Raw genomic sequence first — 84901 nt, 5'->3', positions numbered from 1 at the left:
CCCGACCCCGCCAGACGCTGGGCTGGGCAACCCCAACCCAGCGTCTCGCTCAACTCATCGCGCCCTGACGATTGCACTCACCACTTGACACCGCCGCCGTCAGCAGGGCAACAGCTTCATGATCAACGGAGCCCGGACGGCGGGCCGTAGGGTGGGCGGGTGAGCACAGGCGAGGTGGGGCGGAGCACGTCCGAGGAGCCGTGGCCGGTCCGGGTGGTCAGCCAGAAGGTCGGCGCCTGGATCGCCCGGCTGGGCTGGGTGTGGGTCGACGGGCAGGTGGCGCAGATCAGCCGCCGGCCGGGCGCCACCACCGTCTTCCTCACCCTGCGGGACCCGTCGGCCGACCTGAGCCTGACCGTCACCACCAACCGGGACGTCCTCGACGCCGGTGCGCCGGAGCTGCGCGAGGGTGCCCGGGTGGTGCTGCACGCCAAGCCGGAGTTCTACGCGGCCCGGGGCACGCTCAGCCTGCGCGCCGACGAGATCCGGCAGGTCGGCCTCGGCGAGCTGCTGGCCCGGCTGGAGAAGCTCAAGAAGCTACTCGCCGCCGAGGGGCTCTTCGACCGGGCCCGCAAGCGCCGGCCGCCGTTCCTGCCCAACCGGATCGGGCTGATCACCGGCCGCGCGTCGGCCGCCGAGCGGGACGTGCTGACCAACGCCCGCCGGCGCTGGCCGGCCGTGGAGTTCCGCACGGTCAACGTGGCCGTCCAGGGGCCGAGCGCGGTCCCGCAGATCGTCGACGCGCTCAAGGTGCTGGACGCCGACCCGACCATCGACGTGATCATCATCGCCCGGGGCGGGGGCGGCATCGAGGATCTGCTCCCCTTCTCCGACGAGGCGCTCTGCCGGGCGGTGTTCGCCTGCCGCACGCCGGTGGTCAGCGCGATCGGCCACGAGACGGACGCGCCGCTGGTCGACTACGTCGCCGACCTGCGCGCCTCCACGCCGACCGACGCGGCCAAACGGGTGGTCCCCGACCTCACCGAGGAGGTACGCCTCATCCGGCAGGCCCGGCACCGCCTGGAACGCGCGGTGCGCAACCTCGTCGACCGCGAGTCGCACCGGCTCGACGGGCTGCGCTCCCGGCCGGTGCTGGCCCGCCCGCAGGTGATGGTCGACCAGCGGGCCACCGACCTGACCGGGCTCCGCCAACGGGCCGGGCGCTGCCTGGACCACCGGCTCGCAGCCGCCGACGACGACCTGCGGCACACCCTGGCCCGGCTGCGTGCCCTCTCGCCGGCTGCCACCCTCGACCGGGGCTACGCGATCGTCCAGCGGGCCGACGGGCACGTCGTTCGGGCCGCGTCCGAGGTGGGCAAGGGCGACCCGCTGCGGGTCCGGCTCGCCGACGGCGAACTGGCCGCCACGGTCGACGGCTGAACGGGGAGGGTAGGCACGATGTGGTGGGATGGCAGCGATGACTGACGAGAAGAAGGACGAGCGCCTCAGCTACGAGCAGGCCCGCGCCGAGCTGGCGTCGGTGGTCGAGCGGCTGGAGGCCGGCGGCACGACGCTGGAGGAGTCGCTGGCGCTCTGGGAGCGCGGCGAGAAGCTGGCCGAGGTCTGCCAGCGCTGGCTCGACGGCGCCCGCGCCCGGATCGACGCCGCCCGGCAGGAGCCCGCCTCCTGACGTCCCCGCGCGTCGATCATCAGGTTCGTGGGGGACGAAACGTCACCCACCACAAGCCCCATGATCGACGCTGCGCGCGTCAGCTGAACAGGTTGTAGAGCTCGGCCGGCGCCTCGACCACCTGGTCCGCCGGCGGCTTCTGCGCGGCGGTGGCGTTGCCGTAGTCCGAGTAGGTGATCCGGATGTCCTGCGCCTTCGTCTGGCCGGCGGCCGGGATCTGGATGACCATCTCGCTGAGTCGCCCCTGCGGGTCGAGCTTCGCGGTGAACGGCACCGACTTCGCCTGCGCCCCGAGGGCCGTGACCACCGCCGGGTCCACCGAACCCGCCTGCGCCGCCTTCGACACGTCGATGGTGCCGGCGTACGCGCCCTCGCCCGTCTGCCGCACCTCCGTGATGCCCTGGGTCAGCACCTCGCTGCCCGCCGGGTCGACCTTGTCGAAGTCGAAGCCGAGGTTCCGGTTGCCCTTGATCCGGGTCTGGTCGAGGTGCTGGTACTTGCCGAGGTTCAGCTTCTGCACGCCCGGCAGGCTGCCCGCGGTCGTGCCGCCGAGTTCCAGCTTCACCCAGCTGTCCGGCTTGGCGTGGATCAGGTCGAGCTTCATGAACAGGTCGTCGGTCGGCTGGCCGATCGTCACCCGCATCTCGGCGCTCTGGCTGGGCTCGTGCACCTGCCCCTCCGCGGTGGAGCCGGCGCCGGACATGGTGAACCGGAAGTTGCCGTTGCTGATCTCGCGGGTGGAGGCCAGCAGCGCCTGCTTGGCGTCGCCGGGGACCGGGGTCGCGGCGCCGGAGGCCGCCCCCGTGCCGGACGCCGACACGGACGGGGAGGCGGACGAGCCCGCCTCCGGTGCCCCGCTGGCGTTGCAGGCGGCCAGACCGGGAGTGAACAGCGCGGCGGCCACCAGGCCGGCGCTGAGGCGTCGAAGAGTCATGCGTGTCTCCCACGTGGGTCACCCGACGCACCTGGCGGCGCCGGAAACCGGGCGACGCACCGTGTCGGCTGCGTCGCGCGAGCCCGGGGCCGGCTGCCGGAGCGGCCGGGCGGGCCCGCTCTCCTGTTGTTCCCTGCCACCGGGTCGCACAATCACCGGTCTGTCCGGTTGCCCCGGTCGGGTGACCGCCGAAACACGGAAACGGGCGGCCGGAGCCGCCCGTTTCCGTCGTGCCGGTGTTACTTGAGCATCTCGTACGTCGAGGCCGGGGCCTCGACGACCTGGTCCGCCGGCGGCTTCTGCGGGGCGGTGGCGTTGCCGTAGTCGGCGTAGGTGACCTTGATGTCGTGGGCCTTGGTGTCACCGGCCGCCGGGACCGAGATGACCAGCTCGGTGAGCCGGCCCTGGGCGTCCAGCTTGGCGGTGAAGGACAGCGACTTGGCCTGCGCGCCGAGCGCCTTGACCAGGTCGGAGTCCAGGGCGGCCGAGTCGTCGCCCACGGCGGACGCGTCGAGCTTGCCGGCGTAGCTGCCCTCGCCCGTCTTCTGCACCTCGGTGATGCCCTTGGCGAGCACGGCGGTGCCGGCCGGGTCCAGGTCCTTCATGTTGAGGCCGAGCTCGCCGGCGTCCTTGACCTTGGACTGGTCGAGGTGCTGGTACTTGCCCTTCATCTTGTCCGCGCCCGGGATCATCGCCCCCAGGTCGCCGAGGTCGATCTTCACCCAGCTCTCCGGCTCGATGTAGATCATCTCCATCCCGAAGGTGGTGCCGGAGCCGTCGTCGGCCTTCATCGTGAACTGGGCGCTGTTGCTCGGCTTGTGCACCGAGCCGTCGCCGCTGATGCCGGCACCGGCGATGGTGAAGTTGAAGTTACCCTTCTCGATCTCCTTGACGGAGGCGAGCAGCGCCTCCTTCGCATCGGCAGGGATGGCCGGGGCCGACGACGCGGACGAGCCGGCGGCGCCGGGCTCGGCGGCGTCCGACTTGCAGGCGGCCAGGCTGGGAACGAGCAGGGTGGCGGCGAGCACGCCGACGCTCCACCGTCGAATGTTCACTTTGTCTCTCTTCGCAGAACGGTAAGCACCCGGCCGACCGCGGTCGCCGGGAGGTGAGCCGGGGCAGCGTAGCCGATGGGACCGACGTCCGGGGCCCTCGACGGCCGCCGCTACCGGATCGTCCCGGCCAGGTGTCGCAGCTCGTTGTCCCGGGCGTCGCCGACCACGATCACCGTCCGGTTCGGTTCGAGCAGCACCAGCGCCTGCTCGTTGGCCCGGGCGGTGTACCGCTGCCAGGTGCGCCCGCCCAGGTCGGTCTGCCCCTGGGGTTGCCCCTCGGCGGTCAGCTCGGCCGGCAGCAGCTGCTCCGGCGGCACGTTGCTCTGCACCAGCTGGGCGCCCCGCCCCTCGGGGGTGAGGTAGCCGAGGCGCAGACTCGCCCCGCCCTCGACGTTCTGGAAGGTCGCGTTGACCGTCCGCCACCCGTCGCCCAGCTCCACCGGCTCGCTGACCGGGAACGCGTTGGCGGCCCGGGCCGACTCGACGGCGGGCGCGGGGTCGACCGTGACCGGCTGGTCACCGCCGAGGAACCCCCGGTAGAAGGCGAGCAGCAGGGCGATCGGGACCAGCAGGATGAGCAGCGAGAGCGCCATGTCCTTCGGCGACCGCTCCGACTTGCGGGCGTCGACCGCGGGCGGCGGCGCGGGCGTCTCGCCCGTCTCCGCCGCGCCGTCGGCCGGCACGCGCCCCGGCGCGCCGTCGGCCGGCACGCGCCCCGGCGCGCCGTCGGCCGGCACGCGCCCCGGCGCGCCGTCGGCCGGCACGCGCCCCGGCGCGCCGGCGGGTTCCACCAGCGCCGGCTCGCCCTCCGGCACGGCGGCGGCCGGGGTCGGGGCGACCGGCGGCTGACCGTCCGGCGGGGTCGAGTCGGCGGGTACGCGATCGGCAGGCTGTGCGGGTTCCACCCCGCCATCTTCCCGCACCGCCCGACCGGCCGTATCCGGGCCATCACCGCCCCGGCACGGCGCCCGGTCAGCCATCGTGTGAGGATCAGCGACACAGCCGGCAGCGGCGACGCCGCACCCTGCCGCCCCGCAACGTCGCGAGGAGGAGCCGTCATGACCAACACCACCAGGACGCGGATCCCACAGGATCTCGACCGCAACCTCGCCCTCGACCTGGTCCGGGTCACCGAGGCCGCGGCGATGGCCGCCGGCCGCTGGGTCGGCCGGGGCGACAAGGAGGGCGGCGACGGGGCCGCCGTCGACGCGATGCGCAAACTGATCAACTCGATCCCCATGCGGGGCGTCGTGGTGATCGGCGAGGGCGAGAAGGACAACGCGCCGATGCTCTTCAACGGCGAGGAGGTCGGCGACGGCACGGGGCCGGAGGTGGACGTCGCGGTCGACCCGATCGACGGCACCACGCTGATGAGCAAGGGCATGCCGAACGCGCTGGCCGTGCTCGCGGTCGCCGAGCGCGGGGCCATGTTCGACCCGAGCGCCGTGTTCTACATGGAGAAGCTCGCGGTCGGCCCGGTCTACGCCGACGTGGTGGACATCAACGCCGGGGTGGCCGACAACCTGCGCCGGATCGCCAAGGTCAAGGGTGCCGACATCTCCGAGGTGACGGTCTGCGTCCTGGACCGTCCCCGGCACGACGACCTGGTGGCGCAGATCCGGCGCGCCGGGGCGGGCATCCGCTTCATCTCCGACGGCGACATCGCGGGCGCCATCGCCGCCGCCCGCGGCGAGTCGGACGTCGACGTGCTGATGGGCATCGGCGGCACCCCGGAGGGGATCACCGCGGCCTGCGCCCTCAAGTGCATGGGCGGGGCGATGCAGGCCAAGCTCTGGCCGCGCGACGCCGAGGAGCGGGAGAAGGCGCTCGCCGCCGGGCACGACCTGGACCGGGTGCTCACCACCGACGACCTCGTCACCGGCGACAACTGCTTCTTCGTGGCGACCGGGGTCACCTCCGGCGACCTGCTGCGCGGGGTCCGCTACCGGGCCGGCGGGGCGTACACCCAGTCGATCGTGATGCGTTCGAAGAGCGGCACGATCCGGGTGATCGACTCGTACCACCGGCTGGAGAAGCTGGCCCTCTACTCGGCGGTGGACTTCGACGGTCGCCCCCTGGCCGAGCAGGAGTGACCGCCACCGGGACGATGGCCCCGCCGGCCCCGTCGGCGACCCGCCGGATCGCCGGCGTGGGCCTCGCGACCGCCTCCGGGGTCGCCGTGGCCGTACAGTCCCGGATCAACGGCGAGTTGGGCGTACGACTGTCCGACGGGATCGCCGCCGCGGTGGTCTCGTTCGGCGTGGGCCTGCTGGTGCTGTTGGTGCTGGTTCCCGCCACCCCCGGTGGGCGGCGGGGACTGGTGGCCCTGCGTGGCGCGCTCGCCGACGGCACGCTGCGGCCGTGGCAGTGCCTCGGCGGGGTGTGCGGCGCCCTGCTGGTGGCCGCGCAGGGGCTGACCATCGGCACCCTGGGCGTGGCCGTCTTCACCGTGGCGGTGGTCGCCGGCCAGTCCGGCAGCAGCCTGGCCGTCGACCGGGCAGGGGTCGGCCCGAACGGGCGCCAGCCTGTCACCGCCCAGCGGTTGACCGGCGCGGCGCTGACCGTGGTCGCCGTCGTGCTGGCCGTCGGCGACCGGCTCGGCGACCCGGGCACCCTCGGGCTGGCGCTGCTGCCGCTGCTCGCGGGGGTGGCCATCGCCTGGCAGCAGGCGGTCAACGGCCGGGTGCGGATGGCCTCCGGCAGCGCCCTGACGGCCACCCTGGTCAACTTCACCGCCGGGACTACGGCCCTGCTGGCGACCTTCGCCGTCGACGTCGCGGTCCGGGGCTGGCCGGCGGGCGACCTGCCCACCGAGCCCTGGTTCTACCTGGGTGGGCCGATCGGGATCGTGTTCATCGCGATCGCCGCCGCGATCGTCCGGTTCACCGGCGTGCTGCTGCTCGGCCTGGCCACCATCGCCGGTCAGATCGTCGGCGCCGTGCTGCTGGACGTGCTGCGGCCCACTGCGGCCTCCCACCCGAGCCTCACCACGCTGCTCGGCGCGGCGCTGACCATGGTCGCGGTCCTCGTCACCGCGCTCGCCCCGGCTGCGCCCCGCCGGCCGGACGGCCCGGCCCGCTGACGTCGCCGGTCGTTCGCCCCGGGCCTGCGCGCAGCGGGCCGGCGGGCGTGCCGGTGCTCAGGAGGCCCGCGCCGGAGCCGGCCGGGCGCGGAGGGCGGTGGCGGTGTCGGCGAGGGCGTCGTCGAGCGGGGTCGGGTCGATGCCGAAGGTCGCGACGGCCGCGGTGGAGTCCAGCACGAACGGCCGGTCGAACTGGTAGGCGATCTCCCGCAGCTCCTTCGCGGTCGGGTCGAACAATCCGCCCAGCCACAGCACCGGCCCGGGCATCCGGGTGAGCTTCGGCGCGGGCGCCCCGGCGAGCGTGGCCGCGCGGGCGGCCAGGGCACGGATCGAGACCGCCGGCGCGGTCGGTACGTGCCAGGCCCGGCCCCAGCCCCGCTCGTCGGTGGCCGCGGCCACCAGGGTGCGGGCCACGTCCGGCACGTACGTCCAGCTGTGCGGCGCGTCGAGGTCCGCCGGCACCAGCGCGCGCCGGCCGGCCAGGACCTGCGGCAGCACCAGCATGCTCGGCAGCGACTGGGCGCCGGCGCCCAGGTAGTCCGAGCCCCGCACCTCGGTGACCCGGACCCGGCCCGCCTCGTGGGCGGCGAGCGCGTCGGCCCACATCTGCGCCCGGACCCGCCCCTTCACGCTGCTCGGCCGCAGCGGCGTCGCCTCGGTCATCGGGGCGTCGACGGGGCCGTAGCCGTAGAGGTTGCCGACGGCGGCGAGCACCGCCCCGCTCCGCTCGGCGGCGGTGAGCAGTGCGGTGGCCAGCGGCGGCCAGTCGGTGGTCCACCGGTGGTAGGCCGGGTTGGCGCAGTTGTAGAGCGCCGCCGCGCCGGTGGCCGCCGCGGTGAGGCGGTCGGCGTCGGTGGCGTCCGCGGCGATCCGCTCGACCGCCGGGTGCTTCGGCCCGCCGCCCCGGCGGGTCACCAGCCGCACCCGCTCGCCCCGGTCGGCGAGGAGGCGGGCGGTGGCGGTGCCGACGGGGCCGGCGCCGACGATCACGTGCAGTGCCATCAGGGGTCACCTTTCAGAACGGCGGTTCTTTCCGAGAGCGGCGCTCTCGTTCGACGCCAAGCATGACCCAGGACCGCAGGCTGCGTCAAGAGCACTGCTCTCGGTTTTGATCTGCGCTCTCATCCGTGGCAGGGTGGAGGCATGGCTGCACCCTCCATCCGCGCCCGGGTCCGCGCCGAGATGATCGACGAGATCAAGGCCGTGGCCCGGCGACACCTCGCCAGCGACGGCGCCAACCTGTCGCTCCGTGCGGTCGCCCGGGACATGGGCATGGTCTCGTCGGCGATCTACCGCTACTTCCCCAGCCGCGACGAGCTGCTGACCGCGCTGATCATCGAGGCGTACGACGCGCTCGGCGAGGCCGTGGAGGCGGCCGACGCCGGATGCGACCGCCTCGACCTGCGCGGACGATGGCACGCCGCCTGCCGGGCGGCCCGCGGCTGGGCGCTCGCCCACCCCGCCGAGTACGCCCTGCTCTACGGCAGCCCCGTGCCCGGCTACGCCGCCCCGGACGACACCATCGGCCCCGCCCAGCGACCGCCGCTGACCCTGATCGGCATCCTCCGCGACGGATTCGGCGCCGGTCGGCTCGACCCGCCACCGGCCGCCGAGGTGGCCGGGCCGCTCCGCGCCGACCTGGCGGACCTGGCCGGGATGCTGGGCGGTGAGCTGCCCGAGGCACTGCTCGCCCGGGGCATGGCCGGCTGGACCCAGCTCTTCGGGCTGATCAGCTTCGAGCTGTTCGGCCGGATCAACCGCACGCTGCCGCACCGGGACGCGTACTTCGACCACCAGACGGCACTGATGGCCGACCTGATCGGGCTCCCCCGAACGGGCTGACCCCGTCCCGCGACGGTCAGCGGGGCGGCATGGCGGGACGCGGCGCCGGGTCGCCGGGCGCACCGTCGCGGTGCGGAGCCGGGACGCTCGCCCGCCCACCGTCGCAGCCATTGATCTCGATCCGGCCACGGCCGGGGCGGCATCCGGTACCGGCGCGTCAGGTGCCGTCGGAGGAGTGCCCGGGGAAGAGGTGCGCGCTCGGGTCGATGGCCACGGCCGCGTTGTTCACCGCCGTGGCGGCCTCGCCGAAGCCGGTGGCGATCAGCCGCACCTTGCCCGGGTACTCGGTGATGTCGCCGGCCGCGAAGACCCGGGGCAGATTCGTCGCCATCGCGCTGTCGACGACGATGTGCCGGCGGTCGAGCCGCAGCCCCCACTCGGCCAGCGGGCCGAGGTCGGCGGTGAAACCGAGGGCGGCGACCACCGTGTCCACCGGCAGCAGCTCGGCGGCGCCGCCGCGTACGGTGATCTCGGCGCCGGTCACCGCCCCGTCGCCGTGCAGCCCGGTCACCTCCGCGTTGACGATCACGCGCACCGGCAGCTCCAGCACGCGGGCGACGGTGGCGGCGTGGGCGCGGAACCTCTCCCGCCGGTGCGCCAGCGTCACCGAGCGGGCCAGCGGCTGGAGCGTCAGCGCCCAGTCGAAGGCGGAGTCGCCGCCGCCGACGATCAGCACGTCCCGGCCGGCCAGCTCGGTCGGCTGCGGTACGAAGTAGACGATCCCCGTACCGGCGAAGTGCTCCGCCACCGGCAGCGGGCGGGGCGTGAAGCTGCCCAGCCCGCCGGTCACGATCACCGCCCCGCAGCCGAGCTGCTCGCCCCCGGCGAGGCCGAGCACCGGCCGCCCGTCGGCGTACGAGAGCTTCTCGGCGCGGGTGCCGAGCAGGTAGCGCGGGTCGAAGGGCGCCGCCTGGGCGACGAGGTTGGCGATCAGGTCCCGCCCCTTGACCGCCGGGAAGCCGGCCACGTCGTGGATCAGCTTCTCCGGGTACATGGCGGTGATCTGGCCGCCGGGCTCGGGCAGCGCGTCGACGACCGCGACGGAGAGCCCGCGGAAGCCGGCGTAGTACGCCGCGAACAACCCGGCCGGACCGGCCCCGATCACCGCGACATCGACCTGGCGCATGGGCGTACCGTCGCTTTCCGCTCACGGATCAACGCGTGCTGATCCCGACGGTAGGGCCGGCGGTGTGCCCGGGCAAGCACGTCCCACCGGCCGCACGGCACCGGCGCGTCGGCGCTCAGGGCAGGGTGAGCGTGGACTCCGAGCGGTACGGGCCACCGAGGTCGTCCCGGCGGCGCCGGAAGATGATCGCGGCGACCGCCCCGCCGAGCAGCCCGAACAGGTGCCCCTGCCAGGAGATCCGCTCGTCGGTGGGGAGGATGCCGACCAGCTGCCAGCCGTAGAGCAGGCCGACCAGCAGGAAGACCGCGAAGTTCCACCAGCTCCGCTCGACGATCCCCCGCATGAGCAGGATGCCCAGGTAGCCGAAGATGACGCCGCTCGCGCCAACCACGACGGAGTTGGACGAGCCGGTGAACCACACCCCCAGCCCGCTGACCAGGACGATGACGAGCGTCGACCAGAGGAACCGGCGGGCGCCGGCGGCGAGCACGAAGGTGCCGAGCAGGATCAGCGGGATGCTGTTGCTGTAGAGGTGGTCGAAGCCGTGGTGCAGGAACGGCGAGAAGAACACCCCGTCGAGCCCGTCGATGCGCTTGGGGATGATCCCGGCGGCGGAGTCGAAGCCGGCCGCCAGCCCCTGGTCGAGGGCCTCGATGAGGAAGAGGAACGGCACCACCGCGCACATGGCGACGAAGGCCCGGCCGAGCGCGGCGTAGAACGCCTCGGTGCCGAACCGGTGCGGATCGCCGCTTCGCGGGTGCAGGGTCACCCGTCAAGAGCTATCAGGTGACGGCCCGTGCCGCCACTCCTGCGGCGATCCGTACGCCCCGACGACGGAGGCGGGGTGTGTGGACGCCCACACACCCCGCCTCCGGTCGGTCGGTCAGTACCAGCCCACGTCCTGGGAGTGCGCCCAGGCCTTGCAGGGCGAGCCGTAGCGGCCCTCGATGTAGCCGAGCCCCCACTTGATCTGGGTCGCCGGGTTGGTCTGCCAGTCGTCGGCGACCGAGCCCATCTTGCTGCCCGGCAGCGCCTGCGGGATGCCGTACGCCCCGGACGAGGAGTTGCGGGCCTTGTGGTTCCAGCCGCTCTCCTTGGTCCAGAGCTTGTCCAGACAGGGGAACTGGTCCATCCCGAAGCCGGCCTTCACCATGAGCGCGCAGCCGACCTCGCGGTTGCCGCTGAACTCCGCGCAGGACGCCGGGATCGGCCCGTCGTACGGCTTGCTCTCGGCGGCCTTCTCGGCCGCGGCCTTGGCGGCGGCCTCCCGCGCCTTCTTCCGGGACGCGGCGGCGGCCTCGGCCTCGCGGGCCCGCTTGGCGGCCTCCTTGGCCGCCGCGGCGGCGCGCAGCTTCGCCTGGTATTCGGCGGCCCGCTGCTTCGCCGACTGCACCTGGTGGGCGGCCTGGCGTTCGCGCTGGTAGTCGAGCTCGGCCTCCTCCACGGCGGCGCCGACCTGCGCGGTGAGGCCTTGTTGCTGGGTCTGTCGGTCTTCGCCCAGGTAGACACCGCCGGCAACGCCCACGGAGAGCAGCGCGACAGCGGCCGTGCGGGCGCCGAACCGGCTCCACAGCCGACTCACGAAGTGGTCCCTTCGTCGGGGGCAAGGACACGGCGCGGGCACCCGTCACGGGGTGGGTCCGCGCCGCGAGCGCCCCGACCCTGTGCCGGTCGCAGCCGACGCACCGGGGGTGGAAGATGTCGGTGTGACGAACGATCACCAACGATCTTGTCGGTACGTGGGCGCTCGTTGGACACCATCGCGCACGGTGAGGCCGATGGGAAACCAAGAGGCTTAATTGTGACTTGCGTCACTCAAATTATAGGCACGAACCGCCAGATAACGGTCATCAGTGCGGGATGTCCTCCAGCAGGTCCGTCACCATCGCGGCGATCGGCGAACGCTCCGAACGGCTGAGGGTGACGTGGGCGAAGAGCGGATGGCCCTTGAGTGCCTCGATCACCGCGGTCACCCCGTCGTGCCGGCCGACGCGGAGATTGTCCCGCTGGGCCACGTCGTGGGTGAGCACCACCCGCGAGCCCTGGCCGATCCGAGAGAGCACGGTCAACAGCACCCCGCGCTCCAGCGACTGCGCCTCGTCCACGATCACGAAGGCGTCGTGCAGGCTCCGGCCCCGGATGTGGGTCAGCGGCAGCACCTCCAGCAGGCCGCGCGACGTGACCTCCTCCAGCACGTTCTCGTGCACCACCGCGCCGAGGGTGTCGAAGACCGCCTGTGCCCAGGGCGACATCTTCTCCGACTCCGAGCCGGGGAGGTAGCCCAGCTCCTGCCCGCCGACGGCGTAGAGCGGGCGGAAGACCACCACCTTCCTGTGCCGCCGGCGCTCCATCACCGCCTCCAGCCCGGCACAGAGGGCCAGCGCGGACTTGCCCGTCCCGGCCCGCCCGCCCAGCGAGACGATGCCGACCGACTCGTCGAGCAGCAGGTCGAGGGCGATCCGCTGCTCGGCCGAGCGGCCGTGCAGCCCGAACGCCTCCCGGTCGCCGCGGACCAGCCGCACCGTCTTGTCGGGCAGCACCCGGCCGAGCGCCGAGCCGCGGGCGGAGTGCAGCACCAGGCCGGTGTGGCAGGGCAGCCCGGCGGCCGCGTCCACGTCGAGCGTCTCGCCGGCGTAGAGCCGGCCGATCTGCTCCTCGGCAAGCTCCAGCTCGGACATCCCCGTCCAGGTGGGGTCGCTGGCCTGGCCGTGCCGGTACTCGTCGGCCCGCAGGCCCACCGAGGCCGCCTTGACGCGCAGCGGCATGTCCTTGCTGACCAGGGTCACCTCCCGCCCCTCGGCGGCGAGGTTCAACGCGACGGAGAGGATCCGCGCGTCGTTGGAGTCGGTGCGGAAGCCCGGCGGCAGGACGCCGTCGTCGGCGTGGTTGAGCTCCACCCGCAGCGTGCCGCCGGAGTCGTTGGCCGGCACCGGGCGGTCGAGCCGCCCGTGCCTGACCCGCAGCTCGTCCAGCATGCGCAGGGACTGCCGGGCGAACCAGCCCAGCTCCGGGTGGTGCCGCTTGCCCTCCAGCTCGGAGATGACCACGAGGGGCAGGACCACCTCGTGCTCGGCGAAGCGGTGGAAGGCCGCCGGGTCGGAGAGAAGCACCGAGGTGTCCAGGACGAACGCCTGGCCGGCTGGTCGGGGCTCCTCGGCGTCGGCCGGAGCGGCGGACACCCCGCGGCGGCTCCGGGTGGTGCGGCGGGTCGTGGCAGTCGCGGCCGTGGTCCGGTCGGCCCCGGCGGTCGTACGGCGAGTCGTCACAGGCCTGCTCCGACGGATGGGCATCCGCCACCCGCGTTCCGCCTCCTCCGGTGCCCGGGGACACGGGGTCGGATGCGGAACCCCGTGCGCGAGGTCGCAGATCCGGGCGGACCGGCTGGCTCGGGAGAACCCCGTGCCATGCCTAGACGCTAGCGGCGTCGGACCCTCCGGGCTAGAGGGCGATCGTGGATCTCCGGGGACCGGCACGTTAACAGGCGTGGACGGCGGAACCGGCCGGGATGCATGCCCCCTGCGCGCATCCCGGCCGGTGGGACCACCGTCACCGGTCTGACGTGGTCCCGACGGTGCGTGTCCGCCGCGGACGACGCACCGCGCCCTGGGTACCGGCCGACGGGGCCTCGGGATCCCCGTCGACCGGGCTCAACCGGTCCGCCGCACGAGGGTGCCGGTCGGGTGCCGCCCGGTGACCGGGGCGGCCGGCGCCGCGAACGACGAGCCGGTGTAGGTGGTGCCTGGCCGGACCACCGTGCCGGTGACGCGGGTGGTGGTGGGCGGCGGGCCGGCCAGCGCCGACGCGATGGCCGCCTGGGCGTCGCGGCGGCGTCGGTTCCACGCGCCCCGGTCGCCGTCGAAGTAGCCCTGGCGGTAGCCGAACCGGTAGCCGATCCGGTAGCTGAGCTGCCCGTGCAGCCGGCCGGCGGCGTAGCTTGTGGCGCCGAGGACGAGGACGAGGAAGACCGCGAGGAAGGGACTCATCCGGCGGCTCCGGTGCGCCGCGGGTGCCCGGTCATCGCTCCTCCGGCTCGACCGAGGTGGGATCGACGACCAGGAGCCGGTCCAGGTCGTCCGTGCTGACCTCCTCGACCAGCTCGACGGTGATGCGGCAGCCGTCCAGGACGACCTCGGCCACCGAGGACCGGCGGATCTCGCCACCGGCGTCGTACACCCGGACGCTGAGCTCCGGACAGCCGAGGTGGGTACGCCAGGTGTCCCACTCGGTGCGGTCACCGACGCTGAGCGAGAGGTAGCGGCAGCCCCGGGCGACGTAGAGGCGCCAGGGCGCGCTCAGGCCAGCGGCCACTCCCTCCGCGATCAGGCCGAAGGCCTGGGCTCGGGTGGCGAGTTCGGTCACCACACCCCCCTCGCGCCGGGGGCGTGACGCATGTGAGCACTGATCGTCTCATGCACGTGACACACCGTAGATTGTCTCATGGGCGTGACAGTATCAGCTTTTCGTCTGTTTACTCCGCCTCTACGGACACCTACTCTGCCCAGGTGACACCCCTCAGAAGCGGTGCCGGATCGTTCACCGGCAGGTCGACATTCACGTCTCGTCCGCGTGACAAGAGCGTGCCGGGACGGGCACGGCTGGCCCGCGGGTCGTACCGTCACGACGTGACCGAGACGGCCAACGCACGGAAGATCGCCTTCGCCACCTTCGTCCGTCGGGCGCTCGACGAGGCCCGGGCCACCCGGGCCTGGAGCGGCACCGAGGTCTCCCGTCGCACCGGGGTCTCCCGGCAGACCATCAACCGCTGGGTCCGGGGCGACTGGGCCAGCGACCCGGAGGCCGAGCGCGTGGTGGCGTTCTGCGAGGGCCTGGGGCTCAACCCGGCGACCGCCTTCACCGCGCTGGGCTGGGACCGCACGGCGACGCCCCGCAGCACCCCCACCCCGCCGCCGATGGACCCCGACGTCGAGGCGCTGCTGCGCCGCCTCGTCGATCCCGACGTCTCGGACGCGGAGAAGTTCCACATCCGGGAGACCATCCGCTACCTCGCATATCGCCCGACCATGCCGGTCGATGTCCGAAACCGAGGTAAACAGGCCGGCTAGTTCTCAGATGGCGAAAGAACAGCAGGTCAGACTCATTCGTTTCGCTCCGGGGCCGGAACGGGCACGCTAGCGTCCCTATTCGTACTGCTTGGGCTCGTCGTCGGCGGGGGGACGGGACAAGGCCGAACCCAGCCCTGCGGGACAGAAGGAGGGGTCTGTCCATGACCCTGAAGTGGATGGCAGTCGTCATCGCCACCGTGTCGATGACACTGGGCGTGACCGGAAACGTGGTGACGCTGGCGGTCAACGGCGGGCAGCTTCCCCTGCTCGTCAACCTCCTCGCGCTCGTCACCGCCGGCACCGCGGTCGTCCTGGCCGTGGTCGCCGAGCTGCACGACCGGCTGAACGACCGGATCAGCGCGCTCACCGACTTCCTGGTGAGCCGGCTCAAGGAGATCGAGGAACACAGCGGCGACCGGAACACCGGGTTCGTGGAGGGCTACCTGCTCAGCCACGGCCAGGAGGCGGCCGTCGTGCCGTTCGGACGACGGGGACGGGGAGCCGCCGAACGCTGACCCGCCAGGCCCGCGCCTCCCGTGCCGACCGCGTCTCCGGACGCCGGCCGGACCGCATCGTTCGACCGGGATTGAGCCGACCCGGCCGGGGTACGCTGACGCGCGTGCCGCCGTTGAACCTGGGCAACCAGCAGCCGAGGACCCCGTTGGACGCCGACCTTGCCTGGCGGACGACCGCCGGGCGGGCCGACGCGACAGTGCTCTTCTTCGACTTCGACGGCACCCTGGCGCCGGTCGACGACGACCCCACCGCGGTACGGCCCGCGCCGAACGTGCTCGCCGCGATCGAGGCGCTCGCCCCCGTCGTACGGCGGGTCGCGATCGTCTCCGCGCGACCGGTCGAGTTCCTCCGCGACCACCTCGGCGGGCTGACCGGAATCGACCTGTACGGCCTCTACGGCCTGGAGCACAGCCACTCGGGCGGCGAGACCGTGACCGAGCCGGCGGCCCTGCCGTGGGTGCCCACCATGGCCGAGCTGGCCGAGCTGGCCCGGGCCGAGCTGCCCGAGGGCGCGCTGGTGGAGTACAAGCGGCTCTCCGTGGCGCTGCACTGGCGTACGGTGCCGCAGCTCGGCGACACCGTGGAGCGGTGGGGCCGGGCCCAGGCCGAACGGCTGGGGCTCAAGGTCCAGGCCGGTCGGATGGTGCTGGAGCTCAAGCCGCCGGTCGACCGGGACAAGGGCATGGTGATCGACGAGGTGGTCCGGGACGCCCAGGGCGCCTGGTACTTCGGCGACGACGTCTCCGACATCAAGGCGTTCGCCGCGCTGCGGGCCCGGTCCGCCGCCGATCCGAACTTCTTCGGCGTCTGCGTCGCCGTCGCCAACCCCGAGACCGGCCACGAGGTCGCGGAGGCCGCCGACCTGACCCTCGACTCCCCCGCCGCCCTCGGCGACTTCCTCACCGCCGCCGCCCACCGCCTCACCTGACGCGCCTGGTGGCCGGGGCCGGGAGGTCAGGCCCCGTAGCGGCGCTGCCGGTTGGCGTAGGAGCGCAGGGCGCGGAGGAAGTCGATGTGGCGGAAGTCCGGCCAGTTGAGTTCACAGAAGTAGAACTCCGAGTGCGCGGACTGCCAGAGCATGAAGCCGGACAGCCGCTGCTCACCGCTGGTGCGGATGACCAGGTCCGGGTCGGGCTGGCCCCGGGTGTAGAGGTGCTCGGCGATGTGCTCGACGTCCAGCACCTCGGCCAACTCCTCGATGGTGCCGCCGGAGGCGGCGTGCTCCAGCAGCAGCGAGCGCACCGCGTCGGTGATCTCCCGCCGGCCGCCGTAGCCGACCGCGATGTTGACCTCGGCCCCGCCGCTGCGCTCGCCGGTACGCTCCTCGGCCGCCTTCAGCGCCGCGGCGGTCGACGCCGGAAGCAGGTCGAGCGCGCCGACCATGCGCAGCCGCCAGGGGTTGCCCTCCTCGGCCAGCTCGACCACGAGGTCCTCGATGATCTGCAACAGCGGGTCCAGCTCGCTGGCCGGCCGGCGCAGGTTGTCGGTGGCCAGGAGGTAGAGCGTGACGTGCGCGATGCCGGCCTGGTCGCACCAGCCCAGCACGTGCTTGATCTTCGCGGCGCCGACCCGGTGCCCGTCGTTCGGGTCGACGTAGCCCATCTCCCGGGCCCACCTGCGGTTCCCGTCGCACATCACGCCGACGTGCCGGGGCACCGGCTTGCCTGCGAGCTTGGCCGTGAGGCGACGCTCGTACACCGAATAGATCAGGTCCCGCAGAGTCATCACCTTGCAGCGTAGCGACCTGTCCCGCCGATCACCCCCTCGGATGGCGTTCCCACGCCGACAGACCGATGCCGATCATGCCCAGCGTGCGGGCGTCGAGCCGCCCGTCGCCCAGCCCCAACTCGACCACCGTCCGGTAGACCCGGTCGTCCCGGCAGGCCGCCCGGACCGCCGCGTCGACGACCCGCCGCCGCCGGGCCAGCCACGCCGCGAACGAGCTGTGCCGCAGGTGGGCGCCGAGCCGGCGGCGCAGCGCCGCCGCGTACCGCCGGGCAGCCTGCTCGGGCGAGCCGGCGGCCGCCGCGCCGGCGAGCGCGCCGGAGAGCAGGGCGTAGAAGATTCCCTCGCCCGTGAACGGATTGATCAGCGAGAGCGCGTCGCCGGCGAGCAGCACCCGGCCGCGCCCGGGCGACGGGCGGTGCGTCGACAGCGGCAGGTGGTGCGCCCGCAGGTCGGTCACCGTGGCCAGGTCCGTGCCGGGCAGCAGCGCGCCGAGCCGGTCGACCAGGTGCGCCCGGCTCAGCGGCTCCCCCCGCAGCACCTCCCCGTACCCGACGTTCGCCCGGCCGTCGCCGATCGGGAACGACCAGGCGTACGCCGGCCAGCGCGGCGCCGAGGTGACGATGAGCTGTTCGGGCGGGCCGGGCAGCGCCGGGGCGTACCCCCGGATGGCGAGCGCCAGGTGGCGGTCGGGGTTCACCCGGTGCCCGAGCGCCCGCCGGACCACCGACCCGGCGCCGTCGGCGCCGACCACCATCCGCGCGGCCAGTTCCCCGTCGAGCACCACCCGGTCGGCGCGGACCTCCACCTGCCGCACCGCCCGCCGGCGCAACCGCGCGCCGGCCGCGACCGCCGCCGCCACCAGCCGGGCGTCGAAGACCCTCCGGGGCACCGTGTACGCCGGCCGGGGCAGCGCCCGGGCCACCGTGCCGCCACCCGGCCCGACCAGGCGCAACGCCGGCAGCGGCGCGTACCCGGCCACCGCGTCGGGCACACCCAGTTCGGCGAGCACGTCCAGCGCGTGCGCCGCGATGCCGTCCCCGCACGCCTTGTCCCGGGGAAAGTCGGACCGGTCCAGCAGCAGGACGCTCGCCCCCGCCCGTCGGGCCGCAAGCGCGGCGGCCGACCCGGCCGGACCGGCCCCGACCACCACCACGTCGAACTCATCGCTCACCGCGTCGCCTCCTCCGGCCGGCGTCAGGCCCCGCCCCGTCCGGCCATCCTGCCGTCGCGCACGCGCAGGGTGCCGAAGCCGCACCGGCATGTCCGTCAACACGTCGTCGGCCCGGCATCGACCAACGGCTCGAGCCCTGTCGAGCTGCCCGCACAGACGGGGCACGATCAGGCGGCCAGCCTCCTCGTTCCGGCGGTCCCATGGACGTGGCAGCTCGACAGCGCACGACAGGGGGTCCCGCGACACCCGTGATCTGCGCCGGAGTCGTCGCTCCGTCAGGCCGGTGCGGCGGGCCCGGTTCGCTCGGTTCGCTCGGCGCGGGTCGCGCGCCACAGGCCGTAGAGCGTCAGGGCGGCGGCGGCCAACAGCGGGCCGCCGTCGCGGACCAGCCCGTCCAGCCCGAGCAGCCACCAGCACAGCGGCAGGTCGACGACGAGCACGACGACGGTCACCGCCACCAGCAGGATGCGCGCCCACCCCTTGCCGCGCATCAGGAAGGCGGTGCAGAACAGTACCGCGTAGCTGGTCGCGATGCCGGCGGCGAACCAGAACAGCACCGCCGGCACGGCGGCCAGCCGGTCGTCCAGCACGGCGCCGCCGGCGACCAGGGCCGGGACCAGCATCAGCGGGCTGTAGGTGAACGCGGCAACCCGGCCGGTGAGCAGCCAGCCGCTGACCTCGGGCCGGCGGGGTGGGGTCTCCCGCCAGGAGATGCCACTACGGTCGATGACCAGCCGGGGCCGGTGGCGGACCAGGTGCCCGGACACGGCGGTCGAGCGGTAGAGCAGCCAGACCACGGCGGCGCAGAGGGCGGTGAGCAGGGCGAACCCGAGCAGCCCGGGCAGCGGCGGCACCCCCTGCCGGGGCACGATCAGCCGCCCGACGGCGAACACCGTGGTCACCGCGAGGATCAGCCCGAACGGCCGGGCCACCGTCCGGCCGCGGCGGACGTGCCCGATCAGCAGCAGGAAGCCGAGCGAGCGGAGCATGGCCCAGCCGGTGCGTACGGCCAGCCCGAAGCCCTGCTCCGGGGCGTACCACCAGTTGAGCAGCTCGACCACGACGGTGGCCGCCGCGGTCAGTGCGAGCAGCGTGGTCAGCGCCCGGACGGCGGACGGCCGCCGGACCTCGGTCTCGGCGGCCGTCCTCATGGGAACCGATGATGCCCGGTGCGGGCGTCGATCACACCTGTCGTCAGCGCTGCGGCTCCGCGTCGAGCCGGGCGCGCAGCGCGTCCAGCTCGGCCCAGAGCACGCCCGGCAGCTTGTCGCCGAACTTCTCGAACCACTCGGTGACCAGCGGGAGCTCGTTGCGCCACTCCTCCGGGTCGACCTTCAGCGCGATCCGGACGTCCTCCGGGGTCATGTCCAGGCCGTCGACGTCGAGCGCGTCCTGGGCCGGGACCATGCCGATCGGGGTCTCCACCGCCTCGGCGCGCCCCTCGATCCGCTCGACGACCCACTTGAGGACGCGGGAGTTCTCGCCGAAACCGGGCCAGAGGAAGCTGCCCTCCGGGTCCTTGCGGAACCAGTTGACGTAGTAGATCTTCGGCAGCTTGGACTCGTCGCCGTCGGCGCCCTTGCCCATCTCGATCCAGTGCCGGAAGTAGTCGCCGGCGTGGTAGCCGATGAACGGCAGCATCGCCATCGGGTCGCGCCGGACGACGCCGACCGCGCCGGAGGCGGCGGCGGTGGTCTCCGAGGAGAGCGTCGCGCCCATGTAGACGCCGTGCACCCAGTCGCGGGCCTCGGTCACCAGCGGGATGGTGTCCCGGCGACGGCCACCGAAGAGAATCGCGTCGATCGGCACGCCGTTCGGGTCGTAGTAGTCCTCGGCCAGGATCGGGCACTGGGTGATCGGGGTGCAGAACCGGCTGTTCGCGTGCGAGGAGAGGTTGTCGCTCTCCGGCGTCCAGTCGTTGCCCTTCCAGTCGATCAGGTGCGCCGGCGGCTCACCCATGCCCTCCCACCAGATGTCCCCGTCGTCGGTCAGGGCCACGTTGGTGAAGATGGAGTTGCCGCGGTCCAGCGTCCGCATCGCGTTGGCGTTGGTCTTCCAGTCCGTGCCGGGCGCGACGCCGAAGAGGCCGTACTCGGGGTTGACGGCGTAGAGGCGGCCGTCGGGACCGAAGCGCATCCAGGCGATGTCGTCGCCGATGGTCTCGACCTTCCACCCCGGGACGGTCGGCTCCAGCATGGCGAGGTTGGTCTTGCCGCAGGCGGACGGGAACGCGCCGGCGATGTGGTAGACCTTGCCCTCCGGCGAGGTGATCTTGAGGATCAGCATGTGCTCGGCGAGCCAGCCCTCGTCGCGGCCCATCACGCTGGCGATCCGCAGCGAGTAGCACTTCTTGCCCAGCAGCGAGTTGCCGCCGTAACCGGAGCCGAAGGACCAGATCTCCCGGGTCTCCGGGAAGTGCGAGATGTACTTCGTCTCGTTGCACGGCCACGGCACGTCCTGCTGGCCGGGGGCGAGCGGGGCGCCGATCGAGTGCAGCGCGTGGACGAAGTCCACGTCGTCGCCCATGGCCTCGAGGACCTTGGCGCCCATCCGGGTCATGATGCGCATGGAGGCGACCACGTACGGGCTGTCGGTGATCTCGACGCCGAACATGGGGCTCTCGGCCTCGACCGGGCCCATGCAGAACGGGATGACGTACATGGTGCGCCCGCGCATGCAACCGCGGTAGAGCTCCGTCATCGTCTGCTTCATCTCGGCCGGCGCCATCCAGTTGTTGGTGGGGCCGGCGTCCGCCTCGTCGACGGAGCAGATGAAGGTGCGCTCCTCGACCCGGGCGACGTCCGTCGGGTCCGTCCGCGCGTAGAACGAGTTGGGCTTCTTCTCCGGGTTGAGGCGGATCAGGGTGCCCGCCTCGACGAGCTCATCGGTGAGGCGCCGCCACTCCTCGTCGGACCCGTCCACCCAGACGACACGGTCGGGGGTGGTCAGTTCAGCGACCTCACGGACCCAGGCGAGCAGTTTGGGGTGGGACGTCGGGGCCTGATCGATACCCCGAACGGTAGCCGGAGCAACCATGACACATCTCCTTGGTGGTCGACGCTGACCGGTCTATGGGATGCACGAGTCTTGACGGCGCTGCGCGTCCTTACGGCGCGTGCGTCGCCCTTCGTGGAAACCTGGGATTGGCCTCAGCGTAAACCGGGTGGCGTCGCCAGTCAGTGGGACTGGTTGTGAAGAACTGCACAAGGTGCGGTCACGCTGCGGCATCACGAGCTAATACCCGCTTTCGCGCGCAGTTTCACGCAAATCCTCTGGGAAACCGCCGACGACCGACCCGCCGCGTCCGGTCGAAGGACTCGCGAACCGCCCCGCTCGACCACCCCGACTCGTTACGCTCTGTCCACAGGCGCACACCCGTGTGGGCCGCTCGTCGTTGCTACCCGTGTGGGATGCAACCAGCCGGTAGGCTCGGCGTCGTGGCCGCGACGATGACCGGGGAGCCAGGCTCCCGGCAGACCCGCCCGGGTCTGGCCCACGCACTGGTCGAGCGTTTCGGCCACCTCGTCCGCGAGATGAGCAAGTTCGCCACCGTGGGTGGGATCGCCTTTCTGATCGACTTCGCGCTCTTCAACTACCTGACGAGCGTGCGGGGCGTCGAGCAGGTGACCGCGAAGACCGTCTCGACGGTGATCGCGGCGACCGTCGCGTTCGTCGGCAACAGGTTCTGGACGTGGCGGCACCGCAAGCGCTCCAACCCGGCCCGCGAGTACGCACTGTTCTTCTTCTTCAACGGTGTCGGCCTGGGGATCGCGGTGGCCTGCCTGGCCATCAGCCGCTACGGCCTGGGCAGCATCTGGCCGGAGGTCTTCCAGACCCCGTTGGCCGACAACATCGCCAGCTTCATCGTCGGCACCGGGCTCGGGACGCTGTTCCGATTCTGGTCCTACCGGCGGTTCGTCTTCGTGGAAGCGGGAACCCCAGCCGTTCCGGAAGTAAAGCACGACCGAGACCACCGGGCGTGACCTGCCGCCCACCTCGTCCCGGCCGGAGCCTCCCGGCCCCGCCCACTGCCCTAAGGTGTTCCGCATGCGTCTTGTCCGTCTGCTGCCCGAGCGCTGGCAGAAGTTCATCCACGAGGCGCTCAAATTCGGCATCGTCGGCGGCGTCAACACCGTCATCAATTACGCGGTGTTCAATGCCCTGGCACTCACCGTTTTTGTCGACGGCCAGTTGAAGGCGACGGTCATCGCCACCATCGTGGCGACCATCACGTCGTATCTGATGAATCGTCACTGGACGTACCGCGACCGCCCGAAGTCGGCGATGCGGCGCGAATACGCCCTGTTCTTCCTCTTCAACGGAGCCGGCCTGCTCATCGAGCTGGGCGTCCTCGCCGCCGCCAAGTACGGCCTGGGCGTGACCAGCCTGCTGGCCCTGAACGTGGCGAAGACCGGTGGCGTGCTGCTCGCGACGCTGTTCCGGTTCTGGTCCTACCGGACGTTCGTCTTCCAACCGGCACCGGCCCACGCCGCGGAGACGTGGCACAGCATCCCGCGCGACGAGTGGGACACGATGGCCGAGATGGACCCGGTGGCGGAGCTGGCCGAATCCATCTCCGAGCTGGAGGAGGCGCAGCCACCACCGGGCGCCGAACGGCGCGGCCCGGCCCCCGTGCCGGCGACCGGCCAGAGCGCCCCGCTCCAGGGCCGCCCCGTGCCGCTCGACGCCGGCATCGGCGGCTCCCTCGACCGGGAGCTGGAAGCCGAGCTGGCCGCCGAACTCCAGGCCAGCACCCGCCGCGCCCCGCGCCGCTGACCTGCCACACCCCGCGCCGCTGAACCCGGCACACCCCGCGCCGCCGCGCCGTTAACGTGCGGCGGGCGGGCGGGCGTGGGGCCGGGCTCAGGTGGTGGGGTCGCGCAGCGGCTTCCCCTCGTTCATGTCCGCCAGGATGTCGCGCATCTCGGCGTCGCCGAGGGAGTGCTTGTCGTGGTGGGCCTCGACCAGCTCGTAGAGCTTCGTCTGGACCTGGCCGACCCCAGGCACGTCGTGCAGGACGGACTGCCCGCGCTCGCCGGCGGACTCGATGGTCAGGGTGCCGCAACCGAGCAGACGCTCGACGAACCGCTGGTTCATCGCGTGGTCGTTGACCCGGGTGAGCGGGATGTCCCGCCGGTCGCGGGAAAGCACGCCGTGCTGGAGCAGCACCCGCTCGTTCGTGAAGAGGTAGTGAGTGGTCCGCCAGACCAGGAACGGCCAGAGCGCCAGCCAGAGCGCCGCCGCCAGGGCCAGCACCCCGATCACGGCGAGCGCGATCGAGCCGCCCCCGCCGGACGGCAGCAGGACCATGCCGGCCACCACCGCCGCGACGGCGAGCACGAGCACCGCGACCGGCCGGATCAGCGCCTTCCAGTGCGGGTGCAGGTGCAGCACGACATGCTCGTCCTCGGTGAGCACGTCATCGGGGAACGCCACGGGAACCTCCTCGCAGAAACGGACGCGCTGACCGTAACCGCTTTCCCGCCCGCCGCGACATCAGCCGCGCGGCGATCCCGCCCCCCGCGATCTTGCAGTTCGGCCCCCGTCTCGCGGCTCCCGCCCCGTTCGCCAGGGCAAGAAGTGCAAGATCGCGCGGAAGGCGAGGGCGGGAGGGCGGAGGGCGGGGGCGAGGGGAGGGGGGAAGGGGGAAGAGTGGAAGGGGAGGCCGGGGTTAGCGAAGGTGGAGGACGTCGCCGGCGGCCAGGGGGCGCACGCCCGTGGGGGTGGTGACCAGCAGTCGGCCGTCGGCGTCCACGCCGGTCGCGGCGCCGGTGATCTCGTCGCCGCCGGGCAGCAGCACGCGTACCTGGCGGCCGATCGTCGCGCAGGAGGCCAGGTAGGCGTCGCGCAGCCCGCTGGCAACCGCGTCCCCGCCGGCCGAACGCCAGCGACCGTACCAGTCGGCGACCGAGCGGAGCAGGGCTCGCAGCAGCGGATCGCGGTCGGTGGCCGCCGCGCCGGCCAGTTGCAGCGAGGTCGCCGGCAGGCCGGTCGGGTGCTCCGGCAGCTCGTCGGCGCGGAGCGTGACGTTCAGGCCGATGCCGAGCACGATCGCGGGCGGCTGCGCCGGCGAGTCCCCCGGCACCGCCTCGGCGAGGATCCCGGCGCACTTCGCGTCGCCGATCAGCAGGTCGTTGGGCCACTTCAGGCCGGCGTCCAGCTCGGCCAGCCGGGCCACCGCCTCGACCAGGGCCACGCCGGCGAGCAGCGGCAGCCAGCCGTACGCCGCCTGGGGCACCGGCGGCCAGCCACGGTCGTTGACGGCCTCCCCCGGCCGGAGCAGCACGCTGGTGGCGATGCCCGCCCGCGCCGGTGACTGCCACGCCCGGCCGCGCCGGCCGCGCCCGGCGGTCTGCCGCTCCGCGACCACCACCAGCCCCTCCGGCTCGCCGGCCCGGGCCGCCTCGGCGACGTCCGCGTTGGTCGAGCCGGTCTCGACGCGCAGCTCCAGCCGCGCCCACGGCCCGTGCGGGGCGACCAGCGCCCGCCGCAACCGGGCCGCCGACAGCGGCGGACGGTCCAGATCGGTGTACGGCGAGCCCGGCATCCCGTCAGCCTACGGCCCGCCCGATGCCCACCCGCCGGCCGCCGGGCGGGCGGCCGTGGGCGCCGGGGGCGGGCCGCCGGGGGCGCCGGGCAGGCGGCCGTGGGCGTCGTCGCCGAGCGGTCGCCGGGCTGAGGCGAACTGCACAGGGGCGACGACCTGAACCATCGTTATATTCCCAGGGTGACTACCGAGACCGGGATCAACATCCACAGCACCGCGGGCAAGCTGGCTGACCTGGAGCGACGGGTCGACGAGGCGGTGCACGCCGGGTCGGCGCGCGCGGTCGAGAAGCAGCACGCGAGGGGTAAGAAGACCGCCCGCGAGCGGATCGAGATGCTGCTCGACGAGGGCTCCTTCGTCGAGTTGGACGAGCTGGCCCGGCACCGGTCCACCAACTTCGGGCTGGACAGGACCCGCCCGTACGGCGACGGCGTGATCACCGGCTACGGCACCATCGACGGCCGCCAGGTCTGCGTGTTCGCCCAGGACTTCACGGTCTTCGGCGGCTCCCTCGGCGAGGTCTTCGGCGAGAAGATCGTCAAGGTGATGGACCTGGCCATGAAGATCGGCTGCCCGGTCGTCGGCATCAACGACTCCGGCGGCGCCCGCATCCAGGAGGGCGTGGCCTCGCTCGGGCTCTACGGCGAGATCTTCTTCCGCAACGTCCGGGCCAGCGGCGTCATCCCGCAGATCTCCCTGATCATGGGCCCGTGCGCGGGGGGCGCCGTCTACTCCCCGGCGGTCACCGACTTCACCGTGATGGTCGACCAGACCTCGCACATGTTCATCACCGGCCCCGACGTCATCAAGACCGTCACCGGCGAGGACGTGGCGATGGAGGAGCTGGGCGGCGCCCGTACGCACAACTCCCGCAGCGGCAACGCGCACTACCTCGCCAGCGACGAGGAGGACGCGATCGAGTACGTGAAGGCGCTGCTGTCGTACCTGCCGTCGAACAACCTGGACGAGCCGGTGGTCTACGAGGCCCCCGCGGACCTCTCCGTGAGCGACGAGGACCGGGAGCTGGACACGCTGATCCCCGACTCGGCGAACCAGCCGTACGACATGCACCGGGTCATCGAGCACGTCCTGGACGACGGCGAGTTCCTGGAGGTCCAGCCGCTCTACGCGCAGAACCTGATCATCGGCTACGGCCGGGTCGAGGGGCGCCCGGTCGGCGTGGTCGCCAACCAGCCGATGCACTTCGCCGGCACCCTGGACATCGCCGCGTCGGAGAAGGCCGCCCGGTTCGTGCGCACCTGCGACGCGTTCAACATCCCGGTGCTGACCTTCGTGGACGTTCCCGGCTTCCTGCCCGGCACCGGCCAGGAGTGGGACGGCATCATCCGCCGCGGCGCGAAGCTCATCTACGCGTACGCCGAGGCCACCGTCCCGAAGGTCACCGTCATCACCCGCAAGGCCTACGGCGGGGCGTACGACGTGATGGGCTCCAAGCACCTCGGCGCGGACCTGAACTTCGCCTGGCCGACCGCGCAGATCGCGGTGATGGGCGCGCAGGGCGCGGTGAACATCCTCTACCGGCAGGAGCTGGCCGCCGCCGAGGACCCGGCCGCCGTGCGGGCCGAGAAGATCACCGAGTACGAGGACACCCTCGCCAACCCGTACATCGCGGCCGAGCGCGGCTACGTCGACAGCGTCATCCCGCCCCACGAGACCCGCACACAGATCGTCCGCGCCCTGCGGGTGCTGCGTACCAAGCGCGAGACCCTGCCCCCGAAGAAGCACGGCAACATCCCGTTGTAAGGGCAGTTCCGGAGGTCCCCGCGTCCTCGTGGGGGCGGAGACCTCCGTCCTCAGCAGCCGGGGTTCGCCGCCGCGCACATGCGGCGCGCCGCGGTCCTGCCCAACGCTTCCAGCTCGGCGTGACTCAGGCCGCGGCCGGGACGGACGTCGTCGACCGTGTCCGCGACGGCGCCCGGGCCGGTCGCGACCACGGTGACCAGGTCACCGACCCGCACCACCATGGTGACCTCGACCGAGGGCGCCGCGGCCACCACCCTCCCGCCAAACTGGCCGCGGGGGGCCAGTGACACGTGACGCACCATCACGGACTCGTCACCGGCGAAGCCGCGGACCGGCGTGTCCCACCGGTGGGTGTCAACGGTCGTCACCGGGCGGCCGTCCACGAACGCGGACCCGGCGAGCCGCCATTCCGCACAGGCGTTGAGCAGCAGCCCGACAAGGCCGAAGACCAGCCGTCCCTGATCCGGGTCGACCCGGTACACGTCCTGGGTGAGCATCGGGTGCTGGGTCGTGGCGTCCGTCGGCGCCCAGAGCAGGGTCTGGGACCTCGAATAGCGGGACGTGGGCAGGCCCGTCGGCACGCCCCGGTCACGGCCGCAGGACTCCAGTGTCGAGTCGATCCGTACCGGCTCGACCATGCCGGTCTCACCGAGTTGCACACCAGTCTTCAGGGGCACGTCCCGGGGGGTGAGCAGGGCCTCCTGCGGGATCTCGGCCGGCGCGGCATTCGCCGGTGACACCGGGATGGCGGCGACCAGGGGTGGCGGCGACACCGGCCGCCCGGCCGCCGCGTACGCGGAACCCGACATCACGGCGAGCACCGCGACCGCCGCTGTCAGCGCCGCACGCCGGCTGCGCCGGCGGGCCCGGGCGCGGATCTCGGCGGGCTCCGGCCAGCGGACGTCCCGCAGGTCCCGGTGCAGCCGGTCGACGAACCTCGTCTCGTCACGCATCGGCGGCCTCCTTCAGATCAGAGACGGCGAGCAGCCCGGCCAGCGCGGCGCGCCCCCGGGAGAGTCGGGCCTTGACCGTGCCCACGGGGGCGTCGGTCTGCCGGGCCACCTCGGCCACCGGCATGCCGACCAGGTAGTACAGGGCGATCGCGGTGCGCTGCTCCTCGGGCAGCCGGCGCAGCGCGGCGACCACGTCGACGGTGTCGGGATCCGGGCCGGGAACGGTATCGGTGGCGCCGTGCCGCAGGTAGGCGCGGGCGCGGCTGCGCAGACTGCGCCAGCGGCTGACCGCGATCCGACTGGCCACCACCCGCACCCACGCCTCCGGCTCCTCGTACGCGCTCACGGTCGACCAGCGCTGCCAGGCGCGCACGTACGCCTCCTGCACGGCGTCCTGCGCCTCGGCGAGGTCACCGGTGAGCACGTAGACGAAGCCCAGCAACCGTTGCCGGCTGCCCCGGTAGAACTCGTCGAAGCCGTCGACGTCCGGCACCCTGCTACCTCCCCCGTGACGGTCGCAGGGGACACGCGCCGGCCGGGGCGGTCGGTTGCCCGGTCAACCGATCATTTTCTCCAGCTCCGCCGGCCGGAAGCCGCCGGCCGGGATCCGCTCCCGCAGCGCGCGGCGAACCGCGAGCTCGGGCCCATTCTGCCCGCTCGCGCTTCCGCGCCGTCCCCGGCGACGGCGGTCGGCCTGGTCGGGCGTGGTGTCTCCCCGTACTTTCCCCGTGCCGGGTCGGCGCCGCTCAGAGCGTGATGCCGGCCTCAGCGAGGATCGGGCCGGCGAGCAGCAGCGCGCCCACGGCGAGGGCGACCAGGTTGACCAGGGCGAACACGGTGACCCAGAAGAACGCGGGCAGCGGGGTGATCCCGGCGAGCTGGTCGGCGTCGGAGGCGGGCATCCGTCCCCGGGAGCGCAGCCGTTGCAGCTCCACCACGGGTCGCACGCCGCCGAGCAGCAGGAACCACACCCCGGTGTACGCGAACGCCGCCTGCACCTGCGGCGTGGCGTACCAGGAGACGGCGAGCACAACCCCGCCGGTGACGAGCAGCGAGAGCACGCCGAAGACGTTGCGGATCATGACCAGCATGGCCAGCAGCAGCGCCACAGCGACCCAGAGCAGCAGGGTGATCCGGTTGCCGCCGAGCAGCCACGCGCCGGCCAGCCCGACCAGCGGCGGGGCGACGTAGCCGGCCAGCAGGGTGAGGATCATCCCCGGGCCGGCGGGCCGGCCGGCGGAGAGGGTGAGCCCCGAGGTGTCCGAGTGCAGCCGGATGCCGTGCAGCCGGCGGCCGGTGAGCAGCGCGACCAGCGCGTGCCCGCCCTCGTGGGCGATGGTGACGGCGTTTCGGGCGATCCGCCAGGGCAGCCGGGTGGACACGACCACCAGCGCGGCGGCGGCGGTCAGGAACACCAGCAGGGGCGGTGGGTCCGGCTGCGCCGCGAACAGCTTGTCCCAGAGACCGCCGAGCCCGTCGATCGACACCATGGGGCGCGAGCCTACCGGCCCGGACCTGTGTCGCTACGCCCTCGTGGTCCGTATCGTGTGAAGCTGACCTGGTGGCGATCGGAGCGGGAGGTGGACGCCGGTGAGCGCGGCCCCCCTGGAACCCCACATCGGCCTGTGGACAGAGGCCGAGTACCTCGCCATGGGCGAGACCTCGAACCGGGTCGAACTGCTCGACGGGAGCCTGATCGTGAGCCCTGCCCCGAGCAAGCGACACCAGCGGGTGTCGAGACTGCTGGCCAACAGCCTCGACGGCGCGGCCGGAGCCCTCGCGGTTTTCGAGGCGGTGAACGTCCGGCTCGGCGTCGACCGGATCGTCATCCCCGACGTGGTGGTGGCCGACACCGACGACGAGGGCACCGTGGTCGAGGCGGGCGAGGTCGTCCTCGTCTGCGAGATCGTCTCTCCGGGGAACGCGGCGGCCGACCGACTGGTCAAGATGCAGCTCTACGCCATCGCCCGGATTCCCTGGTATCTGCTGGTCGAGCAGGACGGCCAGACCCACTCGTTGCGGCTGTTCCGGCTGGACGGTGCGCACTACGTCGAGGACCAGGTCGCCAAGGCGGGCGAGCACCTCATCCTGACCGAGCCGTTCCGCTGGGCTGTCGATCCGGCTTCACTCCACTGATTTCAGCGTCAGTCGTCAATGTAAATTTGTTTAGCGCCCCTTGCGATCGAGGACGCTTACCTCCAAAGATAGTCGTCAATTCCATCGGCGTCCTTGGAGGCATCCATGACCCGTACCAGACCATCGCTGCGCAGAATGCTCGCCACCGGCCTCACCGTGCTCGCCACCGTGGCGGCGGGGCTCGTCGCCACCAGCACCCCGGCGGCCGCGGCCACCACGCCCGGCATCGACGTCTCGCGCTACCAGGGCAGCATCAACTGGACGAGCGTACGCAACGCCGGGATCCAGTTCGCCTTCATCAAGGCCACCGAGGGCACGAGCTACAAGGACCCGAACTTCAACAGCAACTACACCAACTCGTACTACGCGGGGGTGATCCGGGGGGCGTACCACTTCGCCCGGCCGAACATCTCCTCCGGGGCGATCCAGGCGAACTACCTGGCCTCCAACGGCGGCGCCTGGTCGGCCGACAGCCGCACCCTCCCCGCCGCGCTGGACCTGGAGGCCAACCCGTACAGCGGCGGGTACTGCTACGGCCTCAGCACGTCCGGGATGCGCAGCTGGGTGCAGGACTTCCTCAACACCTACCGCGCGCGCACCGGCCGCTACGCGGTCATCTACACCACCACCAGTTGGTGGAACACGTGCACCGGCAGTTGGACCGGCCCGTGGGCGAACCACCCGCTCTGGATCGCCCGCTGGTCCACCTCCCCCGGCACCCTGCCGGCCGGCGCGCCGTTCTGGAGCTTCTGGCAGTACACCGACAGCGGCAGCGTCGCCGGGATCAGCGGCCCCGTCGACCGCAACTACTGGAACGGTGATCGCACCCGGCTGATCGCGCTGGCCAACAACACCGCCTGAGCCGACTCGCCCGGGGCAGACGGTTGGCGGCAGCGGGATCGGCTGTCACCGTACGGTCGACAACTGGTCCGGCTGCCGCCACGCCACCGCCTCGGGCCTCTGGCCCGCCATCCGGCCTGCGGGCGTCAGGCCCGTCGTCGGGACGCCACCGGTACGGTCACCGCGTTGTCGCGCGCGAGTGCGCCACGCCGCGTGAGACGCCAGGCAGCCACTCCGGCGAGGGTGACGGTGACGACGCTGAGCAGCGCGAACAGTACCGGCAGGCCGGCGCTGACGAGCAGCAGGACGAGGTCGCCCAGGGCCACGAGCATCCACAGTGCCACCCGAGGCCGGGCGTCCTTCAGTCGGTAACCCATGTCGTGCCTCCCTTCCGTCGTGCAGGTCAGGTACCCCGTACGACGGAGGGTCATGCGAATCAGTCCCGCACCGGCACGAACCCGTCAGCGATGGTCTTGAAGATCAGTTCGTTGGCCGCCCACTGGTCGGCGGGAGTGTCCCAGCGGATGGCGTACCCCTTGTCCGGGGCGGTCACGAAACCGCGGTTGCGGACGTGGATCGCGCGTCCGTCCTCTGTCTGGGTCCACTCCCAGTCGGCAGCCTCGTCGAAGTAGTCGATCGACTCGATCCGGACCCGCCGGTAGTTCGGGTAGTCGCCCCGCCGGCTCGTCTCCTGCCTCCGCCAGTCGGCCTCGGCATCGTCAAGGGGCTCGGTGGTCTGGTCGATCAGCAGGGCCCGCCCCCTGCCGTCCGAGAAGCGAACACGATAGTCCTCCCGCCCGGCCCCCCACTTGCGGCGGTAGTCGAGCTTGAAACCCGGCGGCACGGGCACGGAGAAGCCAGTCGGGTCCTTGTGCAGCTTCCAGCCGGCCGGCAGTCCCGTCGCCGAGGGCGTGACGGCCGGGGTCGGGCTGGGGGCGGCGCTGGTCGGCGGCGGCGCGGCGGGCCCCGACGTCTGGGGTGCCTGCGAGGCGGTGGTCGGGTCGGCCTGCGGGGTGCCGCCGTCGTCCTCGCCGTCGCCGCTGCTCAGCATCGGCACGACCAGCACCAGACCGACCAGCAGCAGCGCCACCAGCACCCCGATCAGCACGTTGCGCCGGGTGTTGTTGGGCTTCGTACCGTCGGGCGGCACCACCGTGGCGCGGCCGGACGGCGGGCTCACCGGCGCGGGCATCACCGACGTGGGATTCACCGGCCTGCGCGGCGCGGGGCTCACCGGCATGGCCGGCGAGGCGCCGGCCACCGGCTTCGGTGCCTCGACCTTCGCCGTCGGCGCGGTGTCGGACGTGGACGACTCGACCTTGGCGGTCGGCGCGACATCCGAGGCGGCGGACGCACTCTCGGCCGCCACGATGACCCCGGCGGAGGCGACCGCCTCCTGCGGCGCGCGGGGCGCCGGCGGGCTGACCGGCCTGGCCGCCGGGTCCTCGGCCGGTCGCGGCGCCGGCACCAGCGGCGGGCGCGGCTCGCGCGGGCCGTTCGGCCCCGGCCGGCGTACGCCGTCGAGCAGCGGGATGGCGCGCGTGCGCTTGCCGCCGGCACGGCGCAGCAACTTCTCCGCCACCTCGGCGTTGATCCGCTCGTTCGGGTCCTTGCGCAGCAGGCCGTTGAGCACCGGCTTGAGCGGGCCGGCGTTCTTCGGCGGCGGGGGTGCCTCGGTGGCGAGCGCCGCCAGGGTGGCGATCGCCGACGGCCGGGCGTACGGCGACTTCCCCTCGACCGCGGCGTAGAGGGTGGCGCCCAGCGACCAGAGGTCGGCCTCCGGCCCGGCAGTGCCGTCGCGGGCCCGCTCCGGCGCGATGTACGCGGGCGAACCGAGCACCATGCCCGTCCGGGTCACGTTCGGGTCGCCGGGGATCGTGGCGAGACCGAAATCGGTCAGCACCACCCGGCCGTCGTTGCCGAGCAGCACGTTGCCCGGCTTGACGTCGCGGTGCATCACGCCGGCCTTGTGCGCCGCGTTCAGCGCACCCAGCACGCCGAGCCCGATCTCGACCGCGCGCGCCGGCGGCACCGGGCCGTCCTCGGCGAGCGTGTCCTGCAACGACCTCGACGCCACGTACTCCATGACGATCCATGGGTCGCCGTCGGTGCGCAGCACGTCGAAGATGCGGACCACGTTGATGTGGTTCAGCCGGGCGATGGCCCGGGCCTCGCGCAGCGACCGCTCCCGCATCTCGCGGCGCTCGTCGTCGGTGAGGCTGGGCGGCGGGACGAGCTCCTTGATCGCCACGTCCCGGTGCAGCACCTCGTCGCGCGCCTTCCACACCCGACCCATGCCGCCCTGACCGAGCGGCGAGAGGAGCCGGTATCGGTCAGCGACGAGTTGGGGCAGCGCGTTAGACATCGCCCAGACGGTACCCGGCGGGCACGACGCTCACACCGCCGGCACGCCACTGTGCGGTTCAGGTCAAGCTTGCCGCCGCGTACGCTGACGCCATGTCTGCCGAAGAGCCGCTGTTCCGGGTCGTCCGCGGGGTCCCCACCGCCGAGGAACTGGCCGCGCTGGTGGGCGCGATCGTCGTCCGGTCCCGTCCGGCCGCCGCACCCTCGCCGGCCGCCGCGTCAGCCTGGGCGCGCAGCGGGCGACCGGCCACCATGACGCCCGTCGCCGGTCCCGGCGGGTGGCGCGCCTCCGGCCTGCCCCGCTGACCTTTTCCCGGTACGGATCACCGCAGCTCGGTGCCCCTGCCCACCTGCCGAACGGCTCGGGTGTGCGAGGTTGGGGCTGCCGACAGCGTCGGACACCCATTAACCTCACTCAGGGAAACGGCGCAGTGACGGGTAGGGAGGGCCGATGATCCCCGAGGAGGACCGTCCAGCGTCCTGGCTTCGCGGTTACGGCGGTATCGAGGCCGACATCCGCCGGTTGCGCGAGTTCGCCGACAAGCTCCAGGCCGAGGTGGAACGCAACTACGCCCCCCACCTGTCGTACATCGCCGAGGACATGAAGGCGCCGGTGCCCAACCCGGCCGACGCCTTCATCGAGCTGGTCAACTTCCTGCGCGCCCACCACGAGACCCAGCAGGCCACCGCCGACATGGTCTGGGGCGTCCGCGACACCACCGGCCACCTGGCCGTCGCCGCCAGCACGGTAGCCAACAGCTACACCCAATCCGACGCCTTCTCCTCCGCCCGGGTGGCCGACGTCGAACGGGCGCTCGCCAACCCGGCCGCCGCCACACCGCGCGGCCCGTCACCGGTGTTGCGCGACCCCACCAGTCCGGAGACGGGACCGATGTCGGGGCCGGTGGTGTTGCCGTGATCGAGCGGGGCAGCGGCCGCACGTCCGGCCTGACCGACTGGCGACTGATGGACGTGGCCAGCATGTGGGCCTGCCTCCAGGACCACGACACCACCAACCACTGGAAGCAGGTCGCCGGCTGGCGCAAGGTCTGCGACCTCGCCCGGACCCACCTGAGCCGGCTCCAGGAATACCGGCGCGGGCTGGCGGAGGCATGGCCCCCGGAGACCAACGAGGCAGCCCGGGCGTACGTCCGCGAGCTCGACGAGCTGATCGACAAGGTGCAGCGCACCCACGACGCGGCCAGCGCCAACTACACCGCGCTCTCCGCCGCGACACAGGCCATCGGGACCACCCGCGCCGAGCTCAAGAAGATCTACGACGAGTACGCCGTCAAGGTCCAGGAGAAGCGGACGTACGAGGCGACGCTCGCGGACCCGAAGGCGGCCATGGGCAGCCGCGTCCCCGACCGCCCGGTGACGGACGCCGACCTGGAACGGCTCAACGTCCAGGCGCGGGGCATCATGTACGGCCTCAGCGGCGAACTCCAACACGCCCAAGTAATGCTCCAAAAGCCGCCTCCTGTTAGGCCGCCGAAACACACAGATAATCCGGATATCTATGGCGGCTCGAATATCGCACCGATCATTCCTCCGATTGTTCCGGCACCAGTGCTAGGAAAGTCTGGGGCCCTCTCGCCGGGGCCAAGCCGTACCCTCAAGCCTGTCTCCACTCCGACAGCACCTGGCAGCGGGCCAGTCCTTGGCGGTGCCGGCGTTGGGCTAACTCCGACACCAGCCAATCCCGCGTTGCCCGCCACGGCACCTTCATCCCCTTCGGCCGGCCCAAACCTCGGAATGCCGCCAGGACTCTCCCCGCGCGCTCCGAGCCGGCCATTTCCAACTGGTTCAACATCCGGCCAGCCAGGTCAGGCGAGGCCGCCCATTGTGGGCGGCGCGAATGGCCAACCAAGTGCCGCGTCACCATCTCAACCAAGGCCGATGCCGCCGGGCGGTCTTATCGGCGGAGCACCTGGGATGGGTCTCAGCCAGCCGGGGGCAGGTAATAACCAGCCACGTCGGGTCAACCCGGTCGGTGGGGTGATCGGTGGAGGAGGCGCCGGCACCGCGCCAACGGGTGGCGCTGGTTCTCGCCCAGGTGGCGGGCGGAGTTTTGGTTCGACGCATGGGGCACCTCCCTTCGGTGGCTCCCCAGGCATGGGTAGCCACGCCGGAACAGGAAGCACTAGCAGCATCGGCGCGGCACCCGGACGCTCTGCGCGTTCCGACAAGAGCGATGACGAACTGCGTCGGTGGAACCCCGACCATCCTTGGGAGATAGATCAAGGAGTGACCCCAGTGGTCCGTCCGCCAGACGAGGAAGGCCCAATCGATCCAGGGCCTGCCATCGGCTTTAACAGGTGAGAATACGGCCAGCCGGCAAAATGCTGGCGGTGCTGACACTGTGGGTTACAACAATGTGGACGTTCAATGCGGCTGCGGCTGCATCGAGTTCCACAGCACCACATCCCACAGAGTCCGTCCAAGTCCGAGGCGACCAGTGGCATTTGCGCTACCTCCACGCAATTGACGCGCACCGGATCACGCAGGGCGAGGGTGTGGTAGTCGCCGTTCCGGACACTGGCGTGGATCCACACCCGGACCTGCGAAACAACTTACTTCCCGGGGTTGACCTCATTCCCGGAGGCACTGGCGACGGTCGGCAAGACCTAGACGGTCACGGCACATCCATGGCTGGCCTCATCGCCGCTCACGGCCGGAGTCCGGCTGAAGGAGCGCTAGGCGTCGCCCCGAGGGCGAAGATTCTGCCGATATTCGACTCCCCACCGAACGGCGATGGTGAGCCAGATGCGCTAGCTCAAGGAATCGAATACGCGATATCACAAGGCGCTGAGGTCATAAGCATTTCTAGCGGCGGCACGTCTAGCCCCCGCCTCGATCAGGCGATCGGCACCGCTCTGGCCTCGAACATCGTCGTGGTAGCGGCGGCGGGCAACAGTCCCGAGGACGCACGTGTTAGCTACCCTGCGTCAAAGGAGGGCGTAATAGCTGTCGGTGGAATCGATCGCATAGGAAGACATGCAGCCGTCTCCGTGACCGGCCCAGAGATTGATGTAGTTGCGCCTGCCGTTGATATCTATAGCACCAGCTACGACGGAAAATACTCGAAGGGCAATGGCACGTCGGGTGCCACGGCGATCGTCGCCGGCGCTGCAGCACTGATTCGGTCGAAATACCCGTACCTGCCGGCCTCCGAGGTAGTGCATCGACTCACGGCCACCGCCGTCGACAAGGGACCACCCGGACGGGACGACGAGTACGGCTACGGGGTCATCGACCTCGTAGCGTCGCTGACAGCAGACGTACCCCCGTTGGGCTTCGGGTCGGCGACGGCGAGCGGCCCGGCTCCCACCGCCTCTACCACCACGGTCGCGGAGCCCGCCGACGACGGAGACGGCGGAGCGACCGCCCGTGGCCTGGTCACCCTCGGTGTGATCGTGGCTGCCGGTGGCGCGTGGGTCCTGGTTGCGCGTCGCCGGCGCCACGGCGACGACCCGCCTCCCCGGATCAGCCGGTAACGTCGGCGACGTGCCAGAAACGATGCCGCTCCGCCTCGTGCTCGCCTCGGCGAGCCCCGCCCGCCGCAAGATTCTCCAGGCCGCCGGGATCGAACCGGACGTGCTGGTCAGCGGCGTCGACGAGTCCCTGTTGGTCACCGAACAGGCCGAGGATCTCTGCCTGGAACTTGCCCGGTTGAAGGCGGAGGCGGTGCTCACCCGGCTCCGGCCGACCGCCGACCAGCGGACGCTGGTGATCGGGTGCGATTCGGTGCTGGCCTTCGACGGGGAGATCCTCGGCAAGCCGGCCGACCCGGCGGACGCCACCCGGCGCTGGCAGCGCATGCGCGGGCGCAGCGGGGTGCTGCACAGTGGGCACTGCCTCATCGACATCGTGACGGGGCGTCGGGCCGAGGCCGTCGCCTCCACCGTCGTGCACTTCGCCGACGTCAGCGACGACGAGATCGCCACGTACGTGGGCACCGGCGAGCCGCTCGCGGTGGCCGGTGCCTTCACGATCGACGGGCTGGGCGGGCCGTTCGTGGAGCGGATCGAGGGCGACCCGAGCACCGTCATCGGGCTCTCGCTGCCGATGCTGCGCCGCCTCCTGGCCGAGCTGGATCTGCGAATCACCGATCTGTGGACGAAGGTCGCGCCCGGCAACCAGTCGGTCGAACCGCTCGGTTAGCGTCCATTCATGACCACGAAGTCGATCCCGCTCACGTCGGAACTGCACGCGTACCTGGTGGCGCACGGGTCGCCGCCGGACGAGATCATGCGGGACCTGGCCGAGGAGACCCGCGCCGCCCTGCCGGACGACGCACAGATGCAGGTCGCGCCGGAGCAGGCCGCGTTCCTGACCTTCCTCACCCGGCTGCTCGGCGTGCGGCAGGCCGTGGAGGTGGGCACCTTCACCGGCCTCTCCTCGCTGGCGATCGCCCGGGGGCTGCCCGAGGGCGGGCGGCTGACCTGCTTCGACATCTCCGAGGAGTTCACGGGCATCGCCCGGCGGTACTGGGCCCGCGCGGGCGTGGAGGATCGCATCGAGCTGCGCATCGGCCCGGCCGGCGACACGCTGCGCGAGCTGCCGCACGAACGTCATCTTGACTTGGCGTTCATCGACGCGGACAAGACCGGGTATCCGATCTACTGGGCGGAGCTGGTGCCTCGGATGCGTCCCGGCGGGGTGATCGCGGTCGACAACGTGTTGCGCGGCGGCCGGGTGATCGCCCCGCAGAACGCCGACGACCGGGCCATCGCCGCGTTCAACGACGAGGTGCTCGCCGACGTCCGGGTGGACGCGGTGATGCTCCCGGTCGCCGACGGCCTGACGCTGGCCCGGGTGCACTGACCGCCACAGTCTGGGCCCCGCCTGCGCGATCTTGGTACGAAACGGCCCCTCCAGTACCAAGATCGGACGGAGCCACTCGACCCGGCGTCAGACGGCGGCCGGGGTCCGGACCTCGGCGGGGGCTGGGCGTAGGGCGCGGCCCAGCCGGGCGGCGAGCAGCGCGGCCGCCGCGATGAAGCCCGGCAGCAGCAGGAACGCCAGATGCGGGCCCACCCCGTCGGCCACCCAGCCGAGCGCGACCGGCGCGATCCCGAAGCCGACCCCCATCGAGTACGACGCCCAGCCGGCCGCCCGGTCCGCGGCCGGCCCGGCGACGGCGAGCGCGATCGAGATGGCCAGCGGGTAGTGCAGCGCGTTGCCGAGGCCGAGCACGACGAGGCCGGCGACCGCGAGCCAGCCGACCGGGGCGACCCAGAACAGCGCGAACCCGGCCAGCGACACACACAGAGCGGCCAGCAGCAGCGGCACCGGCCGGTACCGCAACGCGAACCGGCCGCCGACGAGCCGGCCGACGAACATGCCGCAGACGATCGCGGCGACGGCGGCCGAGGCGGCGCCGGCCGCCATTCCGGCGTGCGAGCGGAGCACGTCGGCGGTCCAGAGGGACAGGCAGACCTCGATCGAGCCGGTGACCGCCATCAGCACCCAGGCGATCCAGTACGTCGGGGGTAGCCGCCGCGCGGTGCCGGCGACGGGAGCAGCCCGACGCGCGCCGGCGGTCGGGTCGGTGTCGGCCGGGTCACCGGCCGGGGGATCCCCGGCAGCCGCAGCGGGGGCAGCCTCCGGCAGGCGTACGCGGAAGGTCACGGCGGCGAGCGCGACCAGCGCGATCAGGCCGGCCTCGACGGCCATCACGGGCCGCCAGCCCCAGCCGGCGTCGACGCTGGTGCCGATGACCAGCGGGGCGAGGATTCCCATGCCGGCGCAGGCGGCGTTGGCCTCGGTCAGCGCGGCCGGCGCGCCGGTGCCGTGCCGGTCGGTGAGCACCACCGAGACGCCGCTGATCACCAGCATGCCGAAGGTGGCGATCACCGCGACGGCGGTGATCGTGGCAGGCAGTGCCCGCAGGGTGCCGAGCGCGGTGACGCCGAGCGCCACCCCGGCCAGCCCGGTCCAGGTGGCGCGGCCACGGCCGACCCGGCGGGCCAGCGGCGCGAAGAGCGCCCCGCCGGCCAGCGCGCCGACGGCGATGCCGGTGCTGTGCAGGCCGGCGACGGCGGTCGAGGTGCCCTGTTCGTCGCGGAGCAGCGGCACGACCGGCCCGAATCCGTAGAGGAAGAAGCCCCACAGCCCCAGCTGGGCGTAGGTCAGCCAGGTGGTCCGGTCACGGGCGAGGCGGGGCACCGGCCTTACGGTACAAGCGTCCGGCCGGTGCCCCGCCCCGGTGAGAGGCAGCTCTCCCCCGGCGTTAGGAGGGGACCCTTCCTCTACCGTAGGCGTTAATAAGGTGCCCTTCCTTTCAGCGGACGGTGCGCGCGAACTGCCGGGCCGCCCAGACGACGCCGGCCGCGGCGAGTACCGCGATGATGCCGAGCCCCTGCCAGACCTTGTCGTCGCCGAGGTCGCCGTTGAAGAGGGCGCGGGTGCCGTCGACCGCCCAGGAGAACGGGTTCCACTCGGCGATGCCCTGGAGCCAGCCGGGGGCGAACGTGAGCGGCAGCAGGATGCCGGAGAGCAGCAGCACCGGCTGCGCCACGGTGTTCATCAGCGGAGCCAGCGCGTCCTCGCTCTTGACCTTGAGCGCGACGCCGTAGGAGACGGCCGAGGTCATCAATGCGATCAGGGCGAGCATGAGGTACGCCAGGAGCAGGTCGACGATGAAGACGCGCAGGTCGAACAGGAGCGCGAGCAGGGTGATGATGACCGCCTGCACGATCAGCGACACGACGTCGCGCAGGGAGCGGCCGAGCAGCAGGGCGAGCCGGCTGACCGGGGTGACCCGGGAGCGTTCGATGACGCCGGCGCGCAGCTCGGCGATCAGGCCGAAGCCCTGGAACAGGCCGCCGAAGATGGCCAGCAGCACCAGCAGGCCGGGCACGAAGATCTTGTAGGCCTCCGCCTGGGTGGGGGCGTTCAGGGCCGGCTTGAGCAGCGGGGCGAAGAGCAGCAGGTACATCACCGGCTGGAAGATGCCGACGAAGACCCAGACGGGGTTGCGCAGCAGCAGCTGGAGCTGGCGCTGGAAGATCAGCCAGGTGTCACGAGCGAGTTTCATGCGGTCTCTCCGGTCTCGGGTCAGGACTCGCGCAGCGAGCGGCCGGTCTTGGTGAGGAAGACGTCGTCGAGGCTGGGCCGGTGCAGCTCGATGGAGTCGAGCGTGAGGCCCGCCGTGTCGACGCGGCGCAGGATCTGCGGGATGGCGGTCGCGCCCTCGTCGACGTAGAGCCGCAGGCCGCCCTCCTCGACGGTCTCCAGCTTGTTGACGTACGGCTCGCTGTCGAGCAGCTTCGCGGCCTGCGGGGTGGCCGCCGCGTCCAGCCCGACCAGCACCACGTCGCCGGAGATCTCGCGCTTGAGGCCCGCCGGGGTGCCCTCCGCGACCACCTCGCCGTGATCCATGATCGCGATCCGGTCGCAGAGCGCGTCGGCCTCGTCGAGGTAGTGCGTGGTGATGAAGACGGTCATGCCGTCGGCGCGCAGCCGGCGGATCTCGTCCCACATGTGCGCGCGGCTCTGCGGGTCGAGGCCGCTGGTCGGCTCGTCCAGGAAGACGATCTTCGGCTCGTGGATGATGCCGAGGGCGATCTCCACCCGTCGCCGCTGGCCGCCCGAGTAGGTCTTGCACTTGCGGTCCGCGTACTCGGTGAGCTGGAAGGCGTCGAGGGCGCGGGCGGCGCGCCGCTGCGCCTCGGCCTTGCCGATGCCGTACATCCGGGCCTGGAGGACCAACTCCTCGCGGGCGGTCGACTCGTCCCAGGTGCTACCGCCCTGGGCGACGTAGCCGATGCGGCGGCGCACCTCGGCCGGGTCCTTGCGCAGGTCGGCCCCGGCGATGGTGGCCTCGCCGCCGTCCGGCTCGATCAGGGTCGCCAGCATCCGCAGGGTGGTGGTCTTGCCGGCGCCGTTGGGGCCGAGGAAACCGAAGATCTCCCCTGCGGCGACCTCCAGGTCGACTCCGCGCACCGCGTCGACGGTCCTCGTCTGGCGACCCTCTCGGGAGCGGAACGACTTCCGCAGCCCTCTGGTCTCGATCATCTCTGCTCCTGGTCGTCCGGGCCGGTGCGACCGGCCACCTGGTCTGTCCCTCGGGGACGACGCCGGACGGCGTGCTCCCCCCGTCGCGCCGCGAGCAGGCTAACGCGATATAGCTCCAGTGGTCAATCTTGATTATTCGATTGTGTCGCGAGATGTGGCCTCGCCGTCGGACCACCCGTTCCAACCCTCCGCCCCGACCAGGCCATCAGGCAGGTACGACACTCCGGAGTCGATGCGTTCGGCGATCCGTTCGCACCAGCCGACCTCGGCCTCCGCCCGTGCGGCCCAGAGTTCGAACATCCACCCGACGTGCACCGGCTTGGAGGTGCGCATCCAGTCGGAGGCCAGCGCCGCGCGCATCGACTCGACGCCGACGCGCAGCAGGTTCGCCCGGTTGCGCAGGGCCGCCGACGCCTCCTCGCGGGGCAGCGCGGGCAGGAACGAGAACGCCGCCGCGAACGGGTCCGGCGGCTCGTGCAACTGCCACCAGTGCCCGCGCAGCAGCGACTCGAACTCGTCCTCGCCCTTGGCGGTGACCTCGTACGTGGTGCGTGCCGGCCGGGCGCCCACCTGCTCGGTGGCCACCTCGCGCAGCAGGCCCTCCGCGGTCAGCTTGCGCAGGGCGTGGTAGATCGAGCCGGGCTGCACGTTGGCCCACCTGTCGGCGTTCCAACTGAGCAGTTCCCGGCGCACGTCGTAGCCGTGCACGGGCTGCATCCACCGCACCAGCCCGAGGATCATCATTCGCGTGGCAGACATCCGGCAAGCGTAATAAGCAAGTTTGACTAGGGCGCGAAGCGACAGTGCGGCATCCCACACTGAGCGATCGTTAGGGTCCTCAGGGTGGCCGATACACTCCCGGTCAGTAACCTCCCGGGAGGAGCCCCCTAGATGCGCAAGGTACTCATCGCCAACCGCGGCGAGATCGCCGTCCGCGTCATCCGCGCCTGCCGCGACGCCGGTCTGGGCAGCGTCGCCGTCTACGCGGACTCCGACCGGGACGCCCTGCACGCCACGCTGGCCGACGAGGCGTACGCGCTCGGCGGGGACTCCGCGACCGAGACGTACCTGCGCATCGACAAGCTGCTGGAGGTCGCCGCCAAGGCCGACGCCGACGCCGTCCACCCCGGCTACGGATTCCTCGCCGAGAACGCCGACTTCGCCCAGGCCGTCATCGACGCCGGGCTGACCTGGATCGGCCCCACCCCGCAGGCGATCCGCGACCTCGGCGACAAGGTGACCGCCCGGCACATCGCCCAGCGCGCCGGCGCCCCCCTGGTGCCCGGCACCCCCGACCCGGTGGCCAACCCGGACGAGGTGATGGCGTTCGCCGTCGACCACGGCCTGCCGGTCGCCATCAAGGCCGCCTTCGGCGGCGGCGGGCGCGGGCTCAAGGTGGCCCGCACGATGGAGGAGATCCCGCACCTCTTCGAGTCGGCCACCCGCGAGGCGGTCGCCGCGTTCGGCCGGGGTGAGTGCTTCGTCGAGCGCTACCTCGACAAGCCCCGCCACGTCGAGGCGCAGGTGCTGGCCGACCAGCACGGCAACGTGATCGTGGTCGGCACCCGCGACTGCTCGCTCCAGCGCCGGCACCAGAAGCTGGTCGAGGAGGCCCCGGCGCCGTTCCTCACCGACGCGCAGCGCGCCCAGATCCACGACAGCGCCAAGGCGATCTGCCGGGAGGCCGGCTACCACGGCGCCGGCACGGTGGAATACCTGGTCGGCGCCGACGGCACCATCTCCTTCCTGGAGGTCAACACCCGTCTCCAGGTCGAGCACCCGGTCACCGAGGAGACCGCCGGCATCGACCTGGTCCGCGAGCAGTTCCGGATCGCCGACGGCGAGAAGCTGCGGTTCACCGAGGACCCGACGCCGCGCGGGCACTCCATCGAGTTCCGGATCAACGGCGAGGACCCGGGCCGCAACTTCCTGCCCGCCCCCGGCACGGTCACCGCGCTGCGGCTGCCCACCGGCCCCGGCGTCCGGGTCGACACCGGCATCTCGGCCGGCGACGTGATCGGCGGCAACTTCGACTCGCTGCTGGCCAAGGTGATCGTCACCGGCGAGACGCGCACCGAGGCGCTGGAGCGGGCCCGCCGGGCGCTGGACGAGATAGTCGTCGAGGGCATGGCCACCGCGCTGCCGTTCCACCGGCTGGTCATCCGCGACGAGGCGTTCACCGCCGAGCCGTTCACCGTGCACACCCGGTGGATCGAGACCGAGTTCGACAACACCGTCCCGCCCTTCACCGCCGCCGCCGGCACCGCCGAGGCGCCGGCCGAGCGCGAGACCGTCGTGGTCGAGGTCGGCGGCAAGCGGCTGGAGGTCACCCTCCCCGCCGGCCTCGGCGGGGGTACGGCCGCCGCCGCGCCCGCCGCCCGCAAGCCGGCCCGCCGGGGCGGCGCGGCCAAGGCCGGCGCCGCCGTCAGCGGCGACGCCCTCACCTCGCCCATGCAGGGCACCATCGTCAAGATCGCGGTCGCCGACGGGGACACCGTCGCCGAGGGCGACCTGGTCGTGGTGCTGGAGGCGATGAAGATGGAGCAGCCGCTGCACGCGCACAAGGCGGGCACGGTCAGCGGCCTCGCCGCCGAGGTCGGCGCCGTCATCTCCGCCGGCGCGGCGATCTGCACGATCGCCTGAGGTGTAAGGAAGGGCACCCTACTAACGTTTCCGGTAGAGGAAGGGGCCCTTCCTTACCCACGGGCGCGACCCCGCCGGGCAGCGGTCAGCCTCGCAGGTCAGCGCAGTTCGGTGCCGGCGACCGCCCGGACGGCGGCGGTCAGCGCGTCCAGCGTGGTGGAGTCCACCCGCCAGTGCTGCCAGTACAGCGGGCGGTCCAGGTGACGCCCGGCACCGATGTCGACGCAGCGCCCGGCCGCGATGTCGGCACGGGCGATCCGCTCCGGCACCATCCCCCACCCCAAGCCCAGCCGCACCGCCTCGTTGAAGCCGTCGAAGGACGGGACGTAGTGGACCGGTGGGGCGATCCGACGCCGGGTCACGGTGCGGGCGAACCGGTGTTGGAGCTGGTCCTTGCGGTCGAACGCCATCATCGGCGCCGCCGCGAGGGCGGCCTCGGTGGGGCCGTCGGGGAAGTGGCGGGCCGCGAACCCGGTCCGGGCCAGCGCGACGTACCGCATCGCGCCCAGCCGCTCCACCCGGCAGCCCTGGACGGCCTCGCGCTGCGCGGTCACCGCGGCCATCGCCGTGCCGTCGCGGATCAGCTCCGCCGTGTGGTCCTCGTCGTCCCGGCGGACGTCGAACAGGAGCGCCAGCTCGGCGGGCAGCCGCGCCAGGGCGCCGACGAACCAGGTGCCGAGCGAGTCGCCGTTCGCCACGATGGTCACCCGGCTGGGGGCGGGCCCGCCGACCGTCGGCGGGCGGGCGGCGTCCAACGCCTCCCGTTCCAGCAGGGCCACCTGGCCGGCGAGCCGCAGCAGCGGCCGGCCCGCGTCGGTGGCCTGGCACGGCTTCGCGCGGCGGACCAGCACCTGCCCGACGGTCTGCTCCAACGCCTTCATCCGCTGGCTGACGGCCGACGGGGTGACGTGCAGCGCGTGCGCGGCCGCCTCGAAGCTGCCCTCGCGGACCACCGCGGCGAACGTCCGGAGCTGCGTGGAGTCGAGCATGATGAAGCTGAGCTTATCTCCCGTGAGAATCTTTAGCTGGGCTGCATCGGCTGCGGCTCGTAGCCTCGGCTCGTGCCCGACATCCTCAGCAGCTCCGTGACAGGTTCCGCCGCCGCCGGCTTCTCCCTCTCGATCGCGCTCATCGCCGCCATCGGCGCGCAGAACGCCTTCGTCCTGCGGCAGGGTCTGCGCCGGGAGCACGTCCTGCCCGTGGTCGCCGTGTGCGCCGCCTCCGACGCGCTGCTGATCTCGGTCGGCATCGCCGGGATGGGCACCGCCACGGCGGAGCACCCCGCCGTCCTGACCGCCGTCCGCTGGCTGGGGGCCGCGTTCCTGCTCGGGTACGCCGTGCTGGCCGCCCGCCGCGCGCTGCGCCCCGGCGCGCTCTCCCCCGCCGACCGGCCGCCGGCCACGCTCGGGGCGACGCTGCTGGCCTGCCTCGCCTTCACCTACCTCAACCCGCACGTGTACCTCGACACCGTCCTCCTGCTCGGCGGGGTCGCCCGCCAGCACCCGCACCACTGGGTCTTCGGCGCGGGCGCGGCGCTCGCCAGCGCGGTCTGGTTCACCACCATCGGCGCCGCCGCCCACCGGCTCGCGCCCGTGCTGGCCCGCCCGACGGCCTGGCGGGTCGTCGACGGTGCGATCGCCCTCGTGATGACCGCGCTCGCGGCCGGGCTGCTGCTCGGCTGACCCGGTGACGCCGAGCCGCGCGCAGCATCATCCCGGCCGAGCTGGTGGTCTCCGGCGACGCCTGGCCCGGGGTGTTTTCCGCGACCACCGGGGGCACGGGCGGCGGCCAGCGGGAATGATGGCGGGGTGCGGTTCCTACACGGCGCGGTTCCCGCGCACGACCTGACCTACAACGACGTCTTCATGGCGCCGGCCCGCTCCGAGGTGGGCTCGCGGCTCGACGTCGACCTGGCCGCCAGCGACGGCACGGGCACCACCATCCCGCTGGTCGTGTCGAACATGACCGCGGTGTCCGGCCGCCGGATGGCCGAGACGGTCGCCCGGCGCGGCGCGATCGCGGTCATCCCGCAGGACATCCCGATCGAGGTGGTGGCGAACGTCGTCGCCTGGGTCAAGCGGCGGCACCTGGTGCACGACACCGCGATCACGCTCGGCCCGACCGACACCGTCGGGGACGCGATCCACCTGCTGCCGAAGCGGTCGCACGGCGCCGTGGTGGTGATCGACGACGAGGGCCGGCCGCTGGGCGTGGTGACCGAGGCGGACACCGTGGGCGTGGACCGCTTCGCCCAGCTCCGGCACGTGATGTCCACCGAGCTGCACACCGTGCCGGCCGACGCGGATCCGCGTACGGGCTTCGACCGGCTCTCGGCCGGCCGGCGCCGGCTCGCCCCGGTGGTCGACGCCGAGGGCCGCCTCGTCGGGGTGCTGACCCGGCAGGGCGCGCTGCGGGCGACCCTCTACAAGCCGGCGGTGGACGACCGGGGCCGACTGCGCATCGCCGCCGCCGTCGGCATCAACGGCGACGTGACCGGCAAGGCGGCGGCGCTGCTGGAGGCCGGGGTGGACACGCTGGTCGTGGACACCGCGCACGGCCACCAGGAGCGGATGATCTCCGCGCTGCGGGCCGTCCGCGCACTGGGCCCGGCGGTCCCGGTCGCCGCCGGCAACGTGGTGACCGCCGAGGGCGTACGCGACCTGGTGGAGGCGGGCGCCGACATCGTCAAGGTGGGCGTCGGCCCGGGTGCGATGTGCACCACCCGGATGATGACCGGGGTGGGCAGGCCGCAGTTCTCCGCCGTGCTCGACTGCGCCGCGGCGGCCCGCCAGCTCGGCCGGCACGTCTGGGCCGACGGCGGCGTACGGCACCCGCGGGACGTGGCGCTGGCCCTGGCCGCCGGCGCCTCGAACGTGATGATCGGCTCCTGGTTCGCCGGCACCTACGAGTCCCCCGGCGACCTCTACACCGACGCCGACGGCCGGCGCTACAAGGAGAGCTTCGGGATGGCGTCGGCGCGGGCGGTCAGCGCGCGGACGGCCGACGACAGCGCGTACGACCGGGCCCGCAAGGCGGTCTTCGAGGAGGGCATCTCCTCGGCCCGGATGTACCTGGACCCGGCCCGCCCCGGCGTGGAGGACCTGATCGACGAGATCATCGCCGGGGTGCGCAGCGCCTTCACCTACGCCGGCGCCCGGGACCTGGCGGAGTTCCACGAGCGGGCCGTCGTCGGCGTGCAGAGCACGGCCGGCTACACCGAGGGGATGCCGCTGCCCACGAGCTGGTGAGACGGCCCCCGCCGGCCGTCACTCCTCTGGGAAGAGACGTCGGATGACCTCGCGGGCGGCGGCCCGGGGGTCGTCGCCCACCCGCTCCGGCAGCGCGCCGGCGAGCCAGAGCGTGGCGAAGCCGTGCACGATCGACCAGGCGGCGAGCGCGTCGCCCTGCGGATCCTCCGCCGTCGGGCGCCCCTGCGGCAGCCCGGCGATTCCGGCGTGCAGCGCGTCGCCGGCGCGCTGGCGGGCAGCCGCCACGTCGTCGGCGTCGGCCCGGTAGAGGTCCGGGCGGAACATCACCTCGAAGTGCGCGCGGTGCCCGACCGCGAAGTCGACGTACGCGACGCCGCTGTCCAGCAGGTCCTCCGCGCCGCCCAACGCCTCGGCGAGCAGGTCGAAGCCCTCGGCGGCGAGGGCGGTGAGCAGGCCGGCCTTGTCGCCGAAGTGGTGCGCCGGTGCGGCGTGCGAGACGCCGGCCCGGCGGGCCAGGTCGCGCAGGCTCAGCGCCCCGGGGCCGGACTCCTCGATCACCTGCACCGCCGCCGTGAGCAGGGCACGACGCAGGTCGCCGTGGTGGTAGCCGCGTGTTCCGGTCATGCCGCGATCCTATCTTGCCATTGACAAGATGCCACCTCGGGGCGCAATCTTGTCGACGACAAGTTCACCCCCTGGGAGGTATCGATGGCTCCACTGATCGCGCTCGTGGCCGGCACCGCGCTCGCCCGGCTGGCCGGCCTGGCCGGCGTGGCCGCGCTCGACGGCTGGCACCCCGCGCTGCGGGTGGGGCTGGCGCTGATGTTCGTGGTGACCGGCCTCGCGCACTTCGCCGCCACCTACCGGTCGGACATGATCGCGATGGTGCCGCCCACCCTCCCCCGACCCGGCCTGCTGGTCACGGTCACCGGGGTGCTGGAACTGGTGGGCGCGGCCGGGCTGCTCGTGCCGGCGACCGCCCGCTGGGCCGCGGCCGGGCTGGCCCTGTTGATGCTGGCCATGTTCCCGGCGAACGTCTCGGCGGTGCGGCGCGGGCTGACCCTCGGGGGCCGGCCGGCGACCCCCCTGGGACCACGGACGGCGGAACAGGTCCTCTTCGTCGGCGCGGCCGTCGCTATTTCGTTTGGGGCCTGACGTTCAGGGAGCTAATCTGGCGACCATGAAACTGATCGAGCTGCGGGACGTGCCCCTCGGGCGACTGCTCGTGGTCGCCGGGCACGTCACCGGGCAGCGGTGGAACCGCTACCTCGCCGAGGAACACGGGCTCACCCAGGCCGGAATGGCCACCCTGATGACCCTCGCCGAACACGGCGGGCTGCCGCACCGCACGGTGGCCGAGCACTGCTTCGTCCGGCCGGCCACCCTCACCGGCATCGTCGACACGCTGGAACGCGACGGCCTGGTCGAGCGGCAGCGCGACGAGGCCGACCGGCGCAGCATCCGGATCGCGATCACCCCGGCCGGCCAGGCCCGGATCGACGCGCTGACCGCCGTGATCCGGTCCGGTGCTCCGCTGACCTCGGTCGACGCCGACCCGGCGAAGGCGGCGGTGATCCGCCAGTTCCTCCTGGAGGTCATCGGCAGCGGGGACGCCGGCACGCCGGAAGGGGCGCCGACATGTTGATCCGGCTGCTGCGCACACACCTGCGCCCCTACCGCCGGGCACTGGCGGCGGTGCTGCTGCTCCAGTTCGTCGGCACGATGGCGTCGCTCTACCTGCCCAGCCTCAACGCCGACATCATCGACCTCGGCGTGGCGCGGGGCGACACCGACTACATCATGCGCACCGGCGGGTGGATGCTCGCGGTCAGCCTGGTGCAGATCGTCTGCTCCGTCGCCGCCGTCTACCTCGGCGCACGCACCGCGATGGGCTTCGGCCGGGACGTGCGGGCGGCGGTGTTCGGGCACGTGAACAACTTCTCCGCCCGCGAGGTGGCCCGGTTCGGCGCGCCCTCGCTGATCACCCGCAACACCAACGACGTGCAGCAGGTGCAGATGCTCGTGCTGATGAGCTGCACCATGCTGGTCGCCGCGCCGATCATGAGCGTCGGCGGCGTGGTGATGGCGCTGCGCGAGGATCTCGGGCTCTCCTGGCTGATGCTGGTCAGCGTGCCCGTGCTGGCCGTCGCCCTGGGGCTGATCATCCGGCGGATGGTGCCGGGCTTCCGGCTCATGCAGACCCGGATCGACACGGTCAACCGGGTGCTGCGGGAACAGATCACCGGCATCCGGGTGGTCCGGGCGTTCGTCCGGGAGCCGTACGAGACGGAGCGCTTCGCCACCGCGAACGCCGACCTCACCGCGACCGCCCTGCGCACCGGCCGCCTGATGGCGTTGATCTTCCCCGTGGTGATGCTGGTGCTCAACGTCTCCAGCGTCGCGGTGCTCTGGTTCGGCGCCCAGCGCGTCGACGCCGGGGCGATCCAGGTCGGCGCCCTCACCGCCTTCCTGCAGTACCTGATGCAGATCCTGATGGCCGTCATGATGGCCACCTTCATGCTGATGATGGTGCCCCGCGCGGCGGTCTGCGCGGAGCGGATCGTCGAGGTGCTGGACACCGACTCCTCGGTGGTGCCGGCGTCCCGCCCGGTCACCGAGGTGGCCACACACGGCGAGTTGGAGCTGCGCGACGTGTCGTTCCGGTATCCGGGGGCGGCCGCACCGGTGCTGCGGGACGTGTCCTTCCGGGTGACGCCGGGGTCCACCACGGCGGTCATCGGCAGCACCGGCGCGGGCAAGACCACGCTGCTGTCGCTCGTCCCCCGGCTGGTCGACGTGACCGCCGGCACCGTGCTGGTCGACGGCGTCGACGTCCGCGACCTGGCGCCGGACGAGCTGTGGCGCCGGATCGGGCTGGTGCCGCAGAAGCCCTACCTGTTCACCGGGACGGTGGCGAGCAACCTGCGCTACGGCAACCCGGACGCGACCGACGCGGAACTCTGGGACGCGCTGGAGATCGCCCAGGCGCGGGACTTCGTCGAGGCGATGCCCGAGGGGCTGGCGTCGCCGATCGCGCAGGGCGGCACGAACGTCTCCGGCGGGCAGCGGCAGCGGCTCGCGATCGCCCGGGCCCTGGTGCGCCGGCCGGAGATCTACCTCTTCGACGACTCCTTCTCCGCGCTCGACCTCGGCACCGACGCGCGGCTGCGGGCGGCGCTGCGGCCGGTCACCGCGGACGCCGCCGTGGTGATCGTGGCGCAGCGGGTCTCCACGATCGTCGAGGCCGACCAGATCATCGTGTTGGAGGACGGGGGCGTGGTCGGGATGGGCCGACACGACGAGTTGCTGGACACCTGCCCGACGTACGCCGAGATCGTGGCGTCGCAGAACACGACGGGGGTGGCCGCGTGAGCGAGCGGAGCGAGCGAACCATCAGGCACAGCAGCGTGGCGCCTCGCGCCGCCGCCGAGCGGAGCGAGGTGGCCGCGTGAGCGCCGTACCGCAGCAGAAGCCGGCCGCCGACGCGCGGACGCCGAAGCGGCTGCCGGGCGGCGGGCAGCGCGGCGGCCCGCCGTGGGCGGGGGCCGGAATGCCCGCCGAGCGGTCGATGAACTTCGGGCCGTCGGCCCGGCGGCTGCTGCGCCGCCTGCGCCCGGACCGCCTCGCGCTCGTCGCGGTGATCGCGCTGGCCGTGGTCAGCGTCGGGCTGAGCGTGGTCGGGCCGAAGGTGCTCGGGCACGCCACCGACCTGATCTTCACCGGGGTGATCGGCCGGCAGCTGCCGGCGGGCACCACCGCCGACCAGGCGGTGGCCGCGGCCCGGGCGGCCGGCAACGACAGCTTCGCCGACATGCTGGCGCGGATGGACGTGGTGCCCGGCGTGGGCATCGACTTCGCCGCGCTGGCGCGGGTGCTGCTGCTGGCGCTCGGCCTCTACCTGGCGGCCAGCGCGCTGATGTGGTGGCAGGGCTGGCTGCTCAACGGCGTGGTGCAGCGGACCGTGCTGCGGCTGCGCGCCGACGTGGAGGACAAGCTCAACCGGCTGCCGCTGCCCTACTTCGACCGGCAGCCACGCGGCGAGCTGCTCAGCCGGGTCACCAACGACATCGACAACATCTCGACCAGCCTCCAGCAGACGCTGAGCCAGTTGCTCACCTCGCTGCTCACCGTGTTCGGCGTGCTGGCCATGATGTTCTGGATCTCGCCGTTGCTGGCCCTGGTGGCGCTGGTCGCGGTGCCGGTGTCGGTCGTCGTCACCGGCGCGATCGCCAAGCGGTCGCAGGCGCAGTTCATCGCCCAGTGGACACACACCGGCGAGCTGAACGGCCAGATCGAGGAGGCGTTCACCGGCCACGAGCTGGTCAAGGTCTTCGGCCGGCAGCGCGAGGTGGAGGCCGCCTTCACCGCCAAGAACGAGGAGCTTTTCCGGGCCAGCTTCGGCGCCCAGTTCATCTCCGGGATCATCATGCCGGCGATGATGTTCGTCGGGAACCTCAGCTACGTGGCGATCGCCGTGGTCGGCGGCCTGCGGGTGGCGTCGGGGTCGATGAGCCTCGGCGACGTGCAGGCGTTCATCCAGTACTCCCGGCAGTTCACCCAGCCGCTCACCCAGGTCGCCTCGATGGCGAACCTGCTCCAGTCCGGGGTGGCCTCCGCCGAGCGGGTCTTCGCGGTGCTCGACGCCGAGGAGCAGAGCCCCGACCCGGCCGAGCCGGCCCGGGTGCGCGACCCGCACGGCCGGGTCGAGTTCGCGCACGTCTCCTTCCGGTACGCCCCGGACAAGCCGCTGATCGAGGACCTGTCGCTGGTGGCCGAGCCCGGGCACACCGTCGCCATCGTCGGGCCGACCGGGGCCGGCAAGACCACCCTGGTCAACCTGGTCATGCGCTTCTACGAGCTGGACGCCGGCCGGATCACCCTGGACGGGGTGGACATCACCACGATGCGCCGCGACGACCTGCGCGGCCGGGTCGGGATGGTGCTCCAGGACACCTGGCTCTTCGGCGGCACCATCCGCGACAACATCGCCTACGGCCGGCCGGGCGCGACCGAGGAGGAGATCCTGGCCGCGGCCCGGGCGACCTTCGTGGACCGGTTCGTGCGCAGCCTCCCCGACGGCTACGACACGGTGATCGACGAGGAGGGCAGCAACGTCAGCGCGGGCGAGAAGCAGCTCATCACCATCGCCCGGGCGTTCCTCGCCGAGCCGTCGCTGCTGATCCTGGACGAGGCGACCAGCTCCGTGGACACCCGCACCGAGGTGCTGCTCCAGCGGGCGATGGCCGCCCTGCGCTCGGACCGCACCAGCTTCGTCATCGCGCACCGGCTCTCCACCATCCGCGACGCCGACCTGATCCTGATGATGGAGGACGGCCGGATCGTGGAGCAGGGCACGCACGACGAGCTGCTGGCCGCGCGGGGCGCGTACCACCGGCTGTACCAGTCGCAGTTCACCGCCGCCGCCCGGCCCGACCCCGAGCCGGCGTCGCTGTGACGGTGGTCGTCGTGACGACAGACCGCCCGGCCGCGACGGGCGGCCGGGCGACGGGGCCGGGGCCGGGGCCGGGCGGAGGCTCAGTGCGCCGGGAGGAGGGCCGCGCCGCGCCCGGCCACCACCGCGCCGATCAGCCGGAGGGCGTCGGCGGCGGGCATCGGGGCCAGGGCGCGGCCGCCGCGCAGGCGCAGCGAGACGTCGCCCTCGGCCGCCTCGCGGGGACCGATCACGGCGGCGTACGGGACCCGGGCGCGGGCGGCGTCGCGGATGCGGGCGCCCAGCGAACCGGCCGACTCCACCTCGACCCGCAGCCCCGCCGCGAGCGCGTCCCGGGCGAGCCGGGCCGCCGCCCCAACCTGCTCGTCCCCGACCGGCAGCACGACCAGCTGCACCGGGGCGTACCAGGCGGGGAAGGCGCCCTCGTGCACCTCGATCAGGTACGCGAACAGCCGCTCCATGCTGCCGACGAGGCTGCGGTGCACCATCACCGGTCGACGCCGCCCCCCGGTCGGGTCGGTGTACGACAGGTCGAACCGCTCCGGCTTGTCGAAGTCGAGCTGGACGGTGGAGAGGGTGGACTCCCGCCCGGCGGCGTCCAGCACCTGGATGTCGATCTTCGGCCCGTAGAACGCCGCCTCCCCGGGGGCCTCGGTGAACTCCACCCCGTCGAGCGCGGCGCGGAGCAGCTCCTCGGCCCGCGCCCACTGGTCGTCGTTCCCGACGTACTTCGCTCCCGGCCCGCGCAGCGACAGCCGGAACCCCGCCGGCCGTACGCCGAGCGCGGCGTGCGCCTCGCGGATCAGCCGGAGGATCTCCGCCACCTCCTCGCCCACCTGCTCCAGGGCGCAGAAGTTGTGCGCGTCGTTGAGCGAGATGGCCCGCACCCGGGACAGCCCGCCGAGCACCCCCGAGCGCTCGGCCCGGTACATGCCGCCCAGCTCGGCGATCCGCAGCGGCAGTTCCCGGTAGGAGCGGCCGCGGGCCCGGTAGACGAGGGCGTGGTGCGGGCAGAGCGCCGGGCGCAACACGAACTCGTCGTCGGCGGAGAGCCTCATCGGGGGGAACATGTCGTCGGCGAAGTAGCCGAGGTGGCCGGAGAGCTCGAACAGCTCCCGCTTGCCCAGCGGCGGGGTGTGCACGTGCCGGTAGCCGGCCCGGCGCTCCAGGTCGCGGACGTACTCCTCGACGGCGTGCCGGGCGGCGGCGCCGGCCGGCAGCCAGAGCGGCAGCCCGGCGCCGGCCAGCGGGTCGGAGACGAACAGGTCCAGCTCCCGGCCGAGCCTGCGGTGGTCGATCATGTCGCGCTCCTTGATCGGGTACGACCCGGAGGCGACCCGGTCACCGGACGCCACGAGGCCCCGGGGCGGATCGCCCCGGGGCCTCGTCGACGGTCAGGTCAGTGCGGCGCGCCGGGGTCTCCCGGCGTCGTCGTCAGCACCGCACTGCTCATGCGGCGACGGTACGCCCGCCCGCGCGGGGGCCGCAGCCGGTTTTTCGCGGGCGGCGCGGCACCTCGCGCCCTGCCCGGGGTCGCGGGAGCGGACGGGCCGCGGAACGGGGGCGGGCCGCCGGCACGGGACCTGCCGGCGGCCCGCGGCGGCCCGGTCGTCGAGAACGGGGGACCCGACGGTGATGGGGCCGCGCGCCGACAACGGTACGCCGACCGACGCCGATCCGCCGACCCCCGACGCCGATCCGCCGACCTCCGGCGGCGGTACGCCGTCGCGTCACCTTCGCCGACGCCCGCTCGTTGGTCCCGGGTAGCCCTGCCGTGTCGGTGGTCACCACGAGCCAGGGCCGTGCCCGGTGACACCGGACACGCCGTCAGGCTCGGTACACCGATCGGCCCCATTCGGCGAGGTGGCAGTGGTGCCCGAACTACTCACTGAGGTCGCGTCGCCGACCTGGGCGTACCTCGCGCTGCTCGGGTTGCTGGTCGCCGACGCCTTCGTCCCGGTGATCCCCACCCAGGTCGTCATGATCACCAGCGGCGCCCTGACCGTGTACGGCGGGCTGGACCTGCCGGTGACCATCGCCGTCGGCGCGCTCGGCGTCTTCGCCGGAGACGTCGCCTGCTACCTGCTCGGGCGGGGCGCGCCCGACCGCCGGTCGCCGCGCGACGTCGCGCCGGGCCGGGCCCGACGGGTCGCCAGCCGGGTCACCCAGGGGCTGCGCCGGCCCGGCCCGCTCGTCATCCTGCTCTGCCGCTTCGTGCCGGGCGGCCGGATGGCGGCCTGCTTCTCGGCCGGCCGCAGCCGGTACCCGTACCGGCTGTTCCTGCTCTACGAGGGCCTGGCGGCGCTGGGCTGGGCGACGTACGGCGGGCTGGTCGGGCACCTGGGCGGGACGGCGCTGACCGAGTCGGCCTGGCGGCTGGCGGTGATCGCGGCGGTGGCGGCGGCCGGGTTCGCGGCGGCGGGCTGGGCCATGACCGCCGTCGGCGCCCGGCGGGCGACCGAGCCGGATCCGGCGGCACCGGTCGTCGTCGGGGCGCGGACGGACGTTCCCGGGGCGGACTGACCACCCCGGCCGCCTAGGGGTGGTCCCCGGGGCCGATCTCGGTGGCCCGCCCGGATCCGTCTGGGGTCCCCTGCGGGACAGGCTGAGGCATGCCTGCTACCCGGAACAGTGGACTGCTGGCCCTCGGCGGGATCGCCGTGGCGGCGCTGCTCGCCGTGATCGGCCACGTCGAGGTGAACGACGACCTGAACCCCTGGGCACTGACCGTCAGCGACTTCGCGGTCTCCGACCGCGGCGGCGTGATCGACGCGGCCATGGTCGTGCTCGCCGCGGCCAGCGCCGTGCTCCTGCCCGCCCTGCGGCGCGCGCACCGCTCCCCCGCCGCCCGACCGGGGCGGGCCGCCGAGCTGCTCCTGGCCGCCTGGATCGGCGGGCTGCTGCTGGCCGCGCTCGTGCCGACGAACGAGCCCGGCCTGCCCATGGACACCGCCGCCTACGTCCACCGGTACGCCTCGGTGGTCGCCTTCCTGGCGCTGCCGTTCGCCGGCTGGCTGCTCGCGGCCCGGCTGCCGGCCGTCGCCCGCGCGGTCCGCCGGCTCACCCTGGTCAGCCTGGCCCTCGCCGCGACGATGGTCTGGTCGGCCTACCCGGGCGACCGGCTGCTGCTCGGGCTGGTCGAGCGGCTGCTCATCCTCACCGAGGTCGCCGTGCTCGCCGTCGTCGCGGTCACCCTGCTCCGCCGGTCACCCACGGCCGACCTCCCGGGCGGCCGGGTCACTCCAGCTCGTGGAGCATGAGCTGGCGGGCGGCCTCGGTGATGGAGCCGGACAGGCTCGGGTAGATCGTGATCGTCTGGGCCAGCTCGTTGACGGTGAGGTTGTTCTCCACCGCCATGGTGATCGGCAGGATCAGCTCGCTCGCCTTCGGCGCCACCACCACGCCGCCGATCACCTGGCCGCTCGCCGGTCGGCAGAAGAGCTTGACGAAGCCATCGGCGAGGCCGTCCATCTTCGCGCGGGCGTTACCGTCCAGCGGCAGCATGACCTGCCGGGCCGGCACCTTGCCGGCGTCGACCTCGTCCTGCGAGACGCCGACGGTGGCCAACTCCGGGTCGGTGAACACGTTCGCCGCGACGGTACGCAGCCGTAGCGGCCGGACGGCCTCGCCGAGCGCGTGCCACATCGCGATCCGGCCCTGCATGGCGGCGACGCTGGCCAACGGCAGCACCCCGGTGCAGTCGCCGGCGGCGTAGATGCCGGGCACGTTGGTGCGGGAGACCCGGTCGACGGTGACGTACCCGCCCCGGGCCAGCTCGACGCCGTACTCGGCCAGGCCCAGGTCGGCGGTGTTGGGGATCGAGCCGACCGCGATCAGCGCGTGCGAGCCGGACACCTTCCGGCCGTCGGAGAGCTCGACCTCCACCCCGTCGGCGGTGCGGCGCACGGCGTCGGCCCGGGAGTTGTTCAGGATGCTCATGCCCCGGTTGCGGAAGACCCGCTCGATGGCCATCGCCGCGTCGGCGTCCTCGTGCGGCATCACCCGGTCGCGGCTGGAGACCAGGGTCACCTGCACGCCCATCGCGAGGTAGGCGCTGGCGAACTCGGCGCCCGTGACGCCGGAGCCGACCACGACCAGGTGCTCGGGCAGCTCCGGCAGGTCGTACACCTGGCGCCAGGTCAGGATGCGCTCGCCGTCCGGTACGGCGGTGGGCAGTTGGCGCGGGGTGGCGCCGGTGGCGATCAGCACGGTCGACGCGTCGATCGCGTGCTCCCCGCCGCCGTCGGCCGGGGTGACGACCACGCGGTGGGTGTGGCCGAGCGTGTCCTCGCCGAGCCGGGCGGTGCCCGCGACGAAGGTCACCCCCGCCTTGACCAGCTTGGCGTGGATGTCGGCGGACTGCGCCAGCGCGAGGCGCTTGACCCGCTCGTGCACCGCCCGGGCGTCGACGGTTACGGCCTCCAGCCCGTCGGAGTGCACCCCGAACTCCTCGGTGTCCCGGTAGCCGGTCACCACCTCCGAGCTGGCGATGAAGGTCTTCGACGGGACGCAGTCGGAGAGCACGCAGGCCCCGCCGGCGCCCTCGGCCTCCACGACGGTGACGTCGGCGTCAAGCTGCGCGGCGACCAGGGCGGCCTCGTAGCCCGCCGGTCCGCCGCCGATGATCACGATCCGGCTCACAGCGCTCGCCCTTCGTCAGTGCTCACAGTGACTTTCTTCTCCCGAACGCGTCCGACACGCACCGTCGTATTCTCCCCCACCCGGCGGGCGGGCTATCGTCATCGCCGTGCGTCATTACGCCGCCTACGGCTCAAACCTCGACCCCGCCCGCATGCGCGCCTACTGCCCACATTCGCCGATGGTGGGCACCGGCTGGCTGGAAGGCTGGCGGCTCACCTTCGCGGGCGAGGACGTGATCGGCTGGGAGGGCGCGGTCAGCACCGTCGTCGAGTCCCCCGGCGACCGGGTGTTCGTGGCGCTCTACGACATCCACCCCTACGACGCCGCCCAGCTCGACGAGATCGAGGGGGTGACCGCCGGCACGTACCGCAAGCTGCACGTGCGCGTCTCCACCCTCGACGGGGACGTGACCGCGTGGGTCTACGTCTTCGACGGCTACGAGGGCGGCCTGCCCACCTCGTGGTACCTGTCGGAGATCGCGAACGCCGCCGAGAAGGCGGGCGCGCCGGACGACTACGTCACCGAGCTGCGGTCCCGCCCCACCGGCACCGCGTCGGCCTGACGCGGCTCGTCGGCCCAGCGCGTTTCCCACGGCCCCCAGTCTGCTACCGGGCGGGTCGCCGCCTCGATCCGGCCCCGGCCGGGGTCGTCAATCACACACCCGCGGCCGGGACGACCAGCTCGTACATGTCGGTCCAGCGCACCTCGCGCAGCCCCACCGACCGGTAGAGCGTGACCGGGGCGGTCGGGTTGGTCAGGTCGACGCCCAGCCCGGCGGCCTCCCGGCCCTTGGCGGCATAGACGGTGAAGCCCCGCCGCAGCAGCGCCGCCCCCACCCCCCGCCGCCGGTACGCCGGCAGCACCGACAGACTGCGTACGAAGCCCTCGTTCTGCTCCAGCGCCTGGTCCGAGGACTGGAGCGCGCCGGCCGACACCCCGTCGACCTCGGCGACGAACCACTCGTCCCAGGTGGTGCCGTGCTGGGTGACCTGCTGCCGCCAGCGGTCGAACCCGACCGGCTCGTAGTCCGGGGTGTCCCGGAACGCGATGTCGTAGATCCGGTGGAACTCGCGCAGGTCGGCCTCGTCGTCGCCGCGCAGCGGGCGGACGGTCACCCCGGGCGGGGGCGGCGGCTCGGCGGGCAGCCCGGCCAGCGGGCGGCGCATCCGCACGTACCGCTTGGCGAGGGTGAACCCGGCCTCGGTTAGCTCCGCCGCCCAGCGCGTCTCAGGGGCGAAGCCGGCGGTGCGGACGGTCAGCGCCGGCACGCCCCGCTCGGCGGCGCGTTCGGCGACGCGGTCGAGCTGCCGGGCGAGCAGCGGCGCGCGCACGTCGGCGCCGCGCTCCGGGTCCACGTACACCTCGACGAACTCGCGTCCCGCGCCGGTCGGATTGTCCAGCGTCGCCCAGGCCACGACCACGCCCTCCGGGTCGGTGACCAGCCACGAGTCGCGCGCCGGGTCGAAGAACGGCGCGGTCAGCGCGGCCGTGACGTCCTCGGCGTCGAAGTCGGGGTAACCGACGGCGAAGGTGTCGGCGGCGTGCACCACGGCCAGGATCGCCGGCACGTCGTCGAGGGTGGGGCGGCGGGCGTGCCAGCCGGCGGGGAGAGTCACGGGGGCGATCCTGACAGGCGGGCCGGCGGAACGCCGCCGAATTTCGCGCGGCCCCACGTCACGCCGGTCCGGGCTCCGGGCTCCGGGCGCCGAGCGCCGAACGCCGTACCGGTCCGGGGTGCCGGCACGGGTGCGGGCGGGGAGCCGGCTCAGCCCCGGCCCGCCAGGTGGGCCCGGGTCGCGAGGAGCAGGTCCACCAGCTCGGCGCCGTCCGCCGAGCCGAGTGCCGCGAACGCCGGCGAGGCCAACCGGTCGGTCACCGCCTCGGCCCAGAGGCGCCGCCGGACCAGCGGCCCGACCGGCGGGTACGGCGGCTGCCAACCGCAGGCCACCGCGCCCGCCTCCCCCTCCGGCCCGGCGAGCACGGCCTCCAGCGGGGTCATCCCGCCGGCCCGGACGGCGAGCAGGTAGGCCCCGGCGAAGTGCTCCCGGAGCAGGCGCAGGCCGACGGCCGCCCGGGCGCCGGCGGTGCGCTCCGGCACCGGCATCGCCCGCCACGCGGCGAAGAGCGGCATGCCGCTGGCGTCCGCCGCCTCGACGGCCCGGCCGAGCAGCGCCGCGAGCCGACCCGCCCCGGGGAGGGCGTCGAGGTGCTCGTCACCCCAACGGCAGCACTCGGCGAGGGTGGCGGCGGCCACCTCGACCGGCCGGACGGTGCGCAGGGCCGCATCCCAACCGTCGGCGACCGCGTCGGGGGCGAGGAAGCCGAGGGCGGCGGCGACCGTCTCGGCCCGGACGTCGCCGAGGGCGCCGGCCCGGCCGGTGACGTAGAACGCCCAGCCGGAGATCCCGAGCAGCCGCGCCCGGCGCAGGGTGGTCGGGCAGCGGGTGAACGCGTCACCGAGTTCGAGCACCACGGGCTTGCTGGCCGCGGCGACCTGTTCCGGCGTCATCCGCCCGCTCCCGGGTCGACCCGTCCGTCCACAGGGGTCAGTCTGCCGCGTCGTCGCCCGGCTCGGCATCCCCCGCTTCGGCGTCGAGGGCCTCGACCGCCGCCTCGACCTCGCCGGCGCGGCGGCGGGCGGCGGTGGCCGTCCGTTCCGCCCCGCGACGGGCGAGCTTCGCCCGGCTCAGGTCCTGCTCGGCGACGGCCCGCCGCCGCTCCAGCTCGGCCAGCTCCGCCTCGATCGCGTCCAGGGCGGCGGCGCCGTCGTGCTCGGCCGCCGTCGCGTCGGCCAGCTCCGCCTCGGCCCGTTCCTGGTCGGTACGCGCCTTCGCCAGCTCCTTCTCCAGCGCCCGCCGCCGGCGGGCCCGTTCCGCCCGGGCCGCTCGTTCCGCCTGCTCGGCGCGGAGGGCGGCCCGGTCGGCGCCGGCCCGCCGCTTCCCGGCCGGCTCGGGCCGGGGCTCCGGTTCCGGCTCCTCGCCGCCGGTCACCAGGCGCAGCTGCGGGCGGGGCACCTCCCCGAACCCGGCGTAGTTGGCGGCCCGCAGCAGCCGGCCGGAGCGGACCTGCTCGGCGACCTCGGTGTCGGAGAGCGCGGCGTTGAGGGTGCCCTCCACCTCGGCCAGCGGCAGCTTCCCGGCCGACGGCGCCCCCTCGGCCTCGGCCGCCAGCTTGCGCACCTCGGCGACGAGCGCGCCGACCACCGCCCGCCGCTGGGCGGACAGCTCCCGCAGCCGGGGCCCGCGCAGTTCGCGCTGGGCGGACCGCAGCGCCTCGGCGAGCTGGGCCAGGTCGGCGACCAGCTCGGGGCGGCGGATGGCGAGCAGGTTGACCAGCCAGGCGGCCACGGTGGGGCGACGCAGCCGGGCGATCTCCCGGGCGGTCTTCGGGTCGCCGGCCCGGCGCGCCTCGGCGGCGGCCTCGTCGCGGATCGCGACGAACCGGTCCGGCGGAGTGGTGTAGAGCCGGTGCACCAGCTCTCGGGGCGGGCCGGGCATCGCCGTCAGGCGTCGATTCGGGTGCCCGGTTCGAGCCGGCGGTAGTCGACCTCGGAGAGTCGGGTGAAGTTGCTGTTCAGGACGCCGAGCCCGTGGTCGTTGAGCAGCCCGTCGTGCAGCGCGTACGCCCGGCGCGGGGCCACCGCGCGGAGGAAGTCCAACGACTCGGAGAACTTCGTCCACGGGGCGTGGATCGGCAGGAAGAGCGTGTCGACCTGCACGTCCTCCGGGACGACCAGGGAGTCCCCGGGGTGGTAGACCACGTCACCGATCAGGTAGGCCAGGTTGTCCACCACCGGGATGTCGGGGTGGATCACGGCGTGCCGGCCGCCGTAGGCGCGCACCGGCACCCCGGCGGCGGTGAACGACTGTCCGGGCTGGACCGGGTCGAGCGCCTCGGCCGCGTCGCCCAGGGTGCCGGCGAGGGAGGCCGGGCCGTGGATGCGGAACGGACGCCGGTCGAGCTGCCGGGTGACCGCCTCGACGTGCACGTGGTCGGGATGCTCGTGGGTGATCAGCACCGCGTCCGCCCCGTCGAGCGCCGCGGGCTCGCTGAACACACCCGGGTCGACGACGAGCACTCCCCCGTCGTGCTCCACCCGGAGGCAGGAGTGGGCGTACTTGGTGATGTGCATCGTGACTCCAAGATTATCGAATCGTGATGTCCTGAGCGCAGTCTGCCGGAACCGGCGTGTTGGCGCGCCGCGTCTGACGTATCGCCCCGCACGGGGGCGAGGACGAGGGGAGCCGGGATGGACGGACGGGAACGACGGCGTCGGGGCGTACGGCTGACGGCCGCCGCGCTGGTGGCGCTGCTGGGGTTGGCGGCCTGCGGCAGCGGCGACTCCGGCGGGAACAAGGACTCGGCCGCCAGCGCGCCGGAGGCCGCCTCGGCGGACAAGGACCGGGCCGGCGGCGCGGCGGAGCAGGGCGGCGGGCAGGCCGAGCAGGGCGGCGGCGCGGGCGCGCCGGACCTGCGGGTGGATCAGCGGTCCATCATCTACACCGGCACGATGCGGGTGCAGGTGGACGATGTGGACGCCGCCGCGCGGAGCGCGATCGCCACCGTGACGGCGGCCGGCGGCTTCGTCGGCGGCGACCAGCGGCGCAGCGCCGATGCCGACGCGACGGCGCAGCTGGAGCTGCGGGTGCCGGCAGCGAAGTTCTACGGGGTCGTCGACGAGTTGGCGAAGCTGGGCCGACAGGAGCGGCGGGAGATCGACACCGAGGACGTCACCGAGCAGGTGGTCGACCTGGACGCCCGGATCACCACCCAGCGCGCCCGGGTGGAGAGCGCCCGCCGGCTGCTGGCCCGGGCCACCACGATCACGGACCTGGTGTCGCTGGAGAACGAGCTGTCCCGCCGGGAGTCCGACCTGGCCTCGCTGGAGGCGAAGAAGGAGCGGCTGGCGGACCTGGCGAGCCTGTCCACGATCACCGTGTCGCTGGTCGGGCCGGACGTCAGCACCGCCGACGAGGAGACCGAGATCGGCTTCCTGGTCGGGCTCAAGGGCGGCTGGAAGGTCTTCCTCACCTCGATGACCGTCCTGCTGACCGTGCTCGGTGCGGTGCTGCCCTGGCTGCTGGTGTTCGGCGTACCGCTGGCGGTGCTGCTGGTGGTGCTGCGCCGGCGGCGGCGCAGGGGCCCGCCGCCGGTGACGCCGGCCGGGCCGGCGGCGCCGCTGCCTACCGCGCCGCCGCCAGTGCCCGCAGCGCGGTCTGGACCATGAGCCGCACGCCGACCGGGATGGCCCGCTCGTCGACGTCGAACGAGGCGCGGTGCAGGTCCACGTTCGGGCCGGAGCGGCCCACGCCGAGCCGGGCGAGCGCGCCGGGGACGTACTCCAGGTACCAGGAGAAGTCCTCGCCGCCCATGCTCTGCGGGGTCTCGGCGATGCCCTCCGGCCCGAGCGCGGCGGCGGTGGCGGCGGTCAGGATCTGGATGGCCCGCGAGTCGTTGCTGACCGGGGGGCGACCGCGCAGGTATTCCAGGTCGACGGTGGCCCCGGTCGGCGCGATGACGTCGCGGACGACCTGACCCACGATCTTGGGGGCCAGCTCCCAGGTGTCGCGGTCCATCACCCGCAGGGTGCCGGAGGCGGACGCCTCGGAGGGGATGACGTTGTAACGGGTGCCGGCCGAGGCGTGGCCGAACACCAGCAGCAGCCCGCTGTTGGCCGGCACCCGGCGGCTGACCAGGGCCGGCACCTCGGTGATCAGGCGGCCCAGCGCGTCGACCAGGTCGACGGTCAGGTGCGGTCGGGCGGTGTGCCCGCCGGGGCCGGTGAGCCGGACGGTGACGTTGTCGGCGGCGGCGGTGATCGGGCCGACCCGCAGGCCGACCTTGCCGACCGGCTGGTTCGGGTCGCAGTGCAGCGCGAAGATCTGCACCACGTCGTCGAGGCCGCCGGCCTCGATGACCTCCAGCGAGCCGCAGGGCAGGATCTCCTCGGCCGGCTGGAAGATCAACCGGACCCGGCCGGGCAGTTCGCCGAGGTCGGCGAGCTGCGCCAGCAGCATGCCGACGCCGAGCATGACCGTGGTGTGCACGTCGTGGCCGCAGGCGTGGCAGACGCCGTCCACGGTGGAGCGGTACGGCACGTCCTTCGAGTCGGTCAGCGGCAGCGCGTCGATGTCGGCGCGCAGCGCGACCACCGGGCCGTCGGGGCGGCCGTCGATGTCGCAGATGACCCCGTTGCCCTTGGGGAGCAGTCGCGGGCTCAGCCCCGCCAGGGAGAGCTCCCGGGCGATCAGGGCGGCCGTCTCGAACTCCTCGCCGGAGAGCTCCGGATGCGAGTGGAGGTGACGACGGGTGGCGATCAGCCCGGGTACCCGGAGGGCGAGCAGGTGGTCCAGCTCGAACGGCAGGGGCTCGGACCCGGACGGCGCCTCCGGCCAGGACGACGCCAGCTGGCTGCCGGTCGGCAGCGTCAACGCACTCGTCACGTCGAATTCTCGTTCGCTAGAAATGGATGGATCATCAGGAACAGCAGACAGCCTAGACCTCCGGCGGTGACGCTGCGCAACCTCGTTCCGGTGATGATCAGAGCGCGCAGCGTCACGAATGCCCTGCTGGGAGCGTTCGTAGATCTGCGGGACAGCAGGTAGATCGCGATTGAACGCCGTCATCTGCCCCACACCTCCTACACCGCGTAACCGACCCGGCCGTCACCAAATCGACGCCGATCTCGGGAGCCGTCGTTCCGAATTGTCGCATTAGTCGGTCCGGTGAACTGACACTCCGACAATTACGCGACCGCTGTCGGCGGCGAGGCTCCGAAGACGGTCACACGACCGGGCACGGAACGACCGCACACCGTGTGCGTCCGGGTCCACCCCGTCGGGATACCCCCGAACCCCTCCGGCAACCGCCGTGACCGGTGGGCCACGCCGCCCCGCCGCACGCGGAAGCCCTCCGGCGGCGTCGCCGGGCCCGCTCCCGCGGTCTGCGTCGCCGATCGGCGACGGGAACTGACTCCGACTGTAGCGCTCGCCCGGCACGCGGCGCGACCTGCGCAAACGCCCCGACCGACCGGTCTGCGGGATCCGCCGGAACGGCCGACGGCCGGTCAGGTCGGAAGCGGTCAGAAGCGGTCGGCCGGGCGGTGCAACCCCCACACCTGGCGCAGGGTGCCGCAGACCTCGCCGACGGTGGCGCGGGCCCGCAGCGCCTCCTTCATCGGGTAGAGCACGTTCTCCGTGCCCTCGGCGGCGGCGCGCAGCTCCGCCAGCGCCCGCTCGACCGCGCCCGCGTCCCGCTCGGCGCGCAGTCGGGCCAGCCGCTCGGCCTGCGCCGCCTCGATCGCCGGGTCGACCCGCAGCGGCTCGTACGGCTCCTCCTCGTCGATGGCGAACCGGTTGAGGCCCACCACCACCCGCTCGCCGGAGTCGATCTCCTGCGCGATCCGGTACGCGGACTGCTCGATCTCCCGCTTCTGGAAGCCCGCCTCGATGGCGTCGACCGCCGAACCGTGGTCGAAGACCCGGTCCATCAGCTCGGTCGCCGCCGCCTCGATCTCGGCGGTCATCGCCTCCACCACGTACGAGCCGGCGAACGGGTCGACGGTGGCGGTCAGGTCGGTCTCGTACGCCAGCACCTGCTGGGTGCGCAGCGCCAGCCGGGCCGCCTTCTCGGTGGGCAGCGCGATGGCCTCGTCGAAGCTGTTGGTGTGCAGCGACTGCGTGCCGCCGAGCACCGCGCCGAGCCCCTGCACCGCCACCCGGACCAGGTTCACCTCGGGCTGCTGGGCGGTGAGCTGCACGCCCGCCGTCTGGGTGTGGAAGCGCAGCATCATCGACTTCGGGTCCTTGGCGCCGAAGTCGTCGCGCATCAGCCGGGCCCAGATCCGCCGGGCGGCCCGGAACTTCGCCACCTCCTCCAGCAGCGTCGTGCGGGCGACGAAGAAGAACGACAACCGGGGGGCGAAGTCGTCCACGGCCAGCCCCGCCGCGAGCGCGGCCCGGACGTACTCGACGCCGTTGGCCAGGGTGAACGCGATCTCCTGCGCGGGCGTCGCGCCGGCCTCGGCCATGTGGTAGCCGGAGATGGAGATGGTGTTCCACTTCGGCACCTCCTTGCGGCAGTAGCCGAAGGTGTCGGCGACCAGCCGCAGCGAGGGCTTCGGCGGGAAGATGTACGTCCCCCGGGCGATGTACTCCTTGAGGATGTCGTTCTGGATCGTGCCGTTCAGCGCCGTGCCGGGGACGCCGTTCTCCTCGGCCACGAGCTGATAGAGCAGGAGCAGCACCGAGCCGGGCGCGTTGATGGTCATCGAGGTGGAGACCTTGTCCAGCGGGATGCCGTCGAAGAGCAGCCGCATGTCCTCGATCGAGTCGATGGCCACCCCGACCTTGCCCACCTCGCCGTGCGCGATCGGGTCGTCGGAGTCGTAGCCCATCTGCGTCGGCAGGTCGAAGGCGACCGAGAGGCCCATCGTGCCGGCCCGCAACAACTGGTGGTACCGCGCGTTGGACTCGGTGGCGGTGCCGAAGCCGGCGTACTGGCGCATCGTCCAGGGACGGGAGGTGTACATGGTGGGGTAGACCCCCCGCGTGTACGGGAACTCGCCCGGGCCGCCCAGCCGGGAGTCCAGGTCCTCCGGAAGGTCGGCGGCCGTGTAGACGCCCTTGATCGGGAAACCGGACTCGCTTGACCGCCGTTCGCTCATTAGCGGATGGTAGGACGCGCGACGGCGTCGGCGGGTGAGGGATAGCGCACACCCGACCCGTGGACATCGACGAGAGGTGAACGTCAGGGCACGTATGGTCCAGTTCGGTAAACGTCCGTCGCGTCGGGTTTCGCATCGGGCGTCGGAACCAGCAAGATAGGGGGGTTGTGTCCCAGCCCCCCTCGATTTCCCCCGGTGGCTTTTCTGTGACTCAGATCCCGACGTGGAGCGGCGGACCAGTCAGTCCCCCCAACGGACGCGCGACCCCCGGCACGACCATCGGTGGTCGTTACTCGCTGCGTTCCGCGGTGGGCAACGGCGGCATGGGCACGGTCTGGCGTGCCACAGACACGCTCCTGCGGCGGGACGTCGCCGTCAAGGAGGTCGTCCTGCCCCCGGGTCTGGCCCCCAGCGACCGCGACGCCATGTACGAGCGCACCCTGCGCGAGGCCCGCGCGGCGGCCGCGATCCAGCACCCGGCCGTCGTGCAGGTCTACGACGTGGTCACCGAGGGCGGCCGGCCCTGGATCGTGATGGAGCTGCTGGACGCCCGCAGCCTCGCCGACATGGTGATCGAGGACGGGCCGGTCGCGCAGCGGGTGGTCGCCAAGATCGGCATAGCGCTGCTCGGCGCGCTGGAGGTGGCGCACGCGATCGGCGTGCTGCACCGCGACGTCAAGCCGGCCAACGTGCTGATCTGCGCCGACGGCCGCTGCGTGCTGACCGACTTCGGCGTGGCCCGGATGCCCACCGACGTGCAGCTCACCACCCCCGGGATGGTGCTCGGCTCGCCGCACTTCATCTCCCCGGAGCGGGCGATGGGCCAGGAGTTCGGGCCGCCGAGCGACCTGTTCTCGCTGGGCGTCACGCTCTACACGGCGGTGGAGGGGCGGCCCCCGTTCGACAAGGGCGACCCGATCGAGACCATGCACGCGGTGGTCGAGGACCCGCCCGCCCCGCCGCAGCGCAGCGGGCCGCTGACCCGGGTGCTGATGGGCCTGCTGGAGAAGGACCCGGCCCGCCGCCTCGACGTGCACACCGCCCGGGCGATGCTGCGCGAACTGCTCGCCGGCCCGCTGACCAGCAACGCCGCCGCCGTGAACTCGATGACCGACCCGTACTCGGTCGTGCCGGTGCAGCAGCGACCGCTGCCCGCCCCGCCGGCCGCCCAGCCCGAGCAGCCGAAGCCGACCGGGCAGATCGGCGGGCGGGCGATGCTCAACCCCGGCGAGTCGCTCACCGACCGGCTGGCCGCGCTACGCCGGGGCGAGCGCCCCGCGCAGGCCGCCCTCCCCGCCAGCCCCACCGCGATGGAGGACACCAACGCCGACGCGCTGGCCGGGCCGCTGCACACCCCCACCGGCGCGATGCCGGCCCCGGACAAGCCCGCGCCGGCCGGCCGCACCTACGGCGGCCCCGAGGCCACGCCGCAGGTCGCCGGCTCCGACGCCACCCAGCAGCTGCGCACCAACGCGGCCGGCCTGGTCGGGTTCGGCGGCCAGCCGGACGCCACCCAGCGGATGGGGGCCGACGCGCCCGCCTTCGGGCAGCCGGACGCCACCCAGCGGATGGGCGCGGGCACCCCCGTCTTCGGCGGCCCGCCGGAGGCCACCCAGCACCTCGGCGGCACGTACGGCGGCGGCCAGTGGTCGGTGCCGGGCACCGGGCAGCCCTGGGCGACCCCCGCCACCGCGCCGGCCGCGGCCGGCGGCGGGCTCGCCGGTCGGGTTGGCGCGATCGGCAACCAGGTCGTCGGCACCGTCAAGGGCTGGCCCCGCAAGGTGCAGCTCGCCGCCGCCGGCGGCCTGGCCGTGGTGCTGCTGATCGGGGCGGTCGTCCTGTTGACCGGCGGCGACGACGCGCCGACCGTCCCGCAGGCCGCCCCGACCTCGGCGGCCCCGGCCGGCAACACGCCCGAGATGAAGGAGCACTCCGGCAAGGGCGTACGGGTCATGGTGCCGCAGGGCTGGGAGCGCAAGAGCGCCGGCAACTGGGTCGACTACGTCGACCCGCAGGACGAGGGCCGCAAGGTGCGGATCCTCGTGGAGGACTTCCGCACCACCTCGATCCGCTGGGCCGAGGTCGCCGAGGACGGTCTGAAGAGCCGCTCCAAGTCCTGCGTCAAGCCGTACGCCCAGCTCGCCATGAACGAGATGGAGTGGGTCGGCAAGCAGGCGGCCGAGTTCGAGTACACCTGCGGCGAGGGCGAGACCAAGCGGCACGGCGTGTGGCGCGGCGTGGTCCACGACGGCAAGGCGTACTCGTTCTACCTCACCTCCACCGACGCCAAGTTCGCCGAGAGCAAGCCGATCTTCGACGAGATGGTGAAGACGTTCCAGCTCACCGACGCCGGCTGATCGCAGGGGAAGAAGAAGCGGTGATCCGCTGGCGTGCTATCAAGAGGCATGCCGGCGGAAACCACTGACATCGACGACATTCGCGAGCAAGCTCGGCGCTGGCTCGACGACGACCCCGACCCGGCCAGCCGGGACGAGCTGCGGGCGGTGCTCGACCGCCTGCCGGCCAGCGCCCCGGAGCTGGCCGACCGGTTCGCCGGCCCGTTGACCTTCGGCACCGCCGGGCTGCGCGGCCCGCTGCGCGCCGGTCCGAACGGGATGAACCTCGCGGTGGTCACCCAGGCCGCCGCCGGGCTGGTCGCCTGGCTCGCGGCCCAGGGCGGCTCCGGCCCGTTGGTGATCGGGTACGACGCCCGGCACGGCTCCCGGCAGTTCGCCGAGCGGACGGCCCAGGTCGCCACCGGCGCGGGGCGCCCGGCGCTGCTGCTCCCCCGCCCGCTGCCCACCCCGGTGCTCGCGTACGCGGTGCGACACCTCGGGGCGGTCGCCGGGGTGATGGTGACCGCCAGCCACAACCCGCCGCAGGACAACGGCTACAAGGTCTACCTCGGCGCGGAGCTGGGCGGGGCGCTCGGGGCGGGTGCGCAGATCGTGCCGCCGGCCGACGCCGGCATCGAGGCCGCGATCCGGTCGGTCGGCCCGCTGGCCGAGGTGCCGCTCGGCCCCGCCGGGCAGGTGCTCGGCGACGACCTGGTGGCGTCCTACGTGGAGCGGGCCACCGGAGTGATCGACCCGGACGGGCCGCGCGAGCTGGCCGTGGCGTACACGCCGCTGCACGGGGTGGGGGCGGCGGTGCTCACCGCGGCCTTCGCCCGGGCCGGCTTCCCCGTGCCGGGGGTGGTGCCCGAGCAGGCCGAGCCCGACCCGGCGTTCCCGACCGTCTCCTTCCCCAACCCGGAGGAGCCGGGGGCGGTGGACCGGCTGGTCGCCCTCGCCGAGTCGACCGGCGCGGACATCGCCATCGCCAACGACCCGGACGCGGACCGCTGCGCGGTGGTCGTCCGGGACACCGGCCCGGCGGCGAGCGCCCGCGGGGAGGTCGCCGGTCCCACGGAGCCGGACGCCGACCGGCCCGGCTGGCGGATGCTGCGCGGTGACGAGGTGGGCGTGCTGCTGGCCGACCACCTGATGCGGCGCGGCGTCACCGGCCTGTACGCCACCACTATCGTGTCGTCGTCCCTGCTGCGGGCCATGTGCGCCGCCCGGGGCCTGCCCTACGACGAGACGCTGACCGGGTTCAAGTGGATCGTGCGGGCCGGCGGCGGGGCCGAGCCGCTGGTCTACGGCTACGAGGAGGCGCTCGGCTACTGCGTCGCCCCGGAGCACGTCCGCGACAAGGACGGCATCACCGCCGCGCTGACGGTGGCCGAGCTGGCCGCCGGGCTGAAGACGCAGGGCCACACCCTGACCGACCGGCTGGACGAGCTGGCCGCCGAGTTCGGCGTGCACCACACCGACCAGCTCTCGGTGCGGGTGGACGACCTGCGGGTGATCGCCGACGCCATGGCCCGGATCCGCGCCGCGACGCCGACCGCGCTGCTCGGCCACCCCGTCACGGAGACGCAGGACCTGCTCCCCGAGGCGGACGTGGTGATCCTGCGCACCGGGGCCGCGCGGGTGGTGATCCGGCCGTCCGGCACCGAGCCGAAGCTGAAGGCGTACCTGGAGGTGGTGGAGCCGGTGGCGGACGGCGACGTCGCCACGGCCCGCGCCCGGGCGACGGAGGCCGTCGCGGCCCTGCGCGCGGAGATCGCGACCGCTCTCGGTCTCTGATCGGGCCTCCGGGCACCCGCCGCCCTTTGCTCTGCTTCACCCGACGCGCCACATGTGTTGCGTGGGTTGAAGCAGAGCAAAGGGCCGGGGGTGGTGTCGGATCGGGGCGTGCGGGTGGCGTCAGCGGCGCGGACAGCGCCGGATCGCCAGCCTGCGCGTCGGGTCAGCGGCGCGGGCCGAGGGCGGCGTCCACCGCGCTGCCCAGGGCGGCCACGACCAGGCCCACCGAGGGACGGACGACCGAGTCGTCGAGGCTGACGTTGCCGGAGAAGCCGGCGCCGCCGGCGATCTCCTCCAGGCGGCGGTGGGCGTCCCGGGCCGCGTCGCCGGTCAGGCCCAGGGCCGGCTCCATCCGCAGCACCGCGACCAGGGTGGCCAGGGCGGCGGTCCGCTCGTCGGGGAGTTGCCCGTCGGCCAGCGCCTCGGCGAGCCGGCGCCGGGTGTCCGCCTCGACGGCGGGATCCACCGTCGGGTAGCGGTGCACGTGGATGAAGCCCAGCTCGGTCTCGTCGACGTCGCGCACCACGCCCTGGGCGCACAGGGTTTCGAGGATCTTGTCGCGCAGGCCGTGCCGCAGCCGCTGCACCCAGGACGACGGGCTGTGCGGGGTGTCGGCGGCGATGCGGGCGAGGACCCCGTCGGCGAGCGGCTCGCCGGTGGGCGTCGGGTCGGCCACCGCCAGTGACCCCTCGGAGTACACGATCCGCCCGGCCAGGGCCAGTTCGATCAACACCGCGGCGGCCATCCCCAGGTCGAGGCTGATCCGCGGCATGGTCGCCTTGCCGGTCTCGTCGTCGTACGCGAGGAGAAGCAGCTCTTCGGCGAGAGCAACACCAGTCATGGCCGGAGACGCTAGCGGGTGCGCGCATTCCGCGCACCAACTCCACGTCGATGGCGCGCCGCCGCGCCCGTGCGCCTTCCTCGCCCAACCGTCGCCGGAGCGGGCGGAGTGTGTGCCCCACCCGCCCCGACGGTCGTGCCGGTCAGCCGAGCGTGTCAGTACGACCGGTGTGGAGCAGCAACAGGTAGTGCAGAACGCGGTTTCGGGGGGCCAGCTCCAGGTACTCGTAGGCGAGCAGTTCACCGGTCGACGGGTCGAAGACCAGCAGCATCTGCACCCGCTGCGTGATCACCCGCAGCTCCGGCGGTGTGGTGAGGTCGGCGGTGATCGCCACACCCTCGCGGCCGGCCCGGTCGACGACCCGCCCGCGCCACACGAAGCCTGGCTTGTCCGCCAGGATGGTGAGGATGTCGGCCCGGGTCCGCCGGGGCACCAGGTGTGTGACGAAGATTTCGTGGGCCGCCATGGCCACGTCGCCCGCCGACTGATCGGTCCGGAGCATGCGTGCGAGCGCCGCCCGGTCGGTGGGCAACTTTCCAAGCTTTCGGCGTGGCTCCTCGCGGACCCCGCTGGGCGCCCCGCTGGGGCTGGGCACGGTCGCGGGAGTCGGCCTCCGCGTGGAGAAGTACTCCCGGGACGCCGCGTCGGGGAACTCGACGCCCAGGATGTCCATGTCCCCCCACCGGCGGCCGTCGCGCGCCGCCCAGTTGCGACGTTCATACACGTAGCTCCTCATGTGACCCTCGGGCGAAAACGCGCTCAGGCCGCCCCAGGACTTGGTGTGGTGGTAGGCGTAGCGGCCACCGCTTTCGTCTTGCGGGCCGTCCACGAGGCGCGCGGCGAGGGCCCGCAGGTGCGGCCCGGCCGGCTCGCCCGCGACGACCTCGTAGGCCACCGGCTTGAGCACGGTCCCGGCGACCGGCTGCGCGGGTGCCGGGGCGGGCACCGGCCCGTCCCGGAGCACCTGTGCCACCCCGGCGGAGCCGAGCACGGCCACCGCGGCGGCCGCGCCGACGAGCACGGTGCGCCGGGGCGCGGCCCGCCGCGCCGGCCCGGCCGGGGTCGCGGTCGCGTCCTCCGCGCGGAGGATCAGGTCGTGGGCGGCGAGGGATGACGGCGGTACGACGGCGTCGCGCGCCGGGTCGGCCGGGCGAAGAAGCTCCCGGACCTGCTGCTTGGTGTGCATGTTGCTCCTCTCAGAGGTGGGCGGACGCCGGCCGGGCGCCGCGGGCGGGGGTGGGGGCGGCCAGGGCGGAGCGCAGTCGGCGCCGGGCCCGGTAGAGCCGCACAGCGGCGGCGGACCGGGTGCAGCCCAGCACGACGGCGGCATCCGCGACGCTCAGGTCCTCCCAGCCGACCAGCCGGAGGATCTCCTGGTCGGCTTCGGGCAGCGTGTGCAGCGCCCGGTGCAGGTCGAGCACCGGCGCGACGGCGTCGGGCTCGACGATTCGTGCCGGCACGTGGTCCGCCTCGGCGAGCGGGAGCAGGCTCGGACCGCCGCGCCGGGACCGCCACCGGTTCGCGACGACGTGGCGCGCGACGGCGTAGAGCCACGGGAGGGCGCGTTCGGGCACCTCGCCGCGCCGCCGCCAGACGACGACGAACACGTCCTGGGCGAGTTCGGCTGCCGCGTCGGCATCGGGAAGCCGGCGCAGGCCGTACCTGACGATGTCCGGGTAGTGCGTGGCGTAGAGGCTGGTGAACCAGCCCTCGTCCCGCTCACCCACGGGTTTCATCTGATCGATCTCCCGACCGCAGTTCCTGACAGGGACACCACGTATGTGTCGCGGGCGGGGCGGATCGTTACCGGCGGCCGGGGCGGAAACTCACCGGCCGGGCGGGACGGCCTGTCGGCCGGGGCGGAAGTCACCGGCGGGGCGGGGCGGAACGGCCGGTCGGCCGGGGCCACCCGCCCCGGCGGGCCGGGGCGGGTGGTGTGGCGTGGCGTGGGGGCGCCGCCTAGAAGCGGGGCATGCCGCCGAACTGGCGGTCGCCGGCGTCGCCGAGACCCGGCACGATGAACTTCTGGTCGTTGAGGCCCTCGTCGATCGAGGCGGTGACCAGGCGCAGCGGCAGGCCGGAGCGCTCCAGCCGCTCGATGCCGACGGGCGCGGCGAGCACGCAGAGGACCGTGATGTCGGTGCAGCCCCGGTCGGCCAGCAGCCGGCAGCAGTGCTCCAGCGAGCCGCCGGTGGCGAGCATCGGGTCGAGCACCAGCACCGGCAGGCCGCTCAGGTCCCGGGGCAGCGACTCCATGTAGGCGCGCGGCTCGTACGTCTCCTCGTCGCGGGCCAGGCCGACGAAGCCCATCGACGACTCCGGCAGCAGGCCGAGCGCGGCGTCGGCCATCCCCAGGCCGGCCCGCAGCACCGGCACCAGCAGCGGCGGGTTCGCCAGTCGGGTGCCCTCGGTGCCGGTGACGGGGGTCTGCACCGGGTACTTCTCGATCGGGAACGAGCGCGCGGCCTCGTACACCAGCATGGTGGTGAGTTCGTGCAGTGCCGCCCGGAACGAGGAGGAGTCGGTGCGCGTGTCCCGCATGGCGGTCAGCCGCGACTGGGCGAGCGGATGGTCAATGACGTGTACGTCCACGATCGCTCAACCTACCGGTCCGCCCGGGCCCGCACTGCGAGTGCGGGTGGAGCAGCGACGTCGCTCACCACCCGGATCGACCGACGGCACCGTGACCAAGATCACGCAGTGGTCGGATGCGTAGACTTCGGAGCATGACGGCGACAGCGACGTCGGCCCGGTCGGAACTCTCCGAGCTGGGACGATCCGAGACCGCTCTGCGGACCTTCCTGCACGGCCTGCCCGGCGTGGACCAGGTCGGCGCGGAGCAGCGGGCGGCGCAGCTCGGCACCCGCTCCATCAAGACCACCGCCAAGGCGCAGGCCATCGACCTGGCGATCCGGATGGTCGACCTGACGACCCTGGAGGGGGCGGACACCCCCGGCAAGGTGCGGGCCCTCGCGGCCAAGGCGCTGCGCCCCGACCCGGCCGACCCGTCCTGCCCGCACGTCGGGGCGGTCTGCGTCTATCCCTCGATGGTCCCGCACGTCGCCGAGGTGCTCCGCGGCTCCGGCGTGCACCTGGCCAGCGTGGCGACCGCCTTCCCCTCGGGCCAGGCCCCGCTGGAGGTCAAGCTCGCCGACACCCGGGCCGCCGTCGCGGCCGGCGCCGACGAGATCGACATGGTGATCAACCGGGGTGCCTTCCTGGCGGGCCGTTACAAGGAGGTCTACGACGAGATCGTGGCCACCAAGGAGGCCTGCGGGGACGCCCACCTCAAGGTGATCCTGGAGACCGGCGAGCTGGCCACGTACGACAACGTGCGCCGCGCCTCCTGGCTGGCGATGCTGGCCGGCGGCGACTTCATCAAGACCTCCACCGGCAAGGTCCCGGTCGCGGCGACGCCGCCGGTGACCCTGGTGATGCTGGAGGCGGTCCGCGACTTCCGCGCCGCCACCGGCCGGCAGGTCGGCGTGAAGCCGGCCGGCGGCATCAAGACCACCAAGGACGCGATCAAGTACCTGGTCATGGTCAACGAGACCGTCGGCGCGGACTGGCTGGACCCGGACTGGTTCCGCTTCGGCGCCTCCAGCCTGCTCAACGACCTGCTCATGCAGCGCACCAAGCTGACGACCGGCACCTACTCCGGTCCCGACTACTTCACCCTGGACTGAGAGCCGATGTTCGAATACGCACCCGCCCCCGAGTCCCGCTCGGTGGTGGACATCAAGCCCTCGTACGGGCTCTTCGTCGACGGGAAGTTCGTCGACCCGACCGACGGCGGCGGCTTCAAGTCGATCAACCCGGCCTCCGAGGAGGTGCTCGCCGAGGTCGCCGAGGCCGGCGCGCAGGACGTGGACCGTGCCGTCCGCGCCGCCCGGCAGGCGTACGAGAAGGTCTGGGGTCCGATGCCGGGCCGGGACCGGGCCAAGTACCTGTTCCGGGTCGCCCGGATCATCCAGGAGCGCTCCCGCGAGCTGGCGGTGCTGGAGTCGCTGGACAACGGCAAGCCGATCAAGGAGTCCCGGGACGTCGACCTGCCCCTGGTCGCCGCGCACTTCTTCTACTACGCCGGCTGGGCCGACAAGCTGGAGCACGCCGGCTTCGGCGCGAACCCGCAGCCGCTCGGCGTGGCCGCGCAGGTCATCCCGTGGAACTTCCCGCTGCTGATGCTGGCCTGGAAGATCGCCCCGGCCCTCGCCGCCGGCAACACGGTCGTGCTGAAGCCGGCCGAGACGACCCCGCTGACCGCGCTGCTGTTCGCCGAGATCTGCCAGCAGGCCGACCTGCCGGCCGGCGTGGTCAACATCGTCACCGGCGCCGGCGAGACCGGCCGCGCGCTGGTCGAGCACCCCGGTGTGGACAAGGTCGCCTTCACCGGCTCGACCGAGGTCGGCCGGGCGATCGCCCGCTCGGTCGCCGGCACCCGCAAGAAGCTCACCCTGGAGCTGGGCGGCAAGGCGGCCAACATCGTCTTCGACGACGCCCCGGTCGACCAGGCGGTCGAGGGGATCGTCAACGGCATCTTCTTCAACCAGGGGCACGTCTGCTGCGCCGGCTCCCGCCTGCTGGTCCAGGAGTCCGTCGCCGACCGGGTGCTGGAGTCGCTGAAGCGGCGGATGGCCCAGCTGCGGGTCGGCGACCCGCTGGACAAGAACACCGACATCGGCGCGATCAACTCGGCCGCCCAGCTCGCGCGGATCCGGGAGCTGTCCGAGGCCGGGTCCGCCGAGGGCGCCGAGCGCTGGTCGCCGCCGTGCGAACTGCCCGAGCGCGGCTTCTGGTTCGCGCCGACGATCTTCACCGGGGTCACCCAGGCGCACCGGATCGCCCGGGAGGAGATCTTCGGCCCGGTGCTGTCCGTGCTGACGTTCCGCACCCCGGCCGAGGCCGTCGAGAAGGCCAACAACACGCCGTACGGGCTGTCGGCCGGGATCTGGACCGACAAGGGCTCCCGGATCCTGTGGATGGCCGACCGGCTGCGCGCCGGCGTGGTCTGGGCCAACACGTTCAACAAGTTCGACCCCACCTCGCCGTTCGGCGGCTACAAGGAGTCGGGCTACGGTCGCGAGGGCGGCCGGCACGGGCTGGAGGGCTACCTCAATGTCTGAGCGGGTCGCGGTACGCAAGACGTACAAGCTCTTCATCGGCGGGAAGTTCCCGCGCAGCGAGTCGGGACGGTCGTATCTCGTGCAGGACTCCAACGTGTCGCTGGCCTCGCGCAAGGACGCGCGGGACGCCGTCGTCGTCGCCCGCGCCGCCGTGAAGGGCTGGGCCGGGGCGACCGCGTACAACCGGGGTCAGATCCTCTACCGGGTGGCCGAGATGCTGGAGGGCCGGCGCGAGCAGTTCGTCGCCCTCGGCGTGCCCGGCGACGAGGTGGACGCGGCGGTCGACCGCTGGGTCTGGTACGCGGGCTGGTCCGACAAGCTCCCCCAGGTGTACGGCGGCGCGAACCCGGTCGCCGGGCCGTACTTCAACCTCTCGTCGCCGGAACCGACCGGCGTCGTGGCCGTGGTCGCCCCCGAGGCGCCGGCGCTGCTCGGCCTGGTCAGCGTGATCGCCCCGGCGATCGTCACCGGCAACACCGTCGTGGTGGCGGCCTCGCCGGCGGCGCCACTGGCCGCGGTGACCCTGGCCGAGGTGCTGGCCACCTCCGACCTGCCGGGCGGGGTGGTCAACATCCTGACCGGCCGCCTGCCGGAGACCGTGCCGACGCTGGCGAGCCACATGGACGTCAACGCGATCGACCTGACCGGGGTGACCGACGCCGAGCTGGCGGCGGAGCTGGAGGTCAAGGCGGCGGAGAACCTGAAGCGGGTGCTCCGGCCGGCCCCGGCCGGCCACGACTGGTTCGCCGACCCGGGGATCACGCGGATGACCAGCCTCCTGGAGACGAAGACGGTCTGGCACCCCAAGGGGGTGTGACGGGTCCCTGTCCTGGGGTTTTTCGGGGAGCCCCGCCCGCTCCGGGCGGTCAGGCTTGATCCCTGCGCGGGCGGGGCTCCCCGGAAAACCGTCCGTGGTCAGGTCCGCGGGAGAGGGTCGAGCTCAGGTGTGCTGCCCCGGGCGGAGTCAGCTCGGGTGTGCTGGCCCGAGACGGGTCTACTACCAGGGGTAGGATTGCGGCGTGACTCGGCTTGGTGATCTCGAACGTGCGGTGATGGACGTGCTGTGGGACTCGGTCCCCGCCACGTCGGACGGGATCACCGTGCGCGAGGTGGCCGACGCGCTGGACGGCCGCGAGCTGGCGTACACCACGGTGATGACCGTGCTGGACCGGCTGGCCGGCAAGGGCATGGTGCAGCGCGAGCGGGAGGGGCGGGCCTGGCGCTACCGGGCCGCCGCCAGCCGCGAGGCGCACATCGCCCAGCTCATGCTCGACGCCCTCGACCTCGGCGGCAGCCGGGACGCCGCGCTGGTGCGCTTCGCCCACTCGGTGACCGGCACCGAGGCCGAGGTGCTGCGCGCCGCGCTGGCCGCCGAGGCCGCCGGCGGCATGCCGGCTGCTCCGGGTGAGCTGACCGACCGGGTCGAGGCGCCGACCGACCGGGTCGTCCGCCCGCCCGTCGCCGACGAGGTCGCGGACCGGTAGGGCGACGGCCGTGGCGTACGCTCTGCACTTCGCCGCGTCGATGCTGGCCTGCCTGCTGACCGCGCAGGTGCTGGCCCGCTCCACCTGGCCGTGGCGCAGCCCCCGGGTCGCGATCCTCTGCTGGCAGGCGATCGGGCTGGCGCTCGGCCTCTCCGAGGTGGGCCTGCCGATCGCGGTGGGTCTGGCTCCGTACGAGCGGCCGACCGGGAGCGCGCTGCTGGCACTGGGCGGCGATCTGGTGCACGGCACCCTGCCGCCCGGGCTCGGGGCCGTCCAGTTGAGCCTGGTCGCCTTCGGCTTCGGCATCGGCGCCGTGCTGCTGACCGCGACCGTACGCACCCTGCTCCACACGGTGCGCGCCCAGCGCCGGCACCGGGACCTGCTCGCCCTGGTGGCCCGGAACGATCCGGCGGCGCCCGGCGCGCTCGTGCTCGACCACCCGAGCGCGGCGGCGTACTGCCTGCCGGGGGTGAAGCCGCAGGTGGTGGTCAGCGCCGGGACGCTCAGCCTGCTGGACCGCGCCGAGCTGGCGGCGGTGCTCAGCCACGAGCGGGCCCACGCCCAGGAACGGCACGACCTCGTGCTGCTCCCGTTCACCGCGCTCTGCCGGGCGCTGCCCTGGTTCGGCTGGGTGCGCGGGATCCACGAACGGGTCGCGCTGCTGGTCGAGATGCGCGCCGACGACAAGGCCCGGGAGGCGCACCCCGAGGCGCTGGGCCGCGCGCTGCGCCGGTTCGCCGCAGCCGGAAGTCGGATCACTCCGGCCGGCGCCCTCGGTCTCGGCGACCGTGACCTGGACGTCCGGGTGCAGCGCCTGCTGGTCGCCGACCGGCCGCCCCGGGTGCTCGGCGCCGTCGCCCTGTCGGTGGCCACCACGCTGGCCGTCCTGCCGATCTCGCTCTTCCTCAGCTGACCCGGCGCATCGGATGCGCCCCCAAACTACTACGCCTTGTCGTACCGTCTTCTACGACAAAGCGTAGTAGTTATATGTAGGTAATCTACGTGTAGGCTCACTACGACAAGTGAGCCGACAGTACGGAGAGCCGGCCATGGACACGCTGCTCCTCGCCCGCCTACAGTTCGCCACCACCACCTCGATCCACTTCCTGTTCGTGGTGGTCACCCTCGGCCTGGTCACCCTGCTCGTGGGGTTGCAGACCACCGCCGTGCTGACCGGCAAGCCGGTCTACGAGCGGCTGACCCGCTTCTGGGGCCAGCTCTACGTGATCAACTACGTGCTCGGCATCGCCACCGGCATCGTGATGGAGTTCCAGTTCGGGCTGAACTGGAGCGGCCTGTCGCGCTACGTCGGCAACGTCTTCGGGGCGCCGCTGGCCATCGAGACGCTGGTCGCGTTCTTCCTGGAGTCGACGTTCCTCGGCATGTGGATCTTCGGCTGGCACCGGCTGCGCAAGGGCGTCCACCTCGCCCTGCTCTGGGGCGTCGCGCTCACCGCGTACGCCTCGGCGTTCTGGATCATGGTGGCCAACTCCTGGCTCCAGAACCCGGTCGGCTACGAGGTACGCGACGGCGTCGCCCACCTCACCGACTTCACCGCGCTGCTGACCAACCCCAGCCTCGGCATGGCCTTCGGCCACGTGGTCTTCGCCGCACTGCTGGTCGGCGGGATGCTGATGGCCGCGGTCAGCGCCTGGCACCTGATCCGGCGCACCCCCGACTACGCGCTGTTCCGCACCTCGCTGCGGATCGGCCTGGTCACCGCGGCGCTGTCGATCACCATGGTGCAGGGCTTCGGCTTCGCCCAGTTCGGCCCGGTCGGGCAGGTGCAGCCCACCAAGTTCGGCGGAAGCCCCGCGGCGGACGCGCTGGTCGCCGACTGGACCGCGCGGTTCGGCCCCGGCGACTACAGCCCGCCCGTGCTGGCCAGCGTCGGCCTCGGCTTCATGATCCTGATCGGCTTCGGTCTCGGCCTGCTCTGGCTGCTGCTCCCCCTGCTCTGGCGGGACTGGGCCGTGCGGCTGCGCTTCCCGCTCTGGATCATCCTGCTCGCCCTGCCGCTGCCGTTCGTCGCGGTGATCCTCGGCTGGATCGCCCGCGAGGTCGGCCGCCAGCCCTGGGTCGCGTACGGGCTGCTGCCGGTGGACCGGGCGGTGTCGCCGGTCGACCCGTGGCTGATGCTCGCCTCGCTGATCGGATTCAGCCTGCTGCTCGGCACCCTCGCCGTCACCAACTGGGTCCTGCTGGCCCGGCACGCCGCCCGGGGCGCGCACGACCCCGCCCTGGGCCGCCCGCCGCAGCAGCCGCCGGCCGACCCCCGCCCCGAGCCCGCCTTCGCCTGAGGAGACGACGTGGAACTCGCCTGGTACGCCCTGCTCGGCCTCTTCTTCGCCACCTACCTGGTGCTCGGCGGCTACGACTACGGCGTCGGCCTGCTGCTCGCCCGGGGCGCCGACCCCGCCCGCCGCCGCGCCGCCCTGAACGCCGTCGGCCCGTTCTTCCTCGGCAACGAGGTCTGGCTGGTGGCCGCCGTCGGCATCCTGTTCGGCGCCTTCCCCGTGCTGGAGGGGGAACTGCTCACCGGCTTCTACCCGGCCGTGGTCGGCGCTCTGACCGGGGTGATCCTGGTTACCGTCGGCGTGCAACTGCGCAGCCGCCCGGCGAGCCCACGGGCCCGCGCCGGCTGGGACCGGATCGTGGTCGTCGGCAGCCTGCTCGCCGCGCTCGGCTGGGGCGCCCTGCTGGCCGGGCTGCTCCAGGGCGTGCCGCTGCACGCCGACGGGCACGTCGCCGGCGTGACCCACCTGTTCACCCCGTTCGTGGCCGCCACCGGCCTCGCCGTCGTCGCGCTGGTCGCCCTGCACGGTGCGACCTTCCTCACTCTCCGGCTGCCGGCCGCCGAGGCCGCGCCGGTCGGGCGGCTGGCCCGCCGGCTCGTCCCGGTGGCGCTCGTCGCCGTCGGCGCGGCCACCGCGCTCGGCCTGCTCTCCGCCGACGTACGCGCCGCCGCGCGGCAGCCCGCGGTGGGCGTACTGCTGCCGTTGCTGCTGGTGGCGGCGGTGCTGGCGGCCCGGGTGGCGCTCGGCCGGCGGCGGCCCGGGCTGGCCTTCGCCGCCACCGGGGCGGCCCTGGCGCTGCCGGTGGCGCTGCTCGGCGCGACCCTCTGGCCCTACGCGCTGGTCTCCACGGTCGACCCCGGCGCGTCCCTGACGGTGGCCGACGCGGCGGCGAGCACGCCCACGCTGCGGCTGCTGGGCTGGCTGACGGTGCCGCTCCTGCCGGCCCTACTAGGCTTTCAGGCGATGTGCTGGTGGATTTTCCGGGGACGGACCGACGGCAGGGCACCGGTGTACTGGTGAACCGCCGTCCGTTCGACCCGCGTCTGCTGCGCCGGGTTCCCGCGGCCCGGCGCGACCTCGCCGTGCTCGCGCTGCTCGGCGTACTGGCCGCGGGGCTGGTCGTCGCGCAGGCCACCGCGCTGGCCGCGCTGCTGGCGACCGGGTTCGACGGGCGGCTGGACCGGCCCGCCCTGGCCGGCTTCGTCGCCGCGGTGGCCGCCCGCTCGCTGCTGGTCTGGGCGCAGGGCACGGTGTCGGCGCGGGTCGCGGCGACGGTCAAGGCGGCGCTGCGCGAGGAACTGCTGGGGGCGGTCGGGCGGCAGGGCCCCGGCTGGGTCGCCGGCCAGCGCGCCGGGCAGCTCGCCACGCTGGCCGGGCGCGGGCTGGACGCGCTGGACGCCTACTTCACCGGCTACCTGCCGCAGCTCGTGCTGAGCGTCACCGTGCCGGTCGCCGTGCTGGCGCGGGTCTTCGTCGCCGACTGGAGTTCGGCGCTGATCATCGCGGCCACCCTGCCGCTGATCCCGATCTTCGGCGCGCTGCTCGGCTGGCAGGCGCAGGCCGCCACCGAGCGGCAGTGGCGGCGGCTCTCCCTGCTCGGCGGGCACTTCCTCGACATGGTCGCCGGGCTGCCCACGCTGCGCGCGTTCGGCCGGGCCCGGGCGCAGACCGACGCCGTCCGCCGGATGGCCGACGGGCACCGGGTGGCGACCATGAAGACGCTGCGGATCGCGTTCCTCTCCGCCCTGGTGCTGGAACTGGTCGCCACCCTCTCGGTGGCACTGGTCGCCGTGCCGGTGGGCGTACGGCTGCTCGGCGGCGGCCTGACCCTGCAGACCGCGCTGCTGGTGCTGCTGCTCACGCCGGAGGCGTACCTGCCGCTGCGGGCGGCCGGCAGCCGGTTCCACGCCAGCATGGAGGGCCTGACCGCGCTGGACGAGGCACTGACCCTCTCGGCCGCCGCCCCCGCGCCGGTCGCACCCGGCGGGGGCGCGGCGACGCCGGACGGCCGGGGCGAGATCCGGTTCGAGTCGGTGACCGTCGCGTACGAGCGGACCACCGCGCTGCGCGACGTCACGCTGACCATCCGGCCGGGCGAACGCGTCGCGGTCGTCGGCCCGAGCGGCGCCGGCAAGAGCACGCTGCTCGGCCTGCTGCTCGGCTTCGTGGCCCCGACCGCCGGCCGGGTCACCGTCGGCGGGGTGGACCTCGCCGGCACGGACCTGGACGCCTGGCGCCGCCAGGTCGCCTGGGTGCCGCAGCGGGCCCACCTCTTCGCCGCCTCGCTGGCCGACAACATCCGGCTCGGCGCCCCCGACACCCCGGACGCGGCCCTCGCCACCGCCGTCCGCGACGCCGCCCTGGACGACGTGGTCGCCGGCCTGCCCGACGGGCTCGCCACCGTGCTCGGCGAGCGCGGGCACGGCCTGTCCAGCGGGCAGCGGCAGCGGGTCGCGCTGGCCCGCGCGTTCCTGCGGGACGCCCCGGTGGTGCTGCTCGACGAGCCGACCGCCCGGTTGGACAGCGCGAGCGAGGCCGTCGTCCTCGACGCCACCCGTCGGCTGGTGGCCGGGCGGACGGCCCTGCTGGTGGCGCACCGGCCGGCGCTGCTCGCCGACGCGGACCGGATTCTGCGGATCGAGGACGGCCGGGTCACGGAGCTGACCCCGGCGGCGGCCGGGGAGGCGACCCGATGACCGACGAGCCGATGTCGCCCGGCGACTCCGCCGAGACCCGTGCCCGCTCCCCCGAGCGGACCGTGCTGCGGCTGGCCCGGCCGTACCTGAACCGGCTGCTCGGCGCGGGGCTGCTCGCCGCCGCCACCGAGTTCGCCGGCCTCGCCCTGATGGCCACCGCGACCTGGCTGCTGATGAGCGCCGCCGGCCGGCCCCCGCTGGACCGCCTCACCGTGGCGATCGTCGCGGTCCGGGCGCTGGCGGTCGGCCGGGGCGTGCTCCGCTACACCGAGCGGCTCGCCGGGCACGACGCCGTGCTGCGGCTGATCACCGACGTCCGCGCCCGGGTGTTCGCCAGCCTCGCCGCCCGGCCGACCTTGCGGCAGCGCTCGGGCGACGCCCTGAGCCGGCTCGTCTCGGACGTGGAGGCGGTCCAGGACCTGCTGCTGCGGGTGCTGGTGCCGGCCTCGGCGGCGGCCCTGGTCAGCCTGGTCGCGGTCGGCGGGGCGGCGCTGATCTCGCCGGCCGCCGCCGGGGCGCTCGCAGTCGGGCTGCTGGTCGCCGGGGTCGCGCTGCCCGCCCTGGCCACCGCGCTGACCCGGCGCGCCGCCGCCGAGCTGGCGCCGCTGCGCGGCGCGCTCGCCACCGACGCGGTCGACCTCACCCACGGCGCCGCCGACCTGGCCGCGTTCGGTGCCACCGGGCACGCGCTGAACGCGGCCGGGGAACGCGCCCGGCGCCTGGCCCGGCTGGAGCGGCGGCTCGCCGCCACGGGCTTCGCCGTCGACGCGGCCGGGGTGCTGGTGGCCGGGCTGACCGCCGGCGCGGTGGTGCTCGCCGCCCTGGCGGCGGACGTGGACGGGGTGCTGGTCGGCGTCCTGGCGGTCGGCACGCTCGCCGCCGTCGAGATCGCGCTGGCGCTGGTCGGGGCCGCCCGGCAGTGGACCCAGCTCCGCACCGGCCTGACCCGGGTGGCCGCCCTGTTGGAGAAGGCGGACGAGGCGCCCGCGGCCGACGGGGCGCCGGTCGGCCCCGGGCCGTACGACGTGCGGTTCGAGGAGCTGACCGTGCGCTACCGGGAGGGCGCCGCACCCGCCCTGGACGGGTTCGGCCTGGAGCTGCCGCCCGGCTGCCGGGTGGCCGTGGTCGGGCCGAGCGGCGCCGGCAAGAGCACCCTCGCCGCCGTCCTCACCGGCTCCGTACGCCCCGAACGCGGGCGGGTCACCCTGGACGGGCGGGACCTGTCGACGTACCGGGCCGGGGAGCTGCCCCGCGCGGTCGGCGGGCTGCTCGCCGAGGCGTACGTCTTCCACGCCACCGTGCGGGAGAACCTGCTGCTCGGGCGACCCGACGCCGACGAGGACGAGCTGGCGGCGGCGACCGCGGCGGCCGGGCTGCTGGACTGGGTCCGCGCGCAGCCGGACGGCTGGGACACCGTGGTCGGCGAGGAGGGCGGTCAGCTCTCCGGCGGCCAGCGGCAGCGGCTCGCGCTGGCCCGGGCGCTGCTCGCCGCGCCGGGCGTGTTGGTGCTCGACGAGCCGACCGAGGGGCTGGACCCCGCCGCCGCCGACGCGGTGCTCGCCTCCGCGCTGGCGGCCACCCCGGCCGGGCACTCCGTGCTGCTGATCAGCCACCGGCTCAGCGGGCTGGCCGACCTCGACGAGATCGTGGTGCTAGACGCCGGCCGGGTGGCCCAGCGTGGCCGGCACGCCGACCTCGTCGCGACCCCCGGCTGGTACCGGGACCAGTGGCTGCTCCAGGAGGCTGCCGAACGCGGGTACCTGGCGCTGCGCCCCTGAGCCCGGCACGCTCCTTTCCCCGGCCTGCACCTCCGGGTCGGGCCAGGGTTGTCCCGGACGCCGCCCGGCGGCCGTCCGTGACAGGGTGGTGCCATGCGGTGCGACGACGCGACCATGGTGGAGGAACGGCTGCGGGAGCTGGACGTGTGCCTGCGCGGGCCGCGCCGGCTGAAGTCCGACCTGCTGACCGAGGCGCGGCACGGCCTGCTGGACGCCGTCGACGCGTACCGGGAGGACGGGCTGCCGGCGGCGGAGGCCCAGCGCCGGGCGGTGGCCGAGTTCGGCTCCGCGGCGCTGCTGGTCCCGGCCTACCAGGCGGAACTGGCGGCGGGCGCGCTGCGCGGGCTGTCGCTGCGGGTGCTCGGGCTGGCCGCGGTCGCGTTCGTCGCCGGCGATCTCACCTGGCGGGGGGCGAGCTGGAGCGACGGGCCCCGCCCGCCGGCCGGCTACCAGTTCCTGTCGGCCTCGGTGAACTGGATCTGGACCGCCGCGTTCGTGCTGGCGGCGGTCGGGCTGCTGCTGGCCGGGGCCGGCCGGTGGGCGTTGCGCGGCAACGGCGCGGTCGGCCGGGCGGTGGGCGCGGCGCTGACCGGGGTCCTCGCCCTCGGCGTGCTGGCCGGCGCGGCCCTCTTCGCGTGGTCGATCGGGCTGTGGGAGGGCGCGCTCACCTGGCCGCCGATGCTCGTCGGGGCCGTGGCGGCCGCCGCCGGCTACGTGTGGCTCGGCCGGGCCGCCCGCACCTGGCTGCTCGCCGCCCGCTGACCCCGCGGGCCGACCGCCCCGCCGAGGTGCCCGCGATCGCGGTGCCGGCCGTCGGCGGACCCGGCCGGGCGTCGTCAGGCGGGCGCGGTGGGTGGGACGTCGGTGTCGAGGAACCGGCCGACGGTGCTGCTGAACTCGCGCCACCCGGACCGCTCCCCGGCCAGCGCCCGCCGCCCCGCGTCGGTGAGCTGGTAGGTCCGCCGCTCGCGCCCGTTGACGGTGCTCCAGGTGCTGGCCACGTGGCCGGCCCGCTCCAGACGGCGCAGCGCCGGGTAGATGGTGCCGGTGGGCAGGTCGAGCTGGCCGTCGCTGCGGTTCCGCAGCGCCTCGATGATCGCGTAGCCGTGCATCGAGCCCTGCTCCAGCACGGCGAGCAGCAGCGCGTCGAGGTGTCCGTGCAGCGCCTG

General features: G+C 73.4%; 81 protein-coding genes and 1 pseudogene (1 of these 82 only partly in view). 42 read left to right on the top strand and 40 right to left on the bottom strand.

Features of this window, described 5'->3' with window-relative positions; translation table 11 throughout:
• Positions 1-159 precede the first annotated feature (159 nt).
• Positions 160-1380 carry an exodeoxyribonuclease VII large subunit gene (gene xseA, locus ACGF5C_RS17420; protein ID WP_393302748.1) on the top strand — a complete coding sequence of 407 codons (1221 nt, stop codon included), beginning with the start codon at positions 160-162 and terminating at the stop codon, positions 1378-1380.
• A 37-nt stretch (positions 1381-1417) separates the two neighbouring features.
• Positions 1418-1630 (top strand): exodeoxyribonuclease VII small subunit, encoded by a 213-nt coding sequence (locus ACGF5C_RS17415; protein WP_350678613.1) that lies wholly within the window; start codon positions 1418-1420, stop codon positions 1628-1630.
• 79 nt (positions 1631-1709) lie between these two features.
• Here the strand turns inward: ACGF5C_RS17415 and ACGF5C_RS17410 are convergent, their stop codons facing one another.
• The 3 genes from ACGF5C_RS17410 to ACGF5C_RS17400 all read right to left on the bottom strand — a co-directional run bounded on the left by ACGF5C_RS17410 (position 1710) and on the right by ACGF5C_RS17400 (position 4524).
• Positions 1710-2564, bottom strand: coding sequence for a hypothetical protein (locus ACGF5C_RS17410; RefSeq protein ID WP_393302746.1), 855 nt, complete (start codon positions 2562-2564; stop codon positions 1710-1712).
• Between the two features lie 239 nt (positions 2565-2803).
• Complete coding sequence (locus tag ACGF5C_RS17405; protein WP_393302744.1) at positions 2804-3619, bottom strand: hypothetical protein; 816 nt, start codon at positions 3617-3619, stop codon at positions 2804-2806.
• A gap of 110 nt (positions 3620-3729) precedes the next feature.
• Positions 3730-4524, bottom strand: a complete 795-nt coding sequence (locus tag ACGF5C_RS17400; RefSeq protein WP_393302742.1) for a DUF4245 family protein — start codon at positions 4522-4524, stop codon at positions 3730-3732.
• A 153-nt stretch (positions 4525-4677) separates the two neighbouring features.
• Between ACGF5C_RS17400 and glpX the strand changes: the two genes are divergently transcribed.
• On the top strand, positions 4678-5712 hold the full coding sequence (glpX, locus tag ACGF5C_RS17395; protein WP_357458300.1) for a class II fructose-bisphosphatase: 1035 nt from the start codon (positions 4678-4680) through the stop codon (positions 5710-5712).
• Positions 5713-5726: 14 nt separating this feature from the next.
• On the top strand, positions 5727-6701 hold the full coding sequence (locus tag ACGF5C_RS17390; protein ID WP_393302780.1) for a DMT family transporter: 975 nt from the start codon (positions 5727-5729) through the stop codon (positions 6699-6701).
• A 57-nt stretch (positions 6702-6758) separates the two neighbouring features.
• Here ACGF5C_RS17390 and ACGF5C_RS17385 read toward each other — a convergent pair whose 3' ends face one another.
• Positions 6759-7703, bottom strand: coding sequence for an NAD-dependent epimerase/dehydratase family protein (locus tag ACGF5C_RS17385; protein WP_393302740.1), 945 nt, complete (start codon positions 7701-7703; stop codon positions 6759-6761).
• 141 nt (positions 7704-7844) lie between these two features.
• On the opposite strand from ACGF5C_RS17385, the gene ACGF5C_RS17380 reads away from it, so the two are divergent.
• On the top strand, positions 7845-8543 hold the full coding sequence (locus ACGF5C_RS17380; protein ID WP_393302738.1) for a TetR/AcrR family transcriptional regulator: 699 nt from the start codon (positions 7845-7847) through the stop codon (positions 8541-8543).
• A gap of 157 nt (positions 8544-8700) precedes the next feature.
• On the opposite strand, the gene ACGF5C_RS17375 is transcribed toward ACGF5C_RS17380, so the two are convergent.
• From ACGF5C_RS17375 to ACGF5C_RS17350, 6 genes are all read right to left on the bottom strand, one after another.
• The gene (locus ACGF5C_RS17375; RefSeq protein WP_393302736.1) at positions 8701-9669 is read right to left on the bottom strand and encodes an NAD(P)/FAD-dependent oxidoreductase; all 969 of its coding nucleotides are present in this window, start codon (positions 9667-9669) and stop codon (positions 8701-8703) included.
• 115 nt (positions 9670-9784) lie between these two features.
• The gene (locus ACGF5C_RS17370) at positions 9785-10438 is read right to left on the bottom strand and encodes a rhomboid family intramembrane serine protease (RefSeq protein ID WP_393302734.1); all 654 of its coding nucleotides are present in this window, start codon (positions 10436-10438) and stop codon (positions 9785-9787) included.
• A 114-nt stretch (positions 10439-10552) separates the two neighbouring features.
• A complete protein-coding gene (locus tag ACGF5C_RS17365) occupies positions 10553-11251 on the bottom strand; it encodes a lytic transglycosylase domain-containing protein (RefSeq protein WP_357692212.1) in 699 nt (232 codons plus the stop codon).
• A gap of 268 nt (positions 11252-11519) precedes the next feature.
• Positions 11520-12935, bottom strand: a complete 1416-nt coding sequence (locus tag ACGF5C_RS17360; protein ID WP_393302732.1) for a PhoH family protein — start codon at positions 12933-12935, stop codon at positions 11520-11522.
• 381 nt (positions 12936-13316) lie between these two features.
• Positions 13317-13652, bottom strand: coding sequence for a hypothetical protein (locus ACGF5C_RS17355; RefSeq protein ID WP_393302730.1), 336 nt, complete (start codon positions 13650-13652; stop codon positions 13317-13319).
• 31 nt (positions 13653-13683) lie between these two features.
• Positions 13684-14028 carry a hypothetical protein gene (locus ACGF5C_RS17350; RefSeq protein ID WP_393302728.1) on the bottom strand — a complete coding sequence of 115 codons (345 nt, stop codon included), beginning with the start codon at positions 14026-14028 and terminating at the stop codon, positions 13684-13686.
• A 263-nt stretch (positions 14029-14291) separates the two neighbouring features.
• Here ACGF5C_RS17350 and ACGF5C_RS17345 point away from each other — a divergent pair, with 263 nt between their 5' ends.
• The 3 genes from ACGF5C_RS17345 (at position 14292) to otsB (ending at position 16176) form a co-directional block, all read left to right on the top strand.
• Positions 14292-14732, top strand: coding sequence for a helix-turn-helix domain-containing protein (locus ACGF5C_RS17345; RefSeq protein ID WP_393302726.1), 441 nt, complete (start codon positions 14292-14294; stop codon positions 14730-14732).
• 161 nt (positions 14733-14893) lie between these two features.
• A complete protein-coding gene (locus ACGF5C_RS17340; protein WP_393302724.1) occupies positions 14894-15247 on the top strand; it encodes a hypothetical protein in 354 nt (117 codons plus the stop codon).
• Positions 15248-15351: 104 nt separating this feature from the next.
• Positions 15352-16176 (top strand): trehalose-phosphatase, encoded by an 825-nt coding sequence (otsB, locus tag ACGF5C_RS17335; protein WP_393302722.1) that lies wholly within the window; start codon positions 15352-15354, stop codon positions 16174-16176.
• 26 nt (positions 16177-16202) lie between these two features.
• Here the strand turns inward: otsB and ACGF5C_RS17330 are convergent, their stop codons facing one another.
• The 4 genes from ACGF5C_RS17330 to ACGF5C_RS17315 form a co-directional block, all read right to left on the bottom strand.
• The gene (locus tag ACGF5C_RS17330; protein WP_393302720.1) at positions 16203-16973 is read right to left on the bottom strand and encodes an isoprenyl transferase; all 771 of its coding nucleotides are present in this window, start codon (positions 16971-16973) and stop codon (positions 16203-16205) included.
• Positions 16974-17004: 31 nt separating this feature from the next.
• Positions 17005-18147, bottom strand: coding sequence for a geranylgeranyl reductase family protein (locus ACGF5C_RS17325; RefSeq protein ID WP_393302718.1), 1143 nt, complete (start codon positions 18145-18147; stop codon positions 17005-17007).
• 275 nt (positions 18148-18422) lie between these two features.
• On the bottom strand, positions 18423-19298 hold the full coding sequence (locus tag ACGF5C_RS17320) for a hypothetical protein (RefSeq protein ID WP_393302716.1): 876 nt from the start codon (positions 19296-19298) through the stop codon (positions 18423-18425).
• Between the two features lie 43 nt (positions 19299-19341).
• Positions 19342-21183, bottom strand: a complete 1842-nt coding sequence (locus ACGF5C_RS17315; RefSeq protein WP_393302714.1) for a phosphoenolpyruvate carboxykinase (GTP) — start codon at positions 21181-21183, stop codon at positions 19342-19344.
• 155 nt (positions 21184-21338) lie between these two features.
• On the opposite strand from ACGF5C_RS17315, the pseudogene ACGF5C_RS17310 reads away from it, so the two are divergent.
• The 3 genes and pseudogenes from ACGF5C_RS17310 to ACGF5C_RS17300 form a co-directional block, all read left to right on the top strand.
• Positions 21339-21429: pseudogene (locus ACGF5C_RS17310) on the top strand (GtrA family protein); the annotation flags it as partial.
• Between the two features lie 167 nt (positions 21430-21596).
• A complete protein-coding gene (locus ACGF5C_RS17305) occupies positions 21597-22130 on the top strand; it encodes a GtrA family protein (RefSeq protein WP_393259205.1) in 534 nt (177 codons plus the stop codon).
• Between the two features lie 64 nt (positions 22131-22194).
• Positions 22195-22923, top strand: coding sequence for a GtrA family protein (locus ACGF5C_RS17300; protein WP_393302712.1), 729 nt, complete (start codon positions 22195-22197; stop codon positions 22921-22923).
• An 87-nt stretch (positions 22924-23010) separates the two neighbouring features.
• Here the strand turns inward: ACGF5C_RS17300 and ACGF5C_RS17295 are convergent, their stop codons facing one another.
• Positions 23011-23583, bottom strand: a complete 573-nt coding sequence (locus ACGF5C_RS17295) for a PH domain-containing protein (RefSeq protein ID WP_393302710.1) — start codon at positions 23581-23583, stop codon at positions 23011-23013.
• 235 nt (positions 23584-23818) lie between these two features.
• Entirely contained in the window at positions 23819-24694 is an 876-nt protein-coding gene (locus ACGF5C_RS17290) for a biotin--[acetyl-CoA-carboxylase] ligase (RefSeq protein WP_393302708.1), read from the bottom strand.
• 180 nt (positions 24695-24874) lie between these two features.
• Here ACGF5C_RS17290 and ACGF5C_RS17285 point away from each other — a divergent pair, with 180 nt between their 5' ends.
• Entirely contained in the window at positions 24875-26458 is a 1584-nt protein-coding gene (locus ACGF5C_RS17285) for an acyl-CoA carboxylase subunit beta (protein WP_350703448.1), read from the top strand.
• A 50-nt stretch (positions 26459-26508) separates the two neighbouring features.
• Here ACGF5C_RS17285 and ACGF5C_RS17280 read toward each other — a convergent pair whose 3' ends face one another.
• The 3 genes from ACGF5C_RS17280 to ACGF5C_RS17270 form a co-directional block, all read right to left on the bottom strand.
• Entirely contained in the window at positions 26509-27411 is a 903-nt protein-coding gene (locus ACGF5C_RS17280; RefSeq protein WP_393302706.1) for a hypothetical protein, read from the bottom strand.
• Positions 27404-27904: a SigE family RNA polymerase sigma factor gene (locus tag ACGF5C_RS17275; protein WP_357458352.1), complete on the bottom strand. Its 501-nt coding sequence runs from the start codon at positions 27902-27904 to the stop codon at positions 27404-27406. The genes ACGF5C_RS17280 and ACGF5C_RS17275 overlap by 8 nt, the downstream gene beginning before the upstream one ends.
• A 253-nt stretch (positions 27905-28157) precedes the next feature.
• Positions 28158-28901 (bottom strand): M50 family metallopeptidase, encoded by a 744-nt coding sequence (locus ACGF5C_RS17270; protein ID WP_393302704.1) that lies wholly within the window; start codon positions 28899-28901, stop codon positions 28158-28160.
• 100 nt (positions 28902-29001) lie between these two features.
• Here ACGF5C_RS17270 and ACGF5C_RS17265 point away from each other — a divergent pair, with 100 nt between their 5' ends.
• Positions 29002-29547: a Uma2 family endonuclease gene (locus ACGF5C_RS17265; protein WP_393302703.1), complete on the top strand. Its 546-nt coding sequence runs from the start codon at positions 29002-29004 to the stop codon at positions 29545-29547.
• A gap of 105 nt (positions 29548-29652) precedes the next feature.
• Positions 29653-30408 carry a GH25 family lysozyme gene (locus tag ACGF5C_RS17260; RefSeq protein WP_393302701.1) on the top strand — a complete coding sequence of 252 codons (756 nt, stop codon included), beginning with the start codon at positions 29653-29655 and terminating at the stop codon, positions 30406-30408.
• Positions 30409-30533: 125 nt separating this feature from the next.
• Here the strand turns inward: ACGF5C_RS17260 and ACGF5C_RS17255 are convergent, their stop codons facing one another.
• Both ACGF5C_RS17255 and ACGF5C_RS17250 read right to left on the bottom strand, forming a co-directional pair.
• The gene (locus ACGF5C_RS17255) at positions 30534-30764 is read right to left on the bottom strand and encodes a hypothetical protein (protein ID WP_393302699.1); all 231 of its coding nucleotides are present in this window, start codon (positions 30762-30764) and stop codon (positions 30534-30536) included.
• A 59-nt stretch (positions 30765-30823) separates the two neighbouring features.
• Positions 30824-32752 (bottom strand): protein kinase, encoded by a 1929-nt coding sequence (locus ACGF5C_RS17250; RefSeq protein WP_393302697.1) that lies wholly within the window; start codon positions 32750-32752, stop codon positions 30824-30826.
• Between the two features lie 92 nt (positions 32753-32844).
• On the opposite strand from ACGF5C_RS17250, the gene ACGF5C_RS17245 reads away from it, so the two are divergent.
• The 5 genes from ACGF5C_RS17245 to ACGF5C_RS17225 all read left to right on the top strand — a co-directional run bounded on the left by ACGF5C_RS17245 (position 32845) and on the right by ACGF5C_RS17225 (position 37578).
• A complete protein-coding gene (locus ACGF5C_RS17245; protein WP_393302695.1) occupies positions 32845-33057 on the top strand; it encodes an acyl-CoA carboxylase epsilon subunit in 213 nt (70 codons plus the stop codon).
• A gap of 145 nt (positions 33058-33202) precedes the next feature.
• Positions 33203-33670 carry a hypothetical protein gene (locus ACGF5C_RS17240; RefSeq protein ID WP_393302692.1) on the top strand — a complete coding sequence of 156 codons (468 nt, stop codon included), beginning with the start codon at positions 33203-33205 and terminating at the stop codon, positions 33668-33670.
• A 1456-nt stretch (positions 33671-35126) separates the two neighbouring features.
• Positions 35127-36248 (top strand): type VII secretion-associated serine protease mycosin, encoded by a 1122-nt coding sequence (gene mycP, locus ACGF5C_RS17235; protein ID WP_393302778.1) that lies wholly within the window; start codon positions 35127-35129, stop codon positions 36246-36248.
• A 22-nt stretch (positions 36249-36270) separates the two neighbouring features.
• Entirely contained in the window at positions 36271-36915 is a 645-nt protein-coding gene (locus ACGF5C_RS17230) for a Maf family protein (RefSeq protein WP_393302776.1), read from the top strand.
• Positions 36916-36924: 9 nt separating this feature from the next.
• Entirely contained in the window at positions 36925-37578 is a 654-nt protein-coding gene (locus ACGF5C_RS17225; protein ID WP_393302689.1) for an O-methyltransferase, read from the top strand.
• Between the two features lie 87 nt (positions 37579-37665).
• Here the strand turns inward: ACGF5C_RS17225 and ACGF5C_RS17220 are convergent, their stop codons facing one another.
• From ACGF5C_RS17220 to ACGF5C_RS17205, 4 genes are all read right to left on the bottom strand, one after another.
• Positions 37666-38922, bottom strand: coding sequence for an MFS transporter (locus ACGF5C_RS17220; RefSeq protein WP_393302686.1), 1257 nt, complete (start codon positions 38920-38922; stop codon positions 37666-37668).
• A 115-nt stretch (positions 38923-39037) separates the two neighbouring features.
• A complete protein-coding gene (locus ACGF5C_RS17215) occupies positions 39038-39793 on the bottom strand; it encodes an ABC transporter permease (RefSeq protein WP_350703478.1) in 756 nt (251 codons plus the stop codon).
• Between the two features lie 20 nt (positions 39794-39813).
• Complete coding sequence (locus ACGF5C_RS17210; protein ID WP_357692186.1) at positions 39814-40773, bottom strand: ATP-binding cassette domain-containing protein; 960 nt, start codon at positions 40771-40773, stop codon at positions 39814-39816.
• A 132-nt stretch (positions 40774-40905) separates the two neighbouring features.
• Positions 40906-41532 (bottom strand): PadR family transcriptional regulator, encoded by a 627-nt coding sequence (locus tag ACGF5C_RS17205; protein WP_393302681.1) that lies wholly within the window; start codon positions 41530-41532, stop codon positions 40906-40908.
• Positions 41533-41664: 132 nt separating this feature from the next.
• Between ACGF5C_RS17205 and ACGF5C_RS17200 the strand changes: the two genes are divergently transcribed.
• On the top strand, positions 41665-43416 hold the full coding sequence (locus ACGF5C_RS17200; protein ID WP_393302679.1) for an acetyl/propionyl/methylcrotonyl-CoA carboxylase subunit alpha: 1752 nt from the start codon (positions 41665-41667) through the stop codon (positions 43414-43416).
• A gap of 98 nt (positions 43417-43514) precedes the next feature.
• Here ACGF5C_RS17200 and ACGF5C_RS17195 read toward each other — a convergent pair whose 3' ends face one another.
• On the bottom strand, positions 43515-44405 hold the full coding sequence (locus ACGF5C_RS17195; RefSeq protein ID WP_393302676.1) for a LysR family transcriptional regulator ArgP: 891 nt from the start codon (positions 44403-44405) through the stop codon (positions 43515-43517).
• A gap of 96 nt (positions 44406-44501) precedes the next feature.
• On the opposite strand from ACGF5C_RS17195, the gene ACGF5C_RS17190 reads away from it, so the two are divergent.
• Both ACGF5C_RS17190 and ACGF5C_RS17185 read left to right on the top strand, forming a co-directional pair.
• Positions 44502-45098 carry a LysE/ArgO family amino acid transporter gene (locus ACGF5C_RS17190; RefSeq protein ID WP_393302774.1) on the top strand — a complete coding sequence of 199 codons (597 nt, stop codon included), beginning with the start codon at positions 44502-44504 and terminating at the stop codon, positions 45096-45098.
• Positions 45099-45224: 126 nt separating this feature from the next.
• A complete protein-coding gene (locus tag ACGF5C_RS17185) occupies positions 45225-46664 on the top strand; it encodes a GuaB1 family IMP dehydrogenase-related protein (protein ID WP_393302674.1) in 1440 nt (479 codons plus the stop codon).
• 18 nt (positions 46665-46682) lie between these two features.
• Here the strand turns inward: ACGF5C_RS17185 and ACGF5C_RS17180 are convergent, their stop codons facing one another.
• The gene (locus ACGF5C_RS17180; protein WP_393302671.1) at positions 46683-47249 is read right to left on the bottom strand and encodes a TetR/AcrR family transcriptional regulator; all 567 of its coding nucleotides are present in this window, start codon (positions 47247-47249) and stop codon (positions 46683-46685) included.
• Positions 47250-47333: 84 nt separating this feature from the next.
• On the opposite strand from ACGF5C_RS17180, the gene ACGF5C_RS17175 reads away from it, so the two are divergent.
• The 4 genes from ACGF5C_RS17175 to ACGF5C_RS17160 all read left to right on the top strand — a co-directional run bounded on the left by ACGF5C_RS17175 (position 47334) and on the right by ACGF5C_RS17160 (position 52080).
• On the top strand, positions 47334-47780 hold the full coding sequence (locus tag ACGF5C_RS17175; RefSeq protein WP_393302668.1) for a DoxX family membrane protein: 447 nt from the start codon (positions 47334-47336) through the stop codon (positions 47778-47780).
• 25 nt (positions 47781-47805) lie between these two features.
• Positions 47806-48270 (top strand): MarR family winged helix-turn-helix transcriptional regulator, encoded by a 465-nt coding sequence (locus tag ACGF5C_RS17170; RefSeq protein ID WP_393302665.1) that lies wholly within the window; start codon positions 47806-47808, stop codon positions 48268-48270.
• The gene (locus ACGF5C_RS17165) at positions 48264-49997 is read left to right on the top strand and encodes an ABC transporter ATP-binding protein (protein ID WP_393302662.1); all 1734 of its coding nucleotides are present in this window, start codon (positions 48264-48266) and stop codon (positions 49995-49997) included. The genes ACGF5C_RS17170 and ACGF5C_RS17165 overlap by 7 nt, the downstream gene beginning before the upstream one ends.
• 178 nt (positions 49998-50175) lie before the next feature.
• Positions 50176-52080, top strand: coding sequence for an ABC transporter ATP-binding protein (locus ACGF5C_RS17160; protein ID WP_393302772.1), 1905 nt, complete (start codon positions 50176-50178; stop codon positions 52078-52080).
• 80 nt (positions 52081-52160) lie between these two features.
• Here the strand turns inward: ACGF5C_RS17160 and thrS are convergent, their stop codons facing one another.
• Complete coding sequence (thrS, locus tag ACGF5C_RS17155; protein WP_393302659.1) at positions 52161-53378, bottom strand: threonine--tRNA ligase; 1218 nt, start codon at positions 53376-53378, stop codon at positions 52161-52163.
• Between the two features lie 571 nt (positions 53379-53949).
• Between thrS and ACGF5C_RS17150 the strand changes: the two genes are divergently transcribed.
• Positions 53950-54600 (top strand): DedA family protein, encoded by a 651-nt coding sequence (locus ACGF5C_RS17150; RefSeq protein ID WP_393302656.1) that lies wholly within the window; start codon positions 53950-53952, stop codon positions 54598-54600.
• Between the two features lie 89 nt (positions 54601-54689).
• Positions 54690-55337, top strand: coding sequence for a DUF998 domain-containing protein (locus ACGF5C_RS17145; protein WP_393302653.1), 648 nt, complete (start codon positions 54690-54692; stop codon positions 55335-55337).
• Here the strand turns inward: ACGF5C_RS17145 and ACGF5C_RS17140 are convergent.
• Positions 55315-56718: an NAD(P)H-quinone dehydrogenase gene (locus tag ACGF5C_RS17140; RefSeq protein ID WP_393302650.1), complete on the bottom strand. Its 1404-nt coding sequence runs from the start codon at positions 56716-56718 to the stop codon at positions 55315-55317. The two genes, ACGF5C_RS17145 and ACGF5C_RS17140, sit on opposite strands and share 23 nt — an antisense overlap.
• A gap of 106 nt (positions 56719-56824) precedes the next feature.
• Here ACGF5C_RS17140 and ACGF5C_RS17135 point away from each other — a divergent pair, with 106 nt between their 5' ends.
• On the top strand, positions 56825-57280 hold the full coding sequence (locus ACGF5C_RS17135) for a gamma-glutamylcyclotransferase (protein ID WP_091097949.1): 456 nt from the start codon (positions 56825-56827) through the stop codon (positions 57278-57280).
• 91 nt (positions 57281-57371) lie between these two features.
• Here ACGF5C_RS17135 and ACGF5C_RS17130 read toward each other — a convergent pair whose 3' ends face one another.
• From ACGF5C_RS17130 to ACGF5C_RS17115, 4 genes are all read right to left on the bottom strand, one after another.
• Positions 57372-58334, bottom strand: coding sequence for a GNAT family N-acetyltransferase (locus ACGF5C_RS17130; RefSeq protein ID WP_393302647.1), 963 nt, complete (start codon positions 58332-58334; stop codon positions 57372-57374).
• A 149-nt stretch (positions 58335-58483) separates the two neighbouring features.
• Positions 58484-59227: a hypothetical protein gene (locus tag ACGF5C_RS17125; protein ID WP_393302644.1), complete on the bottom strand. Its 744-nt coding sequence runs from the start codon at positions 59225-59227 to the stop codon at positions 58484-58486.
• 37 nt (positions 59228-59264) lie between these two features.
• The gene (locus ACGF5C_RS17120; protein ID WP_393302641.1) at positions 59265-60215 is read right to left on the bottom strand and encodes a hypothetical protein; all 951 of its coding nucleotides are present in this window, start codon (positions 60213-60215) and stop codon (positions 59265-59267) included.
• A gap of 5 nt (positions 60216-60220) precedes the next feature.
• Positions 60221-60850 carry an MBL fold metallo-hydrolase gene (locus ACGF5C_RS17115; RefSeq protein ID WP_357458438.1) on the bottom strand — a complete coding sequence of 210 codons (630 nt, stop codon included), beginning with the start codon at positions 60848-60850 and terminating at the stop codon, positions 60221-60223.
• Between the two features lie 117 nt (positions 60851-60967).
• On the opposite strand from ACGF5C_RS17115, the gene ACGF5C_RS17110 reads away from it, so the two are divergent.
• Positions 60968-61945, top strand: coding sequence for a DUF4349 domain-containing protein (locus ACGF5C_RS17110; RefSeq protein ID WP_393302637.1), 978 nt, complete (start codon positions 60968-60970; stop codon positions 61943-61945).
• Here the strand turns inward: ACGF5C_RS17110 and ACGF5C_RS17105 are convergent.
• Positions 61902-63161: an amidohydrolase gene (locus tag ACGF5C_RS17105; protein ID WP_393302634.1), complete on the bottom strand. Its 1260-nt coding sequence runs from the start codon at positions 63159-63161 to the stop codon at positions 61902-61904. The two genes, ACGF5C_RS17110 and ACGF5C_RS17105, sit on opposite strands and share 44 nt — an antisense overlap.
• Positions 63162-63799: 638 nt before the next feature.
• On the bottom strand, positions 63800-65383 hold the full coding sequence (locus ACGF5C_RS17100; protein WP_350685901.1) for a methylmalonyl-CoA mutase family protein: 1584 nt from the start codon (positions 65381-65383) through the stop codon (positions 63800-63802).
• Between the two features lie 206 nt (positions 65384-65589).
• On the opposite strand from ACGF5C_RS17100, the gene ACGF5C_RS17095 reads away from it, so the two are divergent.
• Complete coding sequence (locus tag ACGF5C_RS17095; protein ID WP_393302631.1) at positions 65590-67740, top strand: serine/threonine-protein kinase; 2151 nt, start codon at positions 65590-65592, stop codon at positions 67738-67740.
• A 48-nt stretch (positions 67741-67788) separates the two neighbouring features.
• Entirely contained in the window at positions 67789-69513 is a 1725-nt protein-coding gene (locus ACGF5C_RS17090) for a phospho-sugar mutase (RefSeq protein WP_393302628.1), read from the top strand.
• Between the two features lie 163 nt (positions 69514-69676).
• Here ACGF5C_RS17090 and ACGF5C_RS17085 read toward each other — a convergent pair whose 3' ends face one another.
• From ACGF5C_RS17085 to upp, 4 genes are all read right to left on the bottom strand, one after another.
• The gene (locus ACGF5C_RS17085; RefSeq protein WP_393302625.1) at positions 69677-70354 is read right to left on the bottom strand and encodes a GPP34 family phosphoprotein; all 678 of its coding nucleotides are present in this window, start codon (positions 70352-70354) and stop codon (positions 69677-69679) included.
• Positions 70355-70496: 142 nt separating this feature from the next.
• On the bottom strand, positions 70497-71540 hold the full coding sequence (locus ACGF5C_RS17080) for a CU044_5270 family protein (RefSeq protein ID WP_393302622.1): 1044 nt from the start codon (positions 71538-71540) through the stop codon (positions 70497-70499).
• A 10-nt stretch (positions 71541-71550) separates the two neighbouring features.
• A complete protein-coding gene (locus ACGF5C_RS17075) occupies positions 71551-72090 on the bottom strand; it encodes an RNA polymerase sigma factor (protein ID WP_393302619.1) in 540 nt (179 codons plus the stop codon).
• 223 nt (positions 72091-72313) lie between these two features.
• Positions 72314-72946: a uracil phosphoribosyltransferase gene (gene upp, locus ACGF5C_RS17070; protein ID WP_393302616.1), complete on the bottom strand. Its 633-nt coding sequence runs from the start codon at positions 72944-72946 to the stop codon at positions 72314-72316.
• 134 nt (positions 72947-73080) lie between these two features.
• Here upp and deoC point away from each other — a divergent pair, with 134 nt between their 5' ends.
• The 10 genes from deoC (at position 73081) to ACGF5C_RS17020 (ending at position 84494) form a co-directional block, all read left to right on the top strand.
• Entirely contained in the window at positions 73081-74040 is a 960-nt protein-coding gene (deoC, locus tag ACGF5C_RS17065) for a deoxyribose-phosphate aldolase (protein ID WP_357458465.1), read from the top strand.
• A gap of 6 nt (positions 74041-74046) precedes the next feature.
• Positions 74047-75477: an aldehyde dehydrogenase family protein gene (locus tag ACGF5C_RS17060; RefSeq protein WP_393302612.1), complete on the top strand. Its 1431-nt coding sequence runs from the start codon at positions 74047-74049 to the stop codon at positions 75475-75477.
• A complete protein-coding gene (locus ACGF5C_RS17055) occupies positions 75470-76294 on the top strand; it encodes an aldehyde dehydrogenase family protein (protein WP_393302609.1) in 825 nt (274 codons plus the stop codon). The genes ACGF5C_RS17060 and ACGF5C_RS17055 overlap by 8 nt, the downstream gene beginning before the upstream one ends.
• Before the next feature lie 202 nt (positions 76295-76496).
• On the top strand, positions 76497-76961 hold the full coding sequence (locus ACGF5C_RS17050) for a BlaI/MecI/CopY family transcriptional regulator (protein WP_363703843.1): 465 nt from the start codon (positions 76497-76499) through the stop codon (positions 76959-76961).
• A gap of 10 nt (positions 76962-76971) precedes the next feature.
• Positions 76972-77874, top strand: coding sequence for a M56 family metallopeptidase (locus ACGF5C_RS17045; RefSeq protein ID WP_393302606.1), 903 nt, complete (start codon positions 76972-76974; stop codon positions 77872-77874).
• A 136-nt stretch (positions 77875-78010) separates the two neighbouring features.
• Entirely contained in the window at positions 78011-79261 is a 1251-nt protein-coding gene (locus ACGF5C_RS17040; protein ID WP_393302603.1) for a cytochrome ubiquinol oxidase subunit I, read from the top strand.
• Positions 79262-79270: 9 nt separating this feature from the next.
• Positions 79271-80278, top strand: a complete 1008-nt coding sequence (gene cydB, locus ACGF5C_RS17035; RefSeq protein WP_393302600.1) for a cytochrome d ubiquinol oxidase subunit II — start codon at positions 79271-79273, stop codon at positions 80276-80278.
• The gene (gene cydD / locus ACGF5C_RS17030) at positions 80275-81954 is read left to right on the top strand and encodes a thiol reductant ABC exporter subunit CydD (RefSeq protein WP_393302598.1); all 1680 of its coding nucleotides are present in this window, start codon (positions 80275-80277) and stop codon (positions 81952-81954) included. The genes cydB and cydD overlap by 4 nt, the downstream gene beginning before the upstream one ends.
• Entirely contained in the window at positions 81951-83732 is a 1782-nt protein-coding gene (gene cydC, locus ACGF5C_RS17025; RefSeq protein ID WP_393302595.1) for a thiol reductant ABC exporter subunit CydC, read from the top strand. Before cydD ends, cydC begins: the two co-directional genes overlap by 4 nt.
• Before the next feature lie 93 nt (positions 83733-83825).
• On the top strand, positions 83826-84494 hold the full coding sequence (locus ACGF5C_RS17020) for a permease prefix domain 1-containing protein (RefSeq protein WP_393302592.1): 669 nt from the start codon (positions 83826-83828) through the stop codon (positions 84492-84494).
• Between the two features lie 74 nt (positions 84495-84568).
• Here the strand turns inward: ACGF5C_RS17020 and ACGF5C_RS17015 are convergent, their stop codons facing one another.
• Positions 84569-84901, bottom strand: the 3' portion of a protein-coding gene (locus tag ACGF5C_RS17015) for a PadR family transcriptional regulator (protein WP_393302589.1). It continues 9 nt past the right edge of the window; only the last 333 of its 342 coding nucleotides appear in the window; its start codon lies beyond the right edge, outside the window; the stop codon is at positions 84569-84571.

It is taken from the genome of Micromonospora sp. NPDC047620, from assembly GCF_043205005.1.
In the GTDB taxonomy this organism is placed as follows: domain Bacteria; phylum Actinomycetota; class Actinomycetes; order Mycobacteriales; family Micromonosporaceae; genus Micromonospora.
Note: the sequence above shows the minus strand (reverse complement) of the source record. Positions and strands in the feature narration are given on the sequence as shown.

Excerpts from the sequence above, each read along its gene's own strand:
- ACGF5C_RS17020 (WP_393302592.1), top strand. The coding sequence starts at position 83,826 with ATGCGGTGCGACGACGCGACCATGGTGGAGGAACGGCTGCGGGAGCTG.
- ACGF5C_RS17250 (WP_393302697.1), bottom strand. The coding sequence starts at position 32,752 with ATGTCTAACGCGCTGCCCCAACTCGTCGCTGACCGATACCGGCTCCTC.
- ACGF5C_RS17245 (WP_393302695.1), top strand. The coding sequence starts at position 32,845 with ATGTCTGCCGAAGAGCCGCTGTTCCGGGTCGTCCGCGGGGTCCCCACC.
- ACGF5C_RS17330 (WP_393302720.1), bottom strand. The coding sequence starts at position 16,973 with ATGACTCTGCGGGACCTGATCTATTCGGTGTACGAGCGTCGCCTCACG.
- ACGF5C_RS17215 (WP_350703478.1), bottom strand. The coding sequence starts at position 39,793 with ATGAAACTCGCTCGTGACACCTGGCTGATCTTCCAGCGCCAGCTCCAG.
- deoC (WP_357458465.1), top strand. The coding sequence starts at position 73,081 with ATGACGGCGACAGCGACGTCGGCCCGGTCGGAACTCTCCGAGCTGGGA.
- ACGF5C_RS17180 (WP_393302671.1), bottom strand. The coding sequence starts at position 47,249 with ATGACCGGAACACGCGGCTACCACCACGGCGACCTGCGTCGTGCCCTG.
- ACGF5C_RS17355 (WP_393302730.1), bottom strand. The coding sequence starts at position 13,652 with ATGAGTCCCTTCCTCGCGGTCTTCCTCGTCCTCGTCCTCGGCGCCACA.
- ACGF5C_RS17100 (WP_350685901.1), bottom strand. The coding sequence starts at position 65,383 with ATGAGCGAACGGCGGTCAAGCGAGTCCGGTTTCCCGATCAAGGGCGTC.
- ACGF5C_RS17090 (WP_393302628.1), top strand. The coding sequence starts at position 67,789 with ATGCCGGCGGAAACCACTGACATCGACGACATTCGCGAGCAAGCTCGG.
- ACGF5C_RS17175 (WP_393302668.1), top strand. The coding sequence starts at position 47,334 with ATGGCTCCACTGATCGCGCTCGTGGCCGGCACCGCGCTCGCCCGGCTG.
- ACGF5C_RS17260 (WP_393302701.1), top strand. The coding sequence starts at position 29,653 with ATGACCCGTACCAGACCATCGCTGCGCAGAATGCTCGCCACCGGCCTC.
- ACGF5C_RS17205 (WP_393302681.1), bottom strand. The coding sequence starts at position 41,532 with ATGTCTGCCACGCGAATGATGATCCTCGGGCTGGTGCGGTGGATGCAG.
- mycP (WP_393302778.1), top strand. The coding sequence starts at position 35,127 with ATGTGGACGTTCAATGCGGCTGCGGCTGCATCGAGTTCCACAGCACCA.
- ACGF5C_RS17145 (WP_393302653.1), top strand. The coding sequence starts at position 54,690 with ATGCCTGCTACCCGGAACAGTGGACTGCTGGCCCTCGGCGGGATCGCC.
- ACGF5C_RS17060 (WP_393302612.1), top strand. The coding sequence starts at position 74,047 with ATGTTCGAATACGCACCCGCCCCCGAGTCCCGCTCGGTGGTGGACATC.
- ACGF5C_RS17200 (WP_393302679.1), top strand. The coding sequence starts at position 41,665 with ATGCGCAAGGTACTCATCGCCAACCGCGGCGAGATCGCCGTCCGCGTC.
- ACGF5C_RS17240 (WP_393302692.1), top strand. The coding sequence starts at position 33,203 with ATGATCCCCGAGGAGGACCGTCCAGCGTCCTGGCTTCGCGGTTACGGC.
- ACGF5C_RS17270 (WP_393302704.1), bottom strand. The coding sequence starts at position 28,901 with ATGGTGTCGATCGACGGGCTCGGCGGTCTCTGGGACAAGCTGTTCGCG.
- ACGF5C_RS17165 (WP_393302662.1), top strand. The coding sequence starts at position 48,264 with ATGTTGATCCGGCTGCTGCGCACACACCTGCGCCCCTACCGCCGGGCA.
- ACGF5C_RS17385 (WP_393302740.1), bottom strand. The coding sequence starts at position 7,703 with ATGGCACTGCACGTGATCGTCGGCGCCGGCCCCGTCGGCACCGCCACC.
- ACGF5C_RS17115 (WP_357458438.1), bottom strand. The coding sequence starts at position 60,850 with ATGCACATCACCAAGTACGCCCACTCCTGCCTCCGGGTGGAGCACGAC.
- ACGF5C_RS17255 (WP_393302699.1), bottom strand. The coding sequence starts at position 30,764 with ATGGGTTACCGACTGAAGGACGCCCGGCCTCGGGTGGCACTGTGGATG.
- ACGF5C_RS17290 (WP_393302708.1), bottom strand. The coding sequence starts at position 24,694 with ATGCCGGGCTCGCCGTACACCGATCTGGACCGTCCGCCGCTGTCGGCG.
- ACGF5C_RS17225 (WP_393302689.1), top strand. The coding sequence starts at position 36,925 with ATGACCACGAAGTCGATCCCGCTCACGTCGGAACTGCACGCGTACCTG.
- ACGF5C_RS17315 (WP_393302714.1), bottom strand. The coding sequence starts at position 21,183 with ATGGTTGCTCCGGCTACCGTTCGGGGTATCGATCAGGCCCCGACGTCC.
- ACGF5C_RS17390 (WP_393302780.1), top strand. The coding sequence starts at position 5,727 with ATGGCCCCGCCGGCCCCGTCGGCGACCCGCCGGATCGCCGGCGTGGGC.
- ACGF5C_RS17195 (WP_393302676.1), bottom strand. The coding sequence starts at position 44,405 with ATGCTCGACTCCACGCAGCTCCGGACGTTCGCCGCGGTGGTCCGCGAG.
- thrS (WP_393302659.1), bottom strand. The coding sequence starts at position 53,378 with ATGATCGACCACCGCAGGCTCGGCCGGGAGCTGGACCTGTTCGTCTCC.
- ACGF5C_RS17055 (WP_393302609.1), top strand. The coding sequence starts at position 75,470 with ATGTCTGAGCGGGTCGCGGTACGCAAGACGTACAAGCTCTTCATCGGC.
- ACGF5C_RS17120 (WP_393302641.1), bottom strand. The coding sequence starts at position 60,215 with ATGCCCGGCCCGCCCCGAGAGCTGGTGCACCGGCTCTACACCACTCCG.
- ACGF5C_RS17125 (WP_393302644.1), bottom strand. The coding sequence starts at position 59,227 with ATGACGCCGGAACAGGTCGCCGCGGCCAGCAAGCCCGTGGTGCTCGAA.
- ACGF5C_RS17415 (WP_350678613.1), top strand. The coding sequence starts at position 1,418 with ATGACTGACGAGAAGAAGGACGAGCGCCTCAGCTACGAGCAGGCCCGC.
- ACGF5C_RS17170 (WP_393302665.1), top strand. The coding sequence starts at position 47,806 with ATGAAACTGATCGAGCTGCGGGACGTGCCCCTCGGGCGACTGCTCGTG.
- glpX (WP_357458300.1), top strand. The coding sequence starts at position 4,678 with ATGACCAACACCACCAGGACGCGGATCCCACAGGATCTCGACCGCAAC.
- ACGF5C_RS17305 (WP_393259205.1), top strand. The coding sequence starts at position 21,597 with ATGACCGGGGAGCCAGGCTCCCGGCAGACCCGCCCGGGTCTGGCCCAC.
- ACGF5C_RS17085 (WP_393302625.1), bottom strand. The coding sequence starts at position 70,354 with ATGACTGGTGTTGCTCTCGCCGAAGAGCTGCTTCTCCTCGCGTACGAC.
- ACGF5C_RS17300 (WP_393302712.1), top strand. The coding sequence starts at position 22,195 with ATGCGTCTTGTCCGTCTGCTGCCCGAGCGCTGGCAGAAGTTCATCCAC.
- ACGF5C_RS17320 (WP_393302716.1), bottom strand. The coding sequence starts at position 19,298 with ATGAGGACGGCCGCCGAGACCGAGGTCCGGCGGCCGTCCGCCGTCCGG.
- ACGF5C_RS17380 (WP_393302738.1), top strand. The coding sequence starts at position 7,845 with ATGGCTGCACCCTCCATCCGCGCCCGGGTCCGCGCCGAGATGATCGAC.
- ACGF5C_RS17040 (WP_393302603.1), top strand. The coding sequence starts at position 78,011 with ATGGACACGCTGCTCCTCGCCCGCCTACAGTTCGCCACCACCACCTCG.
- ACGF5C_RS17080 (WP_393302622.1), bottom strand. The coding sequence starts at position 71,540 with ATGCACACCAAGCAGCAGGTCCGGGAGCTTCTTCGCCCGGCCGACCCG.
- ACGF5C_RS17280 (WP_393302706.1), bottom strand. The coding sequence starts at position 27,411 with ATGCGTGACGAGACGAGGTTCGTCGACCGGCTGCACCGGGACCTGCGG.
- ACGF5C_RS17160 (WP_393302772.1), top strand. The coding sequence starts at position 50,176 with ATGCCCGCCGAGCGGTCGATGAACTTCGGGCCGTCGGCCCGGCGGCTG.
- cydC (WP_393302595.1), top strand. The coding sequence starts at position 81,951 with ATGACCGACGAGCCGATGTCGCCCGGCGACTCCGCCGAGACCCGTGCC.
- ACGF5C_RS17410 (WP_393302746.1), bottom strand. The coding sequence starts at position 2,564 with ATGACTCTTCGACGCCTCAGCGCCGGCCTGGTGGCCGCCGCGCTGTTC.
- ACGF5C_RS17230 (WP_393302776.1), top strand. The coding sequence starts at position 36,271 with ATGCCGCTCCGCCTCGTGCTCGCCTCGGCGAGCCCCGCCCGCCGCAAG.
- ACGF5C_RS17210 (WP_357692186.1), bottom strand. The coding sequence starts at position 40,773 with ATGATCGAGACCAGAGGGCTGCGGAAGTCGTTCCGCTCCCGAGAGGGT.
- ACGF5C_RS17075 (WP_393302619.1), bottom strand. The coding sequence starts at position 72,090 with ATGAAACCCGTGGGTGAGCGGGACGAGGGCTGGTTCACCAGCCTCTAC.
- ACGF5C_RS17340 (WP_393302724.1), top strand. The coding sequence starts at position 14,894 with ATGACCCTGAAGTGGATGGCAGTCGTCATCGCCACCGTGTCGATGACA.
- ACGF5C_RS17375 (WP_393302736.1), bottom strand. The coding sequence starts at position 9,669 with ATGCGCCAGGTCGATGTCGCGGTGATCGGGGCCGGTCCGGCCGGGTTG.
- ACGF5C_RS17110 (WP_393302637.1), top strand. The coding sequence starts at position 60,968 with ATGGACGGACGGGAACGACGGCGTCGGGGCGTACGGCTGACGGCCGCC.